This window comes from Streptomyces sp. FIT100, assembly GCF_024584805.1.
Classification (GTDB): Bacteria; Actinomycetota; Actinomycetes; order Streptomycetales; family Streptomycetaceae; genus Streptomyces.
Genome location: NZ_CP075715.1, coordinates 2,582,349 through 2,697,691 on the forward strand (window position 1 = coordinate 2,582,349; position 115,343 = coordinate 2,697,691).

Sequence of the window (115,343 nt, forward strand, 5' to 3'; positions counted from 1 at the left end):
TCGACACGATCTGGTCGACCAGGCCGTACGACAGCGCCTCCTCGGCGGTCAGGATCTTGTCGCGCTCGATGTCCTCGCGGACCTTCTCGATCGAGGTCGACGAGTGCTTGGCGAGCATCTCCTCGAGCTGCTCGCGCATGCGCAGGATCTCGTTGGCCGCGATCTCCAGGTCGGAGAGCTGCTCCCGGCCCGTCTGCGTGGAGGGCTGGTGGATCAGCACACGGGCGTGCGGCAGCGCCATCCGCTTGCCGGGGGTGCCGGCGGCGAGCAGGACGGCCGCGGCGGAGGCCGCCTGGCCCATGCAGACCGTCTGGATGTCCGGCTTCACGAACTGCATCGTGTCGTAGATCGCGGTCAGCGCGGTGAAGGAGCCGCCGGGGCTGTTGATGTAGATCGAGATGTCGCGGTCCGGGTCCATCGACTCCAGGCACAGCAGCTGCGCCATGACGTCGTTGGCGGAGGCGTCGTCGATCTGGACGCCGAGGAAGATCACGCGCTCCTCGAAGAGCTTCGCGTACGGGTCGTACTCGCGCACGCCCTGCGAGGTGCGCTCGACGAAGCGGGGGACGACGTAGCGGTTGTCCACCTGCGGGCCCGTGTAGAGGCCGCTCGCGGAGAGGTTGTTCTGCATGTCGGTGTTCACCATCCTGGTGGCGTTCGGCGGGCTGAGGGTCCGGTGGGGCGGGCGGGAGGGGGTCAGGCCCCGGTGCCGCCACCGCCCGGAACGCCCGAGGCGAGGGAGATGATCTCGTCGATGAGCCCGTAGTCCTTGGCTTCCCCGGCGGTGAACCAGCGGTCGCGGTCGCCGTCGCGGATGATCGTCTCGACGGTCTGGCCGGAGTGGTGGGCGGTGATCTCCGCCATGCGCTTCTTGGTGCGGAGCAGGTACTCGGCCTGGATCTTGATGTCCGATGCGGTGCCGCCGATACCGGCGGAGCCCTGGTGCATCAGGATGTCGGTGTGGGGCAGCGCGAAGCGCTTGCCCGAGGTGCCGCCGGTGAGCAGGAACTGGCCCATGGAGGCGGCCATGCCCATGCCGATGGTGACCACGTCGTTCGGGATGTACTGCATGGTGTCGTAGATCGCCATGCCGGCCGTCACCGAACCACCGGGGCTGTTGATGTAGAGGTAGACGTCCTTCTCGGGGTCTGCGGCCAGGAGGAGGAGCTGCGCCGTGATCTTGTTGGCGATGTCGTCGTCGACCTGCTGGCCCAGGAAGATGATGCGCTCGCCGAGCAGCCGGCTGTAGACCTGGTCGCCGAGGCCACCACCGATGGACGGCTCACCGGCGGCGTTAGGCATCAGATTCGTCACGTAATCCACCTGCTCGTCTCTGACGGCTGCGGCCGTCTCAGCGTCTTGAGTACTACCGGGGGCGGGGAGTTCCCTGGGCGGGTAGTCCACTGCCCTCGTATTCATGGACCCTAACGCGCTGGTGGGCGGGCGCCATCCCGGTTCCCGAACTGTTCGCTGGGAGCGCAAGGTGCGGGAGCGCGTGTCGGGGCGCGGCGAGGCGGCGCGTACGGCCGTGCCGCCGTGCGCCCTGAGCTCGGTCCGCCGAGGGCGGTGCCCGTACGAGTACGACGACGGGCCCGGCCGCGCGTGCGGGGCGCGGCCGGGCCCGTCGTCGTACGGGTGGGCGCGAGGCCCTCAGGCCCCGGTCCGGTGCGGGGCTCAGACCTCCGGCTTCGCCTCGGCGTCGCCCTCGGACTCACCGGTGGCCTCGGCGGCCTCCTCGACCTCGTCCTCGTCGTCGCTCAGGTCGACGACCTCACCCTTGGTGTCCTTGACCGTGGCGGCCTCGACGACCGTGGCCAGGGCCTTGCCGCGGGCGACCTCGCCGACGAGCATCGGCACCTGGCCGCCCTCGACGACGGCCTGGGCGAACTGGTCGGGGGACATGCCGGAGGAGGAGGCGCGGCGCATGAGGTGCTCGGTGAGCTCCTCCTGGCTGACGTTCAGCTTCTCCTTGGAGACCAGCTCGTCGAGGACGAACTGGGTCTTGATGCCCTTGACCGCCTGCTCCTTGGTCTCGGCGTCGAACTCCTCGGCGGTCTTGCCCTGGATCTCCAGGTACTTGTCGAGGGTCAGACCCATCTGACCGAGCTGGTGGTGCTCCAGGTTGTGCTTGCGGGTGTTGACCTCGTCCTCGAGGAGCTTCTCGGGGATCGGGACCTCGACCAGCTCGAGGAGCTTGTCCAGGACACGCTCCTGGGCCTGGGTGGCCTGGTCGTACTGCTTCATGTTCTCGAGGCGCTTGCGGCTGTCGGCCTTGAGCTCGTCGAGGGTGTCGAACTCGGACGCCATCTGCGCGAAGTCGTCGTCCAGTTCGGGGAGCTCGCGGGAGGCGACCTGCGTGACCTTGACGGAGACCTCGGCGTCCTTGCCCTCGGCGGAGCCGCCCTTCAGCTGCGAGGTGAAGGTGGCCTCGCCGCCGGCCTCCAGGCCGGTGACGGCCTCGTCGATGCCGTCGAGGAGCTCGCCGGAGCCGATCGTGTACGACACGCCGTTGGCGACACCGTCCGCGAGGACCTCGCCGTCGACCTTGGCCTCCAGGTCGATCGTCACGACGTCGCCATCGGCGGCGGCGCGCTCGACCGGGGAGGTGGACGCGAAGCGCGAGCGGAGCTGGTCCACCGACTTCTCGATGTCCTCGTCGCTGACCTCGACGGCGTCGACCTCGACCTCGATGCCGGAGTAGTCCGGGATCTCGATGGACGGACGGACGTCGACCTCGGCGGTGAAGTTCAGCGTCTCGCCGTCCTTCAGCTCGGTGATGTCGACCTCGGGCTGGCCGAGCGGGTTGATCGCCGCCTCATTGACCGCCTCGGTGTAGAACTTCGGGAGGGCGTCGTTGACGGCCTCCTCCAGCACTGCACCACGGCCGAACCGCTGGTCGATCACTCGGGCCGGGATCTTGCCCTTGCGGAAGCCCTTGACCGTGACCTGCTGGTTGATCTTCTTGTACGCCGCGTCGAGGCTGTCCTTGAGCTCCTCGAAGGGCACCTCGACAGTGAGCCGAACCCGGGTCGGGTTCAGGGTCTCCACGGCGCTCTTCACGGTTCGGTCTCCTTGGTGGCTGAATTCTGGGGTTCTGCTGGGTTCACCGCGGTGGGATGTCCGGCGGCGGCTCAGCGGATCGGGCCCGGCTCTTCAGACACTCGTCAGACACACGGGCACACAGCTTGCATAGTAACCGCAAGCGGGATGACGCCCACAACGTGATCATGAACGGCGATCAGGACTGCTGGTCGGGGTGGCGGGATTTGAACCCACGGCCTTCCGCTCCCAAAGCGGACGCGCTACCAAGCTGCGCCACACCCCGTCGGTGCGACACGTAGGGTACATGCCCGCAGCCGGTGGTCAGACCCCTTTCTCCGCGCGTACACGTCCGTGCATACGCCTCCGCCATACGCCTCCGTGCGTACGCGCGCTTTTCCGGCACGTACGGAATGCGGTGTGCGGCGACCGGCGGGGACCCGCTACGATGCTCTTCGTGCCGCGGCCTCCATGACCTGCGGCGCGGTCCTCGCGGGCGTAGCTCAATGGTAGAGCCCTAGTCTTCCAAACTAGCTACGCGGGTTCGATTCCCGTCGCCCGCTCTTGATGGCTCAGGGCCAGGTCAGAGGGTGATTCCTCTGACCTGGCCCTGATGCGTTTCCGCTTCGCGTCAAGCGGGCCGAGGAAGGGGCAGCGGGGCCGCTGGGGGCAGTCCGTGCGGCGGCTGCTCACGGGCCTGTCCCGATATAGGCCGGGGCGATTCCCGGCAATCTCGCAGAGCCGTGCGCTGCCGGCTTCGGGCATAGGCGGCGGGCCGGCCGCGTGCGCAAAATACGCGAGCACCAACGCGGGGGAAGCCAAGGGGCGGGCGAGGGGGGCGACGATGGGGTCACGGGTGGAGAAGGTGGCGCGGAGTGCGACGTGGCTGCTCGTCGGTGTCGTTGCTCTCGTCGCGGGGGTTGCGATGGTCTTCGAGATCCGGGGAGCGCTGGAGCGGGAGCGGGAGTTCCGTGCCGCGCCGGCGTGCACCTCCGTACCGGTGGAGGCGTCGAGGTGCCGGTGGGAGCAGGAATTCACCGTGCGGAAGGCCGACATGCACGCCGGCGAGCGGGGTGAGCCGCCGCAGGCCGAGCTGTTGCTGCCGTCCGGTGACGCGTGGGACGTGGCGTTCCGGAACACCGGGCCGGTGGCGCGGCGGATGGAGCCGGGCGGCAAGGTCGTCGGTGTGATCTGGCACGGGCAACTCGTCGAGGTGCGGGACGCCGAGGGGCGGCGGCAGCAGACGGCCCTCGGGCCCATGGGGTGGCCGGAGGACCGCCTCGGTGGCGCGCTCGCCTGCGTCTCGTTCGGTGTGACCGCCCTCGTCGGATCGCTGTGGCCGCTGTTCGCGCCGGGCAACCGGCGGCACGCGACCGCAGCCGCCATGGTGCGGTGGCACGGCGTCGGCATGGGTGTCGCGGCCGTCCTGACCCTCTGGGTACAGGCTGCCAACGACTGGCCCATGTGGACGATCCCGGCGATCTGGGGGCCGCTCGCGCTGTTCCTCCTGGCCTCCATGGTCGCCTTCGCCGTCGCCGCCCTTGCCCGGCGCGGTGGATGACCCCGGAGGAGCCGAACCCGCACGCCCGCCAACCGGTTGATCTCCGTAGCGGGTCATGGATCCCCTGCGGGGCGACTGGGACGATTCGCCCATGGCACCCAGGGCAGGCACCGATACGGGCACGGCAAGAGCGCGACTCGTCCTGTTGACGCTCGCTGCCGGTCAGTTCCTGATGGCGCTCGACAGTTCCGTCATGAACGTCTCGATCGCGACCGTGGCCGAGGACGTGGGCACGACGGTGACGGGCATCCAAGGGGCCATCACGGCGTACACCCTGGTGATGGCGATGTTCATGATCCCCGGCGGCAAGGTCGGGGCCCTGATCGGCCGCAGACGCGCGTTCATGATCGGGTGCTGCGTCTACGGCTGCGGATCACTCACCACGGCGCTCGCGCCCAACCTGCCTGTGCTGCTGGTGGGCTGGGCGTTCCTGGAGGGGGTCGGAGCCTCGCTCATCCTGCCCGCGATCGTGGCGCTCGTGGCCGGCAACTTCGCGACGGAGCGCCGTCCCGCGGCGTACGGACTCGTCGCGGCGGCAGGGGCCGTGGCGATCGCACTGGGGCCGCTCATCGGGGGTGTCGCCACGACGTACTTCTCGTGGCGGTGGGTGTTCGCCGGGGAGGTCCTGGTGGTCCTCGGCATTCTGGTGCTCGCCCGTCGCATCGCCGACACCGCGAGCGACGAACGCCCGCGCATCGATCTCGTCGGCGTCGTGCTCTCCGCACTCGGGCTGGGGATCTTCGTCTACGGGGTTCTCCGCTCGGACGAGTGGGGCTGGTTCCGGCCGAAACCCGACGCGCCTTCGTGGCTCGGGGTGTCCCTGGTCGTGTGGTTGATGCTGGCGGGGCTGCTTCTGGTCCGGCTCTTCCTGCACTGGGAGGCCCGGCTCGTGGCGCGCCGCAGGGAGCCGCTCGTGGACCCGTCGATGCTGGAGAACAAACAGCTCACCGGCGGGCTGACGATGTTCTTCTTCCAGTACCTCGTCCAGATGGGCGTGTTCTTCGTCGTACCGCTCTATCTGTCGGTCGCCCTGGGCCTGTCCGCGCTCGCCACCGGTGCCCGCCTCCTGCCGCTCTCGATCTCGCTGCTGGCTGCCGCGGTCCTGATCCCGCGCTTCTTCCCCGACGTCTCGCCGCGGCGCGTGGTGCGGCTCGGGGTTCTCGCGCTGCTCGCGGGCGCGGTCGTCCTGATGGCCGCGCTCGACGCGGACGCCGGTGCGGAAGTCGTCACCGTCCCGCTCCTGCTGATCGGGCTCGGCATGGGATCGCTGGCGTCGCAGCTCGGGTCGGTCACCGTGTCCGCGGTGCCGGAGCGCCAGAGCGCGGAAGTCGGCGGCGTCCAGAACGCCGTCACCAACCTCGGCGCCTCGATCGGGACCGCGCTCGCCGGGTCGATCATGATCGCCGCGCTGACGTCCTCGTTCCTGACCAGCGTCGAGCAGAATCCGGCGGTTCCGACCGCTGTCACGAGCAAGGCGACCGTCGAGCTCCAGAGCGGGGCGCCCTTCCTGTCGGACGCCCAGCTCAAGACCGCCCTCGAAGAGGCCGGCGCGAGCACGGAGCTGACTCAGGCGACGCTCGACGCGAACGCCGAAGCGAGACTCGACGGCCTGCGCGCGGCGCTCGCCATCCTGGCCCTCACCGCTCTGCTCGCGCTGTTCTTCACCCACCGGATCCCGACGTCACAGCCCCGGTCAGCGGCGCCGTAGCCCCTGACACGGGTCCCCCGCGCCTGCGGCCCGGTCCGTGGTGACGGACCGGGCCGGAGGCGTTTCCCGGGCGCTGCCGGTCAGAATTTGATCGCGTTGATCGAGTCGGCCAGCGAGTTGAGGAACGTGTTGATCGACGGCGCCATGCCGGTCGAGGCGAGAAAGAAGCCGAAGAGAGCCGCGACGATCGCGGGTCCGGCCTTGATCGAGCCGCCGCGGATCATCACCACAAGGATGATCGCCAACAGCAGCACCACAGACAGCGATATGGCCACAACTGATCACACCCTCGGTCGGTCCGCCTTGCCCGCCCGGGAGTATGCGGCCCAGCACACCCCCGTTGCCTCCATCGTGCCACCAACACCGGTATGACGGATGCCGGGTGACACACCGTCGGGTGAAGGATCAGGTCACATCCGCCGGTGGCCGCGCCGCGGCAGACCGCCGGAGAGCTGTCCCGATCCGTCCCGAGCGCCCTTACAGCTACCCGCGGGCGCGAAATGCACACAGCTCGCGCACAGGAAATTCGAGCAATATTCGGTGAGGAAATTCACCCATACTTTCGAAGGGACGATCTGCACCGTTTAAGCGGGATTGATTGGTGCATATCGGGCGTTTGGCGGTAGTTTCCGTGAGGAATGGACGGACCGCTGATCGGGTTTTACGGAATCGATTGGGCAGGGCTAGGGTGCCTCGAATGTTCCACGCGCCGAATGGATTGCAGTGGGACCGGCTGCCCGAAGCCTCCCGGGAGCCGGAGCCCGTCCCCACGTCGACAGCGGAGGCGGCGGCACAGGCGGAAGCGGCGGCACCAGCGCCTGCGAGGACGCCCGCGGCCACCCCCGCGAAGCCGCCGGCCGGCAGACGCGACGCCTACTTCGACAACGCCAAGTACCTGGCGATCGTGCTGGTGGCGGTGGCACACGCGTGGGAGCCGGTGATGGACGGCAGCCGCGCCACCAGGGCGGCGTACATGTTCGTGTACGCCTTCCACATGCCGGCGTTCATCATCATCTCCGGCTACTTCTCCCGGAGCTTCACGGCCCGGCCCGATCAACTGAAGCGGCTGGTCAGCGGCATGGTGGTGCCGTACCTCCTCTTCGAGACGGCGTACACGCTCTTCAGGCGGTGGGTCACCGGCGATCCGGCCTACCCGTTCAGCATCAACGATCCGATGTACCTCACGTGGTTCCTGATCGCGCTCTTCGTCTGGCGGCTGTCCGCTCCCCTGTGGCGCCTGGTCCGGTACCCGCTGCCGCTGGCGCTGGCCATCGCGACGCTCGGCACGCTCACCCCGGGCATGGGTCAGAGCCTCGACCTCCAGCGGATCCTGCAGTTCCTGCCGTTCTTCGTGCTCGGCCTGTCACTGAAGCCGGAGCACTTCCAGATGGTGCGGCGGCGCGAGGTGCGGCTGCTCGCGCTGCCCCTGGTCGCGGGGGCGGCCGTCTTCACGTACTGGATCACGCCGCACCTGCGGATGGGCTGGTTCTACCGCTCCGGCAGCGCCGTGGAACTGGACGCGCCCTGGTGGACGGGGCCCCTGATGACCGCCGCCATGTTCGTCTGCGCGCTCCTGCTGACGGTGGCGTTCCTGGCCTGGGTGCCGCGCCGCAGGACCTGGTTCACGGTGCTCGGCGCGGGCACCATCTGCGGCTATCTGCTGCACGGCTTCCTGGTGAAGACCGTGGTCTATCTGGGGCTGGTGCGCCAGCACCCGTGGCTGGCCGAGCCCCCCGGGGAGATCGCGGTGACGGTGGCGGCGGCCGCGGCGGTGACGCTGTTCTGTACGCCGCCGGTGCGGCGTGCGCTCAAGTTCGCGACCGAGCCCGAGCTGTCATGGGCGTTCCGGCGGGACGTCACCGCGCTGGCAGGCCCAGCAACCGCCGCATCGTCGCGTACTTCTCGGTGAGCCGGGCCCGGGTCGGCTCGTCGAGCACGGCGAGCCGGGCCGGGTCGGAGTTATGGGCGATATCGGACTCTTTGACCAGGAGGGCGCCCGGGGTGGCGAGGAGGCGACGGGCGTACGAGGGAAGGTCCTCGCCCTTGCGCTTCGTCATCGCCAGGACCATGTCCTTGACGGACCGCGGGAGTTCGGCCGCGTCCAGCCACTCTCGGGAGAGCGCCTCGTCCTCGATCGCGTCGTGCAGCCAGGCGGCGGCGATCTGCTCGTCGCTCCCGCCCCGCGCGCGTACGCCCTCCGCGACGGCCTGGAGGTGCTCCACGTACGGGCGCCCCGCCTTGTCCGTCTGCGTCGCGTGCGCCTCGCGGGCGACGGCCTCGACCTGGGCGAGCGTGAGCTTCGGCATGGGAACGACTGTACGGGCTGGTGGCGCCCGCGGCGGGCTCTTCCCGAACCGGGAAGCGGAGCCCCGTTCTACGGCTCGCGGCAGAGCAGCAGCAGGGCGCGGTCGTCGTTGACGTCCTTGGCGACCGCCTCGATGAGGTGCCAGGCGGCACCCTCGAAGCCCGTGGTGACATAGCGGTCGGCCTCGCCCGTCAGCCGGTCCATGCCCTCCGCGATCTCCCGGTCGGACGCCTCCACCAGGCCGTCGGTGAACAGCATCAGCACGTCCCCGGCCCGGAGCCTGCCCTTGACCGGGTCGAACTGGGCGCCGTCGTACACACCCAGCAGCGGGCCTTCCGCGGACTTCTCCTCCCAGCGGCCACTGCCCGCGTGCAGCTGGAGGGCGGGCAGATGGCCCGCGGAGAGCAGCTCGTAGTCGCCGGAGTCCAGGTCGAGGACGAGGTGGACGGAGGTCGCGAAGCCCTCGTCCCAGTCCTGGCGGAGCAGATAGCCGTTGGCCGCGGGCAGGAAGCCGTGCGGCGGGAGGGAGCCGAGGAGGCCGCCGAACGCCCCGGACAGCAGGAGGGCGCGCGAGCCGGCGTCCATGCCCTTGCCCGAGACGTCCGTCAGCACGACTTCGAGCGTGCGGCCGCCGTTGGTGCGGGCCGCGACCACGAAGTCGCCGGAGAAGGACTGTCCGCCGGCCGGGCGCAGCGCCATCTCGTGGTGCCAGCCCTTGGGCAGCCTGGGCAGCGCGCTCTGCACCCGGATCCGTTCGCGCAGGTCGAAGAGCATGGTGCCGCCGCGCCGCCAGGGCACCCCGACCCTGGCCCGGAACTGGGCGATGAGCAGACCGAAGAATCCGCAGGCCGCCACCGTCAGGACGGTTCCGGGGGTGACCCGGGCCGGGCCCTCCAGGTACGGGCCGAGCGCGAGCGACTCGGCGATCAGCGCGCCCGCCGCCGCCGCGTAGAGCCCGAGCAGGCTCGCGGGCCGCAGCAGCAGTCCGCCCGCCACGATCGGCAGGACGAGGGCGGAGGGCGAGAACCAGACGGGCAGCGCGATCGTGCCGCACGCGATCGCCGGGATGGTCAGCAGCAGCCCGGCCAGCGCGACCCAGTCCGAGCCGTCACCGCGGAAATAGTCGACTCCGGATTTGCGCAGCGCGGTGCGGGCCCGGTGTGCGGACTTCCGCATCCGGGCCGGGAACGAGTCTGCCGCGCCGCGTGCCATCGTCGTGGACCCTATCCACCCGTCCGGCCCCCGTGCAGAGGGACCCCTTGACATAGCGTTCGAAATCGGGTCGCGGTGTGTCGTACGCCGCTGGTAGGGATGGCGTATGACGACTGAACTGCGGGTGCTCCAGAGGTCCGGCTGGGACGAGTGGTACGGGAAGCTGGAGCGCGCGTTCGGCGGCGCCCCCAAGGGCCCGGAGGAGCGCGAGCTGTGGGAGAGGCTGACCGAGACGGAGCGCTCGATCGGCGCCTGGATCGACGGCGAGTGCGTCGGTACGGCAGGGGCGTTCGGCTTCGGTGTCACGGTGCCCGGCGGGGCGGTCGTGCCCGCGGCCGGGGTGACCATGGTGAGCGTCGCGGCGACGCACCGGCGGCGCGGGGTGCTGACCTCGATGATGCGGCGCCAGCTGGACGACGTGAGGGCCTGGGGCGAGCCGCTCGCCGTGCTGACGGCTTCCGAGCCGGCGATCTACGGACGGTTCGGGTACGGGATCGCGACGCATGAGATGAGTCTGGACATCGACTCCTCGCGGGTCCGGATCGCCAAGCCCGCCGGGGCGGACGAGGAGGCGCTGCGGCTGCGGTTCGTGCCGCCGGAGGAGGCCGTGGAGGCGTGCGAGGCCGTGTACCGGCACACGGTCGGCACACGGCCGGGGATGCTCGAACGCCGGCCGGGCTGGGAGCGGCTGCCGCTGCTCGACCCGCCGGGCGGGCGGGGCGGCGGCTCGCCGCTCCAGTGCGTGGTCGCGGAGCGGGACGGGGACGTGGTCGGCTATGTCCGCTTCCACAGCAAGCCGGACTGGACCGCTGCGGGGCCGGACGGCTCGGTCATGGTGCGCAACATCGACGCGCTGGACCCGGCGGCGTACGCGGCGCTGTGGCGGTTCCTGTGCGGTATCGACCTGACGTCGCGGGTCACCGCGCGCAACCGGCCGGTGGACGACCCGCTGCTCCAGCTGGTCTCGGACATCCGGCGGTGCGGTGCCCGTGTGCGGGACTCGCTGCACGTCCGGCTCGTGGAGGTGGGCGCGGCGCTGGAGGCGCGGACCTACCGTGCGCCGGTGGCCGTGGTGTTCGAGGTCGAGGACGCGTTCTGCCCGTGGAACGAGGGGCGTTGGCGGCTCAGCGGTGACGCGAAGGGTGCGGCGTGCGAGCGGACGACGGACGCGGCGGACCTGGCCCTGTCCGTACGGGAGTTGGGGGCGGCGTATCTGGGCGGGGTGACGCTGTCGGCGCTCGCCGGGGCGGGGCGGGTACGGGAGCTGCGGGACGGCGCGCTGGCGGAGGCGTCGCTCGCGTTCGGCTCGGACGTCGCGCCGTGGCTGCCCCACGGGTTCTAGGGAGTGACTTCAAAGTGGCGTCGTCCGCCCGGAGGGCGGGCCCGGCGGCGTCTGGTGCGTGCGATCGCAAGGCGGAGGAGGGAGTCCATGCGGGACATCGGCGACCGACGACAACGCAGCGAGCGTGCGTGCCAGACGTCACCGGACAGACGGGACTTTGAAGACACGACCTAGCGGGCGCGGCTCGCCTGCGGCGGGCCTCCCACCCCCCCGTTCACCCGCGGGGCAGCTTTGAAGCCCGTCCGGCGGCTGAGGACACGGTCCGAAGGCCGTACGGGGGGTGGAGGCTTCGCCCTCAGTTCGGGAAGGGGCGAGTGGGGAGAGAACAGCGCCTACGCCGGCTGGCAGGCGGGGCACCAGAACAGATTCCGCGCGGCCAGCGCAGCCGTGCGGATCTCGCCGTCGCAGACATGGCAGGGCTGGGCGGCCCGGCGGTAGACGTAGACCTCGCCGCCGTGGTCGTCGACGCGGGGCGGGCGGCCCATGGCCTCGGGGGTGTGCTCGGGGCGGACGGTGTCGATCCGGTTGTGCCGTACGCCTTCGCGCATGAGCGCGACCAGGTCCGCCCACATGGCGTGCCACTCGCGCTCGACGAGGTCCTTCCCCGCGCGGTACGGGTCGATGCCGTGGCGGAAGAGCACCTCCGCCCGGTAGACGTTGCCGACGCCCGCGACGACCTTCTGGTCCATCAGCAGCGCCGCGATGCTCGTACGGGAGCGGGAGATCCGGGCCCAGGCCCGCTCGGGGCCGTCGGCCGGGCGCAGCGGGTCGGGGCCGAGGCGGGCGTGTATCGCGTCCTTCTCGCCGTCCGTGATCAGGGCGCAGGCGGTCGGGCCGCGCAGGTCGACGTACGACTCCGGGTTCGCCAGCCGCAGCCGCACGGTTTCGGTGGGCGGGGGCACGGGGGCGTCGCCGAAGTTCACCTTGCCGAAGAGGCCGAGGTGGATGTGGATCCACTCCCCCTGCCCGAAGCCGAGGAAGAGGTGCTTGCCGTGGGCCTCGGTGCGCTCCAGGACCGTGCCGTCGAGCAGCGCCGCCGAGTCGGCGAACTTCCCCTGCGGGCTGGTGACCCGCACGGACCGGCCGCCGAACCGTTCCCGGTAGTCGGCGGCCAGCCGGTGGATGGTGTGCCCCTCGGGCATCAGGCCGTCGGCTCCTGCGGGTGGTGGGCCGGGACCGGGGGGAGCTCGCCGGTGGTCTCGTACGCCGAGAGCATCTCGATGCGGCGGGTATGACGATCCTCACCCGAGTACGGGGTCTTGAGGAAGACCTCGACGAAGGTGGTCGCCTCGTCGGTGGTGTGCATCCGGGCGCCGACGGCGACGACGTTGGCGTTGTTGTGCTCGCGGCCGAGGGTGGCGGTCTGCACGCTCCAGGCGAGCGCGGCCCGTACGCCCTTGACCTTGTTCGCGGCGATCTGCTCGCCGTTGCCGGATCCGCCGATCACGATGCCCAGGGCCTCCGGGTCCGCCGCGGTCCGCTCGGCGGCGCGCAGACAGAACGGCGGGTAGTCGTCCTGGGCGTCGTAGATGTGGGGGCCGCAGTCGACGGGCTCGTGGCCGTGGGCCGTGAGCCACTCGACGAGGTGGTTCTTGAGTTCGAAGCCGGCATGGTCGGAGCCGAGGTACACGCGCATGATCCGAGTGTGGCACGAGGCGGGCCGCGAGGCCGTCGGCGGGGTCCGGACGGGCGGTGGCGGCGGGCGGGACGGCCCGGCGGAGGCCCGGCAGAGGGCAGTGCAGGACCACCGTCGGGAACCGGGCAGGACCAACGCCCCGGGGTCGAATGGGACGAAGTGCCCATTATCACGAATCGGAGTCAGGCCTTCCGTACCGGCTCGTGAGCGGTTTGAATGCGTGAGCTCGTCATCTGAGCGACCCGCACAGGTAAGGAATCGTCCATGAACCCCCAGCCGACCCTTACGAAGGCAGGCGGAACGACCGGAGACCCCGGCAATCCCCAGCCTTCCGACGGTCTCAAGGCCGGACTCAAGAACCGCCATCTGTCCATGATCGCCATCGGCGGCGTGATCGGTGCCGGGCTGTTCGTCGGCTCCTCCGGCGGCATCGCCGCGGCCGGCCCCGCCATCCTGATCTCGTACCTGCTCGTCGGCGCGATGGTCGTCTTCGTGATGCGGATGCTCGGCGAGATGGCCGCCGCCAGCCCGAACTCGGGCTCCTTCTCGGCCTACGCCGACCGCGCGCTCGGCCGCTGGGCGGGCTTCTCCATCGGCTGGCTCTACTGGTTCTTCTGGGTCGTGGTGCTGGCCGTCGAGGCGACCGCGGGTGCGGTGATCCTGGAGAGCTGGATCCCGGCCGTGCCCCAGTGGGCGTGGGCGCTGATCGTGATGGTCGTGCTGACGGCCACCAACCTCGTCTCGGTGTCGTCCTACGGCGAGTTCGAGTTCTGGTTCGCGGGCATCAAGGTCGTCGCCATCGGCTCCTTCGTGGTCATCGGCCTGCTGGCCGTCTTCGGCGTGCTGCCCGGCTCCGACAACCCGGGCGCGGGCTTCGCGCACCTGACCGACGCGGGAGGGTTCCTGCCCAACGGCGCGGGCGCCATCCTCACCGGTGTGCTGATGGTCGTCTTCTCCTTCATGGGCAGCGAGATCGTCACGCTGGCCGCCGGTGAGTCCGAGGACCCGCGGCGCGCGGTCACCAAGGCCACCAACAGCGTCATCTGGCGGATCGCCGTCTTCTACCTGGGCTCGATCTTCGTGGTCCTGACGCTGCTGCCGTGGAACGACAAGTCGATCGTCGAGAAGGGCTCGTACGTCGCGGCCCTGGACTCCATCGGCATCCCGTACGCCGGCCAGATCATGAACTTCATCGTGCTGACGGCCGTGCTGTCCTGCCTGAACTCCGGCCTCTACACCGCCTCGCGCATGGCCTTCTCGCTGGGTGAGCGCGGTGACGCGCCCAAGGCGTTCGCCAAGGTCAACGCCAAGGGTGTGCCGACCGCCGCGATCCTGGGCTCCGTGGTCTTCGGCTTCGCCGCCGTCTGGGCCAACTACGCCTACAAGGACACGGTCTTCTCCTTCCTGCTGAACTCCTCGGGTGCGGTCGCGCTCTTCGTCTGGCTGGTGATCTGCCTCACCCAGCTGCGGATGCGCGGCATCCTGATGCGCGAGGTGCCGGACAAGGTGACGGTGAAGATGTGGCTCTTCCCGTACCTGACCTGGGCCACCGCCGCGATGATCGTCTTCGTGCTCGGCTACATGCTCTTCGACGACGCCAACCGCGAGGTCGTGCTGCTGTCGCTGCTCGTCGCCGCGGTCGTGCTGGCCATCGGTGTCGTGCTCCAGCTCAAGGACAAGCGCAAGGCCGGCCTCGACGCCTAGGGCGTGTTGCGAAAGTAGCGTCGTCCGCCCGTAGGGCGGGCGCGGCGGCGTCTGGTGCGTGCGATCGCAAGGCGGAGGAAGGAGAGCGCAGCGGGCTGCGCCGACGACCGACAACGCCGCGAGCGTGCGTGCCAGACGCCGCCGCGCAGACGGGACTTTCGCAACACGCCCTAGTCGCGGCCGTACGTACGCCGAAGCCCCGGTCCGCCGTCGAGCGGGCCGGGGCTTCGGCGTATGCACGGGAGGGGCTCAGCCGCGGCGGCCGAGCAGCTTCCAGGCGGCGGGCAGGGCGCCCATCGCCAGCGCGGCCTTGAGCGCGTCACCGATCAGGAACGGGGTCAGGCCCGCGGCGACGGCCTGGGAGAGCGTCATGCCGGTGGCGAGGGCGAGGTACGGCACGCCGACCGCGTAGATGATCGCGGAGCCGAGGACCATCGTGCCGGCGGTGCGCAGGACCGAGCGGTCGGCACCGCGGCGGGCCAGGGCGCCGGCCACGGTGGCGGCGAGCAGCATGCCGAGGATGTAGCCGAAGGACGGCATGGCATACCCGGACGACGCCTCGGCGAACCACGGCATGCCCGCCATGCCGACCAGGGCGTACAGCGCCAGGGAGAGGAAGCCGCGGCGGGCGCCGAGCGCGGTGCCGACGAGCAGGGCGGCGAAGGTCTGGCCGGTCACCGGGACCGGGGAGCCGGGCACCGGGAGGGCGATCTGGGCGGCGAGGCCGGTGAGCGCGGCGCCGCCGGCGACGAGGGCGGCGTCCACCGCGTACCGCGTGCGGGAGGCGGGCAGCAGGTCGGCGAGGACGGCTCCGGGACGGACGGGTGCTGCTGCAGTGCTCATCGGTACTCCGCGAGGGTGGGGAGAGTGGTTCTCACATCGGTGTGGACATGGCGACGCTAGCCCAGGAGTGAACGCTCGATCACCGTCAGCCGATGACAAAGGGCGGCTCGGGACGTTGGTGGGGACCGCACAAAGGGCCGTTGCCAAGCACCCGGGGTGCGTGATGCTCGTCACTGAGGTGGTGGCGCGGGCAGCTCGTTTTGGCGATCGGTGGGGCACTCGGTGAGACTGTTGATTCCTGCCAAATCCCCGAGAGTGACGAGCAGCATGCACGACGCACCGCCCAGCCCGACGTCCTTCGGGGAGGAACCCCTCTCTCACGGGCTCAAGCAGCGTCATCTCACGATGCTCGGCCTCGGCGGGGTGATCGGTGCCGGCCTCTTCGTCGGCTCCGGAGCCGGGATCTCGGTCGCCGGACCCGGGATCGTCGTGTCGTACCTGCTCGCGGGCGCGCTGGTGATGCTCGTGATGCGGATGCTCGGCGAGATGTCGGCGGCGATGCCCGCGTCCGGGGCGTTCTCGGTGCACGCGGAGCGCGCTCTCGGCCGCTGGGCCGGGTTCAGCGTGGGCTGGCTGTACTGGTTCATGCTGGTGGTCGTGCTCGCGGTGGAGGCGACGGGTGCGGCGACGATCGCCAACGGCTGGGTGCCGGGCGTGCCGCAGTGGACCTGGGTGCTGGTCTTCATGGTGGTCTTCACCGCCGCCAACCTCGCCGCCGTCCGGAACTTCGGCGAGTCCGAGTTCTGGTTCGCCGCGCTGAAGGTCGCCGCGATCGTGCTCTTCCTGGTGCTGGGCACGCTCGCGGTCTTCGGGGTGCTCCCCGACACGGACCCGGTGGGCCTGACGAACCTCACCGGGCAGGGCGGCTTCCTGCCGAACGGCTGGGCGGGCGTCGTCTCCGGTGTCCTCGCCGTCGTCTTCGCCTTCGGTGGCCTGGAGGTCGTCACCATCGCGGCCGCCGAGTCCGAGGACCCCGCCCGCGCCGTCGGGCGCGCGGTGCGCAGCGCGGTGTGGCGCATCCTCCTCTTCTACGTCGGCTCGATGCTGGTCATCGTGACCGTGCTGCCGTGGACCGCGATGAAGCCCGGGCAGAGCCCGTACGTCGCCGTCCTCGACACGATCGGCATCCCGGCGGCCGGGCAGATCATGAACATCGTGGTGTTCGTGGCCCTCCTGTCCGCCCTCAACGCCAATCTTTACGGCTCCTCGCGCATGGTCTTCTCGCTCGCCGAGCGCGGCGAGGCGCCGGCCGGGCTGCTGGCCGTGTCGCCCGGCGGGGTGCCGCGGCGGGCGGTCATCGCCTCGGTGGCCTTCGGCTTCGTCTCCGTGCTGCTCAATCTGAAGTGGCCGGACACGGTCTTCCTCTACATGCTCAACGCGGTCGGTGCGGTGCTGCTCTTCGTGTGGGCGCTCATCGCGGTGTCGCAGCTGCGGCTACGGCGGCGCATCGAGCGCGAGGCACCGGAGAGGCTGACCCTGAAGATGTGGTGCTTCCCGTGGCTGACCTGGGTGGCGCTGGCGGGGATCGGGACCGTGCTGGTGCTGATGCTGGGCGATGACGCGGCGCGGCCGCAGGTGCTGTGGTCGGCCGGGGCGACGGCCGCGGTGCTCCTGGTGGCCTGGCTCCGCGAGCTCCGGGACGCGCGGGCGGGGCGTCGCTAGTCCTTCACAATGTGTGAGGATCTTGTCCGTATAGCGGTCATCGGTGCTCTGTGAGCGGGATGGACCCCAGACTGGTGGGCCGTCCCCCGTCGTCCGCTCATGAACAGGGCACCCCCATGTCTCGGACCCCGGCGCCCGCGTCCGCGCCTGCCGACCCCCAGGTCGGCACCCCGGCCGACACCGCGCTCGCCCACGGCCTCAAGCAGCGCCATCTCTCGATGATCGCCCTCGGCGGGGTGATCGGCGCCGGCCTGTTCGTCGGCTCGGGCGCCGGTATCGCCGCCGCCGGCCCGTCGATCGTCATCGCCTACGCGATCTCCGGCCTGCTCGTCATGCTCGTGATGCGCATGCTCGGCGAGATGTCGGCGGCGAATCCCGCGTCCGGATCGTTCTCCGTCCACGCCGAGCGGGCGATCGGCCCCTGGGCGGGGTTCACCGCGGGCTGGGCGTTCTGGTTCCTGCTCTGCGTGGCCGTCGGCCTGGAGGGCATCGGCGCCGCGAAGATCGTCACCGGCTGGCTGCCGGGAACGCCCGAGTGGGCGTGGGTGGCCCTCTTCATGCTGGTGTTCTGCGGCACGAACCTCGCGGCCGTGAAGAACTTCGGCGAGTTCGAGTTCTGGTTCGCGGCACTCAAGGTCGGCGCGATCGTCCTCTTCCTGGGCCTCGGCGTCCTCGCGATCACGGGCGTCCTGCCCGGGACCGACGCCCCCGGCACGGCGAACCTCACGGGCGACGGAGGGTTCCTGCCCAACGGCACGGACGGTCTCGTCGTCGGACTGCTCGCCTCCGTCTTCGCGTACGGCGGCCTGGAGACGGTCACCATCGCCGCGGCCGAGTCCGAGCACCCGGTGCAGGGCGTCGCGAAGGCCGTCCGTACGGCGATGTGGCGCATCGCCCTCTTCTACGTCGGCTCGATGGCGGTCATCGTCACGCTCGTCCCCTGGGACGACAAGGCGGTCGTCGAGAAGGGTCCGTACGTCGCGACCCTCGACCACCTGGGCATCCCGGCCGCCGGACAGATCATGAACGTCGTCGTGCTGGTCGCCCTGCTCTCCGCGATGAACGCGAACATCTACGGCGCCTCCCGCATGGCCTGCTCCCTCGTCGCCCGCGACCAGGGCCCGAAGGTGCTCGGGAAGATCTCGGGCGGGGTGCCGCGGGTGGCCGTGCTGACCTCGTGCGTCTTCGGCTTCGCCTGCGTGATGCTGAGCTACTGGCGGCCGGACGACGTCTTCATGTGGCTGCTCAACATGATCGGCGCGATCATCCTGGTGGTCTGGTTCTTCATCGCCGTCTCGCAGTTGCTGCTGCGTCGGCGCACGGAGCGTGAGACGCCGGAGAAGCTCGTCGTGCGGATGTGGGCGTACCCGTATCTGACGTGGGTGGCGCTGGCCGGGATGGCGGCGGTGTTCGTGCTGATGGCCCAGGACGCGGGGACGCGGACGCAGCTGTACTACACGGGCGGGCTGACCGTGGCGCTGGCGGCGGTCGGCGTGATCAGGCAGCGGCTGGCGCGGGGCGCGTCGGCGCAGGCGTAGGCGTAGGCGCCGCGCCAGCACGGCGCACAGTACACAGCAGACAGACCAGAGGACCCCCGGGCCGCTACGGCCCGGGGGTCCTCTGCGTGTGCGCGGGTCGAACACCATCGGTGATCACCATCGAGCCGTCCTGCTGATAGCCTGCACTTGCGAATGACTTGCAATAAGCAGTGGGAGGGCCCCGGACATGGCGATGTACACGCTTCCTGAACTTCCGTACGACTACGCGGCGCTCGAACCGGTCATCGACCCGCAGATCGTCGAGCTGCACCACGACAAGCACCACGCCGCCTACGTCAAGGGCGCCAACGACACGCTGGAGCAGCTTGCGGAGGCCCGTGACAAGGACCAGTGGGGGGCGATCAACGGACTGGAGAAGAACCTCGCGTTCCATCTCTCCGGGCACATCCTGCACAGCATCTACTGGCACAACATGACCGGCGACGGCGGCGGCGAGCCGCTGGAGAAGGACGGTGTCGGCGAGCTCGCGGACGCGATCGCCGAGTCGTTCGGCTCGTTCGAGAAGTTCAGGACGCAGCTCACCAAGGCGGCCGCGACGACCCAGGGCTCCGGCTGGGGCGTGCTCGCGTACGAGCCGGTCAGCGGGCGGCTGATCGTCGAGCAGGTCTACGACCACCAGGGCAACGTCGGCCAGGGGTCCGTCCCGATCCTGGTCTTCGACGCCTGGGAGCACGCCTTCTATCTCCAGTACAAGAACCAGAAGGTGGACTTCATCGAGGCCATGTGGCAGGTCGTCAACTGGCAGGACGTGGCGAAGCGTTACGCCGGTGCCAGGGAGCGCACCCCGCTCATCGCCCCCTGACGGGGCGCCGGCGGCACAGTCGTCCTGCTCGTGATCGTCTTCTCACCCTTCACGTGCAGGCGGATGAAAGAAGGGCCCCCGCGAGGACATGACTCGCGGGGGCCCTTCCCTGCCGGCACGGCCGCGGGCAGGCGGGCGGGCAGGCAGGCGGGCTCACAGGTTGGAGAAGTCGGGGCCCTTCGTGCGGGTGCGCTTGATCTCGTAGAAGCCCGGGATCGACGCCACCATCAGCGTGCCGTCCCACAGCTTCGCCGCCTCCTCGCCCCGGGGCGCCGGGGTGACGACCGGGCCGAAGAAGGCGATCTGCTCGCCGTCGTCGCCGGGCACCGCGATGACCGGAGTGCCGACCTCCTGGCCGACCTTGGAGATGCCCTCCTCGTGGGAGGCGCGCAGCTCGGTGTCGTACGCGTCCGATCCGGCGTACTCGGCGAGCTCCGCCGGGAGCCCCACCGCGGCCAGGGCCTCCAGGGTCACCTCGGGGGTGACTCCGCGGCCCTCGTTGTGGATACGGGTGCCGAGCTCCGTGTAGAGCCGGCCGACGACCTCGTCGCCGTGCTTCTCCCGGGCCGCCGTGACGACACGGACCGGCCCCCAGGCGTTCTTCATCGCCTCGCGGTACTCCTCGGGCAGTTCGTCCATCCTGTCCTCGTTGAGCACGGCCAGGCTCATGACGTGCCAGCGGACGTCCACCGGGCGGACCTTCTCCACTTCGAGCATCCAGCGGGACGTCATCCAGGCCCACGGGCACAGCGGGTCGAACCAGAAGTCGGCGGGGGTCCTGGCCTCGGTCTCGGACATGTCTCTCCTCGTGTCGCTCCTGCGGAATGCGGACATCCCCGGGGCAACACCACCGGCCGCTTCCGGCATTCCCCGATGTCCGAGGTCAGCAGCGCGTGCGAGGATCGGTGCTGTTCGAACGACACGAAGGAGTGGCCGTGCCCGGAGAGAATCTGTCCCGCGACGAGGCCCGCGAGCGGGCCGCGCTGCTGACCGTCGACGGGTACGAGGTCTTCCTCGACGTGCGCTCGGCCACCGCGGAGGGCACGGACGGGCCGGAGCCGCGGACGTTCCGCTCGGTGACGACGATCCGCTTCCGGGCCTCCGAGCCCGGCACCACCACCTTCGCCGACCTCGTCGCGCCGTCCGTCACCTCCGTCACCCTCAACGGCGAGGAGCTGGACCCGGCCGCCGTCTTCGACGGCTCCCGGATCGCGCTGCCCGCGCTCCGCGCCGAGAACGTGCTGGTCGTGGACGCCCGGTGCGCGTACAGCCGGACCGGCGAGGGCCTGCACCGCTTCGTCGACCCGGAGGACGGCGAGGTCTACCTCTACACGCAGTACGAGCCGGCCGACGCGCGCCGTGTCTTCGCCGACTTCGAGCAGCCGGATCTGAAGGCGCCCTTCCGTTTCGAGGTGGCCGCACCGGAGGGCTGGACCGTCTGGAGCAACGGGGCGGAGGAGTCGCGGGACGGGGAGACCTGGCGCTTCGCGGAGACGAAGCCGATCTCCACGTACATCACGGCGGTCGTCGCCGGGCCGTACCACCACGAGACGGACCTCTACACGCGCACCTTCGACGGGGGGACGACGCTGGAGATCCCGCTCGGAGCGATGTGCCGCAAGAGCCTGGCCAAGCACTTCGACGCGGACGACATCTTCCTCGTCACCAAGCAGGGCCTGGACTTCTTCCACGACCACTTCGACTACCCGTACCCCTTCGGGAAGTACGACCAGGCGTTCGTGCCGGAGTACAACATCGGCGCGATGGAGAACCCGGGGTGCGTGACCTTCCGGGAGGAGTTCGTCTTCCGGGGCAAGGTGACGCAGGCGTCGTACGAGCGGCGTGCGAACGTCATCCTGCACGAGATGGCGCACATGTGGTTCGGCGACCTGGTCACCATGCAGTGGTGGGACGACCTGTGGCTGAAGGAGTCCTTCGCCGACTTCATGGGGTCCTTCTCGATGGTGGAGGCGACCCGCTTCCGCGACGGCTGGGTGACCTTCGCGAACAGCCGCAAGTCCTGGGCCTACCGGGCCGACCAGCTGCCCTCCACCCATCCGGTCACGGCGGACATCCGCGACCTGGAGGACGCGAAGCTCAACTTCGACGGCATCACGTACGCCAAGGGCGCGTCGGTGCTCAAGCAGCTGGTGGCCTACGCGGGCCGGGACGCCTTCCTCGAAGGCGCGCGACGCTACTTCAAGCGGCACGCGTACGGGAACACCCGGCTGGGCGATCTGCTGGAGGTGCTGGAGGAGACCTCCGGGCGGGACATGGCCGCATGGTCGCGGTCATGGCTGGAGACGGCGGGCGTCGACTCCCTGACGCCGGTGGTGACGTACGACGCCGCGGGCCGCGTCACCGAACTCGCCGTGGTCCAGGACGGGGACGTCCTGCGGCCGCACCGGGCCGCGGTGGGGCTGTACCGGCACGAGGGCGCGGACCTGGTGCGGTACGCCCGCGCCGAGGTGGACGTCGTCGGGGCGAGGACGGTCGTCGGCGAGCTGGCAGGGGCCGAGCGGCCCGCGCTGGTGCTCGTCAACGACGACGACCTGACGTACTGCAAGATCCGCTTCGACGAGGGCTCACTGGAGACGCTGCGCTCGCATCTGGGGGCGGTGACGGACCCGCTGGCGCGTGCGCTGTGCTGGTCGGCGCTGTGGAACCTGACGCGCGACGCGCTGATGCCGGCCCGCGACTTCGTCGCGCTCGTCCAGGACTTCGCCGGGCGGGAGTCGGACATCGGCGTGCTCCAGATGGTGCACGCGTGGGCGCACACCGCCCTCGTGCACTACGCGGTGCCCGAGTGGCGCGAGGAGGGCGGGCGGCTGCTGTCCGCGTGCGCGCTGCGCGAGCTGCGGACGGCGGAGCCGGGCAGCGAACACCAGCTGACCTGGGCGCGGTTCTTCGCCGCGGCCGCGGCGACGGACGCGGACTTCCAGCTCCTGCGGGGGCTGCTCGACGGCACCGCGAAGATCGACGGGCTCGATGTCGACCAGGAGCTGCGCTGGGCGTTCCTGGAGCCGCTCGCCGCTCGGGGGCAGGCGGACGAGCGGGCGATCGGGGACGAGCTGGCGCGGGACGACACCGCGTCCGGCAAGCGGTACCAGGTGCGGTGCCTGGCGGCGCGGCCGTCGGCCGCGGTCAAGGACCAGGCGTGGGCGCAGGTGGTGGAGTCCGACGCCCTGTCGAACGCGCTGGTGACGGCGACGATCTCGGGCTTCGTACAGGCGTCGCAGCGGGAGCTGATCGCGCCGTACACGGAGAAGTACTTCGCGGCGATCGAACGGGTGTGGGCGGAGCGCTCCATCCAGATCGGGATGGACGTCGTCCGGGGGCTCTTCCCGGCCCTCCAGGACGACCCGGCCACACTGGAGGCGACGGACGCATGGCTGGCGTCCCATGCCTCGGCCCCGCCCGCACTGCGGCGTCTGGTGCTGGAATCGCGGGACGACCTGGCCCGGGCCCTGCGCGCCCAGGCGTGCGACGCACTGCACGCCTGACGGGAGGGCCGGGCGGAGATCCCGCGGTTGATCGGCACTCGAACGTCCGTACTTTAGGACGGTGATGTCCGGAATTGTCGACGGCTGTGTAACAGCGGTTAGCGAGCCCCGGGCACAAGGGAATTGGCGGGTCATGAACCACAACACCCCTCTCTCCCCCCGGCCCTTGAGCCACCTCTCCGACGTCCGCAGCCGGGTCCTCACCTCCGCCCAGCTGCGCGACCACGGCATCCCCGCGAGCAAGGCCGCCGAGCAGTGCAGGCCCGGCGGCCCGTGGCAGCAGGTGCTGCCGGGGGTCTACGTGCTGCACCCGGGGCCGCCCACCAGCGAGGAGCGGCTGCACGCCGTGCTGCTGTACGCGGGGCGACCCGCCGGGCGCGGCGGTGAGGCCGTCGAGGCCGCCCCGGCCGCCCCGGCCGCCGCCAAGACCGACCGGAGCGACGGGCCCGGTGAGGCGATGATCACCGGACTCGCCGCCCTCGCGCTGCACCGCTTCGCGTCGGCGCCGCCGCTCCTGTCGCTCGACCGGATCGATGTCCTCGTACCCCGCACCCGCCGGCTGCGGTCGGCCGGATGCGCCCGGCTGATCAGGACGCACACACCGCCGAGACCGGAAGAGGTGACGGGACTGCCCGTGGCGCCGGTGGCCCGCGCCCTCGCGGACGCCGTGGCACGGCTGTCCGACGCCGCTTCGGTGCGCCGGCTGCTCACCGAGGCGGTCCGCGGCGGCCACTGCGAACCCGGCGTGGTGGTCAGGGAGTTGAACCGCGCCCGGCTGCTCTCGCGCGCCCATGTGGTGGACGCCGTGGACTCACTGCTCGCCGAGGGCCGGGCCCTGGCCGAGGACCGGCTGTACGACCTGGTCCGGATGTACGGGCTGCCCGAGCCGCTGTGGAACGTCGACCTGCGCCTGCCCGGCGGCCCCCACCTGGGCGGCGTGGACGCGTACTGGCCCGAGCAGGCCGTCGCCGTCGAGCTCGACACCCGCGCCCCGCGCCCCAGCGGGCACGGCCGGCACCGCGGACCGGGCGACCAGGGCGAGGGCCTCGATCCGGAGTGGGCCGAGTACAGCCGCAAGCGCGAGCACCTGGAACGGCTCGGCATCACGGTCGTGCACATCACCCCGAAAAAGCTGCGGGACACCCCCGTCCAGCAGGCGATGGTGATCCGTACGGCCCTGATGGCCGCGTCGGACCGGGAGCCCGCCGCCTATGTGGTCGTCCTTCCCCGTTAGCCGGTGGCGCGGGCGGACGGCCGGCAGAACTCGGCGTCCACGACGGCCGCCGGGTCACCCGTCCAGTCCGCGTTGAGGTTCAGCGCGAGCGAGTGCCGGGCGTCCCGGGTGGTGACCGCCTCGGACGAGGACCCGTGGATGCCGCCGCCATGGCCCCAGACCTCCTTGCCGCAGGACAGCGTCGTACGCGTCAGACCGAGCCCGTAGCGGTGCTGCGGGAGCTCCGGTGAGATGGGGACGGTCTCCGTCATCTGCTTCAACTGCCGTGCGGGAAGGAGCTTTCCGCCCAGCAGCGCCCGGTAGAAGCGCTGCAGATCAGAGGTGCTGGAGATCATCTCGCCCGCCGCGCCCGCGGCCGACGGGTTCAGCTCGGTGACGTCGTGGACCGTGTCCGCGGCCGGGTCGGGGGAGAGTTTCGAGTAGGCGCGGCCGCTGGGGCTCGGCATCCCGGCGACGGTGCCGGGCACGCTGGTCGCGGTCAGCTTCAGCGGGTGCAGGATGCGGCGCTCGACCTCCCGTCCGTAGGGCCGGCCCGTCACCTCCTCGATCACCATTCCGGCGAGGATGTAGTTGGTGTTGGAGTAGCTCCAGCCGGTGCCGGGGGCGAACTCCGGCTTGTGGCGCATGGCGACGGCGACGAGCTCGCGGGCCTGCCAGGTGTCGTAGCGGTGCTCGAAGAAGCCGGGCCCGAAGACCTGCTCGGCGAAGTCGCTGTCGCCGGTGTAGTTGTAGATGCCGCTGGTGTGGTTGAGGAGCTGCCGCACAGTGGTGCGCCGCCCGTCGTGGCCGTTGCCGCGGACGAGGCCGGGCAGCCAGGTGTCGACGGTGTCGTCCAGGCCCAGCTTGCCCTCGGCCTCCAGTTGCAGGAGGACCGTGGCGACGAACGTCTTGGTGATGGAGCCGACGCGGAAACGGTCCTGCGGAAGCCGCTCACGGCCGGTGGCAGTGTTCGCGAGGCCGGTGGTGCCGTCCCAGGCGCCGCGGCGGTCCCGTGCCCCGGCGACGACGCCGGGGACTCCGGCACGGACGGACGCCTCGATGGCGGCGCGGGTGCCGGCGTGGCCGGTGCCGGTCCCCGTCTCGGCGGCGGAGGCCGCGGAGACGGCGGGCGGGACGAGCGTGGCGGCGGCGACCGCGGCCGCGGCGAGCGCTCCGACCAGCGCGACGCTTGCGGAATGTGCGGTGCATGCGGTTCGAGCGGAACGTGCGACGCCTGCGGTACGTTCGGCGCGGACGGCGCGGACGGCGCGGACGGCGCGGACGGCGCGGACGGCGCGGACGGTGCGGGCACGGCGTACCGGCATACGAACTCTCCTGTCTGCGCGCTTCCGTGAGCCTCTGCGAGCGACTCGCACGGCAGGACTCCGACGGACGGCGCGGCGTTGCCCGGCGCGTAGGGGTTGATCCGGTTTCAGCCGTCCGCGGGGCGGTGTCCGTCCGCCCTGCCCACCGGGGGCCGATCGCGCCACAGCGCCAGGCCGATGTCGACGAGCGCGACCCGTTCGAGGCCGGGGACGTCGTCGAGCGGGTGCCAGGCGGCGAGGTCCGTGGACCCGCCGGTCTCGGGGCGCAGTGCGCCGCCGGTGATCCGTCCCTCGTAGAGGATGCGCAGGCTGTGGAAGTCGGAGCCGCCGCCGGGTCTGCCGCGGCCTCTGGGCGGGCGCTGCACATGCATCGAGTCGAGGCCGAGCAGTGCGGTCACCTCGGCCGCGTATCCGGTCTCTTCGGCGACTTCGCGGACAACGGTGTCGAGCGGGTCCTCACCGTGGTCCATTCCCCCGCCGGGGAGGGTCCAGCGCCTCGCGCCGTCCCGTGCCACCCAGCGGGCGAGCAGAATCCGTGCGTCCCGTACGCACACGGCGTAGGCCGCCACCCGCAACACCTGACCCATGCACAGAGATTAGACCCCCGGTCCTCACCGGCCCCCGGGCACCGGTCGCGACCGCGCTATCGGGGTCCCGGCGTGACGCGAAGACATACGGAGCCTGACGCTCCGTCACTGAATCGGCTCGGATTGAACGACCTGCGCACCGGATCGTCCTTCTATCTGGACCTTTGTCCGCCATGGTGCATGTTCCGCCAGTGGCGGATGTGCGCCATGACCGTATCCCGCCTCGGCCAACTCTCCACAAACCGCTGTCATTTACGAAAGGGTGAGCGGTCATCCGGCACCGAAATCCGGACCCTCTCTTTCACTCACAGGGATGCAGATGACCAGCGAATCCCAGAGCTCCATATCCGGGCCGAGACGCGCGGCCCGGGTGGCAGCAGCGGCCGGACTCGTGGCCGCACTGATGGCCACCGGCGCCGCCCCCGTCCACGCCGTGACCGCCGACGACCCGGCAGGCCCGGCACCCGTCAAGGCCGCGCCCGCGGCCGACAAGCTCGGCTCCGCCGACGCCGATCTGCTCGCCGAGGCCGAGGCCAAGGGCGAGAAGACCGTCACGCTGATGGTCGCCACCGCCCCCGGCCAGACCGAGCAGGTCGCCGCCCAGCTCGACGCCGTACGGGGTGGCTCGGTCGGCAGGACGTTCGACAGGCTCGGCTATGTCCGCGCCACCCTGCCGACCGCCGAGGCCGACGCCGCCATCAAGGCGGCCACCAAGCTCTCCAGCGTCCACGGCATCGACCTCAAGCACGAGATCGAGCTGGACGACCCCACGCCCGCGGGCGACCGCGGCAAGGGAGCGGGCTCGCAGCCGACCGCCGGCACGTACCCGGCGCCGGGGAAGAACACCGCCGCGAAGAACCCGTACAACCCGTCGTTCGAGACGGGCGCGGTCGAGTTCGTCCAGGACCACCCGAAGTACGACGGCCGCGGCGTGACCATCGGCATCATGGACTCGGGTGTCGACCTCGGCCACCCGGCGCTCCAGAAGACCACCACCGGCGAGCGCAAGATCGCCGACTGGGTGACCGCCACCGACCCGATCACCGACGGCGACGGCACCTGGCGCGCCCAGGTCACCCCGGTCACCGGCGGTACGTTCACGGCGGGCGGTCTGACCTGGAAGTCCCCCGAGGGCAGCTTCCAGTGGAGCCGGTTCAGCGAGTCGGTCACGGCCACGGGCGATGCGCGCGGTGACATCAACCGGGACGGCGACACCACCGACGTGTTCGGTCTGCTGTACGACCCGGCCGCGGGCACCGTGCGCGTCGACACCGACCAGGACGGCGACTTCACGGACAACACCGCGATGAAGCCGTACAGGAACGGCTACCAGGTCGGGTACTTCGGCACGGACAACCCGGCCACCGAGGTGGCCGAGCGGATCCCGTTCGTGATCGAGATCCGCAAGGACGTCCCGATGGACCCGTTCGGCGGGGACTGGGTCGGCAAGAAGGCCGACTTCGTCAACGTCGGCATCATCGAGTCCGAGCACGGCACCCACGTCGCCGGCATCACCGCCGCAAACGGCCTGTTCGGCGGGAAGATGAACGGCGCCGCCCCCGGCGCCAAGCTGGTCTCCTCGCGCGCCTGCTCCTGGGGCGGCGGCTGCACCAACGTGGCGCTCACCGAGGGCATGGCCGACCTGGTCATCAACCGGGGCGTCGACATCGTCAACATGTCGATCGGCGGTCTGCCGGCGCTCAACGACGGCAACAACGCCCGCGCCGAGCTCTACACCCGGCTCATCGACGACTACGGCGTCCAGCTGGTGATCTCGGCCGGCAACGAGGGCCCCGGCATCAACACCATCGGCGACCCCGGCCTTGCGGACAAGGTCATCTCCGTCGGCGCCGCGATCTCCAAGGAGACCTGGGCCGCCAACTACGGCTCGGCCGTGGAGAAGAAGTACGCCATGTTCCCCTTCTCCTCGCGCGGCCCGCGTGAGGACGGCGGCTTCACCCCGACGATCACCGCGCCCGGTGCCGCGATCAACACCATCCAGACCTGGCTGCCGGGCGCCCCGGTCGCGGAGGCCGGATACCAGCTGCCCGCCGGCTACGGCATGCTCCAGGGCACCTCGATGTCGTCGCCGCAGGCCGCGGGCGCGAGCGCACTGCTGCTCTCCGCCGCCGCGCAGCGGAAGATCGACCTCGCCCCGGCGACCCTGCGCACCGCACTGACCAGCACCGCGAACAGGATCAGCGGGGCGGCCGCGCACGAGCAGGGCTCCGGCCAGATCGACATCCCGGACGCCTGGGACGCGATCACGGACGGCGCCACCGCCCACGAGTACACGGTCGAGGCGCCGGTCGACACCAACATCGACCAGTTCCTGAAGACCCCGGGCTTCGGCACCGGCCTGTACGACCGCGAGGGCGGCCTGAAGGCCGGCCAGAAGAAGTCGTACGAGGTCACCATCGTGCGCACCACCGGTCCCGACCGTCCGATCCGGCACGAGCTGGACTGGAAGTACAACGACGGCACCTTCGACCTGCCGGGCTCCGGCGCCGTCTGGCTGCCGCTGGACAAGCCGGTGACCGTCAAGGTCGACGCCCGGCCGCGGACCGCGGGTGTGCACAGCGCGATCCTGGAGGTCGACGACGTCCGCAGCGAGGGCGTGGACAAGCAGATCCTCGCCACCGTGGTCGTCTCCAAGGAGCTGGCCGCGCCGTCGTACTCCTTCTCGGCCTCCGGCTCCGTGCAGCGCAACAGCCACACGTCGTACTTCGTGACCGTTCCCGAGGGCGCGAAGACGCTGGAGGTCGCGCTCGGCGGACTGAAGGGCAAGAGCCAGACCCGCTTCATCGCGATCCACCCGTACGGCGTGGCCGTCGAGGACAGCTCGACGATCTTCTGCTACCCGAACTACGAAAGCCCGGCCAACACCTGCCGCCCCGACCTGCGGTCGTACGCCGACCCGCAGCCGGGCGTCTGGGAGATCGAGGTCGAGTCGCGCCGTACGTCACCGCTGCTGGACAACCCGTACACGCTGGACGTCCAGGTGCTCGGCGCCGCCTTCGACCCGGCCGTGAAGACCCTCCCCGAGGCCAAGGTCGGCACCCCGGCCGCGGTCGACTGGAAGGTCACCAACGGCTTCGCCGCCATCGACGGCAAGCTGAAGGGCGGCTCGCTCGGCTCGGCGAAGGTGGCCCGTCCGACGATCGCGAACCACGAGACGCAGGAGAGCTCCGTCACCGTCGGTGAGGGCGTCGAGCGGCTCGACATCGCCATCGGCGGCGTCTCGGACACCGCGGCCGACCTCGACCTGGAGGTCTACCTGGGCGACCAGCTGGTCGGCCAGTCCGCGGACGGCGACTCGGAGGAGTCCGTCAGCCTCACCGAGCCGGCCGCCGGTACGTACACGGTCGTGATCGTCGGCTACGCGGTCCCGGCCGGCACCACCGAGTACAACTACCGGGACGTGTTCTTCGCCTCCTCCCTCGGCACCGTCAAGGTCGACGAGACCCAGTCGGTGAAGCTCGCCAGCGGCGCGTCGGCGCAGGTCGCCGCCGAGGTCGTGGTGGGCAGCGCGGCCCCCGAGGGCCGGCAGTTCTTCGGCGAGGTCCAGCTCCTGAACACGCGCGGAACCGCCGCGGGCACCGGCAGCGTCGTGATCGAGAAGGTCGTTCCGTAACGATCTCCGTAACGATCACCGCGTGATGAGGAGGGCGGGCGTCCGGCGGGCGCCCGCCCTTCCGCGTGTGGCGAGGCGTTCCGTCCTTCGGACAATGGATTGGACAAGGCGGCCGGGGGGACACGCATCATGGAAAGCCACCGGGCCACCCAGGCCGCACCAACAGACGGAGGAGTCCCTGTGAAGGTCGGAATCGTCGGAGCCACCGGGCAGGTCGGCACGGTCATGCGCAAGATCCTCGCCGAGCGCAAGTTCCCGGCCGACGAACTGCGGCTCTTCGCGTCCGCCCGGTCGGCCGGCTCCACCATCGAGTGGGAGGGCCGCGAGATCACCGTCGAGGACGCCTCGACCGCCGACTACACCGGCCTGGACATCGTGCTCTTCTCGGCCGGGGGCGCGACCTCCCGCGCGCTCGCGGAGAAGGTCGCCGCCCAGGGCGCCGTCGTGATCGACAACTCCTCCGCCTGGCGCCGCGACCCCGAGGTCCCGCTCGTCGTGTCCGAGGTCAACCCGCACGCGGTCAAGGACCGCCCCAAGGGCATCATCGCCAACCCGAACTGCACGACGATGGCCGCGATGCCGGTGCTGAAGCCGCTGCACCAGGAGGCGGGCCTCACCGCGCTGGTCGCCACCACCTACCAGGCGGTCTCCGGCTCCGGACTGGCGGGCGTCGCCGAGCTGGACGGCCAGGTCAAGGCCGTCGCCGAGGGCGCCGCCGCGCTCACGCACGACGGCGGGGCGGTGGACTTCCCCGACCCCGGTGTCTACCAGCGCACGATCGCCTTCAACGTGCTCCCGCTCGCCGGCTCGATCGTCGACGACGGCTCCTTCGAGACCGACGAGGAGCAGAAGCTCCGCAACGAGTCCCGCAAGATCCTGGAGATCCCGGAGCTGAAGGTGTCCGGCACCTGTGTCCGCGTCCCGGTCTTCTCCGGCCACTCGCTCCAGGTCAACGCCCGCTTCGAGCGTCCGATCGGCGTGGAGCGCGCCTACGAGCTGCTGAGGGACGCGGAGGGCGTCGAGCTCTCCGAGATCCCGACCCCGCTCCAGGCGGCCGGCAAGGACGCGTCGTACGTGGGCCGGATCCGGGTGGACGAGACCGTCGACAACGGCCTCGCGCTCTTCCTCTCCAACGACAACCTCCGCAAGGGCGCGGCGCTGAACGCCGTGCAGATCGCGGAACTGGTGGCGGAGGAGCTCCGCGGCTGACGCCGGGCCTGTGAACGTGGAAGGGCGGCCACCCGTGCGGGTGGCCGCCCTTCCACGTTCACAGGGCCAGGTGACGGCGGAGGGCCGTATCGATCTCGGCCATGCGCTGGCGCGGCACGGAGCCGAGGCGCCGCAGCAGGCGCTCCGGTGCCAGCGCGCGCACCTGCTCGCACTGCACCTTGGAGTCCTTCGGCAGACCGCATTCGGCCGCTGAGAGCAGGACCTGGAAGGGATAGACACGTGATGTGTTCGTCGTCAACGGCACCAGGGTGACCACACCACGCTGTGTGCGCTCCACGGTCGCGTTGGCGCCGTCGTTCGAAACGATCACCGCCGGACGTGCCTTGTTCACCTCGCTGCCCCTCACCGGCTCATAGTCGACGAGGTAGACGTCACCGCGCCTCATCAGTCAGCCCGTCCCCCGAGAACTGGTCCCAGAACGCCGCGTCCTCGCTCGCGTCCCATTCCGCGAACGCCGCCTCGTAATCGGCCTCCAGGCGCGAGGCGCGAAGCAGCTCGATCGCGGCGTGTATCACGGCCGATCTGGACTCTGCCGCCGTCTCGACGGCGTACTCGTCGACGAACGCGACATCCCGCTCCGGCAGGCTCACACTGATCTTCATACGGATTATGCTACCCGAGTAGGAATGCAGACGCCACCCCGCTCGGACCACGGCCGTGGAAGGATGACCCGAAACATCACATACCGAGGACGCAGAACCGAGGAGATGACCGGGTGCCTGGCACGAACCTGACCCGTGAAGAGGCGCAAGCGCGGGCGCGCCTGCTCACCGTCGACGCGTACGAGATCGACCTCGATCTCACCGGGGCGCGGGAGGGCGGCACCTACCGGTCCGTGACCACCGTGCGCTTCGACTCCGCCGAGCACGGCGCGGAGACCTTCATCGACCTGGTCGCACCCGCCGTGCACGAGGCCGTGCTGAACGGCAAGTCGCTGGACGTGGCCGCGGTCTTCCGGGACTCGCGGATCGCGCTGCCCCATCTGCACGAGGGCCCGAACGAGCTGAGGGTCGTCGCGGACTGCGCGTACACGAACACGGGCGAGGGGCTGCACCGCTTCGTCGACCCGGTCGACCAGCAGACCTACCTCTACACGCAGTTCGAGGTGCCGGACGCCCGCCGGGTGTTCGCCTCCTTCGAGCAGCCCGACCTGAAGGCCACCTTCCAGTTCACGGTGAAGGCGCCGGAGGGCTGGACGGTCGTCTCCAACTCGCCGACGCCGGAGCCCAAGGACAACATCTGGGTCTTCGAGCCGACGCCGCGGATCTCCTCGTACATCACGGCGCTGATCGTCGGTCCGTACCACTCGGTGCACAGCTCGTACGAGAAGGACGGGCAGAGCGTGCCGCTCGGCATCTACTGCCGGCCGTCGCTCGCCGAGTTCCTGGACGCGGACGCGGTCTTCGAGGTCACCCGGCAGGGCTTCGACTGGTTCCAGGAGAAGTTCGACTACGCGTATCCCTTCGCCAAGTACGACCAGCTCTTCGTGCCCGAGTTCAACGCGGGCGCGATGGAGAACGCGGGCGCGGTGACCATCCGCGACCAGTACGTGTTCCGTTCGAAGGTGACCGACGCGGCGTACGAGCGGCGGGCCGAGACGATCCTCCACGAGCTGGCCCACATGTGGTTCGGCGATCTGGTCACCATGGAGTGGTGGAACGACCTGTGGCTGAACGAGTCGTTCGCCACGTACACGTCGGTCGCCTGCCAGGCGTACGCGCCGGGCTCGAGGTGGCCGCACGCGTGGACGACGTTCGCCAACTCGGAGAAGACCTGGGCGTACCGGCAGGACCAGCTGCCGTCCACGCACCCGATCATGGCCGAGATCCGCGATCTCGACGACGTGCTCGTGAACTTCGACGGCATCACGTACGCCAAGGGCGCATCGGTGCTGAAGCAGCTGGTCGCGTACGTCGGCATGGACGAGTTCTTCCGGGGTGTGCAGGCGTACTTCAAGCAGCACGCGTTCGGCAACACACGGCTGCCGGACCTGCTCGGCGCGCTGGAGGAGACCAGCGGCCGGGATCTGAAGACATGGTCGAAGGCATGGCTGGAAACCGCCGGTATCAACCTCCTGCGCCCGGTGATCGACACCGACGCGTCCGGCGTGATCACCTCGTTCGCGGTCAAGCAGGAGGCCCCCGCGCTGCCCACGGGCGCGAAGGGCGAGGCCGTGCTGCGGCCGCACCGGATCGCCATCGGCTGCTACGACCTGCGCGACGGCAGCCTGGTGCGGACCGAGCGGATCGAGCTCGACGTCGACGGTGAACTGACCGCGGTGCCGCAGCTGGTGGGCAAGGTGCGCCCGGCGGTCGTGCTGCTCAACGACGACGACCTGTCGTACGCGAAGGTGCGGCTCGACGACGCGTCGCTGAGGACGGTCACCGAGCACCTGGGCGACTTCACCGAGTCGCTGCCGCGCGCGCTGTGCTGGGCGTCCGCGTGGGACATGACGCGCGACGGCGAACTGGCCACCCGCGACTATCTGTCGCTGGTGCTGTCGGGCATCGGCAAGGAGTCGGACATCGGCGTCGTCCAGTCGCTGCAGCGGCAGGTGAAGGCGGCGCTCGACCTGTACGCGGCGCCGGAGTGGCGCGAGGCAGGGCTGACCCAGTGGACCGAGGCGACGCTGGCGCATCTGCGGGCGGCGGAACCGGGCAGCGACCACCAGCTGGCGTGGGCACGGGCGTTCGCGGCGACCGCACGCACCCCGCAGCAGCTGGAGCTCCTGGCGGCGCTGCTGGACGGCAACGAGGCCATCGAGGGCCTGGTCGTCGACACCGAGCTGCGCTGGGCCTTCGTCGAGCGGCTGGCGGCGACCGGCGACTTCGACGAGGAGGAGATCGCGGCCGAGCTGGAGCGCGACAAGACCGCCGCCGGTGAGCGCCACGCGGCGACCGCCCGGGCCGCGCGCCCGACGGCGGAGGCCAAGGCGGAGGCGTGGGAGTCGGTCGTCGAGACCGGCGAGCTGCCGAACGCGGTGCAGGAGGCGATCATCGCCGGCTTCGTCCAGACCGACCAGCGCGAGCTGCTCGCCCCGTACGCTTCGGCGTACTTCGCGGCGGTGAAGGGCGTGTGGGACTCCCGCTCGCACGAGGTCGCCCAGCAGATCGCGATCGGCCTCTACCCCTCGCTCCAGGTGTCGCAGGCGACTCTGGACGCGACCGACGCATGGCTGGATTCGGCCGCCCCGAACGCGGCCCTGCGGCGGCTGGTCTCGGAGTCCCGCGCGGGCATCGAGCGGGCGCTGAAGGCTCAGGCGGCGGACGCGGCAGCGGCCTGACCTGGTGGGGCGCAAGGCCACGGCCCCTGTCTGACCCCTGTCTGAAAGGGCGCCCCGGATCGCATGATTCCGGGGCGCCCTTTCGTGTGCCGCACGAGCCGTGTCAAACCGGCGCGAGGCCGCTGTCCAATCTGTGACCCGACGTCAACACCCTTGCTTCTGAACGACTATGCTCCCTCAGCGTCGTCATATGATCGTTTCCATTCGATGGTTTTGAGGGTGCTGATGATCCGTGAGGAATCGTCGCCCGGAAGTGGAATCCCGCGTTCCGCGGCCTCTTTCGGGTGGCTGCTGCCCGCCGCTCTGACCGCCGCCGCCACCGCAGTCGCGGTGGCCCTGGTCTCCACTCCGGCTCGTGTCCCCGTCGCGGTCATCGGTGGCCTCGCCGCCGTCGCGATCGCCGTCATCGGCGCCGAGGCCGCCCGCCGTGGCAGGACGATCGAGGCGCTGCGGCGGTCCGTCGCCGAACGCGACACCGTGCTCGCCCGCCAGGCGTCCGAGACCGCGCACCTCGCCGGCACCCTGCTGCCCGAGGCCGTGGAACGGCTGCGCAGAGGCGAGTTCCCCGAGGACGTCCTCGCCACGCTCAGCGCCCCTGAGGCCCACCAGGCGGTCGTCCGCGCGGTGGTCGACGCCGTCATCGCCGAGGAGGACCTGCGCGAGTCCGCACAGCGCGCCTTCGTGAACATCGCCCGCCGCGTCCAGGCCATCGTCCACCAGCAGGCCCAGGAACTCCGCGAGATGGAGGACCGGCACGGCAAGGCACCGGACGTCTTCGGCGATCTGCTCCGCCTCGACCACGGCACCGCCCTGATCGGCCGGCTCGCCGACTCCATCGCCGTACTGGGCGGGGCCCGTCCCGGCCGCCAGTGGAGCCGGGCCGTCCCGCTCTACAGCGTGCTGCGCGGCGCCATGTCCCGGATCATCGACTACCAGCGCGTCGAACTGCACTCCGTCACCGAGGTCGCCGTCACCGGCGCCGCCGTCGAGCCGCTGATCCACGCGCTCGCGGAGCTCCTCGACAACGCGACCCGCTACTCGCCGCCGCAGACCAAGGTCCATCTGACCGCCGTCGACGTCCAGTCGGGCATCGCCGTCGAGATCGAGGACGGCGGCGTCAGCATGAGCGAGGAGGCCCGCAAGCGGGCCGAGCGGATGCTGCGCCAGGCACAGCAGGGCATCGACCTCAACGACCTCGGTGAGACGCCTCGCCTCGGCCTCGCCGTGGTCGGCCGGCTCGCACAGGCGTACGGCTTCCAGGTGTCCCTGCGTTCGTCCGCGTACGGCGGTGTCCGCGCCGTCGTCGTCGTACCGCAGGAGATGATCACCACGACGGCGTCCGCGACGGGCCTCGCCCACGGCATCGGGGCCGCGTCGGTGCCGCCGGCGACGCTCCCGGCGGCGGCCTCGGTGCCGGCGGCGCAGGCCGGGGCCCCGGCCCCGGCTCCCGCCCCGGCGTACTCCTCCGCTTCCGTCTCCTCCTCCGGGGAGCGCCCGGTCACCGGCCCGGTGTCCGGCGACCCCGCACCCGCCGTGGCCGAACGCACCACGAACGGACTGCCGCAGCGGCGCCGCAAGTCACTCGCCACCGCCACGCCAGCCGAGCCCGCCGCACCGGTGCCGGCCACGCCCACCGAGGCTCCTGACCAGGAGCCCGCACCACAGGTGCAGCCCGGAATGTGGCTGGCCGCCTTCCAGAGCGGCCTCTCCGGGGAGCCCTCCGACGCCAGCAAGGGGAACACGCAGCCATGATTCAGCAGCAGGCCAACATGGACTGGATGCTCAAGGACCTCGCGGAAGGAGTGCCGCAGACCCGGCATGTGGTCGTGCTCTCCGCCGACGGTCTGCGCATGGCCCAGTACGGCACGGACACCGACACGGCCGACCGGCTGGCGGCCGCCTGCGCCGGACTCCAGTCCCTGGCGGGCGCGGTCGCCTCCGAACTCCCGCACAGCGACGGCCGGATGCGGCTCGTCGTGATCGAGATGGACGGCGGCTTCTTCTATCTGATGGCGGCGGGCGCGGGCGCCTTCCTCGCCGTACTCGCGGACGAGGGTGTCGACGCCGGCCTGATGGGCCAGCGCATGCGCGACCTCGTCCTGCGAATAGGCGAACACTTGAGCAGCCCGCCCCGCGAGGACGGAACGCCCAGGTGAGCAACCCGGGCGACGGGGACTGGGAGGAGGCCAGCCCCGAACGGCTCTACGTCATCACGGGCGGCCGCAGCGCCTCGTCCGCCCCGGTCGACCTCGACCTGGTCACGCTGGTCGTGGCCAGGTCCCGGCCCAAGCCCGGCATGCAGCCGGAACACGCGACGATCATCCAGCTGTGCCAGTCGCCGCTGTCCGTCGCGGAGGTATCCGCCTACACGGGACTCCCCGTCAGCGTCGTCACCGTCCTGCTCGGCGATCTGCTCGCCGACAACCGGGTGATCGCGCGCGCCCCCGTTCCACCCGCCCGACTCCCCGACCGCGCTTTGATTGAGGCAGTGATCGATGGACTTCAGAGGCTCTGAGCAGCCGGCACGGACCGCCGGGCCGCGGAGCGAGGACGTACTGCCGGCGACCGCCGCGGCCGCCGTCAAGGTGGTGATCGTGGGCGGCTTCGGGGTCGGCAAGACGACCCTGGTCGGCTCGGTCAGCGAGATCCGCCCACTGACCACCGAGGAGACGATGACCCAGGCCGGCGTCGGCATCGACGACACGGCAGGCATCGGCGGCAAGACGTCCACGACCGTCGCCATGGACTTCGGCCGCATCAGCATCAACGAGGAACTGGTCCTCTACCTCTTCGGCACCCCCGGCCAGGAGCGCTTCTGGTTCCTGTGGCGCGGCCTGTTCGAGGGCGCGCTCGGGGCGGTGGTACTTGTCGACACCCGCCGCCTGGAGGTGAGCTTCGACGTCATCGGCCGCCTGGAGGAGCGGGGCGTGCCCTTCGTGGTGGCGGTCAACTCCTTCCCGGACGCCCCCGGTTACCCGATCGAGGAGCTGCGCGGCGCGCTGGACCTCCCGGATTCGGTGCCGATCGTGCTGTGCGACGCGCGGCAGCGGACGTCCAGCAGGGATGTCTTGATGACGCTGATGCGCTATCTGCAGACCCTTGCCACGACGCAGGAGGCGTCCTGACGGCGAGTGGCCGAAATCACTCCTGACGACCCATCCGATTCCGGTCGCTACTATGCGGCATAGTTGATCACTGTGAGGTGCAAGGTACGTGTGATACGGCTGCGAGCCATCACACCCTGAAGAAAGGGAGACCGACGTGGGGCCTGAGCTCGTCGTTCCGCCGCTCTTCTCTCCCATCCACCCGGCGATACATCCGCGCCACGCAGAGATAGACGTCCAGACGGCAGCGTGGGCCGAAACGTTTCGCATCGGCTCCGAGGATCTGCGCGGCCGCCTCGTGCGGCAGGACATCGGTACGTTCGCTGCCCGGATCCTCCCGGAGGGCCGCGAGGAGGTCGTCTCCCTCCTCGCGGACTTCGTGCTGTGGCTGTTCGGCGTCGACGACGGGCACTGCGAGGAGGGCGAACTCGGTCAGCGGCCGGGCGACCTGGCGGGCATGCTCCACGGTCTGCTCCGCGTCGCACAGAACCCCGAAGCCCCGATGATGCTCGACGACGCGCTCGCCGCGGGGCTGCGCGATCTGCGCCTCAGGGTCACCCGGTACAGCACGGCCGGGCAGACCGCCCGCTGGATCGACGCCCTGCGCGAGTACTTCTTCTCCGTGGTCTGGGAGGCGTCCCACCGCCGCCTCGGCACCGTGCCCGATCTCAACGACTACACCCTGATGCGCCTCTACGACGGCGCGACATCCGTGGTGCTCCCGATGCTGGAGATGGGGTACGGGTACGAACTCCAGCCGCACGAGCGGGACCGCACCGCCGTGCGCGCGGCCGCCGAGATGGCGTCCTTCGTCATCACGTGGGACAACGACATCCTCTCGCACCACAAGGAGCGCAACAGCTCCGGCTACTACCTCAACGTCCTGCGCGTGCTGGAGCAGAACGGCCTCCCGCCGGGTCAGGCCCTGGACACGGCGATCGCCCAACGGGACCGTGTGATGTGCCTGTTCATGCGGCTGAGCACGTATCTGTCGCAGGACGGCAGCCCGCAGCTGCGGCAGTACCTGGCGAGCCTCGCCGCGTTCATCCGCGCGGCGCAGGACTGGGGCATCAGCTCCGTGCGCTACACGACACCGGACGACCCTGCGGCCAACCCGTCGGCCTTCTCCGACACCCCCACCGACGACAGCCGCGAGCCGCTGGACATCCCCGCGGTGTCCTGGTGGTGGGATCTCCTTCCCGATGAACGCACCCGGGTGCCCTGGCCCCGGCAGGCGAGGCAGCGGGACAGGCAGGAGGGCCTCGCGGGAATCGAGTGACCGCCGCGCGTGATGCGCCGCGCCCGGCCTCGCCGGGCGCGGCGCATCACGGCCGGGGCCGCGCCCCGCCGGTGTGTCAATGACGACGGGGCATGACGGTCATGGGGATGCGGTCGGCGTGTGCCACCGCCGACGCCACCTCCCTGGGTGTGTGACCGGCCGCAGGGGTCAGCTGCCACCGGGCGAGCAGGGTCGCGATGGCGATGGTCGCCTCCGTCCAGACGAAGGCGTCGCCGATGCACTTGCGGTTGCCCGCGCCGAAGGGGAGGTACGTCTTGCGGCCGAGCCCCGACTCCCGCTGCCGCTCGGGCAGCCAGCGGCCGGGGTCGAAGCGCTCGGCGTCCTGGTAGACGCCGGGGTCGCGGTGGACTGCGTAGAGGCTGAAGGCGACCTCGGTACCCGCCGGCAGCCGTACGCCGGCCAGGTCGACCGGCTCGGTGGTGCGGCGCATCAGCAAGGTGACGCCGTGCAGCCGGATCACCTCGTCGAGGACCCGCCGGATGCCCTCCAGGCGCGGCACGTCCGCGATCGTGACCGGCCGGTCCCCGACGACCTCCTGGATCTCCGCCACGATCTCCTTCTCGACCTCGGGGTGGGCGGCCAGCTCATGGAAGGTCCAGGCGAGCGTGGCGGCGGTCGTCTCGGCTCCGGCGAAGAGAATCGTGCTGAGCTCGTCGCGGACCTCGGCGTCCGACAGACCCTGGCCGCTGTCCGCGTCCTGGGCTTCGAGCAGCAGTGACAGCAGATCGCCCCGGCCGGTGTGCCCGGTGCGGCGCGCGACGGCGACGACGTCGTCGATGACGCTGCGGAGGTTGGCCGCCGCGGCGTCGAAGTCGCGGTTCGCGCGGATGGGGAAGGAGTCGAGGAACTTCGGCGACGCGGCGCGTATGAGCAGGTTCTTCAACAGGACGGGCAGGTCGCGCCGTACGGCCTCCACGGCCGGCAGGCCGATGTCGGTGGAGAACATGGTCGAGGCGAGCGTCTCGATGGCGTACTCGGCCATCGCCTGCTCCATGTCGATCTCCTGCCCGGGCTTCCAGGAGTCGGCGAGTGCCCGCGCGTTGCGGCCCATCGTCTCGGAGTAGCCGGTGATCCGCTCCTGGGAGAACATCGGCTGCATCAGCCGGCGGTGCTTGCGGTGCAGCTCCCCGTCCGAGTTGGCCAGACCGTTGCCCGCGAGCGGCCTCAACCGGTCGAAGAAGCGACCCTTCTCGAAGCTGCGCGCCTTGGCCACCATCACCTCGTGGACCAGCTCGGCCGAGGTGACGACGTACATGGGCATCGTGCCGAGATACACCCGCACCAGGTCCCCGTGCCGTCGCAGCGACGTCAGGAAGCCGAACGGGTCGCGCCACAGCTGCAGAGCGTGCCCGAGCAGGGGCACGGCCCCGGGGACACGAGGAACGGTTGACTCGGCCGATCGCAGGCCAACTGACACGGAAACGTCCTCTCTACGAGTGGTGCGCGCACCACATGGCGGCGTCCCGGACGGCACACGCCGCCCGGCCACACAAAGATCACTTCTACCCAAGTGGAAGTCGCCGTAGCCGAGTTGCCCCCGGGTCCGCCCGCGAGGGGGGACGGCGGCGGAAGTATGCTGCCGGTCGCTGCCGACTCGTCACCGTGTGCGAGGACGGCACTCGACTCGGTACCACGCCGCTGCTTCGGAGGCCCCGTGACCACCCCGTACTACGACCCCACCGGCACTGCCACCACCCCGCCACCGGGTTGCCCGGCCCATGCCGGCGGGCACGACGGACTGCGGCGGCTGTACGGGCCGGAGGCCGAGGCCCAGCCGTACGCCCTGTACGAGCAACTCCGCAAGGAACACGGAGCCGTGGCCCCTGTGCTCCTCCACGGCGACGTGCCCGCCTGGCTGGTGCTGGGCCACCGGGAGAACCTGGAAGTGATGAGCTCGCCGCAGCGGTTCACGGCGGACTCCCGCAACTGGCGGGCGCTGGCGGAGGGCCGGGTGGCACAGGACTCGCCCCTGCTGCCGATCATCACCTGGCAGCCGCTGGTGGCCTTCGCCGACGGCGACGCGCACGCGCGCCTGCGCAGCGCCGTCACCGACAGTCTGGAACGGATCAGCGCCCACGGAACGCGCCGCTACATCACCCGCTACGCCGACCGGCTGATCGACGACTTCGGTTCCCAGGGCCACGCCGACCTGCTGAGTGACTTCGCCCAGAAACTGCCCGCCCTGGTGCTGTGCCAGCGCTTCGGCATAGCGGAGCAGGACGCGCTCCGGCTCGGTGCGGCCGTCCGCGACATGATCAGCGGCAGCGCGACGGCCATCGAGAGCAACCAGGTCGTCGAGAAGGTCATGCGGGACCTTGTGGAGCGCAAGACCCGGCAGCCGGGTGAGGACTTCGCGAGCTGGCTGATCGGCCATCAGTCCGGACTGACCGCGCAGGAGGTGGCCGAGCATCTGAGGCACTCGCTCGTCGCCTCGATGAGCACGGTGATCAACCTGATCGCGGGCACGCTCCGCAAGGTGCTCACCGACCGCGGGTTCCGCGGCAGCCTGTCCGGCGGCACCATGACCCTGCCCGACTCGCTGGACCAGGTGCTGTGGGACGACCCACCGCTCGCCGTGGTGCCGACCCGGTGGGCGGTGCGCGACACGACCCTGGCCGGCCAGCAGATCCGGGCCGGCGACATGGTGATGGTCGGCATCGCCGCGGGGAACGTCGACCCGGAGATCCGGCCGGACCTCACCGTGTCCGTCCACGGCAACCGCTCGCACCTGGCCTTCGGGGCCGGCCCGCACCAGTGCCCCGGCCAGGACATCGGCCGTGCCATCGCGGAGACCGGCATCGACAGGCTGCTGGCGCGGCTCCCCGATCTGGAGCTCTCGGTGGCCGAGGACGAACTCACCGTCGTCGGCAGCTGGATGGCGCGGGGCCTGACCAGCCTGCCCGTGCGCTTCACCGCGCTCCGCGTGGAGCAGCAGGCCGGGACGCCGGCGCCGGCCGTCGGTGCCGCCCTCCCCGACGCCGTACCGCAGCGTGAGACGGCCGCCGAGCCCGGGCCGGCGCGGAAGCCGCGCAGGCGCTGGTTCGGGTGGCTCCGCCGGTAGGCACGGGCCGGTGTGCGAGGGCCCGGACGACCTGAGGTCCGGGCCCTCTCAGGGGCGTTGCTCGGGCGGCCTGGCGTCGGTACGGAGCTCGACCGGCAGGGTCTTGAGTCCGTGCAGCGCAGTGGACGGCAGCGGTTCGGGGTCTTCGGTCGCCAGTGTCAGATCGGGGAAGCGGGCGAAGAGCTCTTCCAGGGCGACCGCCGCCTCCAGTCTGCCCAGGGCCGCACCGAGGCAGTAGTGCGCGCCGTGGCCGAAGGCGAGGTGCCGGCGGGTGGGCCGGTCGAGGTCGAACCGCTCGGGGTCGTGGTGGGTGTCCGGGTCCCGCCCGATGCCGAAGTGGCTGACGACCAACGCCGTTCCCCTCGCCACCTTCACACCGGCGAGTTCGAGGTCCTCCTTTGCGTAGCGCATCAGGGTGTAACGGACCGGCGGACTGTGGCGCAGCCCTTCCTCGACGACATCGGCCCAGGTGCGGGTGGCGTCGCGGACCGGGTCGAGCAGCGACCTGTCCTTCAGCAGTGTCCGGGCGATGCCGGTCACGAGGTTGACGGTCGTCTCGTGCCCGGCGATGAGGATCAGGAACATCGTCTGGATCAGTTCCTGGGTGCCGAGGGCGTTCCCGTCCTCGTCGCGGGCCTGCATCAGGGCAGTGGCGAGGTCATCCGCGGGATGCTCCCGCTTCGCGGCGACGAGACCCGCGAGTTCGGCGGCGATGGTCTCCTCGGCGCTGCGGATGTCCGCACGCCCGGGGTCGGCGTCGGACCCTGACGTGACCAGTCGCTCGAACGCCCTGCGCAGTCCGGTCACGGCCGTGTCCGGGAAGCCGAGGATCTCGCAGACGACCCGCACGGGAAGCGGGAAGGCGAAGAGTTCGCGCAGGTCCACCGGCCCGGTCGCGGCGGCCTCTTCCAGCCGGTCGAGGAGTTCGCCGGCGATCGCCTTGACACGGGGTCTGAGCGCCTCGACGGGCGTCCGTCCGAAGGCCGCGGCGGAGGGGCCGCGCAGCCTCCGGTGCTCAGCGCCGTCCGCGTTGAGCATTCCGGCGCCCCGGACGAACGCCATCAGCTCCCAGTCGGCGGGTATCCGGCCCTCCTGCAAGTCGGTCCACGCTGCCGGGTCCTTGGCCATGCGGGGGTCACCGAACACCTGGAGCGCGGTCTTGTGGTCCAGGGCGGCCATGGCGTGTACGCCGCCCGGCAGTACGACGTGCTGAAGGGGGCAGCCCCGCTTGCGCAGGGCCTCCGCCTCAACGGCGGGATCTGCGTGCGGATCGAGCCGGAAGGGAGCGGAAGCTTTCGGGTCCACACGCAACTCCAGCACTGGAAGGGCGGATCGACGATCGGACTCGCTCCATGGGAGTCCGCTCAGCAGTCTGTCCACGCGGGGCCTCGGGCATACGCGGCTCGCCGGCGGCTTGCTCGCGACCAGGCCGCGGCTGACCCGCGGCCAACCCGCGACAGCTCCCGGACTGCCGCGACCCGGCCGGCATCACGGCGCCGGCGCCGGCGGCTGACTCCGGTCGTGCCGTGTGTGCGCCGCCTCCCGGAGGGCCTGGAGGACCCGCTCCACGCCCGGCGCCTCCTCCGCGCCCCGCCGCACCGCCGCGATCACATGGCGGCGGGGCTGGTCGGGGCCGAGTACGCGCATCGCGACCCCGCCGCGGCGTTCGGCCGCCGCCATGCGGGGGACGAGGGCGATGCCCATGCCCGCCTCCACCATGGCGAGGATCGCCGTCCAGCCGGAGGCGGAGTGGGCCTGTTCGGGGACGAAGCCGGCCGCTTCGCAGGCGGTGCGGGTGATCTCGGACCAGGGGCCGCTGCCGCCGAAGATCCACGGCTCTCCCGACAGATCCGACAGCCGCAGGCCCGGCTCGGACGCCAGCGGGTGCGCGGCCGGCAGGGCCACGTCCAGCGGGTCGGCCAGCAGGGGGACGCGGGTGAACTTCGGGTCGCGCGCGGTCGGGGCGTGCGCGGCGAGCGACAGGGCGAGGTCGACGTCCCCGGCGGACAGCAGTTCGTACGCCTCGGCCGCCTCGGCCTCCCGTACACGTACGTCCAGGGCGGGGTGGCGCGTGCGCAGCGCCCGCACGGCGGGGACGACGAGCGCGGGCACGGCGGTCGAGAAGGCACCGACGCGCACCTCCCCCGCCTCTCCCCGGACATACCCCGCCAGTTCGGCGTCCGCCCGCTCCAACTGCGCGAACACGGCCTCGGCGTGCCTCAGTACCAGGTGTGCGGCGTCCGTCAGCCGCACCCGCCGGCCCTGTGCTTCGAGGAGCCGCACGCCGAGCTGCCGGGACAGGTTCGTCAGCTGCTGCGACACGGCCGACGGCGTCATGAGCAGCGCCTCGGCGGTCGCGGTCACGGTGCCGCGGTCCCGCAGCGTGCGCAGGATCCGCAGCTTCCTGACGTCCCATCTGTCCCACTCGGCCATGCCCGCAACCTACCGGCGCGCCTGCGACGAGTTCTCGCGCCCGTCCGAGTCCCTTCGTGCCTGACCACCACTCACCCCCTCGCCGTCCCCGGCGGGCGCCTCACACGAGGTCCGCGGTGCCGGACCGCCGCTGCTGATCACGAGAGCGCCGATGAGCGCCGCGCACTTCGCACCGCCGGCCGACGCGCTCGCGAGCGATCACACGGTCGTCGCCCACGACACCCGCGGGGCATCGCGGGCAGCGTCGTCGACGATCCCGAGCGGGACTCCCACCCCCGAGCTGCGGGCGGACGACGTCGCCGCGCTCAGACCGCCCCGGCCCGTGGCGTCGTCGGCATCGGCGCTTCGTCCGGCGGCCTGCCCACGTACCGCACGTCCCAGGTGCCGACCGAGTTCCCCGGCGACCGCGGCGGGTTCCTGGTGCGGTCGAAGGAGTTCGCCGAGGTGCTGCGGGAGGTGCTGGCGGGACGCTGAGGCCGGTACGGGTGCGGGTGACCGCCAGGTGGGGTCGATGCGGCCCGTGAGGCCGGTGACGCGGACGCGGCGAACGGCTGACAGGGGCTCAAGCACCGCCGCGGGCCGGTCGAAGAGAGCGGTGACATGATCATCGTTCTGAACGGAGCCATCCATGCGCCTGTTCGCGCGCCGCGCGGCCGCCGCCCTGCTGCTCACCCTGCCCGTCGTCGTTCCCGGGCCCGCCCTGGCCGATGGCCGTGCCGAGGTGCCGAGGCCCGGGCCCGCGCCGCTGCACAAGGCGACCGAGCCGGTCAGGGGCAGCTACATCGTCTCGCTGGAAACCGGCGCCGAGGCGGCCGACATCGCGCAGCAGGCCGGTGTGAAGCCGCGGTACACGTACAAGCGCGCCATGCACGGCTTCGCCGCGACGCTGAGCGCCGACCAGTTGGAGGCGGTGCGGCTGGATCCCGGGGTCGCGGCCGTGGAGGAGGACTCCCGGGTGTCCATGTACCGACCCGTTCCCGTCGGCCCCGGGCACCTGCTCGACACGGAGAACCCCTACGGCCGGGAGGACCCCGAGGAGGGTCTCCAGGAGGACCCCGAGCAGACCGGTGACACCGGGGACAACGGGGACACCGGCGACGCCTGGGACGCCGAGGACACCGGCGACCGCCAGGACCTGGAGGACCTGGACGGCAGGGCCGCCCGGAAGGCCGCCGCCAGTTGGGGGCTCGACCGTGCCGACCAGCGGCAGCTGCCGCTCGACGGGAAGTTCGGCGCCACCGCCACCGGCCGGGGCGCGACCATCTACATCGTCGACACGGGCATCGACTACACCCACAGCGAGTTCGGCGGACGGGCCGTGCCCGGGTACGACGCCGTGGGCGACGGGCGCCGCGGTCAGGACTGCGAGGGACACGGCACCCATGTGGCCGGTACGGCGGCCGGGGCGACGTACGGCATCGCGCCCGAGGCCAGGCTGGTCAGCATCAGGGTGCTGGACTGCAACGGCAACGGGACCTGGGCCGGCATCATCGCTGGCCTCGACTGGGTCGCGCGCAACGCCCAGCAGCCCGCCGTCCTGAACGCCTCGCTCGGCGGCTCCCGGTCACTGTCCGCGAACGAGGCCGCCGACAACGTCTTCAAGAGCGGCATCCTGCCGGTCATCGCGTCGGGCAACTCGGCCGAGGACGCCTGCGAAATCTCACCCGCGAGCGCGGCGACCGCCATCGCCGTCGGCGCGACCGACGCCACGGACAGCGAGACGGCATTCAGCAACTTCGGCAGGTGCCTCGACATCTACGCCCCGGGCAGCGAGGTCGTCTCCGCCATGAGGGGCGGCGGCAGTACGGCCATGGACGGCACCTCGATGGCCGCTCCCCACGTGGCGGGGGTGGCGGCGCTCTACCGGGCCGCGCACCCCACCGCGGACGTGCAGGCCGTCTCCGACTGGATCATCGCGCAGTCCACGAAGAACGAGGTCCGGAGGATCTCGTGGCGCTCGCCCAACCGGCTGCTCTACACCGGCGGCCTCTGACCGGTCGCGTTCCCCCGGTCGGTCGTGCCTCCCGGGCCGACCGGAACCGTTCGCGGGTGGCGCGGCGTTCTCGCGGACGCCGCGCCCAGCGCCACTCCGCCCACGATCAGCGCCAGGCACAGCGCCTGCCCCGCCCCGAAGGGCTCGTCGAGGACGAGGAACGAGAGCAGGGCCACACAGACCGGCTGAAGGTAATAGACCACGCCCGCGCGGGCCGCGCCGATCAGGGCGATGGCCTTGTTCCAGGCGAAGAAGGCGACGGCCGACGAGAAGACGCCGACGTACAGGAGCGGGCCGACGGTGCCCGCCGTGGGCTCGAAGCCGCCCTGCACGGCGAGGCTGATCCCGTACGCGGGCAGCAGCATGAGCGCCCCGAGCACGAACGTGCCGAAGAGGAAGGGGAGCCCGCCGAGCTCGCGGGGACGCCGCTTGAGCAGGGCGCTGTACGAGGCGAAGGCGGCCGCCGCCGCCATGACCCATCCGTCCCCGGGGGTGAGGTCCGGGGCGAGCGTGCCCTTGCCGGAGGCCGGGCCGAGCAGCAGCAGCACCCCGGCGCAGGCGATGAGGATCCCCGTCACACGGCGGGCGCCGAGCGGGGCGCCGCCGATGCGCTCGTACAGCGCCATCAGGACCGGCGAGGCGGCCATGATCATGCCCATCGTGCCGGCGGTGGTGGTGATGCCGGCCTGGTGGACGAGGGTGTTGTAGACGGTGACGCCGAGCAGGGCGGAGAGCAGGACGAAGCCCAGGTGGCGGCGGATCAGATGCCGTTGGCGCCACGCCGGGCGGGCCGCGAACGGCGCCACCGCGACGATGGCGACGACCCAGCGCCAGAAGGCGTGCTGGACGGGCGGGACGGAGTCGTGGAGGGCTCGGGCGGTGACGAAGCTTCCCGACCAGACGAGCGTCGCGACGAGCGCGAGGAGGAGGCCGGTGCCGGAAACCTGCGCCCGCCGCCTTCCCGCAGGAGTGCCGGCCGTTCCCGCGCGCACGCCGGCCGTTCCCGCGCGCACGCCGACTGTTCCCGCGGGCGCGCCGCCCGATGCGCTGCTGCGAGCGCCCTCCCGCTGATGGACTGCCACGGTTGTCCCTCGCCTTCCTCCCCCGAGGGGGATCCCGGTTGCGGGACCAACCGTCGCAGCGGCCGATCAGTCAGGTCCATCGAATCTTTTCGACGATTCCCTTCAGGGAAACCGAAAGATCATTACCGGGCAGACGTACGCACGCGGAGGGGCGCCGCACCGTGTGTACGGTGCGGCGCCCCTCCGCGTGGTTCGGGCCGGACTCCGGTCGTCAGGCCCGCTTGCCGCTGGGCCTGTCGGACTTGTCGAGGACCATCACCAGGCCGGCGATGACGAGGAACAGGCCGATCGGCGCGGCGACGAACAGGCCGAGCGTCTCGGCCACGCTCAGGCCCGGGCCCGGGTCGTCACCGTCGTCGCGCATCACGGCGAGCGCGGGGGACGACATGAGCAGCATCATCAGCGTCGTACCGGCCGCGACGGCGCCGGCGCGCAGGGCGTTCTTCTTGTCCACGGTGCAAACGTAGCGAACGGCTATGCGGGCCGCGCGCCCGGGGTGCCCGTACGGGGCTCAGCGACCGTCCGCCGGGCCGGTGCGTCCCGGGCCCTGAAGACGTCCATGAGCGCGTGCAGCCGGGGCGACGCGGCCAGTTCCTCCAGGGTCAGCGGGCGGCCGTCGGCGTCCGCGACGGGCAGCCGCCAGTTCGGGTACTGGTCCCAGGTGCCCGGCAGATTCTGCGGCCGTCTGTCCCCCACCGCGTCCGGCAGCCAGACGCCGACCATGCGGGCCGGGGTGCCGAGCAGAAAGCGGTAGACGGCGCGGATCCCGCCCTGCTCGTCGAACCTGCCCTCCGGCAGCAGCCCCAGCCTGGACAGATAGCCCAGCCACTCGGCGACCTCCGCCGAGTCGTCCGTGCTCTCCTGCTCCAGCGGCCGGGTGAGCAGGCCGAGCCGGTGGCGCAGCGCCACATGGCCACCGGTGAGCCGGGCGGCCGTGGACGGCAGGTCGTGGGTGGTCGCGGTCGCCACACAGCCCTCGCGCCAGCTCTCCGGGGACAGCGGGCGGCCGTCGCCGGTCCAGTCGCGCTCGAACCACAGGACCGACGTGCCGAGCACGCCCCGGCGCGAGAGGGCCTCGCGGACGCCGGGCTCGACGGTGCCGAGGTCCTCCCCTATGACGATCGCGCCCGCGCGGTGCGCCTCCAGGACGAGCACCGCGAGCATCGCCTCGGCGTCGTACCTGACGTACGTGCCCTCGGTCGGCTCGGCGCCGCTCGGCACCCACCAGAGCCGGAACAGGCCCATGACGTGGTCGAGGCGCAGCGCGCCCGCGTGGCGCAGCAGGCCGCGGAGCAGATCGCGGTACGGGGCGTAGCCGCCGGCGGCGAGGGTGTCCGGGCGCCACGGAGGCAGGCCCCAGTCCTGCCCGCGCGCGTTGAACGCGTCGGGTGGTGCGCCGACGGACATGCCCGCGGCGAAGGCGTCCTGCTGCGCCCAGGCGTCCGCACCTCCGGGGTGCACGCCGACGGCGAGGTCATGGACGATGCCGACGGCCATCCCGGCGTCGCGGGCGGCGCGCGAGGCGGCGCCCAGCTGCTCGTCGGTCAGCCAGGCCAGCCGGCAGTGGAAGTCGACCCGGTCCATCAGCTCGCTCCGGGCCCGCGCGGTCTCGGTGGAGCGCGGGTCGCGCAGTCCTGCGGGCCAGCCGTGCCACTCCGAGCCGTACACCTCGGCCAGCGCGCACCAGGTGGCGTGGTCGTCCAGCGCCTGGCCCTGGGCGGCGAGGAAGTCGCAGTACTCGGCGCGTCTGCCGGGTCCGAGCGGGATGCGCAGCACCAGCTCCAGCGCCTGGAGCTTGAGCTCCCAGACCGCGTCGCGGTCGATCAGCGCGCCCTTGTCGAGGACGGCGGTCCGCAGCTGGGCGGCCTTCTCGACGAGCGTGTCGAGCCGGATGCGGTCCTGGCCGGTGACGTACGCGTACTCGGGGACGTCCTCGATCCGCAGATGGACGGGGTCGGGGAAGCGGCGCGAGGAGGGCCGGTACGGGGACGGGTCGGTGGGCGCGCCGGGCACGGCCGCGTGCAACGGGTTGACCTGCACGAATCCCGCCCCGAGCGCACGTCCGGACCAGGCGGCCAGCTCCCCGAGGTCGCCGAGGTCCCCCATGCCCCACGACTTCCCGGACAGCAGCGAGTACAGCTGCACGAGAAAGCCGTGCACACGGCCCTCGGGCTGTGCCACGGCCTCGGGCGCGACGACGAGCGTGGCCCGCGCCTTGGCTCGGTCGGGCGTGCGGACGTCCAACCGGTGGATACCGGGGGGCAGTTGGTCCCACCCGGAGGCCCGGTGGACGTCGCGGACGGGCCTGTCGCCCACGCCCGCGCCCACGCCCACGCCCGCGCCGGCACCCATGCCGCCGCCCTCGGCCTCGGCCGCGCCCTCGGTGAGCGAATCGGTGAGCGAATCCGGGAGTGGCTCGTGCCACTCCCTGGTGCCGCCGCCCTCCAGCCGCACCTGTACGCGCGTGCCACCCGGAAGCGGTACGGGAGGTTCCGGGGACGGGAGCCAGAGGACAGCGGTCGGGGGAAGGAGCCGCTCCGCGGCGGCGGCGTCGGCCGCGGCCAGGGCGGACCGGACCGCGTCCGGGGTGGAGGCGTCCACCCCGAGCGCGGCGAGCACGGAGACGACCGTGGTGTCGGGGACGGGGACGCTGACTCCCGCGGATGGCGAGTGGGAGGTGGCGACTCCGTGCAGCGCGGCCAGCCGGGCCAGGCCCATTCAGACTCCTGGGGACTCCGTGCCGCCGGCCGTGCCGGGGGCGGTGGGTTCGCTGGTGAGGGGGGTGGCGTCGGCGAGCGGGGGCTCACTGGTGAGGGGTGCGGCGTCGGCGAGCGGCGGCTCGCTGGTCAGGGGGCCCGGCACCTGTTTGGACAGGGCGGAGAGCAGAAGCTGTGCTGATGCGGCCACAGGTGGCCTCCCTAAGGGTGGGCAACGGGACATAGCAGCCCTACCCAGCGCGCAGGGCCGCAGACGTACACCTCTCGTCAACGTGTTCCGTGTCACATTCTGCTCCACATACGGGAGTTGGACGCCGTCGCTGCGGCCCGCGCGCGCCGATGGGCAAATACGACACAAGCGGCACCCACATTGACACGTTCACCACACCGATGGTGGGCTCGTAGCCGTTTCGACGAAATCGGCGGGCGCGGGGGAGACCGAGGGGAGCCGGACGTGCGGTTCGGGCGCAGCAAGCGGACGGCGACCGCGGTCGCCGTCGCCGTGGTCGGCGGACTGCTCGGCACGGCCCCGGGCGCCGTCGCCGCCTCCGGCGGGCCCGGCACCCCGACGGCCACCACGGTGCCGGACCGCGAGAGCGACGGGGCGCTGCCGCCGGTCTGGCCGCGGCCGCAGACGCTGAAGGCCGCGGACCGCCCCGTGCCGCTCGGCGAGGAGGTGACGCTCCTCGCCGCGCCGGGCACCGATCCTCACGCGGTGGAGGCCGTCCGCGAGAGCCTGCGCGCGGCCGGCGTACGGACCGTCCACACCGCTCTGCCGGGCCGCGGCCCACTGCTCCGGTTCGGCGGCAGCGGCGCCCAGGAGGCACTGAGCGCCCTGCGCGCCCCCGAGAACGCCGATCTGCCCGCCGGCGGCTACCGGATCGCCGTGGGCCGCCTCGCAGGCCGGGACACCGTCGCCCTCGACGGCACCGGCGACGACGGGTTGTTCCACGCGGCGCAGACGCTCCGTCAGCTGATCAGGGACGGCGCGGTCGCCGGGGTCGTCGTCCGCGACTGGCCCGGTACGGCGGTCCGCGGCATGACCGAGGGCTTCTACGGCCGGCCCTGGAGCCGCGAACAGCGCCTCGCGCAGCTCGATTTCATGGGCCGCACCAAGCAGAACCGCTATCTCTACGCCCCCGGGGACGACCCCTTCCGGCAGTCCCGCTGGCGCGAGCCGTACCCCGCGGAGCTGCGCGCCGGGTTCCGCGAGCTCGCCGAGCGGGCGCGGCGCAACCATGTGACGCTCGCCTGGGCCGTCGCACCCGCCCAGTCCATGTGCCTCGCCTCCGACGACGACATCAGGGCGCTCAAGCGCAAGGTCGACGCGATGTGGGCGCTCGGGGTGCGCGCCTTCCAGCTCCAGTTCCAGGACGTCAGCTACAGCGAGTGGCACTGCGACCGGGACGAGGACGCGTTCGGCTCCGGCCCCGAGGCCGCCGCGGCGGCGCAGGCGCGGCTCGCCGGGGAGCTCGCCCGGCACCTCGCGGAACGCCACCCCGGGGCCGTGCCGCTCACGGTCATGCCGACCGAGTACCACCAGAAGGGCGCCACCGCGTACCGGCGGGCGCTCGCCGAGCAACTGGACGGGAGCGTCCAGGTCGCGTGGACCGGAGTCGGCGTCGTACCGCGCACGATCACCGGGCGGGAACTGGCCGGGGCGCGCGCAGTGTTCCGGCACCCCCTGGTCACCATGGACAACTACCCGGTCAACGACTACGCGCAGGACCGCATCTTCCTCGGCCCCTACACGGGCCGGGAGCCGGCCGTCGCGACCGGCTCGGCCGCGCTGCTCGCCAACGCGATGGAGCAGGCCACGGCGTCCCGCATCCCGCTCTTCACCGCCGCGGACTACGCCTGGAACCCGAAGGGCTACCGGCCGCAGGAGTCCTGGGAGGCGGCCATGACCGACCTCGCGGGCGGCGACCCGGCGCTGCGGGAGGCGGTGCGCGTGCTCGCCGGGAACCACGCGTCCTCCATCCTCGGCGCCGACGAGTCCGCGTATCTCCAGCCCCTGATGGCCGGCTTCTGGCGGACCCGGACCTCCACCGACGCGGCCGCGCGCGACGAGGCGGCCGGGCGGCTGCGGGCCGCGTTCACCGCGATGCGCCAGGCGCCGCAGCGGCTCGCGCCGCTCGGCGGGCTCGGTGACGAAGTGGCTCCGTGGCTGGACCAGTTGGCCCGCTACGGGAGGGCCGGGGAGCTCGCCGTCGACACGCTGAACGCGCAGGCCCGCGGCGACGGCGAGACGGCGTGGCGGGCCTCTCTGGCGCTGGCCCCGGTGCGCACCGCGATCGGCGGGCAGCACGTCACGGTCGGCAAGGGCGTGCTCGACCCGTTCCTCGACCGGGCCGCCAAGGAGTCCGCCGCCTGGACCGGGGCGGACCGCAGGACCGGATCCGTGACCCGGACGGCCTCCGGCCACACGGTACGGCTGGACCGGACGCGGCCCGTCGAGGCGGTCACCGCGATGGCCGAACCGGGCACGGACGACTCCACCGCGGTGCTGGAGGCGCACGTGCCGGGCGAAGGATGGCGGCGGCTCGGCCCGCTGGCCCCGTCCGGCTGGACCCAGCAGCGCACCCAGGGGCTGCGGGCCGACGCGCTGCGGATCACCGGGGCGCCCGGTGTCCACGCGCTCGTCCCCTGGTTCGCGGACGAGCCGCAGGCCGGCCTCGCGCTCGTACGGGGCGAGCTGGACGCGCCGATCGGCGGCGGACCCCAGCGCACCGAGGCGTACGTCGCGGCGCGGCGGCCCGACGACGTGCACGGCACGCTCACCGCGAAGGCGCCGAAGGGCATCACGGTCGCCGTGCCGAAGGAGGTACGGGTCCCCCGGGGCGCGCGGACCGCGGTGCCGGTCGAGGTGACCGTGCCGCCGGGGACACCGGCGGGCGAGTACCAGGTGCCGTTCACCTTCGCCGGCGAGGAGCGCACCCTGACGGTCCGGGCCTTTCCCCGGACCGGCGGGCCCGACCTGCTGCGTACGGCGTCCGCGGCGTCGTCCGGCGACGAGACCCCCGACTTCCCCGCCTCCGCGGCGAGCGACGGCGACCCCGGAACCCGGTGGTCCTCCCCCGTCGAGGACGGCGCCTGGTGGCAGGCCGAGCTTCCCGCGGCGGCCCGGGTGGGCCAGGTCGTCCTGCACTGGCAGGACGCCTACGCCGCCAGGTACCGCATCCAGGTCTCCGCGGACGGCCGCACCTGGCGCACGGCGGCCACGGTCCGCGACGGCCGCGGCGCCCGGGAGACGGTCCGCATGGACGCCCCCGGCACCCGCTTCCTCCGCGTCCAGGGCGACGCCCGGGCGACCCGCTTCGGCTACTCCCTCTGGTCCGTGGAGACGTACGCGGTCACGGACTGAGGAGGGCCTGCCCGGCCCGCTCCCCCGTCTCGCGGGCCTTGCCCGGCTCGCTGCACAGTGGAGCCATGAGCGCTGACGGCAGCAACCTTCTCGGGCGGGCACGCGTGGCGACCAGGCTCCCGGCCCAGGACCTGGACCGGGCGCGGCGTTTCTACGCCGAGCGGCTCGGGCTGGAGCCCGTCGACGAACGGCCCGGCGGGCTGCTGTACCGGTGTGGAGACGTGGAATTCGTGCTGTTCCGCTCGACGGGTGCCTCTCCCGGCACCTTCACCCAGATGGCGTGGCAGGTCGACGACATCGACGCGGTCGTGTCGGAGCTCGAACGGCGCGGCGTGGCGTTCGAAGAGATCGACGTTCCCGGATTCCGGACGAGGGGCGGGATCGCCGAGATCGAGGGGAACTACCCGAGCAAGGGCGCACGGGGCGAGCGCGGCGCCTGGTTCCGTGACAGCGAGGGCAACCTGCTGGGCATCGGCCAGCCGGTCGCCTGACCGGTCCGGCCGCCCGCACCGGCGTCCCGGGGACGCCCCGGAACACCCCGGGATCGCCGTGCAGGTCCGTGCAGGTCCGTGCAGGTCCGTGTAGGTCGTGCGGGTCCGTGCGGGTCGTGCGGGTCCATGCGGCTCCGCGCGGGTCCATGCAGATCGGCGGCCTCAGGAGGCTTCGGCCCGCAGGGCCCCGGCCGGTCGGGGCCGGACCCCGCGGGCGGGGGAACACAAAGGCCCGGATTCGTCAGGCAGAGATGCCGTCGATCCGGGCCAACGCGTCGTCCGCGCCGTACGGCTGCAGGTATGGCAGCCAGCGCGGATCCCTATGCCCCGTGCCGATGATGCGCCAGGCCAGGCCGCTCGGCGGAGCAGGTTGGTGCCGCAGCCGCCAGCCCAGCTCACGCAGGTGCCGGTCGGCCTTGACGTGGTTGCAGCGGCGGCAGGCCGCCACCACGTTGTCCCAGGCGTGCTGACCGCCGCGGCTGCGCGGCACGACGTGGTCGACGCTGGTTGCGACGCCACCGCAGTACATGCAGCGGCCGCCGTCGCGCGCGAACAGCGCGCGCCGGGTCAGTGGAACGGGCCCCCGGTAGGGGACCCGCACGAAGCGCTTGAGCCTCACCACGCTGGGCGCGGGGATCACTCGGGTCTCGCTGTGCATGAAGGCGCCGGACTCCTCGAGGCAGATGGCCTTGTTCTCGAGGACGAGGACGAGCGCGCGGCGGAGCGGTACGACGCCGAGCGGCTCGTACGACGCGTTGAGGACCAGGACATGCGGCACGGATGCCTCCTTGTACGCCGGCGGCGCGTGGCTCGCGCCGGGACGATCTGCTCTCAGTCTCCCCTCCTGCCTGGTCGTAGCGCCACCACGTGCCCGTAACGGGCCGGAGGGATTTTGTGTGCGGTCGGCCACAGAGGGGCCGGCACCGCCGGTGAGCAGGCGCTCCGCACCAGACCGCCCGACGGCACGCCGGCAGCCCGTCACCGGGCCGTCGGCGGCCCTCCGGCGGCCCCGGCGGCACTGCGGCGGCCCCCGGGCCGCCGGGTGAGGCTCGTCTCTCCCCCGGGCGGATTGCCGGGGTCACCCGGTGTCCCCCGTTAGTGTGGTGGGACCGCCGACACACGCCCTGGAGGTATCAGCCGTGTCACTGGCCGCCGATCCGTCACCGCCGCCCCTCGCCCTCGACAAGGCGGCGGAGAAGGCCACCAGCGCCGCAAGCTGGGTGGAGGAGAACTGGTCCACCTGGCTCAGCGTCGGGCTGCGCATCCTCCTCATCCTGGCGATCGCGATCCTGCTCCGGATCGCCGTGCGGCGTGCGCTCACGAAGCTGATAGAGCGGATGAACCGCAGCGCCCAGGCCGTGGAGGGCACCGCGCTCGGCGGGCTCCTGGTGAACGCCGAGCGCCGCCGCCAGCGGTCCGAGGCGATCGGCTCGGTGCTCCGCTCGGTCGCCTCGTTCGTGATCCTCGGCACGGCGGGCCTGATGATCCTCGGTGCGCTCAACATCAATCTCGCCCCGCTGCTCGCCTCTGCGGGTGTCGCGGGTGTGGCGCTCGGTTTCGGCGCCCGGAACCTGGTCACCGACTTCCTGTCGGGCGTCTTCATGATCCTTGAGGACCAGTACGGCGTCGGTGACACGGTCGACGCGGGCGTCGCCTCCGGCGAGGTGATCGAGGTCGGGCTGCGCGTGACGAAGCTGCGCGGTGACAACGGCGAGATCTGGTACGTCCGCAACGGCGAGGTCAAGCGCATCGGCAACCTCAGCCAGGGCTGGGCCACGGCCTCCGTCGACGTGAGCGTGCGCCCGAGCGAGGACCTGGACCGGGTCCGCAAGGTCATCGAGGAGGCCGCCGGGACGATGTCCAAGGACGAGCCCTGGAACGAGCGCCTGTGGGGACCGGTCGAGGTGCTGGGCCTGACCGAGGTGCTGCTGGACCAGATGACCGTGTCGGTCGCCGCGAAGACGATGCCGGGCAAGGCGCTCGGCGTGGAGCGCGAGCTGCGCTGGCGGATCAAGCGCGCCTTCGACGAGGCGGGCATCCGGATCGTGGGCGGTCTGCCGCTCCAGACGGACGGCGAGCCGCCGGCGAAGGACCCGACGGCGGGCGTGGCGGCCCCGTCGGCGTACGCGTCGTCGACGTCACCGCAGTCGGTGGCGGCGTCCCCGATCGCCCCGCAGCCGAACCTGTCGAAGTAACCCCTTCGCAGTCGCCCCGCACCCCCGCAGGTAACGCTTTGGTTGCCGCGGGGGTGCTTGCGTGTCGGCGGGTATTGACGAGCGCCCGACGGGGTGTTTACGTTCCTCGCACCGAACAGGAAACTTTCCTAACAGTGCTCGGAAGGGCACTGCGGCGCAGCGGGAAGGTGCATACGTCATGGCCGGTACTACCCCGGGAACACCGCGCGTACTCCGCGCCATGAACGACCGCGCCGCGCTCGATCTGCTGCTCGAACACGGACCGCTCTCCCGGACCCGGATCGGCAAGCTCACCGGCCTGTCCAAGCCCACCGCCTCCCAGCTGCTGGCGCGGCTGGAGGCCGCGGGCCTGGTCGTCGCCACTGGCACCACCGAGGGACGGCCGGGGCCGAACGCCCAGCTCTACGCCGTCAACGCCCGCGCCGCCTTCGCCGCCGGCCTCGATGTGACCCCGCTGCGCCTCCGCGCCGCGGTCGCCGACATCACCGGCGCGACGGTCGGCGAGTTCGTCCTGCGGACTCCGGGGCGGCGGGCGGTCAGCGTCGTACGCCAGGTCACCGACGCCCTCGACGGGGCCGTGAAGGCCGCCGGGATCACCCGCGCCGAGGTGCACCGCCTCGTCATCGGGACCCCCGGCGCCTTCGACCCGTCGACCGGGCGGCTGCGGTACGCCTCCCATCTGCCCGGCTGGCACTCCCCCACGCTGCTCGACGAGCTGGCGGCGGCGCTGCCGATGCCCGTCGAGTACGAGAACGACGTCAACCTGGTCGCCGTGGCCGAGCAGCGGCTCGGCGCGGCCCGGGGCCACGACGACTTCGTCCTGCTGTGGAACGAGTTCGGCATCGGCGCCGCCCTCGTGATCGGCGGGCGGCTGCACCGGGGCTTCACCGGCGGCGCGGGCGAGGTCGGCTTCATGCCGGTGCCCGGTGCCCCGCTGGTGCGGCAGGTCTCCAAGGCCGGCAGCGGCGGCTTCCAGGAGCTGGCCGGTGCGCAGACGGTGCCGGGCCTCGCCCGCGAGCTCGGCATCGAGGAGATCGGGCACGGCCCGCACGAGGAGGTGGCGACCGGGCTGCTGGCCCGGGCGGCCGCCGCGGCCGACGAGCCGGGGCCGTACCGCACCCTGCTCGACACCTTCGGGACCGGCCTGGCCACCGGTCTCGCCTCCATGGTCGCGGTGCTCGACCCCGAGCTCGTCGTCCTCTCCGGACCGCTGATCCTCGCCGGCGGGGAACCGCTGCGCGAGCGCGTGCAGACCGAGCTCGCCGAACTCGCCGCCACGCACCCCCGGCTCGTCATCGGCGACGTACAGGAACATCCCGTGCTGCGCGGTGCGCTGGAGAGCGCCCTCGCCGCCACCCGCGACGAAGTCTTCGACACCTCACGCTGAACGCCCTGCTCCTTCCGCTCTTCCCGCTCCTTCTGCTCCTCCCGCTCCTCCTGCTCCGTCCCGCCCGTTGTTCCCTCCAGCCACCGCCCCGCCCCAGGGAGAGACCGCCATGCCCGGAACCCGCCGGAAGACGACCGCCGTCGCGCTCGCCGCGGCCGCATCCTCGATAGCCCTGCTCGCGACCGCCTGCACGGGGTCGAACGACGCCGGTGCGACCGACGACCCGAAAGCGAAGACCACCCTCACCTTCTGGCACGGCTGGAGCGCCCCCAGCGAGGTGGAGGCGATCGCGGAGAACATCAAGTCCTTCGAGGCCAAGCACCCCAACATCACCGTCAATGTCGTCAAGGGCATCACCGACGACAAGCTCAACCAGGCGCTGCGCACCGGCGGTTCGAACGCTCCGGACGTGGTGTCGTCCTTCACCACCGACAACGTGGGCCGGTTCTGCGCCTCCAAGGCGCTCGCCGATCTGAAGCCGTTCCTGGACGCGTCGGGGATCGACCCCGAGAAGACCTTCCTGCCGCAGATGGCCAAGTACACGCAGCATGACGGCACCCGCTGCACGGTGCCGCTGCTCGGGGACGCGTACGGCCTCTACTACAACAAGGACGCCTTCGAGGAGGCCGGCATCACGGCCCCGCCGAAGACCCTGTCCGAGTTCGACGCGGTCGTGAAGAAGCTCACCAAGACGAAGGGCGACGGCTTCGAACGGCTCGGCTTCATGCCGCTGTTCGTGGGGTACGAGACCACGGTCGAGCACTACGGCGCCGGTTTCGGCGTCACCTACCTCGGCCCGGACGGCAAGTCGAACACCGCCCAGGACCCGGCCGTGAAGGCGCTGTTCACCTGGCAGAAGAAGCTGGTGGACGAGCTCGGCGGATTCCAGAAGCTCAACAAGTTCCGCACCGCGCTCGGCGACGAGTGGGGTCCGAAGCACCCCTTCCACACCGGCCAGGTGGCCATGCAGCTGGACGGCGAGTGGCGCGGCAAGATGGCGTCGGACGCCAAGCTGCCCTTCGAGATCGGCGCGGCGCCGTTCCCGGTCCCGGACGCCCAGGCCGCCGACTACGGCAAGGGCTATCTCTCCGGCACGATCCTCGGCATCGCCGGCACGAGCGAGAAGAAGAACGCCGCCTGGGAGCTGGTGAAGTACCTCTCCACCGACACCGACGCGGTCGTCTCCTTCGCCAACGCCATCCACAACGTGCCGTCGACGGTCGAGGCGCTCAACTCGCCGAAGCTCAGCGACGACCCGCTCTACCGCACCTTCGTGGACATCGCCCAGCACCCCAAGAGCACCCACGCCCCCTCGTCCGTCAACGGCGGCGCCTTCCTGCTCACGCTCCAGGACAGCGGTCTCGCCCACGAGAAGGGCGCGGAGAAGGACCTGGACGCGCTGCTGAGGAAGAACGACGAGCAGGTCGACAAGGACAACGAGCAGGCCGGCTGATGACGACGGCCCAGGTCTCTTCCGGGCAGACCCCGTCCGGACGACTCTCCCCGGGGCCGAGGGCGAAGCGCACAGGTGGTGCCCGGCGCGCGGAGCGCACCAGACGGGCACTGCGCACCCTCGGTTTCCTCTCGCCGTGGCTGGTCGGGTTCAGCGTGTTCTTCGCGTACCCGCTGATCTCGACCGTCTACTTCTCCTTCATGAAGTACGACGGCTTCACCGCACCCACCTGGGTGGGCCTGAGGAACTGGGTGTACGTCCTCCAGGACAGCCCGTTCTTCTGGCCGTCGCTGCGCAACATGCTGTGGCTGGTACTGGTGATGGTCACCTGCCGGGTCGTCTTCGGGCTGGGCATCGGGCTGCTGATCACAAAGGTCAAGGCGGGCGCGGGGCTCTTCCGCACCCTGTTCTACCTGCCCTATCTGGCCCCGCCGGTGGCGGCGACGATGGCCTTCGTCTTCCTGCTCAACCCGGGCACGGGTCCCGTCAACACCATCCTGGGGGCGCTGGGTCTGCCCGAGCCCGACTGGTTCTCCAGCGCCTCCTGGTCGAAGCCGTCGCTCACGCTGCTCGCGCTGTGGTGCATCGGCGACCTCATGGTCATCTTCATGGCGTCGCTGCTCGACGTGCCGAAGGAGCAGTACGAGGCCGCCGAGCTGGACGGGGCGGGTCCGTGGCAGCGCTTCCGGTACGTCACGCTGCCGAACATCTCGCCGATCGTGCTCTTCGCGGTGATCACCGGGGTGATCGCCACGATGCAGTACTACACCGAGCCCCTGGTCGCCGCGAAGGTCGCGAGCGGGGTGATCGGTGGCTCCGGGCAGACGTTCGAGCCCGGCTATCCGGACAAGTCCACGCTCACGGTGCCGCACGTGATCTACAACCTGGGCTTCCAGCGCTTCGACACCGGGGCGGCGTGTGTCGTGGCGATCGTGCTGTTCGTACTCGCCATGATCTTCACCGGTTTCCTGATGCGCCGGCGCAGCGGCTTCATGGCGGCGGAGGACTGATCGACGATGACACAGACGACACTGTCACCCCTGCGAAAGGGCGGAACCGCGGCCGGCGCCGCGACCGGCCGGGGCACGGCCCTGCGGGCGGCGCGCCGCCGGGCCGTCCTGCGGTGGATCGCGGTCCACTCGCTGGCGATCGCCGCCGCCCTGTTCTTCCTCCTGCCCTTCGTCTTCGTGTTCCTGACGGCCGTGATGAGCGACGACCAGGCGCTCACCCGCGAGCTGTGGCCGCACACCTGGGAGTGGGGCAACTTCGCCACCGTGTGGCACACTCCCGGCTTCCTCACCTGGTGGCGCAACACGCTGCTGTACGCGGGGCTCGGCACCGTCCTCGCGGTCGCGTCCAGCATCCCCGTGGCGTACGCCCTCGCGAAGTTCCGCTTCCGCGGGCGGAACCTGATGATGATGCTGGTGATCGCGGCGATGATGCTGCCGCCGCAGGTGGTCATCGTCCCCATGTATCTGTTCTGGGCCAAGCAACTCGACCTGGCGGGCACGCTCTGGCCGCTGATCGTCCCGTTCGCGTTCGGCAACGCGTTCACGATCTTCCTGTTGCGGCAGTTCCTGCTGACGATCCCGCGCGAGTACACCGAGGCGGCGAGGATCGACGGCTGCGGCGAGTTCCGCACGATGGTCCGGGTCGTGCTGCCTATGGCCAGGCCGGCCATCGCCGCCTCCGCGCTGTTCCACTTCTTCTACTGCTGGAACGACTACTTCGGGCCGCAGATCTACGTGTCCGAGAACCCGGCCGCGTGGACGCTGTCGTACGGCCTGGAGTCGTTCAAGGGCGCCCATCAGACGGACTGGAACCTGACGATGGCGGCTACCGTGATGATCATGGCGCCCGTGATCGTCGTCTTCTTCTTCGCACAGAAAGCCTTCATCGAGGGCGTCACACTGACCGGAGTGAAGGGCTGAGCACATGCTGCATGACATCGGGGGGCCAACCCCGAACCCCCGGCAGACGAAGATCGCAGTCGTGGGTGGTGGATCCACCTACACCCCCGAACTGATCGACGGGTTCGCCCGGTTGAGGGACACCCTCCCGATCGGCGAACTCGTCCTCGTCGACCCGGCGGCCGAGCGGCTGGAGCTGGTCGGCGGCCTGGCCCGGCGGATCCTCGCCCGGCAGGACCATCCCGCGACCGTCACCACGACGACCGATCTGGACGCGGGCGTCGCCGGCGCCGACGCCGTCCTGCTGCAACTGCGCGTGGGCGGCCAGGCGGCACGGCAGCAGGACGAGACCTGGCCGCTGGAGTGCGGCTGCATCGGGCAGGAGACGACCGGCGCGGGCGGCCTCGCCAAGGCGCTGCGCACGGTGCCCGTGGTGCTGGACATCGCCGAACGGGTGCGCCGGGCCAGCCCGGACGCCTGGATCATCGACTTCACCAACCCGGTCGGGATCGTGACGCGTGCGCTGCTCCAGGCCGGTCACCGGGCCGTCGGGCTGTGCAATGTGGCGATCGGCCTCCAGCGGAAGTTCGCGGCGCTGCTGGGTGTGGCACCGGGCGATGTGCACCTGGACCATGTGGGCCTGAACCACCTGACATGGGAGACGGGTGTGCGCCTCGGCGGCCCCGAGGGCGAGAACGTCCTGCCGAAGCTGCTCGCCGAGCACGGCGACACCATCGCCGGCGATCTGCGTCTGCCGCGCCCGCTCCTCGACCGGCTCGGCACGGTCCCCTCGTACTACCTGCGCTACTTCTACGCGCACGACGCGGTCGTGGAGGAGCTGCGGACCAAGCCGTCGCGCGCCGCCGAGGTCGCCGCGATGGAGAAGCAGCTGCTGGAGATGTACGGCGACCCGGCGCTCGACGAGAAGCCCGCGCTGCTCGCCAAGCGCGGCGGGGCGTTCTACTCCGAGGCCGCCGTCGATCTGGCCGCGGCGCTGCTGGGCGGCGGAGGAAGCCCGTACCAGGTGGTGAACACGTACAACAACGGCACACTGCCGTTCCTCCCCGACGACGCCGTGATCGAGGTAGAGGCCGCGGTCGGCGCGCAGGGCGCGACACCGCTGCCCGTGCCGGAGCTGGACACGCTGTACGCGGGGCTGATCGCGAACGTCACCGCGTACGAGCAGCTGGCCCTGGAGGCGGCGCTGCGCGGCGGCCGCGACCGGGTCTTCAAGGCGCTGCTCGCCCACCCCCTGATCGGCCAGTACGCGTACGCCGAAACGCTCACGGACCGGCTGATCGCACACAACCAGGAGCACCTCGCGTGGGCGTGACTCGTTCCGTACTCGCCATCGACGCGGGCAACAGCAAGACCGACGTGGCCGTGGTCGGGACCGACGGATCGGTGCTCGGGACCGCCCGCGGCGGCGGCTTCCAGCCGCCGGTGGTGGGCGTGGACGCGGCCATGCGGGTGCTCTCCGACACGGTGGAGCGAGCGGCCGCATCCGCCGGGGCGACCGCCCAGGACGGTCCGCTGCGCTTCGCGCACGTCTCCGCCTGCCTCGCCAACGCCGACCTCCCCGTCGAGGAGCAGGAGTTGACGGCCGCCCTGCGCGGACTCGGCTGGAGCCGCTCGGTCGAGGTGCGCAACGACACCTTCGCGATCCTGCGCGCCGGGGTCGAGGAGCCGCGCGGTGTGGCCGTCGTCTGCGGCGCCGGCATCAACTGCGTGGGGATGCTGCCCGACGGCCGCACGGCACGCTTCCCCGCCATCGGCAAGATCTCCGGCGACTGGGGCGGCGGCGCGGGCCTGGCGGAGGAGGCCCTGTGGTTCGCGGCGCGCGCCGAGGACGGCCGCGGCGAGGCGACGGAGCTCGCACGGACGCTCCCGGCGCACTTCGGTCTCGACTCGATGTACGCGCTGATCGAGGCCCTGCACCTGGGCCGTGTCCTGCCCGTCCGCAAACACGAGCTGACCCCGGTGCTCTTCGCGACCGCGGCCCGGGGCGACGGGGTCGCCGGCGCGATCGTCGACCGCCTCGCCGACGAAGTCGTGACGATGGCGACGGTGGCCCTCTCCCGACTCGGCCTCCTCGACGAGGAGGTCCCCGTCGTCCTCGGGGGCAGCGTCCTCTCCGCCGGCCACCCACGCCTCGACACCCGCATCACCTCCCTCCTCTCCGCCCGCGCCCCCAAGGCCGCGCCCTCCGTGGTCACTTCGCCCCCGGTCCTGGGCGCAGCCCTGCTGGCGCTGGACCACGTGGGCACGGAGGAGGAGGCCCGGGCGGGACTGCGGGCGCACTACGGGGCCTAGGGTCCGGCGGAGTTCACCCTCCTGGAAGGGAACCGATCGGGCGCGGGCAGCGTATTCAAGGTGGGGAACACACGAGATACCCCGAGATCCAGTGAATCCTGGGTGTGGATGTCCGCCCCTGCGGCCATACTGCTGGCCAGGCCACCGTCCCCGCCTCCGCGGGGCGCGGGGCGCCGTCAGTGACCGAGGGGGAGGTCGAGGTGACACACACGCCGAGCGCGGGGCCGCCCGCGCCACCCGCGCCGCCGCCGGTGCCGGTGCCGGGATCGAGCCCGTCGGGCGACCGGTCCGCGGCGCCTCCCGGGGCGCTCCCCCGCCGCACCGCCTGGGCCGAGACCACGGAGCGACTGCGCGCGGCGGCGACGACGGAGCCGGGCCGACTTCGCATCATCGGTGCCGTACTGGCCGCGCTCGTCGTGGCGTTCGGCGCCGTCACCGCCTTCGAGATCTCCGACCGCGCCTCCGCCGCCGATGACGTGGTCGGCCGCAGCCAGCCGCTGAGCGCCGACGCCGCGAGCATCTACCGCTCGCTGGCCGACGCCGACACGGCCGCGGCGAGCGGTTTCCTCGCCGGCGCCCAGGAGCCCGCCGAAGTCCGCGAGCGCTATCGCGAGGACATCGCCACCGCCTCCCGTCTGCTGGTCAAGGCGGCGGCGAACACGGAGGGTTCGTCCGCGTCGGGCAGCTACATAGCCGAGCTCAACGAGCAGCTGCCCCGCTACACGGGCCTGGTCGAGCGGGCCCGCGCCAACAACCGCCAGGGCCTCCCCCTCGGCGGCGCCTATCTGCGCTATGCGAACCAGCAGATGACGACCGAGCTGCTGCCCGCCGCCCAGAAGCTGTACGAGGCGGAGACCGCCCGCCTCGACGCGGACCACGAAGCGGCCCGCGTCTGGCCGTTCCTGTCGCTGGGCCTCGGGGTCGCGGCGCTCGGTGTGCTGTTCTGGTCGCAGCGCCGCACCTACGAGCGGACGAACCGGGTGTTCAACCACGGGCTGCTCGCGGCCACCGCCGCCTCCGTGGTCGTCCTGCTGTGGCTGGCCGTCGGCGACGCCGTGGCCAGGGCCGAACTGAACGACGCCCGGGCGCACGGCCAGGAGTCGCTGAAGGTCCTGAACGACGCCCGGATCAACAGCCTGAAGGCCCGGGCGAACGAGAACCTGACGCTGGTCGCACGGGGCGCGGTGCTCACCGCCGACGGCAGGAGCGACAAGTACGAGACGGACTACAAGGCGGGCATGGACCGGCTCAGCGCCGCGCTCGGCCACGCCGAGGACCTCGCCGACGACGACGCGGGGCGCACCCCGGTCGCGGCGGCCGCCTCCGCGGTCTCCGAGTGGCGGACCCGCCACACGTCGGCCAGCGACACCGACAAGGCCGGGGACTACGAGGGCGCCCTGGCCAAGGTGATCGGCGGAAAGGAGTCCACGGGGCAGTCCTTCGACCGGGTGGACACCGCCCTGGAGGAGGCACTCGACCATGAGCAGGACGAGTTCACCAGGTCGGCGCTGGACGGCCGCGGCGCCCTGACCGGGCTGCCGGCCGGGGCGGCGGTCCTGGCCGTGCTGGGCGCGGCGGGCGCGGTCCTGGGCATGGGCCGCAGGCTTTCGGAGTACCGGTGAGAGGGGGAGGGATGACGGACGGCATGCCGGGCGGGGCGCGGGAAGCGGCTCGCACGCCCTGGACCGGCCGGCGGGGCCTTGCGCGCAGGCTGCGCGGCTGGGGCGGTGTCGCCGGGATGGCAGTGGCCTGTGCGCTGACCGCTTCGCTGACGCTGCTGCCGCTCTCGCACGGCGCCGGCACCGGCACCGGCACCACCGACCCGGCCCCGCCCGGGACGACGGGCTCCCGCTCGGCCGCCGCGGTCCCCGCCAAGGCGGACGAGTGCAGTGACCCGGAGGCGTCGCTCCAGCCGTCCGCAGCGGACGGTCCGGCGATCGCCGCGATCAAGCAGCGCGGCAAGCTGATCGTCGGCGTCGACCAGAACAGCTACCGGTGGGGCTACCGCACGGCGGACGGCAAGCTGGAGGGCTTCGACATCGATCTGGCCCGGGCCATCGCCGAGGACGTCCTGGGCGACCCGGAGGCCGTCATCTTCCGGGCCATCCCCACCAACCAGCGGATCTCCGCACTCGACAACGGCACGGTCGACCTCGTCGTCCGTACGATGACGATCAACTGCGCCCGGATCGAGCAGGTCGCCTTCTCCACCGCGTACTTCCAGACCGGACAGCAGGTGCTCGCCCCCCGCGAGTCCCCCATCACCGGGTACGACAAGTCCCTGGCGGGCCGCCGGGTGTGCTCGGCCGAGGGTTCGACGGCCTACGAGGCGCTGGAGAAGCAGTCGTTCGGCGCGGTCTTCCAGGACGAGGACGACGGCGGACCGGGCGACAGGGACCGGCTCACGGTCTCCAACCAGCTGGACTGCCTGGTCCGTCTCCAGCTCGGTGAGGTCGATGCGGTCGTGACGGACGCCGCCCTCGCGGCGGGCCAGGCGGCGCAGGATCCGGCCGTCGAACTGAAAGGCGGCGGGCCTTTCACCACCGAGTACTACGGTGTGGCCGCCAGACTGGGCAAGGACGACCTCGTCCGCCGGGTCAACAAGGTGCTCGTCGACTACCGCAACGGCCCCTGGATGGCGGCGTACACGAAGTGGCTCCAGGCGGACCTTCCCGGAATATCCGGCCCGCCGGCGCCGAAGTACCGGGACAATTGAGCCGGGACTATGGAGACCGCATCAGCCGAGCGGCAAGAGCGGAGAGGTGATCGATGGGCGTCGCGGGACCCCCTGGGCCGGTGATGGACCGGGACGAGGTGGACCGTGCGCTGGCGCGGCTCGGTGAGGAGCACGAGGCGATAGAGACCTCGCTCCTCGCCCTGCAGGACCATGCGGGCCGCAGGCTCCTGGAGGGCGCCGAGCTCACGGGTGTCACCAAGGACCGCTGGACCGCCGCGGAGCAGGCGATCACGCTGCTGTGGGGCTACTTCGACGCGTACACGGCGGCGCTGACCGCCGCGTGTGAGCTGCGCGCCCGGCGCCGCTGGCCGAACCGGGACGACCTGGTCGCCCTGACCGACCGGCTGCGCGGCCCGAGCATCACCGTCGCGAGCGGCGCCGCGCATCCGCCGGTGTCGCTGACCGGACCCGCCAAGCTCTCCGAGCGGTTCACGCTGGAGGAGCTCGTGAGCCGGATGAACCAGCTGTACGCACGCTCGCTCGACATGGTCGTGGCCGCCGACGCGGTCTGGTCCGCGCTGCCCGCCCGGATCGATCTGCTCTCCGCCGAGCTCCAGCGCACGCGCTCGCTCGCCCATTCCGTGGGGGTGCGGCCGGGGGAGCACCCGGCCGGCGACGATCTGGAGTCGATCACCCACGAGTTGGCCGCGCTGCGCGCGCAGGTGGTGTCGGACCCGCTGGCGTTCTGGGCTCCCGCGCCGGTCAGTTCGGCGCCCGGCGGGGGCCGTCCCGACACGGACCGGTACGACCGGGCGGCCCGTGCCCTGGAGGACGTGCGCCGGGAGATCGAAGCGGTGCTCGCGGTGCGGCAGGACTCCGAGGAGCGGCTGTTCCGGCTGCGGGACGTGCTCTCGCGGGCGGACCGCACCCTCGCGGAGGCACGCGCCGCCCGCGGCGAGGTGCTGGCGAAGATCGCAGCCTCCGAGGTCCCGGCCGTCAGCGGCCCGCCGACGGCCCTCCAGGAACGGCTCGCCACGGCCGCGGAGTACCGCCGCCATGCGCGGTGGCACCGGCTCTCACCGCTGCTGGAGTCGCTGGAGCGGGAGGCCGAGGACGAACTGATGCGCGCTCGCGAGTCGTTGACGGCGGTGACGGCACCGCTGGCGGTCCGCGCCGAGCTGCGGGGCCGCCTCGACGCGTACAAGGCGAAGGTCGCCCGCCACGGCATGGCGGAGGACCCGCCGCTGATCGAGCGCTACGACGCGGCCCGCCGCATGCTGTGGAGCGCGCCCTGCGATCTGCGGGCCGCCGAGCAGGCGGTGCTGCGCTATCAGCAGGCCGCGGCGGAAGCCCTGGTTCCGAGGCAGTCGGGGCCGGTCGACCGGAGAGGCCAGTAGGGGGAATCGTGAGTGCAACCACCCAATGCGTGCGCCCCGGCTGCGCGGGGACGTACGAGGACGTCGGCGGCGGCGAGCTCTACTGCGACACGTGCGGGCTCGCCCCGGCTGCCGATCCCCGCTCCGGGGCCGGATCCGGGGCTGCTGCCGGGCCCGGGGCCGAGGCCGGACCGGTCGCGTCCTCCTGCCAGCGGCCCGGCTGCGACGGCTCGTACGAGGACGTGGGCGGCGGCGAGCTGTACTGCGACACCTGCGGGCTCGCCCCGGTGGTCTCGGTGAACGGTGCGCTGTCCTCCCCGCCCACCGGGATCACCGCGGGGGGCAACAGCGGCTCCGCGCCGAGCGGTGTGCGTTCGTCGTCGCGCTCGTCGTCACGGTCCTCGCGCTCGTCGCGTTCCTCGCGCTCGTCGACCTCCCGGCGGTCGGTCTCGGGCCGGCTTTCGCGGTCGCTGTCCGGCCGCAGCACCGGCCGTTCCGTGTCGGTCCGCAGCTCCGGTTCCACGGCGTCGCCCTCCGGCCGCAACCGGCTCGGTGCGGGCCTGGTCACCGTGCCGGACGTGCCGCGCCCCGACCCGCGCTCCGCCGTGATGGAGAACCCCGAGGTCCCCGAGCGGAAGCGCTTCTGCAGCCGCAGCGACTGCGGCGCCCCGGTCGGACGTGCCCGCGGCGAGCGCCCGGGACGCACGGAGGGCTTCTGCACCAAGTGCGGCCACCCGTACTCGTTCGTGCCGAAGCTGCGCGAGGGCGACATCGTGCACGGGCAGTACGAGGTCGCGGGGTGCCTGGCCCACGGCGGACTCGGCTGGATCTATCTCGCCGTCGACCGTGCCGTCTCCGACCGCTGGGTCGTCCTCAAGGGCCTCCTCGACACCGGCGACCAGGACGCCATGACCGCGGCGATCTCGGAGCGGCGCTTCCTCGCGGAGATCGAGCACTCCAACATCGTCCGCATCTACAACTTCGTGGAGCACCTCGACCAGCGGACGGGATCGCTCGACGGCTACATCGTCATGGAGTACGTCGGCGGCAAGTCCCTCAAGGAGATCGCGAACGGTCGGCGGACCGCCGACGGCAGGCGCGACCCGCTGCCGGTCGAGCAGGCGTGCGCGTACGGGATCGAGGCCCTGGAGGCGCTCGGGCATCTGCACAGCCGCAATCTGCTCTACTGCGACTTCAAGGTCGACAACGCGATCCAGACCGAGGACCAGCTCAAGCTCATCGACATGGGCGCGGTGCGGAGGATGGACGACGAGGAGTCGGCGATCTACGGCACGGTGGGGTACCAGGCGCCGGAGGTCGCGGAGCTCGGCCCTTCGGTCGCCTCGGACCTGTACACGGTGGCGCGCACGCTCGCCGTGCTGACCTTCGACTTCCAGGGCTACACGAACGTGTTCGTGGACTCCCTCCCCGACCCGGGCAACATCGAGGTCTTCCGGACCTACGAGTCCTTCTACCGTCTCCTCGTCCGCGCGACCGACCCGGACCCGGCGCGCCGGTTCGCCTCCGCCCAGGAGATGGCCGACCAGCTGACCGGGGTGCTCCGCGAGGTCGTCGCCCTCCAGACCGGCCGCCCGCGCCCGTCGCTGTCGACGCTGTTCGGACCGGAACTGCGGGTGACGGACACGGAGTTGTTCGCGGAGCTGGACGGCGAGGTGTCGGCCCTGGGGGCGCGCCGGGCGGCCCGGAAGCGCGGTCGCGGCGCGGCCGCCGGAGCCGCCGGAGCCGCCGGAACTACCGCTTCCGCGCCCGCGCGGACCGCGCTGCCGCGGCCCCGTTCCGAGGCGTCCCTGCCCGCGCCTGTGCCCGTGCCCGTAGCCGTAGCCGTAGCCGTGCCCGTACCGACGGAAGGCGTCGCGGTGCCGCAGCTCGCCGGGCTCGACGCGCGGGCGACAGCGCTGGCGCTCCCGGTGCCCCGGGTCGACGCGAACGACCCGAACGCCGGGTTCCTCGCGGGTCTGATGGCGTCCGCGCCGACCGAGCTGATCACCGCGCTGCACGCCGCGCCCGCGAGCTCGGTGGAACTGCGGCTGCGGGAGCTGCGCGCCCGTCTGGAGATGGGCGAGTTCGGCTCGGCGACGACTTCACTGACCGAACTGGAGTCCAGGCACCCCGACGACTGGCGGGTCGTCTGGTACCGCGGCGTGGCCTCCCTCGCGACCGGTGACCACGAGACCGCCGCGCTGTCCTTCGACGCGATCTACGACGCCTTCCCCGGTGAGGCGGCCCCCAAGCTCGCGCTCGGCGTCTGCGCCGAGGTGCTGGGCCAGTTGGACAACGCGGCGGAGTACTACCGGCTCGTGTGGACGACGGACCCGAGCTTCGTCAGCGCCGCCTTCGGCCTCGCCCGGGTGCAGCTCGCCTCGGGCGACCGCGCCGGCGCCGTGCGGACACTGGAGTCGGTGCCGGAGGCGTCGATCCACTACACGGCCGCGCGCGTCGCCGCCGTCCGGGCGAGGCTGCGCCGGCGCGCCGCCCACGATCCGCTGATCGACGATCTGACGGCGGCCGCGGACCAGGTCGTCTCGCTGGACGGGTTCGGCCTGGACGCGGTGCGCAGGGAGCAGTTGTCCACAGAGGTCCTGGGCACCGCCCTGGACTGGGTACTCTCCGGTAGTCCCGGGGCCCGGCCCGCCGCGACCGTCCTGCTCGGCAGCGAACTGGACGAGCGCGGGCTGCGCTTCGGCCTTGAACGCTCGTTCCGGGTGCTCGCCCGGCTCGCCCGGCACGGCGAGGAGCGCATCGAACTGGTGGAGCGGGCCAACCGTTTCCGCCCCCGGACGTGGGTGTGAGTGATGGACCGGATGCACCAGCTCTCGGCGTGCCCCAGCTGCGAGGAGCCCCTGGAGGCGACCGACCGGTTCTGCGGAGCGTGCGGATACGACCTCTCGGCCGTGCCCGAGCCGCCGCAGGACCAGCCCACGATCGCCATCGGCGCCGGTGGCCGTCCCCGGCCGGCGAAGGGGGTGCGCTACGACGGCCCGGACCACGTGCTCCCGGCACAGGGCCAGGCCCAGGGCCAGGGCCAAGTTCCTGCCCCGCCCACTGCTGCCCCGCCCGCCCCTGCCCCACCCGCTCCTGCCGCGAACACCGCGTCCGCTTCGGGTGACTTCGAGCTCGCCGCACCCGACCCCCGCGCCGCCGCGGTCCCGGGCCCCGGGACCGCCCCCGCCCCCGCTCCCGCACCGGCGCCCCCCGCCGGCACGAAGCTCTGCGTGGCCTGCCGCGCCGGCCGTGTCGACCCCGACGGCTACTGCGAGAACTGCGGGCACGCCCAGCCCCGCGAGCGTGACCACATGGAGCAGGAGATCGGCTCGGTCGCCGCCGTCAGCGACCGCGGGCTGCGCCACCACCGCAACGAGGACGCGTTCGCCGTCTCCTCGACGGCCCTTCCGGACGGCTCCCCCGCCGTCATCGCGATCGTCTGCGACGGCGTCTCATCGGCGACCCGCCCGGACGACGCCTCCGCGGCCGCCGCCCGCGTGGCCGACGAGTCGCTGCGGGAGTCGCTGCCCCGAGGCACCCACCCGCAGCAGGCGATGCACGAGGCGATCGTCGCGGCGGCCGAGGCGGTCAACGCGCTGGCCTCCGCGCCCACGGAGGCCATGGAGCACGACCCGCACCGCCACCAGAACGCGCCGGCGTGCACCCTCGTGGGCGCCGTCGCCGCGGCCGGGCTGCTGATCGTGGGCTGGGTCGGCGACAGCCGGGCGTACTGGGTGCCCGACGACCGCGGCGGCCGCCCCGCCCGGCTCACCGAGGACGACTCCTGGGCGGCCCAGATGGTCGCCGCCGGGCTGATGACCGAGACCGAGGCGTACGCGGACGAGCGCGCCCACGCCATCACGGGCTGGCTCGGAGCGGACGCGTACGAACTGGAGCCGCACACCGCCGCCTTCAAGCCGGACCGCCCCGGCGTGGTCGTGGTCTGCACCGACGGCCTGTGGAACTACGCGGAGGCCGCCGAGGAGATGGCGCGGGTCCTGCCGCAGGACGCGGCGGACCGTCCGCTCGGCGCGGCCCAGGTGCTGGTCGGGCACGCGCTGGACGGCGGCGGCCACGACAACGTAACAGTGGCCGTGCTCCCGTTCGACGTACCGCAGCAAGGGGCAGGATCGGCCTGAACAAGGCCTGTGTCATACCTGGTTGTTCGTCTGGTGCCTGCCGGGTGTCCGTCTGTTCTGTCTGTTACGTGGAGCCAAGGAGCCCCATCGGATGGCGAACTTCTCGAAGTCGAATGTGCCTCAGTTCTCCGTCGAGGTGTACCAGAACGAGTTCCTGCCGGAGGGCGGCCGCGAGGTGAACGCGATCGTCACGGTCACCTCCACCGGCGGCGGCACCAGTGGCGGGCTGCCGCTCACGGCTGCGTCCGCCACCCCCTCGGGCATACCCGGGCAGCGCACCGGTGCCGCCGTGGCGCTGATGGTGGACTGCTCCGGCTCCATGGACTATCCGCCGACGAAGATGCGCAACGCGCGCGACGCCACGGCCGCGGCCATCGACACCCTGCGCGACGGCACGGCCTTCACGGTGATCGCGGGCACACACGTCGCCCACGAGGTCTACCCGGGCGGCGGCGGTCTCGCGGTCGCCGATCCGGCGACCCGCGCCCAGGCCAAGCAGGCGCTGCGCCGGCTCAGCTCCGGCGGCGGCACGGCGATCGGCACCTGGCTGCGTCTCGCCGACCGGCTGCTGCACGCCGAGGACGTCCCGATACGTCACGGCATCCTGCTCACCGACGGCCGCAACGAGCACGAGTCGCCGGAGGATCTGCGCGCCGCCCTGGACGCCTGCGCGGGCCGCTTCACCTGTGACGCCCGCGGCGTCGGCACGGACTGGGAGGTCAAGGAGGTCACCGGGATCGCGTCGGCGCTCCTCGGCAGCGCGGACATCGTCGCCGATCCGTCCGGTCTCGCCGCGGACTTCACACGGATGATGGAGACCGCGATGGGCAAGGAGGTCGCGGATGTGTCGCTGCGGCTGTGGACGCCCGTCGGCGCGGAGCTCGTGTTCGTGAAGCAGGTGGCGCCGACGGTCGAGGAGTTGACGGACCGCAGGACGGAGGCCGGCCCGCGGGCCGGTGACTACCCCACCGGTTCCTGGGGCGACGAGTCCCGCGACTACCACGTGTGCGTGCGGGTACCCGAGGCGGGCATCGGACAGGAGATGCTCGCCGCGCGGGTCTCGCTGATCGTCCCCGACCCGGCGGGCGACACCCCGCGGGCGCTCTCCCAGGGTCTGGTCCGTGCGGTGTGGACGGACGACATGGCGGCCTCGACCTCGATCAACCCGCAGGTCGCGCACTACACGGGCCAGGCCGAGCTGGCCCGCGTCATCCAGCAGGGCCTGGACGCCCGCAAGTCGGGGGACGTCGACGGAGCGACGGCGAAACTGGGCCGCGCGGTGCAGTTGGCGGCGGACTCGGGAAACGAGGACACTGCGAAACTGCTTGCGAAGGTGGTGGACGTCGTCGATGTGGCGACGGGTACTGTGCGCCTGAAGGCGAAGGTCGAGGAGGCGGACGAGATGACCCTCGAAACGCGCTCGACGAAAACGGTTCGCGTCAAGAAGTGAACGTGTCGGGCCGGTCCGCGGCCCGGACGGAGGAGAGGGGGAAGCACCGACATGCCGACCTGCCCGAACGGACACCAGTCGGGTTCCGACGACTGGTGCGAGGTCTGCGGCCATCGCATGGCCGGGGCGGGGGCTCCGGCGGGCGCGGTGCCGCCGCCTCCTCCGCCGCCGCCCGCGCCCGGTTACGGCTACCCCGGACCCGGCGGCCCCGACGCCACGGCCCACGCGGAGCTGTGCCCGCAGTGCCGTACGCCGCGCGAGGCGATGGCGCCGTTCTGCGAGGAGTGCCGCTGGAACTTCCTCACCAACACGGCGACTTCGTACACGCCTCTGGCACCGCCCCACCGCCAGCCCGGTCCCGGCGGCCCGGGAGGTCCCGGTGGACCCGGTGGTCCGGGAGGTCCCGGTGGTCCGGTCCCGGGGCTGAACCTTCCCCCCGGCTTCCAGGCCCAGCAGCAGCAGCCGCGCCCGCCGGACCCGTTCGAGTACCAGGGCTCGCGGCCCTCGCAGATGAACCGCCCCGCCGAGCCGCTCACCGGCGATCCTTCGGCGCCGCAGGCCCCGCAGCAGGGGCCGCCGCCGTCCTTCCCGCAGTCCGGTCCGCCCGCGCCCCCGCAGATGTTCCAGCAGCCCGGCTTCCCGCAGGCCGTCCCGGCCCCGCCGCCCCCGCCCACACCTCAGCACCAGCAGCCCCCGCAGCGCCCGCAGCCGGGCACCGGCGGGGACGACTGGGTGATCTCGCCGCCCTCACACGGCCGTCCTCAGCAGCCGCAGCACCCGCAGCACCAGTCCGTGCAGCAGCCGGGCCCGCCTCCTCCGCCGCAGTATGGGGCCCCCGCGAACTGGACGGCGTTCATCGGGCCCGATCGCGTGTACTTCATGGCGATGATGCAGCGCAGCGGTCCCGAGGCCGCCGGGCTCAACCTCCCCGCGTACTCACCGGAGCAGCAGCATCCGCTCTCCGGCAACCAGGTCACGATCGGCCGCCGCCGGCATTCCACCGGCGAGTCGCCCGACATCGACCTGTCGGTGCCGCCGGAGGACCCGGGCGTCTCGCACCAGCACGCGGTCCTGGTCCACCAGCCGGACGGCACCTGGGCGGTGGTCGACCAGAACTCGACCAACGGCACGACGGTGAACGGCGCCGAGGAGCCGATCCAGCCCTATGTGCCCGTTCCGCTCCAGGACGGCGACCGGGTGCACGTCGGCGCCTGGACGACGATCACCATGCGTCGCGGGTAGCGCCCAGGGGCCAGGCGTACGGTCCCTCGGGATCGTCGAGCCAGGCCCATTGGCGTCCACCGCTGACCGTGACGCCGAAGCGCTCCCGCTCCGGGCGCTGCTCACGCTGCCAGAGCGAGAGCGCTTCGTGCGGGTCCAGGCTGCCCGCGGTCAGGGCCAGCAGGAAGTCGAACAGGTCGCTGTCGGGGGCCCGCCGGGTCGGCCCGGCGGGCCGCGGGACCGGTGAGTGCGCCGGCGCACCGCCGCGAATCGGGACGAAGTATGCGGGAGTGTGCAGGAATCGCCCTTCCGCGTGCTCCGCGTCCCGCACGTGCAGCACGAGCAGTCCGGTGGCGAGCGGGGCGAGGATCCTGGCGCCCGGCCCGCACTGCCCCAGCCAGACCTCCGGCACGGACGCCGGAGTGCAGGTCGCGATGATCCGGTCGAAGGGAGCGCGCTCCGGGCAGCCGCGTGCGCCGTCACCGGTGATCACGGCGGGGTGGCGGCCGGCCGCCGCGAGATGGGCGCGGGCGGACTCGGTGATCTCCGGGTCGAGTTCGACGCTCGTCACGAGTGCGTCGCCGAGGCGGTGCGCGAGCAGGGCGGCGTTGTAGCCGGTCCCGGCGCCGATCTCCAGGACGCGGTGCCCGTTCCGCACCTCCAGCGCGTCCAGCATCCGGGCCATCAGCGACGGCTGGCTGCTGGAGGAGAGCAGCTGCCCGTCGCGTACGCGGGTGGCGAGCGGCCCGTCGGCGTACGCACCCCTCAGCCAGCGCCCGCGCCGCTCGGGGTCGCGGTCCCCGCACCAGAGCCGCTCGTAGCCGACGAAGGTGGAGACGTAGTAGTACGGCACGAACAGATGCCGAGGCACCTCCTCGAACGCCGCCCGCCAGGCCGGATCCTCCAGCGCGCCGGTCGCGGCGATGCGCCGCACCAGCGCCCGCCGCACCTCTGCGGCAGGGCCCGCGAAGGGGTCCCGCAGTGTTCGCGCATCCCGGTCTGCACCCATACCTCCACTTTCCTGCGGACCAGGGGCGTGAGCGAGCACTTTGCCAGGAGTCCTAGGGCCCGAGTCCTCCGCCGCCCGGTCTGAGACCATGGCAGGGTGAACGAGATTCCGAGGGGCACACTTCAGGAGCAGACCTTCTACGAACAGGTCGGCGGCGAGGAGACCTTCCGGCGCCTGGTCCGGCGCTTCTACGAGGGCGTCGCCGAGGACCCGGTCCTGCGCCCGATGTACCCCGAGGAGGATCTGGGCCCTGCCGAGGAGCGCCTCGTGCTCTTCCTGATGCAGTACTGGGGCGGCCCGCGCACCTACAGCGACCGCCGCGGACATCCGCGCCTGCGGATGCGCCACGCACCGTTCACCGTCGACAGGGCCGCGCACGACGCATGGCTGAAGCACATGCGGACGGCCGTCGACGAGCTGGGGCTGTCGGAGGAGCACGAGCGGCAGCTCTGGAACTACCTCACCTATGCGGCCGCGTCGATGGTGAACACCGCGGGCTGACCACCCGCCTGCCCCCCCCACCCGCTGAGCACCGGCCGCTGAGCACCGGCCGACGGATCCGGGGCGCAGTGAACCCGGTCCATGCGCCGGTCACGATCACATCAAGCTCACCCGCCGGGGCCCACAGGCGGTTTCCCGATCCAGGTGCCCTCTGAAAGCATCCGGTGAACGTCGGGTGGGGGCATGTGGGGGCACAGGTGACGGGGTTCGTCCTTCTGCGCGTCGGAGCGCACCGGCTGCTGCTCGCCGCCGCCCTGCTCGCGGTGGTGCTGACCACGTCCGTGCTCGCCGCCCTCGCCGCGTTCTCCGGCTCGGTCGGGGACGAGGCACTCCGGCACACCCTGGGCGGCCGGGCCGCCTCCCCCGCCTCGCTCGTCGTCACCGCCGACGTCCCGCGTGAGCGGCGCGACGCGGCCCAGGAGGCCGTGGTCCGCGGGGCGCGGGAGACCTTCGACGGGCTGCCGGTGACCGTACGGAAACTGGAGCGCTCCGGATCGTACGCACTCCCCCGCGCCCTCCAGGTCCGCGAGGCCCGGGAGGCCCGGGAGGCCCCGGAGACCGGCGGCGGCGAACCGGACCTCACCCACCTCGCCGCCCTGGACACCTCCCGGATCAGGCTCGTGGCGGGCACCCTGCCCGGGCCGGCCCCGGCCGCGCGCACCGCTCCCGTACCCGTCGCACTGCCCGAGGCCGCCGCCGAGCGGCTGAAGCTCGGCCCCGGGGCGCGGATCCCGCTCGCCGACCGGCTGGGCGGGGCACCGCTGACGGTCCTGGTCACCGGCGTCTACCGGGCGGCCGACACCGGCGACGCGTACTGGCAGCTGGACGCGCTCGGCGGGCGCGGGGTCCGCACCGTCGTCTTCACCACCTACGGCCCGCTGCTCGCCGACCCGTCCGTCCTCGCCTCCGGGCGCGCCACCTCGGACACCACCTCCTGGGTGGCCGCCGCCGACTACCGCGGTGTCACCACGGACCGGATCGGCGCACTGCGCGATGCCGCCGCCCGCGGCCCCGAGGCGCTCCGCAAGGACCCGGCGTTCGGGGGCGGTGCGACCGTGACGACCGGGCTGCCGGCCGTGCTCGACCGCTTCGGCCGGGCGCTGCTGGTGTCCCGCTCGACCCTGGCGATCGTCGCCGTCCAGCTGGTGCTGCTCGCCGGGTACGCGCTGCTGCTGGTGGCCCGGCTGCTCAGCACGGAGCGCAACGGCGAGACGACGCTGCTGCGGGCGCGGGGCGCGTCGCACCGCCGGATCGCGGGCCTCGCCGCGCTGGAGGCGCTGCTGCTGGCCCTCCCGGCCGCCGTGTGCGCACCGCTGCTGTCGGGCCCGCTGACCGGGCTGCTCGCCCGGCAGTCCTCGCTCGACGCGATCGGGCCCCGGCTCGGGGCCGCCCCGGCCGCCACTGTCTGGCTGGTCGCGGCCGCGGTCGCGGTGTGCTGCGCCGCGGCCGTCGTGGCGCCCGCGCTGGCCACGTCGGACGGGGCGGTCGTACGGCTGCGGCGGGGCAGGTCCGCCGCGCTGCCCGCGCCCGTCCGCGCCGGGGCGGACGTCGGTCTGCTGGTGATCGCGGCGGTGGCGTACTGGCAACTGGACCGGCAGACCGGCGCGTTGGCCGCCGGTGGCGGCGGCGGTGCGCTCAGCGGTGACCGCGAGGGCGACCTGGGCATCGATCCGCTGCTCGTCGCGGCGCCCGCGCTGGCGCTGCTCGCCGGTACGGTGCTGACGCTGCGTCTGCTGCCGCCCGTGGCGCGGCTCGCGGAGCGGCGGGCCGCGAGCGGCCGGGGTCTGCCTGCGGCTCTGGCGGGCTGGCAGTTCAGCCGCCGCCCCCTGCGCGGTGCGGGTCCGGTGCTGCTGCTGGTCCTCGCGGTGGCGATGGGGATGCTGGCGATCGGGCAGAGCGTTTCGTGGGACCGCTCGCAGAGCGATCAGGCGGACTTCAGGACCGGTGCTTCGGTGCGGGTGATCGACGCCAGGCCCGCGGGTCCCGGCCGGGCCGGCATGTACGCCGCGCTGCCGGGGGTGCGGGAGGCCGCCCCGGCGCACCGCACCACGACGACCCTCTCGGGCGGACGCAGGGCGACGGTGCTCGCGCTCGACACGGCCCACGCCGACGAGCGTCTGCTGCTGCGCGGCGATCTCGCGGACGAGCCCGTCGAGGGCCTGCTGCGGGCTGTCGCCCCTCCGAGGGCCCCGGGCGACGGCGGTGCGACCGCCGTCGCACTGCCGGACGGCTCCCGGCGGCTGGCGCTCGATCTGCGGATCACCGATGAGAGGGCTGCCTCCGGCCGGTCCGGCTCCGGGATCGCACCGCTCGTCACCGTCGTCGTCGAGGACCGCTACGGGATTCCGTACCGGCTGAACGCCGGGAAGGTTCCCGTCGACGGCCGGACCCACCGGGTCACGCTCGATCTGGACATGTCCGCACCGGGCGCCCGCGACGCACCCGCCGGGCCGCTCGGGCTGACCGGGCTGCTGCTCGACGGCGCCGCCCCCGCCGGAGCGTCCGAGCAGCACCGGCTGAGCGTCGAACGGCTGCTCACCGCGGGCGCCGACGGGATCGTCCGCCCGGTCCCCGCGGCGGCGGAGCAGGTGCGCTGGCGGGGCAGCAAGACCGGGACGGAGGACGGGGAGGAGCGCGACCCGGTGGGTCTGAGCCCGGTCGCCTCGCGGACGGTACCGCTGACGGTCTCGTACGGGACGGGGTTCGCGGCGCCCGCGGCGCCGGACAACCGGGCCCTCGTGCGTACGGAGTTCAGCGTCCGCCTGACCGTTGCCCGCCCCACGTCCCCGGCGCGGATCACGGCCGTCGCCACGGACGGCTTCCTGCGGGCGGCCGGGGCGAAGCCGGGCGACAGCATCGATCTGGCGCTGGCCGGTGAGCAGTTGCGGGTGGTGCTGGTGAAGGCGGTGCGGGAGCTTCCGACGACCGGTCCCGGCGCCGCGGACGCGGCCGGGGGCGCGCTCTCGGGCGCGGGCACGGGCGCGGGCACGGGGGGTGCGGACGGGGGCGCCCTCCTGCTCGATCTGCGGGCCGTCAACGCGGTGTTCGCCCATCGCGGAAGCTCCCCTCCGGCCCCGACCGAATGGTGGCTGAGCACGGCCCCCGGGAAGGCCGCGGAGGTCGCGGTCGCGCTGCGGACGGGCTCCGACACCGAGCCGGGCCAGGTCCTCGTCCGCGACGAGGCCGGCGCCGAGCTGCTCGGCGACCCGCTCGGCGCCGGCCCCCGCTCGGCACTGATGGCGGTCGCTGTCGCGGCGGCGGCGCTCGCCGCGGTCGGCTTCGCGGTGAGCGCGGCGGGCTCCCTGCGCGAACGCTCCGCCGAATTCGCCGTGCTGCGCGCCCTGGGCGCCCCCCGCAAGGGCCTCGCACGGCTGGTCGCCGCGGAGCAGAGCCTCCTCGTCGGCATCGGCCTGCTGGTGGGCCTGGCCCTCGGCGCCGTCCTCACCCGCGCCGTCGTCCCGCTGATCGTGCTGACCGGCCAGGCCGCCCAGCCCGTGCCCCAGGTCCTGGTCGAACTCCCGCTCTCCCGTGTCGCCCTGCTCCTCGCAGGCGTCGCCGCGCTGCCGCTGCTGATCGCCGCGACGATCGCCGTCCGCCGCGCCGATCCCGCGGTATCGCTCCGTCACCAGGGGGACAACTGAGATGAGTCCAGGACGTCTGCGTGAGCGCGAGCGTGAGCGCGCGGTCGCACCGTGGATACGGACCCGGCTGCGCACCGCGCCATGGGCGGCCGTCGCGTTCGGGGCGCTCGTGCTGGTCACGGCGTTCCTGGCGGCCGCGCTGCCGAGGGCGGTCGACGCGTACGAGACCAGGGGGCTGCGGCAGGACATCGCCGGCGCCCCTCCCGGCAGAACGGTGCTGGAACTGACCGCCCCGCAGCCGGGTTTCGGAATGTCGCAGTCCGAACGGGAGGAGGCCGTACGTCCGGCGGTGCTGACGGCCGTCCATCACCAGGTGCTGGCCACGCTCCCGGAGCCCGTGCGCGCGGATGCGCGCCAGTCGTCGTACGGGGTGCGCACCGTCGAGACGGTCACCGGGACGGACCCCTGGCTGCCGCGCCCCGACGCGGTGCCGCCCGAGTTCACCCTGGCCGCGCAGGCGGATCTGGCCGCCCATGCCACCGTACGGAAGGGACGGCTGCCCGCCGCCCGCTCCGAGGTCACGGCGGCCACGAAGGAACTGGAGGGCGCCGCGACCGTCGCGACCGCCCGGTCCCTGCGCCTCGACGTCGGTTCCGTCGTCCACTTCGGCGGCAAGGCCGGGGGTACACCGCTGGCCGTGCGGATCACCGGGATCGTCGAACCCGGGCAGCCGGAGGCCGGTTACTGGTCCGCGGAGCCCGTGCTCCGCACGCCGGGCCTGGCCGCCCTGCCCACCACGCCGCCGATGCAGTACTGGAGAGCGGCGCTTCTGCTGCCGCCCGAGGCCGCGCCCGCGCTGCTCGGCACCCTCACCGAGCCGCAGCTCTACTGGCGGCTCGCCCCCGACCCCGGCTCGCTCACCGTGCGGGACGTACCGGCGCTCACCGAGCGGATCGCGTCCCTGGAGAACGGTCCCGAGCTGCTGAGGCTGCGCGAGTTCGCCGGGGAGACCACCGCGCTGACCACGGGTCTGGAGACGGTCCTCGCCTCGTACACGTCCATGCGGGAGGCGATCGCGCCCGTCGTCGCGGTCGCGGCGATCGGCATCGGCGCGGTCGCCGCCGTCGTCCTCGCCATGACGGGTGGGCTCGTCACCGGGCGCCGGTCCGCCGAACTCGCCCTGCTGCGCTCGCGCGGCGGCTCACTGAAGGGCATCGGCGGGCGGCTGCTCGGCGAGTCCGCCGTGATCGCGCTCCCGGCGGCCGCCGCCGGTGTGCTGCTCGCCGTGGCCGCGGTGGCGGAGGCCCGGCTGCTGCCCGCGGTGCTCGGCGGGGCCGCCGTCGCCGTGCTCGCCTGCGCCGTGCTCCCGCTGTGGGCGATCGTCAGGCACCGGCGCCCGAGGGCGCAGGGCGGCCGTGACGACCTCGCCGACGCCAGGCCCGGCAGACGGCGTACGGTCGCCGAACTGACCCTGCTGGTCCTGTCCGTCGGAGCGGTCGTGGCGCTGCGCCGCCGCGGCACGTCCGGCGCCGGCAGCGGGGACTACCTGGTCAGTGCCGCCCCGGTGCTGGTCGGGCTGATCGCCGCGCTCGTGCTCGTACGGCTGTATCCGCTGCCGCTGCGCTGGGCGGCGCGCCCGGCCCGGCGGCTGCGCGGTGCCGTCGGCTTCCTGTCGCTCGCCCGCGCGGGGCGCTCGTCGGCGACGGGTGCGCTGCCGCTGCTGGCACTGCTGATCGCGCTGACGACGGCGGCGTTCGGCGGTTCCGTACTCGCCGGGGTCTCGGACGCCCGCGACCGGGCGGCGCTGCTGGCGACGGGCGCGGACGCGCGGATCTCCGCCCCCGGCGACCTGGCGGCCCTGCCGGAGGGGATGGACCGGGCGGTGCGCGGGACCGCGGGGGTGGCGGATGTGACCGCGGTGCGGATCGAGCGCAACACGGACCTGGCGTCGGGCGGGTCGGTGACCCTGGTCGGGGTCGAGCCGGAGTCGTACGCCCGCCTGGCGGGAGAGCTGGCGCTCGGGGCGTTCCCCGCCGATGCGCTGAAGGCGCCGGAGGGCGCTGGCGGGGTGCTGAACGCCGTCGCCTCGCCCGGGGTCGCCGAGCGGCTGGGCACGGCACCGCGGCGGATCAGGACGCTCGCCGGGGACATCACCGTACGGATCGCGGCGGTGCGGCCCCGCACCCCGGCCGTGCCCGACGCCGGCTTCCTGCTCGTGGACCGGGGCGGGCTTCCGGAGCGCGCGGCACCCACGACGCTGCTGGCCGCCGGCGCCGCGCTCGACGCACAGGCGCTGCGGGCCGCCGTACGCGACGCCGGCGAGGAGTTCTCCGTACGGCTGCGCAGCGAGGAGCGGTCCGCGTTCCGGGACTCGCCCCTCCAGTCGGGCGCCGAGCGGATCTACTCCGCCGCCATCGCGGCCGGCGCGGGCTACGCCGTACTCGCGCTGCTGCTCTCCCTGCTGCAGAGCGGACCCGAACGGACCATGCTGCTGGCCCGGCTGCGCACCATGGGTCTCACCACCCGCCAGAGCCGCCGTCTCCTCGGCCTGGAGGCGCTGCCCCAGGCGCTGCTCGCCGCCACGGGAGGTGTGCTCGTCGGCTGGGCCACGATCCGCCTCCTCGCCCCCGGCGTCGACCTGGCCCGGCTGGCGCTCGACGCCGCCCCGGGGATCGGTCCGGTGGACGGCGCGGAGGGCGCCTCGCTGCGTGCCGACGTGTGGTCGCTGACGGTGCCCGCGCTGGGCGTGGTGGCGCTCGCGGGGGCGGTGGCCGCGGGCCAGGCATGGTGGGCGGGGCGACGCGGATCGATCACCGAACTCAGGGCAGGAGACATGCGATGACGGAGACGACGACCACTCTGGCGGAGCTGGAGCGGCGGGCAGCGGCCCGCCGCGACCGGCCCTCGTACGGGCACGACGCCCTGATCGCCTGCGACCGGCTCGTACGGATCTTCGCCACCGACGGTGTGGAGGTGCAGGCGCTCCAGGGCCTCGATCTGCTCGTCCAGGAGGGCGAGTTGATGGCCCTGGTCGGCGCGTCCGGCAGCGGCAAGTCCACCCTGATGAACATCCTCGCCGGCCTGGACGTCCCCACCGCGGGTGCCGCGCGCGTCGCGGGCTGCGATCTGCTGGGGATGGACGCCGAGGTGCGGCTGCGCTACCGCCGTGAGGTCGTCGGCTTCGTCTGGCAGCAGACGGCGCGCAATCTGCTTCCCTATCTGACGGCGGCCCAGAACGTGGCGCTGCCGATGCAGTTGCGCGGCCGCGGTGGCAGCAGCCGTGGTCGCGGCCACGGTCTCGGTCTCGGTCTCGGCCGTACGAAGGACAAGGCGCGCCGCGCGGAGGAGCTGCTGGCGCTGCTCGGGGTCGCCGACTGCCGTGACCGGCGTCCCCAGCAGATGTCCGGCGGCCAGCAGCAGCGCGTCGCGATCGCCGTCGCCCTCGCCAACTCCCCCTCGGTCCTCCTCGCCGACGAACCGACCGGCGAACTCGACTCGGCCACCGGCGAACAGGTCTTCGCCGCGTTCCGCCGCGCCAACAAGGAACTCGGCACCACCATCGTGATCGTCACCCATGACCAGTCCGTCGCCGGCGAGGTCCGCCGCACCGTCGCCATCCGGGACGGCCGCACCTCCTCCGAGGTCCTGCGCCGCACCGAGATCGATGCGGAGGGCCAGGAATCGGTGGTGGCCCGCGAATACGCGACCTTGGACCGCGCCGGCCGCCTTCAGCTGCCCGCCGACTACACGGCGGCCCTCGGCATGGAGCACCGCGTCATGCTGGAGCTCGAACCGGACCACATCGGCATCTGGCCGGACGCTGCGGACCGCTAGTCGCGACGGTCCGCTCCCGCCCGCCCGGCGTCTTCAGCAACGCCGGCGATCCGGGCGCGGGATCGGGGCAGGAGCGTCGGCGGCCGGGGCCTCAAGGGCGGAGCCCCGGTTCGGGAAGGGCCGGGTGGTGAAAGGCCCCGCCCCAGGCGGCCGCGCTCAGGCGGCCTCGCCCAGTCGGCCGCGCTCGGGCGGCCTCGCCCCGCTCAGGCCGGGCTGACCGTCAGCCCGCCCAGCCCACGCGTCCGCACCGCGATCGAGCCGAAGGGCGTCCGCAGCCGCAGCCAGCTGCCCGCGGCGAGCAGCGCAGCCCCCCGCACCCCCTCGGGCAACGGCCGCAGAAAGCCGAGCGACTGCGCGGCGTGCAGCGCCCGCAACGGCAGTTCCGTCTCCGCCACACTGCGCGACCAGATCTCGCGACCGATCCGATCACGCTCGGTCCGCGTCCGCCGCTCCTGCGGCAACGCCTCGTCACGAGCGCGGAACTCGGCGACCGCCGCCGCCACCGCCCCCCGCATCTCGGGCACGCCGGGCAGCCCCGGCAGCTCCCGCCAGCCGCCGCGCGGCGGCAGGACACCGGTCCACGGCGGACCGGTCACGGCGGCCGGAACGGCGAGTTCGGCGCCCGCGACGGACTCCAGCAGCTCACCGGCGGAGACGGTGACATCCAGCTCCAGGCCCTCGGCGGGCTCGGCGAGCCGGGCCGTCCTGATCGCCAGGACCTCGAACGACGGGGGCCGGCCGAACACGGCGAGCGCCCCGCCGCCGGCCTGGAGCCGGACCGCGGCGGCGCGGTCGTAGTGGATCAGCCGGCCGAGGAAGGCGGCGAGGTCCGCCGCCTCCCTCGCGTCGGCGAGCCGCAGGGTCTGCACGGGCGCCGTCATGCCGCGACCGGGTCCTCCACGCCTTCGTCCAGGTACTCCAGGAGGAAGGACTTCTCCTCGGCGCTGATCCGGCGCGGACGCGCCGCCGACAGGTCGTAGGGCACGACGATCGTCGAGGCCCGGACGTAGACCTGCTCCGAGCCGTCGGCGTCCGTGTCCTTGATCTCGTACGCGATCGTCAGCGACGCCGCGCCGATCTTGGTGACCCAGGACTCGACGGTCACCGGCGCGTGCCGGTGGACCAGCGGCCGTACGTAGTCGATCTCGTGCCGGGCCACGACGGACCCGCCGGAGAACGACGGGGAACCGTCCCCCGGCGCCAGCCGGAACATGAAGTCGATGCGGGCCTCCTCCAGATAGCGGAGGAAGACCACGTTGTTGACGTGCCCGAAGGCGTCCATGTCCGACCAGCGCAGGGGGCACTGGTAGTGATGCCGAGCCATGACCGTGATCAGCCCCGGGTCAGCTTCTTGTAGGTGGCGCGGTGCGGACGGGCCGCGTCCGGGCCGAGGCGCTCGATCTTGTTCTTCTCGTAGGACTCGAAGTTGCCCTCGAACCAGAACCACTTCGATTCGCCCTCGTAGGCGAGGATGTGCGTCGCGACCCGGTCCAGGAACCAGCGGTCGTGGGAGACGACCACGGCGCAGCCCGGGAAGTCGAGCAGCGCGTTCTCCAGCGAGGAGAGGGTCTCGACGTCGAGGTCGTTGGTCGGCTCGTCGAGCAGCAGCAGGTTGCCGCCCTGCTTGAGGGTGAGCGCGAGGTTGAGGCGGTTGCGCTCACCGCCGGAGAGGACCCCGGCGGGCTTCTGCTGGTCCGGTCCCTTGAAACCGAACGCGGACACGTACGCGCGCGACGGCATCTCGACCTGGCCGACGTTGATGTAGTCCAGTTCGTCGGAGACGACGGCCCACAGCGTCTTCTTCGGGTCGATGTTCTCGCGGCTCTGGTCGACGTAGGAGATCTTGACGGTCTCGCCGACCTTGATCTTGCCGGAGTCGGGCTGCTCCAGGCCCTGGAGCATCTTGAACAGCGTGGTCTTGCCGGCGCCGTTCGGGCCGATCACGCCGACGATGCCGTTGCGGGGCAGGGTGAAGGAGAGGTCGTCGATGAGGACCTTGTCGCCGAACGCCTTGTTGAGGTTCTCGACCTCGACGACGACGCTGCCCAGGCGGGGGCCCGGCGGGATCTGGATCTCCTCGAAGTCCAGCTTCCGGGTCTTCTCGGCCTCGGCGGCCATCTCCTCGTAACGGGCCAGACGGGCCTTGGACTTGGCCTGCCGTCCCTTGGCGTTGGAGCGGACCCACTCCAGCTCTTCCTTGAGCCGCTTCTGGCGCTTGGCGTCCTTCTGGCCCTCGACCTTCAGACGCGAGGCCTTGTTCTCCAGGTACGTGGAGTAGTTGCCCTCGTACGGGTGGGCGCGGCCGCGGTCGAGCTCCAGGATCCACTGGGCCACGTTGTCCAGGAAGTACCGGTCGTGGGTGATCGCGACGACGGTGCCGGCGTACTTGGCGAGGTGCTGCTCCAGCCACTGCACGGACTCGGCGTCCAGGTGGTTGGTGGGCTCGTCGAGGAGCAGCAGGTCGGGGGCCTCCAGCAGCAGCTTGCAGAGCGCGACGCGGCGCTTCTCACCACCGGACAGGTTGGTCACGGCCCAGTCGCCGGGCGGGCAGCCCAGGGCGTCCATGGCCTGCTCCAGCTGTGCGTCGAGGTCCCAGGCGTTGGCGTGGTCCAGGTCCTCCTGGAGCTTGCCCATCTCCTCCATCAGCGCGTCGGAGTAGTCCGTCGCCATCTGCTCGGCGATCGCGTTGAACCTGTCGAGCTTGCCCTTGATCTCCGAGACGCCGTCCTGCACGTTCTCCAGGACCGTCTTGCTCTCGTCCAGCGGCGGCTCCTGCAGCAGGATGCCGACGCTGTACCCCGGCGACAGGAACGCGTCACCGTTCGACGGCTGCTCCAGACCGGCCATGATCTTCAGCACGGTCGACTTACCGGCACCGTTCGGGCCGACCACACCGATCTTCGCACCGGGCAGGAAGCTCAGCGTGACGTCGTCAAGGATCACCTTGTCGCCGTGCGCCTTGCGCGTCTTGCGCATGGTGTAGATGTACTCAGCCAAGAGAAACCGTCCGGCAATATGAGAGTGGGCAGATACACCCCATCTTGCCTGACCGCCACCCCAGGAACGAAACCCGTATCGCCGGGCGCCGCCGACCTGCCCCTTCCCGGGTCACCCGCGTAGTTGATCGGCCACCGGCCGTTGCCGTCGGCAGCAACGCGTCACCGCGCGGGGCCCACGGAAGGCCCCGCGGAGGGCGGGGGCGGCGGACGGTGGCCCGCGGCGGTGGAGGGCGGACGGCCCCGGTGGGTGAGGTGTCCGGGGCCGTCGGCGGCGAGGCGTGGTCGGGTGCCTACTGCTCGTGGGTCACTCCTCGGCGGAGGACCCCTCCGGCGTGGAGCCGGTGGGCGGGGTCTTCTTCTTGCTGACGAACAGGACGGCGGCGCCGCCGATCACGACGAGGGCGATGGCGATGCCCGCGATGACGGGGGTGGCGTTCGAGCTGCCGGTCGCGGCGAGGTTCTCGCCGCCCGAGGTGCCGCCCGCGGAAGCGGGGCTCGGCTGGGAGGACGGCTGCTCGGGGGCCGGGCCGCTGCTGCCGGTGGTCTTGCAGTCCAGTACGCCCTTGAAATTCTTGGAGAACCCGCCGGGGCCGGTGATCGTGAAGTCGTACGCCTGGTCCTCGGGGACAGGAACGGTGACCGTGCGGGACTCACCGGCGGCGACGGTGTGCTTGAAGCCCATCAGCTCGAAGCCGAACGGCTCGTCGCCCTTGTTCGTGGCCGTGAGGTCGATGCCGCCCTTGGCGCAGTTCTTCTCCGCGGACAGCGCCGGGATGGGGCCCGCCTTGGCCCAGGTCGCCGAAGCGGTCGCGGAGACGGTGGACTGGCTGGATCCGGCGAGGATCTGGGTCTGGCTCCTGGTCACCCCGGCGAACGCCCGGCCGACCGGCACCGACGTGGTCGCCTGGACGGTCAGCGAGGCGGAGCCGTCAGGAGTGCCCGAGGGTATGTCGAAGTAGAGCCGGCTGCCGTCGGCCGCGGTCGTGACGGGCTTGCCCGCCTCGTCGGTCACCGTGACGCCACTCGCGGTGGCGTCGGCGGGCGGGACCACCGTGACCTGGTCGGCGTCGGTGCGGACCGTGACCGGACCGAGGCGGCCGCCTGCCTTCCCGGAGACCGCGTTCGGCTCCAGGCTCAGCGAGGCCCGGGGCTCCTCGACGTCCTTCGCCTGGTCCTGCAGCCAGTCGGCGAGCTTCTCGGCGGCGGGGTCGAGCGCCTCGACCTCGGCGCCGTCCGAGTAGCGCCAGATGGCGACCTGGGTGCCCGCGGCGGCGGTCCGCTCGGTGAGCGGGCCGGTGCCCGCGCGGTCGGCGAGTCCCGTGAGGTCGTCGACCTGGGGGTAGGAGTGCTGCAGGATCCAGCGGATCCTGCCGGCGTTCTCGTTGGCGCCGAGAGAGGTCTGGTCCCAGGGGGTCTCCAGGTACTTGGCCTGCTCCTGGGTGGGGTTGTGGATGTCGATGCAGTACGTCTTGAGCGTGCCGCCGCCGTCGACGGTCATCTCGAAGAGTCCGGCGGGCAGTTCCTGGTCGCGGCCGCCGTCGTGGAGCACGGCGCGGTCGAAGATGGTCAGACCGTCGAGCGTGGCCGACGCACCGCCCGAGTGCTGGGGGGCCTCGTCGGCGAGGGCCGGTCCCGCGGTGACGATCGCGCCCGCGGCGAACAGCCCCGACACGAGAGCCGCCATGGCGAGACGGGCGGCTCCCCGCCCACGTACAGAGAACGCAGAAAACACAGAATTCCCCTCCGGGCGAGGCCCTTTCACATGGGATGTGGAGGGGGATCGCCTCGCCTGCAGCCTCAAGTGCCCCGTGGTACTGGGGAATTCTAGAGACGCGGCGCGACCCGATGCCCCGTCATACCTTGAGATAACCATTCCGAATCGGAATCGTTATCGCGAACTTGCATCCCCCGGTGAACTATCGACAAATCTCTACAATCGCAGGTCGGGGGTGGGGGGTGGGGGGTGGGGTGGGAGCCCGCACTCAGAAGGGCGGCGCCGGGGCGGCGTCCGGCACCGCACCGGCGGCGACCGGTGCCGGGCCGCCCGGTGCGGCACCGTCGGCCTGCTGCTCACCGGCGTTCGCCGCGCCCGGTGCACCGGACCGCCCTGGGGACCGGTCCGACGGATACGGATCCCCTTTCGCCGCCCGCCGGAACGCGGACGTACCGCGCGTCAAGTCGTGCCCGGCGGCCACCGCGTCGACCACGGCCGACGAACGGCGCACCCCGTCCCGCTCCTCCTCGCGCACCTTCAACCGGCCGTGGACGACGAGAGGTTCACCGACCGACACCGAGGCCGCCAGGTTCAGTCCGAGCGTCCGCGACGCCCACACCGTGTAGAAGCTCGTGGGCCCGTCCGCCCAGAGCTCCCGCAGCCGGTCCCAGCGCCGCGATGTCACGGCGAACCGGAATCGCGCGTATCCCCCGCTCTCGGATTCCCGGTACTCCACAGCCGTCGCCACATTGCCCACCAGCGTCACCGTCGTCTCGTTCATGACGGGTCCCCTCCCGTTCGTCCCTAACGCGCCGATGCCCGTCCATCCGGCCCCGCGCTGTCCGGTCCCGCGTCGTCCGGTCTCCATGCTGGACCGGCTGCCGGATCCCCGCAGGCGCCTGTGGACCGGCCGGCGAATGGGGAGAACCCCGCCACCCACACGAGTGGGGGCGGGGTTCTCCGAACCACGGCGGGCCAGGACCGGGCACCGGGCACCGGGCTCAGCGTCGGGACACCGTCACGTACTGCTCCCGCACCTCCCGGTACCGCAGCAGCTCAGCGGCGATCGGGTCGAGCACCTTCGCCCGCCCGCAGGCCGCCGCGGCCTCCTTGAGGCGCCGCTCCGCGTCCTGCCCGTACCGCCGCGCGGGCCCCTTCGCGGCCGCGGCACACGCCCACTCCACGAGCGGCCCGCCCACGATCCCCCCGAGCATCAGCAGCACCGGCGGTACCAGCATCGGCTCCAGGACGCCGATGATCTGGCCCAACAGCCACAGCCCGCCGTAGATCTGAAGCAGGGTCATCGCCGCCTGGGCCAGCACCGCGGCGGGCCACCACGTGGGCCGCGGCGGCCGAGGGCTCGGCGTGCCCAGCGTGACCGCGAGCTCGTCCAGCGCCTCGGGCAGCCCTTCCGCACCGCGCACCGCCGCCTCGCGCACGGCCTGCGCCCAGGGCACGGGCAGCCCGTGGGCGGCCTCGTCCGCGACCGTCCGCACCGCCTGCTCGACCCGCTGGCGTGCCGTGAGCTCCTCCTCCACCGGTTCCGGTGGCTGCGGCAGCCCGCCGCCGGGCGTGCGGACGCGCTCGTACCAGCGCCACAGCCGCAGCCAGGGCGTACCGCAGGCACGCCCGGCGTTTCTGCGCCACTGGCGTTCGGCCTCCTCGCCGACCGCCTTGGCACCGACCGCGCCCGCCAGCCGCGCCGTGAAGTCGTCTCGGGCCCGCTCGCCGAGGCCGGGGTGCCCGTCGGCCACGTACAGGGACCTCAGCCGCTTCGCGGCCGCGTCGACGTCGGCGGAGATGCGCCGGGCGGCGGCGGTGTGGTCCTGGACGAAGCGTCCGAGCAGGTCGCGCAGTTCGCCGACGCCCTCGCCGGTGAGCGCCGACAGCGCGAGGACGGTGGCGCCGGGTTCGCCGTGCTCTCCGAGGGCGATGCCGTCCTCGTCGAGGAGCCGGCGCAGATCGTCGAGGACCTGGTCGGCGGCGTCGCCGGGCAGCCTGTCGATCTGGTTGAGGACCACGAAGGTGACCTCGGCGTGCCCGGAGAGCGGTCGCAGATAGCGTTCGTGGAGGGCGGCGTCCGCGTACTTCTCCGGGTCGACGACCCAGACCACCGCGTCCACCAGCGCCAGCACCCGGTCCACCTGCTCACGGTGCACGGTCAGCGCCGAGTCGTGGTCGGGCAGGTCCACGAGGACGAGCCCCTGCAGTGCCTCGTCGCCCGATCCGCCCGCGAGCGGCCTGCGGCGCAGCCGGCTGGGGATGGCGAGCCGGTCCAGCAGTCCGGCGGCGCCGTCGGACCAGGAGAGGGAGATCGGCGCGGATGTGGTGGGCCTGCGCAGGCCGGTTTCCGAGATGGGCACTCCGGCCAGGGCGTTGAACAGCGTCGACTTGCCGCTGCCGGTGGCGCCCGCGATGGCGACGACGGTGTGCTGCGAGGACAGCCGCTGCCGCGCGGCCGCCTCGCCGAGGACCCGGTCCGCCTCGTCGAGTGCGCGGCCGTCGAGCCGGGTGCGGGAGAGGCCCACGAGCTCGCGGAGCGCGCCGAGGCGGGCCCTGAGCGGGGCGGCGTACGCGCCTCCGACGGGGCTGTGGGGCTCGTCGGCGAGGAGCGAGACGTCGTCGTCCGCAAAGGCGGAGGGGTCGTTGGCACGGCGGGCGATGAGGCCGTCGTCCCAGCGGACGTCACCAGGTCTGGCGGCCTCCTCGGGCATCTCATGCGGCTCATGCGACTCCGGCGCCTTTGCCGCCTTGGCCGCCGATTCCTGTGCCGCCGGCTTCCCGGCCGCCGACTCCTGTGCCGCCTCACCGGACTCACCGGCGGACACGTCGGCGAGCCGGTCGGCAGAGCCGTCGGCGGACCCCTCGGCGGGTCCGCCCTCGGCCTCCGGCCCCCGCCCGGCATCCGACGCGGCCTGCGCCCCGGCTCCGGCCCTGGCCATGGCCCTGGCCCCGGCTTCCGCCTCGGCCTCGCCCTCGCCTTCGCCTTCGGACGCCCCGTTCCCCGAGCGCCCCTCGGTCTCCCCGGTGACAGCGGTCACCAGCGCTCACCTCTCCTTCTGCAGTACGGACAGCGCGGCGATCAGCTCGGCCTGCGGCTCCGGAGTCACCTCAAGGGCATCGAGCGGGGCGAGCCGCCGGTCGCGCTCGTCGAGCAGTACGCGTTCGATGTACGTCTTCACGAGCTCGCTGCCCTTGTCGCGGAGCCCCAGCGCGCCGTGCGCACCCATGCGTTCGGCGAGCCGCTCCCCGGCCGCACGGGCGCGCCGGCCGCCGAGCAGGGACGAGGCGAGCAGCGCGGCGACGGTCTCGGCGTCGGGGGCGACGGAACGTTCCATGCCCCGTACCGCTTCCTCCGCGAGCTCCTCCAGCACCCGGCGCCAGCGGCGTACGGCCATCCCGATGCGCTCCGAGCACTCCCGGTCCGCCGGCGTGCGTCCGCCGCCGACCGCCCCCGCGGCCGGCTCGCGCCGCCACGCCTCCTGGACCCGCTCGTCGGCCGCGGCGACGGCGCACTGAAGGAGGGCGGTGAGGCTCTCGGCGAGCGCGTCGAGGAGCTCGCCGGCCGAGCTGTCGCGCGGGTAGCCGCGCCAGCGGGTGCGGGCGTCCCCGGCGAGCACCGCTCCGCGGGCGAGCTGTTTGCGCACCCGCTCGGCCTCCAGGGCGTACGCCTCCTCGACCGCGCCGGAGAGGCGCAGGGCGGCGGCGTACTGCGCGGCGACGGCGCCCGCGAGCTCCGGCATGCGGGCGTCGAGCGAGTCGATGACCCCGGCCGCGGTCCGTACGACGGTCTGCTGGCGTGCGGCGGGGTCCAGGGCGCGGTGCACCAGCCACTCCCGCAGCGCGACGACGGCGGAGTCCGGCAGCAGTCCGCTGCCGCGGCCCGCGGACTCGGGCAGCTCGGGGATGGTGAACCGCGGTACGTGGCCGAGCCCCGCTTTGGTCAGCAGCGCCGCGTACTGCCGGGACACCTCGTTGATCACCTGGTGCGGCACCCGGTCGAGCACGGTGACGAGCATCGCGTCGTACTCCTTCGCCGTGCGCAGCAGATGCCAGGGGACGGCGTCCGCGTACCGGGAGGCGGTGGTGACCATGATCCAGATGTCGGCGGCGCAGATCAGTTCGGCGGCGAGCATCCGGTTCTCGACGACGAGCGAGTCGACGTCGGGGGCGTCGAGCAGGGCGATCCCGGGGGGCAGGGTGGCGGAGGTCTCGATCCGCAGAGCGCCGTCGTCCGCCGACCCGCCACCGGTGCCGACGCCCGCACCGACGCCGACGCCTCCACCGACACCGGCACCGATGCCGGTGCCGGTGCCGGTGCCGGTGCCCGCTCCGGGACCGGCACCCGGGCCGGTACGCGTGAGCGCACCCCCGGCCGCGGTCTCCTCCTGCTGCGGGAGCCACACGCGCGTGAGGTACGGCAGTACGCGCATCCCCGCGAACCAGTGGTGGTCGTCCGGGTGGCACACGAGCACCGGCGTCCTCGTGGTGGGCCGCAGCACTCCCGCCTCGCTCACCCGGCGCCCCACGAGGGAGTTGACCAGTGTCGACTTCCCGGCTCCGGTGGACCCACCGACCACCACGAGCAGCGGCGCGTCGGGATCTTTGAGCCGGGGAACGAGATAGTCGTCCAGCTGCGCGAGCAGTTCGTCTCGCGTCCGCCGCGCACGCGGCGCGCCGGGAAGGGGCAGTGGAAGACGCACGGCAGCGACACGGTCGCGCAGGGCGGAGAGTGCGTCGATCAACTGAGGCCGTACTTCCATGGTCACCACATGCGAAGAATGCCCAATTTTAGAGTCTTTTTGAAGCGTATAAGCATCCCTGCGCGCCGATCAGACAGACGGAACAGACGGGACGAGTGGGGCGCAGGCATAACGAGTGCACAACACCCGGGCCCAGAGGCGAAAAAAGCGCTGCGAGAATCGCACCTGCCTGCGATTATCGGTTCGCTTCACCGAACCTCCACATCGTGCCACGCAGGTGAAGCATCCGGGTCAAGGTGATCGGAGCCCTATCCTTGTCCCGGCGTCCCGGCAAGGTCACGGACAACCCACCAGGGCTCCAGGCCGCCGAGGCCACACCCGGCCCCCGTAGCTCAGTGGATAGAGCAGGCGCCTTCTAAGCGCTTGGCCGCAGGTTCGAGTCCTGCCGGGGGCGCCAGTGGCTCCACGTCAGACTGGCGACGTTTTCGCAGGTCAGGTCGTGTCTGCCTGGCGGCTGTCTCCCAGGCCACTCACATGCACCCGAAAGCCCGCCGAGCAATGCCGAAGGACGGTGCGGGACCCCATCTGCGTGGAATCCCGCATCGCCCTCGACCGCATCCGACCTATCCCGCCTCGGGAACGTACCGGATGCCTTCGATCTGCTTCAGATAGTCGGCCAGCCGGCCGGCGATGCTCCTCGCATAGACAGCGAGGAGCACGGGCGCGCTGTTCCCCGCCCACTCGGCGACCTGGGCAGGAGGTATCCCCTTGTTGAGCCGCGCCGTGAGGCAGGTGTAACGGCAGTCGTACACACGCTTGCCCGCCTCCGGTTCTCGGTACCGGCGTGCGCGTCGGAGACCCCGCAGCCCCCGTGCGCGTACTCACCCGGGCAGCGCGCCTTGATCAGGCCGGCGAAGAACTCCTCGACGGCGGGCAGGCCCCTCGGCCCCGCGCTGACGTTCTCCGCTTCCGAGTGGTCCTCCCCGTTCACAGCGCGCAGGCCGGCACCTACGATCGCTGACACCCAGACGTCGAGCAGCAGTGCCCCGCCGGCGGCATAGAACCGTCGGCGGGGCACTGCTGTGGAGCGGGGCTTGCGGAAAGACCTCAAAGGCGTGGCTCAGAGGTGTGGCCAAGACCGCCAGGGAACGGGCGAACGCACCGGACGCGGCACGGGATCCCACCAATCGTTGAACAGACAGAGGCGTACCGACAACGAGGCAAGCGGCCGATGAGATCGCATGCCGGAGGGCACCGCGGAGGAGCGGAGCCGGAGGATACGCGCGAGAGCCGAGATCAGTCCACGAGCATGATCACGGATGCGGTGATGCCCACCACCGCGATGACGCCGCGCAGTGCGTCAGGCGACAGTCTGCGCCCGACGCGGGCACCCAGAGTGCCACCCAGAGTCGAGCCCAGGGCGATGACACCGGCGGCAGCCCAATCGACCTCCGTCACGGCGATGAACACCACGGCGGCGACGCCGTTGACGATCGTTGCGAGGACGTTCTTGGCAGCGTTGAGCCGCTGCAGGTCGTCACGGAGCCAGCTGCCGAACATGCCCATGAGCAGGACGCCTTGGGCGGCGCCGAAGTAGCCACCGTAAATGCCCGCACCCAGTACCCCGCACAGCATCGGCATGCCGCCGTCCTGGTCGCTGTCTTCTCCCTGGCGAGCTGTCAGCCATCGGTTCAAACGGGGCTGGAGCATCACGAGGCAACAGGCAAGCAGGATGAGTACCGGCACCACCGCGTCGAAGGCGGAGACCGGTAGCGCGAGGAGAAGCAGGGCGCCGACGAGCCCTCCGACCAACGAACAAGCCCCAAAACGGACGAGGCGCTTCGACTGGCCTTTGAGTTCATGACGGTAGCCATGAGCGGCACTCAGGACACCTGGTACCAGACCGATGTTGTTCGACACGTTGGCCAGGACCGGGGGGTACCCGAACGCAAGCAGGGTCGGAAAGGTGATCAAGGTACCTGAGCCGACCACCGCGTTGATCGCTCCGGCGGCAACGCTTGCACCACCGATGGCGATCATTGTGAGGGCGTCCATACGGTCACCTCTCTGTGTTCGCGGCAGACCTGGCGGATCCCTCGGACAGCCATATGTCCTCCGCACTCAGATCGTCGACGGTGTAGTTGCCCAACGCGCTGATCAGCAGGCGCATCTCGACACCAAGACAGTTCACGAGATTGACCAGTCCCTGCTCCGGATCCTCGTCGGCCGCAGCCAGTGCGGCCCGGCCGAGGCCCACGGCGGAGGCGCCCAGGGCGAGGCATTTGACCGCTCGGGCTCCTTCCCAGATCCGACCCGTCACGAGCAGGCAGTTGTCCTGAGCGTCCAGACGGTCGAGACAATCGGCCAGAGGAAGTCCGACGTGGTTGAGAAAGGACCGCGGCGCCCAGCCCGTACCGCTCTCTGCGCCGTCCACGGTCACCGCGTCCGCACCGGCCTGCCACGCGACCGATGCGGCGTGGTGGACGTCACGGGAGGGCGGCAGCTTCACCCACACGCGGCATCGCGGGTAGTTGTTGCGCATCAGCCGGATCTGGTTGCGCAGGATCTCCTCGGTAAACGTACCGGGACTGCTGCAGCGCAGTACGGAGTCGGTGTTCTGGTCGTAGACATCCAGGATGTCGTACTGCGCAGAGAGTTCGCTCGCTCGGTTCCTCGCGACGAGTGTCATGCCCCCGACGCCGGGCTTCGCGCCCTGCCCGACCTTCAGCTCGAAGGCCAGTCGGCCGCTCTCCAGTAGCGGCTGTGCAGCGGGGTCGCTGTAGACCAGGTTCCACACTTCAGCATCGGCATCTTCGGTGCTCTGCTGAACGACGACGCCACCCAGCCCATCCGGTACGGCGTCGGTGTAGGCCGTGATCCTGCTCAGCAGGGAGCCGTGCTGCTCACCCTCCATCCGCCCGTAGCCCGAGACGGGGACGATGTTCTCGCCGATGACCATGGGGATACCCAACTGGCCGGCTTGCTGGGAGACCGCTGTCCCCAGCTCGCCATTGGCCACTTGGGTGGAACCGAATGCCGATACGTAGACCGGCAGGGAGGAACGGAATCCGCCGACTTCCGCCGACAGATCCACGTCATCGGACAACGGTTCCCGACCGAGGGCGATCATCTTCTCCATGCGCCGTGGCACGAAGACCGGGGGAACGAGGCGAGCGCGGTCGATCGAATCCCTCGCTCTGGCCGAGCCGTCGACATACTCCCCGAACATCGTGGTGCCGTATCTGAGGCTGTTCGGAAACGCCTCGGCCGCACCGTACTTGGCCCGAGCTCGGACCTGTTGGTCCGGGAAACCCGGTGCCTTCAGATCGCTCACGGGCGAGCCAGCCCGGGGAGCTTCGGGTAGGCCGACGCCTGCCAGACGGCGTCCAGGCCGCCGAGGAACCGGGTGAATCGCTCGACGCCAAGGCCGAAGCCCGCGCTCGAAGGGATACCTTCGCGGGCCAAGGTCAGGTACCACTCGTACTTCGCAGGGTTCTCGCCCGTCTCCCGGATCCGCGCGACGAGGTTGCGGTAGTCCGACTCGCGCTCGCTGCCACTCATCATCTCGCCGAAGCCGCCAGGGAATATGAGGTCGAAGTTGCGCAGCACGCCCGGCTCTTCGGGGCACTCCTTGTCGTAGAAGCCACGGGAGCCCTTGGGGTAACCGGTGATGAAGAACGGTTGTTCAGCGGTCCGGGAGATGACCTCCTCACCCTGCCAGTCGATCTCCGCGTGCGCGTCCTGAGCATGACCACGCGCCTGCAGGTTCGCGACGGCCTGCGTGTGGGACGTCCGGCCGTAGGGCGCGCTGAGCACCTGCTTCAGCTGCTCCACGTCCCGTCCGAGCTCTTCCAACTCCGCCTGCGCCGTGGCCAGGACGTGCTCGACGCAGTGCTTCGTCAGCCTCTCGGCGACATCCATCGCCTCCTCGCGCGAACCGTTGGCGATTTCGACATCGAGCTGGTGAAACTCGGCGAGATGGCGGTGAGTGACCGCAGTCTCCAAGGGCTCCAGGCGCACGTTCGGTGCCACATGAAAAATCTTCTCGAAAGCGAGCAGGGACGCCTGCTTGTAGAGGATCCCGCTCGTCATGAGCTTGAAGCGGTGCCCGTAGTAGTCGATGTCGACCTGCTTGGCACCCCGTGCACCCGGATCAGTGACCGGCCCGATCGTAGGCGGCAGAAGCTCCGTGAATCCGTCGCTGCTGAGGAACTCACGTGCACCAGCGATGAACCTGTTTTGCACGATCAACGCAGCACGGGTTCGCTTCGAAGTCAGGTGGGCACGGGGAGTGGGGAGACTGACGCCGGAGGTCTCGGCAGACAAGCCCTTTTCCTTTCTGAGTTTCATGGGAAAGCGGCCGGTGTTCAGGACCTTCGGACGAGCGCGCCCGAAAAGGCCACAGGAGCGTTGACGTGAATAGATGATGCTGCACGAAACTTGCGCAGAGACTCATGCTACCCCGCTCGGTAACCGGGGATGGGGAGCCGGCATCTTCATCGATGGCCGGATGCACGGATTCAAGGATCAGACGTGCAGCCAGGAAGGCTAGCACAGTTCCCTGAGGTGCTGTCCCCCATGAAGTGAGGGGGCGGCATGGTTACTTGACAGTTTCGATGCCTCTTGCCGTCGAGCTGTGGATCATTTTGACTTGCTAATTCGACGCGTGGCATGATGACTGCTCTCGACAGCAAGATCGGACAGGCACGCGTAGTCGGCTTGATCCGGTAGGCAGTCACCTCTCTACACCTCTGGGACTTCCCCGAGGAACTCGCAACCGCGTACGCCACTGATCTGCGTTCAGGGATTCCTGCGCTCATTCGGCGACTCGGTCAATTCTGCTTGCCAAAATCTGGACAGTACGGCCTCGAGCCTTTCCAAGGGGACCACAGTGCCCATGCATACTTTGACCGGCCTTCAGCAAACTGACCTGAAATTCCATTGGTGTTCACCGCTGGACAGTGGCCAGCAGCGGGCTAGCGAGAAGTACCAGACCGGCCAACTCGACTTCGATGGCATCGTCGACTTCGCGCGAGAGGCGGACGAACTCGGCGTTGACTCCCTGCTCATGGGGATCAGCTATCACATGCCGGATCCGCTTCCCATGATCGGAGCGCTGGTCCGCGAGACCAAGCATGTGAAGTTCATCCTGGCGTACCGTCCCGGGCTGCTGTCACCCACTCTTTTCACGCAGGTGGTAAACACCGTCTCGTGGATGTCTGACGGCCGCATCGCACTGAATCTAGTGGCAGGCATCTCGCCCGCGGAACAGGCTTACTACGGCGACTTCCTCGCACACGACGACCGGTACACCCGGTCCGACGAGTTTCTCGGCATCCTGCACCGCTTCTGGCGGGGTGAGACCCCGCTGACCCACCAGGGGCAGCACTATCGCGTCGAGGATGCACAGCTCGGCCTGGGCTTCAAGGACGGCGGGCGGCCGACCGTGTACATCAGTGGCGCGTCCGACCGCGCGCAGCAGTCCGCGGTGCTGCACAGCGACTGCTGGCTGCGATACGGCGACACGCCCGAGGGAATCGCGAAGGCGGCGCGGCCGGTTCTGGAGCAGGGATGCCAGGTCGGTATCCGTATGCACGTCCTGGCGCGTCCGACGCGTGACGAGGCGTTGGTCGACCTCGCGGAGATGATGAGCAATCCGGATGAAGAGCACAAGGAGTGGGTGAACAAGTTCGTCGGCGCCTCCGACTCAGAGGCGGTGAAGACGTCGTTCCGCCTGGCCGAGCAGGCCAGTGGCGACTGGCTCTCGCCGATGCTCTACTCCGGTGCCGTTGCCTACCGTGGCGGCCCCGCATTGTGCGTGGTCGGGAGCTACGAAGAAGTGGCGGCCTATCTCTACAAGTACAAGGCTGCCGGCGTCAGCGAGTTCATCTTCTCGGGCTGGCCCACTCGGAACGAGATGAGGACTTTCTACACCCATGTACTCCCACTGATCCGCGAGCACGAGCGTACCGCGTCCACGGCATGGTGATTCCTGCAGAGCGAGCCAGGCGAGGGCTGTTCGCCGCAGGAGTGCTGCTCGGCTTGGTGGCGGAGCAGGTGGTGCTGTACAGCGTCCCGCTGCTCATCTTCCAGGACACCAACCAGGTGTCCACGCTCGGTCTGGCCTTCGCACTTGAATGGCTGCCGGGGCTCCTGGCCTATCCCTTCGCGGGCCTCATAGCCGACCGGGACGGCGGTGCACGTCTCTTTTCCCTGGTGACTGGTGCGCGCGCTTGCGTTCTCGTGGGCGTCGTCGCCGTCTGCCTCACAGCCCCCGGCTGGACAACTGCAGCTCTCATGACGAGTGGCGCGCTGTTGTCGATGCTGGTGGCACCCGTGCGGATGTCCGTCGAGAAGATGGTTCCGCAGGTGGCCAAGGGAGAACACCTGGCCCCCACGCAGGCCATCGTCCAGAACATGGAGTTGCTGGCCATGGCCCTGGGCCCGGGCCTGGCCATGCTGGCAGCGCTCGCGCTGGGAAAGATGTGGCTGCTTGCGCTGGCTGCGACGGTGTTCACCCTGGGGGCTTTGTGCTGGCTGCCGCTGCCTCGCGGGGGACGGACAACGGGTGCCGGCACTGTCCGCGGCAACCTGTCGGAACTCAAGCTCGGCTGGACGCTCCTCCTCGGGAACAGGCCGGTGCTTCTCCTTGCTGTTCTGAACTTCGCGATCAACTTGGTTATCGCGACGGTTCTGAGCGCGAACGCGGCACTGGTGACCGGCGTCTTCGACGCCCCGGACTCGGCATACGCGATGCTCAACATCTGCGTCGGGGTGATCGGGCTCATCAACCTCTTGGTGATACCACTCCTGCTGAAGCGGTTCGACGTCTACCTGCTGGGAACCATAGGATTCGTCCTCCTGTGCGTGGCCCTGCTACTCGTGGGTCTGGCGCCTTCCTTCACCGTTTACGCTGCGGCATTCGTGGCCACGCTCACGGGCGATGCGACGTACAACGTTTTCAACCGCACCCAACGAGTGAAAGCAATACCCAAAGATCACTTGGGAAAGGTGATGGGTCCTTTCTACTTGCTCAACATGCTGTCCTATCCCATCGCTGGAATACTCACGGCCAGTTTCGGCGGTACGTTCGGGACCCAGCCGCTTGTCATCGTACTGACGCTCGCCCTCATCGCCTTCGGCACCTTCTTTTTGCCGTTGACGATGCGCAGCTTCCGCCTAGCACTGGACAACCGTGAAAGAATTCCCACAGGAGCCCAAGCGTGAGTGCCGGATTCCCTTGCCTGTTGACCACTGTCGAATCTGATTCACATATCTGGAATCTTGTCTACCTTCAGAAGTTTCTTGAAGAGAATGGTGCGGAGGTTAAGAACCTGGGCGCCTGCACTCCGGTCGGAACTGTTACGCAAGCCATACAGGAATACCGTCCTTCACTTCTCGTAGTGTCAAGTGTGAATGGACACGGGCATCACGGGGCGCGTGTTCTCCTCTCCGCTCTGCGGAAGAGCGGACTCGAAGTCCCGTCTGTCGTGGGAGGAAAGCTCACGATCGCAGAGTCGGACAACGACTGGGTTCGGCGCGATTTGCTCAACCACGGATACACCGACGTTTTCAACGGTGAGGACGCCATCGAAAAGTTTCAGGGATTCCTGAGGCTTGGAAAGTCCTCGGGATTCTCTGCCTGGCAGGCGGACGCGGCGGTCGTTCCACCTTGGGACCAGCCGGAACCCGTAGCGACAAGGACACATTGATGCACATTGTCATCGTCAACCGCTGGCCTCGGTTCTCCGACGGCAAGCGGTGGGACAACGAGTTGACCAGATACGAGGAGTTCATCGACCACGACCGACACAAAGTCAGCTACGTGGTCGACGCCCTGGGCGAGGAGGGGGTCCTGGCGGCCCCGTCGACGATTGCATCCCTGGTGCGGGTGGACGACGTCAATGACTTCGCATCACTGCGTGCCGCGGTTCTCAAGATCACGGAACACGTCGGTTCTGTAGACCAGTTGATAGCCCTGTCCGAGTTCACCCTGGAGATCGCCGCTCGGGTGCGTGAGGACCTCGGGCTGCCCGGGCCGACTCCCGCAGAGGTCGCAGTGTACCGGGACAAGGTCCGAATGAAGCAGGTACTTGCCGAGGCGGGCGTCCGTGTCCCTCGTTTTGCAGCCTGCGAGGACGCGGAGCGGAGCCGCGCCTTCGCGGCATCCTGTGGATACCCGGTCATCGTCAAGCCGGTGGACGGCGCCGCAAGTATCGGCGTCCACCGTGTCGATGACGAAGCCGCGCTGGCTCAGCTGCTGCCCACCCTCGACCTCGGGCGCTACGAGGTCGAGGAATTCGTCGAAGGAGCCGTCTACCACGTCGACGGTTTCGTCGACGAGCATGCGCGGATCCGCTTCCAGGCTGTGTCCCGGTACGTCAATGACTGTCTCGCCTTCGGAACCGGGTCCCCCCTGGGCTCGGTGATCGTCCAACGGTCGGGGCTGCGGAACCGGATCGAGGAGTTCGCAGGCAGGTGCGTATCCGCGCTCGGCATGAGTACCACTCCGTTCCATCTGGAACTCTTCGTGACTCCGTCGGACGAACTGGTCTTCCTCGAGATCGGTGGCCGCGTCGGCGGCAGCGAGGTGCCACACCTCCTCAACAAGCTGTTTGACGTCAACCTCTTCGAAACCTGGCTGCGAGCGCTGGCCGGGGAGCGGATCTGGCTACCGGACAAGCCGGCGGACCCGTCGGGTGGTTGGCTCGTCCTGCCCAAGCCCACGCAACTGCCGGCCCGCGTGCTCAAGGCGACGCCCATGCGTGAACAGGTGCCGAGCATCTGGCGCGAGCTCCTTCCGGAGGTGGGCGACGTACTGGAGCCGGGAGGCGCCTACGACGCCCTGCACAGCGGCAGATTCATCCTTCTGCACGAGACACAGGAACAGGTGGAAGCCGACATCCACCGCATCATCGAGAACTTTGAATTCGAGGCATCTTCGCTATGAGCAATCAGTCGCCCACGTACGGCCGCGAGAGCGACAGCACGCTCCACGAAACGCTGAGCAGCTACCTCAGCGCCGTCGAACTGCACGGGATCGCATCGGTCGGTGACAAGCTGATCGAGGCCGCAGGCGGAGTCGGGCAGCTGGCCGACTACAAGGTCATGGTCGCTTACGGCGGCGGCAAGGACAGCTCGTACGTCGTCGCCTTCGTGCGCGCGGTCCAACTGCACCTGCAGCTGGCACACGGCCGCACCTTCGTCATGCGCGTCGCCAACATGCGGCACGCGGGTGTTCCCACCGCGGTGATGGAGAACATCGACCGGGTGTACCGGGCCCTTGAGCTGCTCGACGACCCCCGCTGCGAGCTGATCACGGTCGACCACACGGAGATTCGCCGGTTCTGCGTCGATTTGCCGCTGCCTGACCGGCTGCGCACCATCAACCGCGTCGATGTCCTGATGAACGGACACCGCTCAGCAGGCGACGGGCGACCCACTTTCTGCAACAGCTGCAATCTCGCCGTGGCCGACTTCTACGGCCGTGCCGCTTGGTGGCAGGGCGGCGTCGACGCGATCATGACCGGTGACTCGAGACGCGAGCAGCTGCTCTACTCCGCCTGGATCCTCCGCTTGGCCAAGGAGAGCGGCATCGATGTGGAACAGTGCCGCAGCATGGGCTTCCGCGGACTGCTCACCGCACTGCGCGGCATCGCCAACACCTATTTCCAGGAGCTGTTCGGCGAGGACGGTATCGCCGAACTCGCGGAGCGTGAGGTCGCCACGGGAGACCGCTCGCTGCAGCCCGCCTTCATCTCGATCTATGACCTCGTCAGCTACCGCGTACACGACCACTGGGAGCTGATCGTCGACTTCCTGGGTTTCCAGTTCGACGATCTGGCCTTCAGTTTCACTGAGTCCGACTGCGCCAATCCGACGCTGATGGCCCACCTTCGTGGACTGCGGACGCAATACGTCGAGGGACGGACCTACGAAGCCGGCATCAAGGAGTACCTGCAGCTGGCCGAGATGATGATGCACAAGAAGGAGATGCCGGAGCGCCTCATCCAACTGGCGCTCAGCCGCTACGACACGTCCGAGAAGATCACGGAACGGCGCGGTATGTCCGCGGAGTATGCCCTGGACGCCTTTGCACTCCAGGAGGACGCTCTCGTTGCCATGGTCTTCTCCCCGTTTACCGACGAAGGAGCACGGCTGGCGCGATTCGTCGACGACTGCCACCCCAAGATGGCCGGCCGTGTCGCGGACCTGCACCTCGCCCTGCGAGGGGAGTCCGACACCGAGGACGTCATCACCTGGCTCAAAGAGGTTTCCGCTCTCACGATCGGCCAGCTGCGCACGCTCTACCGGAGTTCCCTGGTCGACTTCCAGACGAAGGAGTCAATGATCGCCCGGGTGCGTGTCGGAGACCCGCACAAGGCAGAGATCGAGACGGTGGACCCTCAGACCGGCAGCCGCACGCTCGAGCTGATCTCGGGTCGGTGAAGTGTCCGGCCATTTCGATCGGTTCATCGCCGACGTACACCGCCGGGACGAACTCGTCGTCCAGCCACGCATGGGCTTCGGCAAGCTCCAGACCATGGAGTCGGGGCTGCAAGCGGTCGCCGCACTGGACGTCCCCGCCGTGGGAACACTGACGCTCGACAGCTACACCCGCGTCGGGGACTACACGACACCACTGGAACGGCTGGCCGCCGGCGAGGAGGTGAACGGCTTCCCGCTGCTGTCGCACCCGACCCGTGCGACGCAGGGCATGCTCGACGGCTTGTACGGCCCCACCTTTCCTGTTCAGGTGCGCCACGGCACAGCGCTCCCTTTGCAGGTGTTCAAAAGCCTGGTGGAAGTCGGCCTGGAAGCGACGGAGGGCGGTCCGGTGTCGTACTGCCTTCCCTACAGTCGTCTACCGCTCGCCCACGCGGTGCAAGCCTGGAAGGAGAGCGTCCAGTTCCTGGCCTCCGAGACCGAGTTCGGACACATCGAGAGCTTCGGGGGCTGTCTGCTCGGGCAGCTGTGTCCGCCCTCGCTCACGGTCGCGATGGCGGTGCTTGAAGGGTGCTTCTTCCGGCAGCACGGCCTGCGCCACATGTCACTCAGCTATGCGCAGGGAACGCTGCCCGCCCAGGACCGTGGAGCGCTCCGGGCAATGCGTTCCCTCGCGGCGGAGTATCTGGGGGACGTTACCTGGCACGTGGTCCTGTACACGTACATGGGCCTGTTCCCTCGCACGCCTGACGGCGCGACCGGACTCATCCGCGACAGCGCACGGCTCGCCCGGGACACCGGGTGTGAACGCCTCATCGTGAAGACCGTGTCCGAGGCATGGCAGATACCGAGCGTGGCGGAGAACCTGGCTGCTCTCCGACTGTCGTCGCAAGCCGCGGAGGGCCCTCCTGCCCCCGCAACGGCGGTGGAGGATGCCTTCTTCGACGAAGTCATCGAGGAGGCGAGACTCATCATCGAGTCCGTCCTCAATCTCAACCCCGATATCAGCCTGGCTTTCGTGAAGGCGTTCGCCGACGGACTGCTGGACATCCCGTTCTGCCTTCACCCGGACAACATGGGTGCCGCAACGTGCGTGATCGACGATCGAGGCGCTCTGGTGTGGGGATCCCGCGGGAGGCTGCCGCTGTCTCGCACGGGCTCCGGTCACCGGACGGACCGGTTCAGCTCGGATCGTCTGTACTCCATGCTCAACCACGTCGCACATCGCTATGACAGCCGCGCACGCGCGCTCAAAGACAACCCCCGTCTCTGCATCCCTTGACAGTCAGCGAAAGCCTGAAATGACGCCGCCCGCTCACACCAAGCCCACCCTCGTCCTGGTGGACGCGCTCTCCACGGGAGCCTTGCTCGCGCGCGAGGCCGCCGACAGCTACCGCGTGACGCATGTCCGCTCCCGTGCCCAACTGCCCGAGACCTTCGCGGCGAGCCTGCCGACCGATCTGTTCGACGAGGATCTCACCTATCCCGGCCACACCGACGACGTACGAAGGAAGCTGGCCGAGCGCAGCCCCGTAGGGGTCGTTCCGGCCAGCGAGTTCGGTGTCGAGGTCGCCGACGAACTCGCGGAGGCACTCGCGCTGAGGGGGAACACCCCGTCACTGTCGTCCGCGCGACGGGACAAGTCCCGCATGATGGCAGTTCTATCCGCTGCAGGGATACGCACGCCACGGCAGCTGCGTGCCGGTGGAGCGGCAGATCTGCTGAGGTGGCGGCGCCAGGAGAAACTCGGGCGTGTGGTCGTCAAGCCACTCGACAGCGCAGGGTCGGATGATGTCTTCACCTGTGACACTGACGAGGAGGTGACCACGGCGTTCGATCGCATCATCGGTAAGACGAACCTGATGCTCAGGCCCAACGAGTCCGTCCTGATCCAGGAGTACCTGGCCGGGGACGAATTCATCGTCAACACGGTCAGCAGGGACGGCAGGCACTGGTGCACGGACGTCTGGGTCAGTGCGAAGACCGTCCTGTCCGAGAAGCGGAAGGTCTACGACTACGAAGACCTGCTTGAGCCGGATGACCTCCGCCTCGAGCAGATCGTTCCCTACGTGTCCGACGTCCTGGACGGGCTCGGCATCACCAACGGCCCCGCCCACACCGAGCTGATTCTGACGCACGACGGTCCAGTTCTTCTGGAGACGGGCGCACGCATCTCGGGTCTCGCCAACCCTCCGGCTCTGGATCGCTGCACGGGCGCCAACCAGGTCAGTCTCGCGCTGGACTGCTACACGGCCGATGCCCGGTTGCTTCTCAGCCGCCCACTGCGGTACGAGCAGAACGAGCACGCGCGCTGTGTGAACCTCTTCGCGCGCCGCGCGGTGAGGCTTCCGGCTTGTGCCATCAGGGAGGCTCTACAGGACCTTCCCGCGTTCGAAAGCCTCCGCTTCCGTGTGGCCGACAACGGGGAAACAAGGCCGACGGTGGATCTCAACTCGTCGCCGGGCGTCGTGTTCTTCGTCCACAAGGACCGCAACGAGGTCGACCGGGCTTACAAGGTTCTTCGTGAGATCGAGCACGAGCTGCTCTGATCCGCTGTCCAACCGCGCACACCCGACACAAGAATCATGGTGAGGCTCTGATGCCCGTACCCCCTCAGCAGTTCCGCGACATCTTCGGATCATTCCCCACCTCTGTCTCCATCATCACGGCTATGGACAACGACGGAATGCCTCGCGGTTTCACCTGCAATGCCATCTGCGCAGTGTCAGCCGACCCGCCCCTTCTGCTGATCAGCATCAGCAAGACCTCGCAGACACTGCCCGCCGTCCTTTCCTCGCGATCCTTCGTGGTCAACTTCCTGGCCTCTTCGGGTGTTGAGGCGTCCAACGTCTTCGCAGGCAAGGGGCAGGACAAGTTCGCTGATGTGCGGTGGCAGCCGTCGGACGTCGCGAGTGGCGCGCCCATATTGAGTGACCTTGCCCTGGCATATGCGGAGTGCCGCGTGGAGCAGACCGTGGAAGCGGGTGACCATCTGCTGGTCATCGCCCGGGTCGACGGAGGCTCGACGTTCCCGCGGGATGCGCTGCTGTACTGCCGGGGCGAGTACAGCCGCAAGGCGGGGTTGGCTGCCGTGAGCTGATGTGCTTGCGGATGGAGGGCCTCACCAGGCCATCCGAACAACCGGCATCCGTCCGTCCCTTTGCGACACCCGCTGGTCCGGTCACGGCTCGGGCGACTCCGAGCACCCCTGCTGCTGGCGGCCGGAGGAGGCCAAGACGGCGCCGGGCGAACGGGGCCACGGCGGACCGCCGCCACCCGAGGGCTCAGGACCGTGCCACGAGATGCCGGAACACTGCAGCTAGCGGGACTGCCACGCTCGTACGAGATCCTTTTCGGACCCCAATACGCGGTCATCGGCAGACCGTCGGCCACCCCGCAACGTGCGGCCACGACCAGCGGCGTGTCGGGACCGGTGCCGGGGACAGCGAGCATGTCCCTCACGAGAGCGTCTCACTCATGACGACCGAAGGGCTTGGTCTCCAGCCACTTGACGGACCCGACGAAATGCACCTTCCGGGCCACCGGCTCGCGGTCTGCGCCGACAAGGTCGATCTCGGGGTCGTCCTGCCGGTTCCACCAGCCGCGATGGCCTCGGTCTCGGGCCACTCGTCATCGGGAAGAAGGCGCAGCAATGACTCGCGGATCAGTGGCCCGACCGCGCGGCCACGCCAGGTGATCCAGGATCACTCGATGCAGTGCAGCGCCAAGTCGCCGCGACCGCGCTCGATGAGCGGGATCGCGCGCTGCAGGAACGCCGGCCAGAACCGCAGGTACGGGTCAGCGATCCGACAGCGATTGTTCTTACCGTCCGGTTTGACGGACAGGGGGGAGATCAGCCGCCAGAACCCGCCTGGTCCGCAGGGTGGTCAGCAGCGGGGAAAGCGTGCCGGACGGCAGTTGCGCCGCTGCCACCGCTTGGGGGCAGCGATCGCGCTGGACGTCCGCTCACCACTGCCGACCGATTCCAGCACAGCCCGTGAGCGGGACGCTTCGGGGAACTCGCCCAAGAGGGACGGCTCGCCAGCCACGACAAGGAGGAGAGGGATTTGGCGACGGACCCGGAGGAAGTCGATACGGCTCGTTCCCGGGCGTCACGACTGCACGATCTCTGGGAATCCTCCCGTGATCAGCTGAGCGTCCACGGCCTCTGCCGCGTCCGGCGCGGTCATGGCCTGCGCGTCTGGCGGATTCAGGGGTTGGACAGTCATCTTCGTCGCCCGCACGACTGCACCCCCTCCATCACCGACACGTCGCTGTCGACCAGCAGCAACACCGGCTTGGAGGAGCAGATGACGGTCCCAGACAGCGACGAAGCCGGAGCGCTCCGTCACAGCGTTACCCCCCGGGTGGCCTGGAGCACACCTCTGCCACCACTCTCCGCCACCACTCTCCGCCACCACAGGAGGCCGGCCCGTCCGGCGACCTCGGAGCTCCCGGCCGTACGCGCTGCTCGGGAGTGCGGGGCTCGGCGGGGGACTGCGGCCCATCCGGGGACTTCGGTGCCTCCGGCTCATCCGGGGACTCGGGCGAGTCCGGCGAGTCCGGCGGGCTCGGGGAGTCCGGCTGGGCCGGCTCGGGTGATTCCGGCTCCTCAGGTGATGCCGGGGACTCCGGAGGCTCCGGGCGCTCCGGGGACTCCGGAGGCTCCGGGCGCTCCGGGGACTGCGGAGGCTCCGGCTCCGACGGCTTTTCCGGGGCCTTCGGTTTCTCCGGAGACGTCGACTCGGAAGACGGCGACCCGTCCGGAGACCAGGGCCTTTCCGGAGAGCGCATTTCGCTGTCCCGAGGCTCGCCCTCCTTGCCCTGCTCCTTCTCCTTTTCCTCCTCCTTCTTCTTGGGCTCTTCCTTCTTCTCCTCGTCCTTGATCGTTCCCTTTTCTCCCTCCTCGTCCTTCCCCTTGTCCGGGGGCGGTTCCGCCGGCGCGCTCGTCGACGGCGACGGCGACGGCGACGGCAGCACCGGGTCCGGGGAGCCGGAGGGCAGGCTCTCCGGAGGGGGGACCTTGCGGTCGTTGCTGCCCCGGAGGTCTCCGCTCGGACGCTCGAACCACGCCTTGCGGTCCTTGTCGAACACCGTGATGGCCTTCATCGGCTGTGCGGCGGGTTTGACCGCGACGAGGCCGGAGGGCTGGAACGACGTCCACCGGTCGCCCGTGTACGTCGGCTTTCCCTCGACGGCAACGGGCGGGGTCAGCGGGTTGCCGCAGGCGCAGCGGACCCGCGGTACGCCGTGGCCGTCGACCAGGACGGCCGTACCGGTCTGGAGGATCGCCTGGTAGGTGGTGGCCTCGCCGTTCTTGTACCCGTGGCTGGTGACACGGGTGTCCCAGCCCAGCCGGACGGGTGTCAGGGACCGCAGGTACGAGGGGATGTCGGACTGCCGGACGCTCAGAACGCCCGCGAAGACCTTCCCTTTGTCGTCGTTCTCCGTCAGATACCTGATCTGCTTCTCGACGTCGCAGCTCGTGACGTTCTGCGTGCCCCCGTACAGCCCCGGGTGCGCACCGTTGACCTGGAGAGTGCCTCCGCCGCTGCCGCCCGGTGCCGACACCCCGGGGACCGAGGACCGGTCGCCCGCGGCATCGGCCTCCGCGGAATCGGCCTCCGTGGCCGTCGAGGCGGTGAACGGGTCGGCGCCGGCCGCCGAGGCGGTCTGGAGGAAGACTTCCCCGCCGCCCCTGCCCCCGCCCACGAGCGGGTAGGCGAGGACCACCGCCATCACGACGGCCAGCGCGGCACCGGCGCTCACCAAAGTACTGCGCATCCGCCACCAGGGCGACGACCGCCCGCCGCGGCCCCGGTCCGGCGGCTCACCCGGTCCGCCCGGTCCGCCGATGACGACCGGGCCGCTGGGAGGGCCCGGTGGGGTCGGCGGTGGTCCAGGAACCCCCTGCGGCTGCTCACCCGACGACGGTCCGGACAGCGGCCCGGACGGAGGGCCGATGGGGCGGCCTCCGGAACGGCCTGCGGGGGGGCCGGACGGAGGAGGTAGGGAACTCACAGGCGCTCTCCCCAGACGTAAGGGCATCGGAAAATTCGCTCAACCCCGTTTGCCCTCTCTGCAGCTATTGCTCCATATCCGGAAGGCGTGAATTACGGAGATTTCCCTCCGCAAGAATGGACGAACGGGGTCGCCGGACGCCCTTGTCGCTTCATGGGCCTTCCAGCAGTGGGGGCGTATGCCCACGTATCAAGAAGACCGCCGGCGAGCGGTCCGGGTCATGTCCCTGAATTTCGGGACTTGACAGATACCAGAGGTCCCGCACGACCACGCCGCCCCCGCCCCGCCCCGCGCGGCGCCCCGCACCCGCACCACCCTCTCAACTTTCCCTTCACCGCAGCACAGTTGGCGTCTCGACCTGCCCTCTTCGCCTCGCCGGCCACGGAGTTTGTACTCACTGATGACGAAGTATGGACACCGCCGGAAAAAGCCTCCTAGGGTGTGCGTCGCAAATCGTCGGAGCTTCTGATTCTGCAAGCGCTCCTCGACCTCCGGCTCGGTACGACCGATCGCCCCGCGTTGTGGCCCACGCACCACCACCGCTATGTGCTCCCTCCTGCGCCGGGAGCACCAGGAGGATGCATGAATCCACGCCCGTACCGCCGACTTCGCAGACGTCTGGTCGGCCTGGTCGTCACCTCTCTCCTCGCCGGCGGCTTCCTCTCCTCGCCACCGGCCGCCGCACAGCCCGGCCAGTCCGCTCGGTCGGCCGTCGAACTGCCGCCGCAGGAACCCGGCGTCACACTGCGCGTCTTCGACATACAGTTCCCGGCGAGTGAGATCTGCGACCTGAAACCCGGACAGACCCCGAACGTCGACAAGTTGATGCCGTCGGTCGACTGGAGCACGACGGACGACTTCGGCGGAGTCGGCGACAACTTCGTGTCGCAGGTGACCGGCAACGTCAACGTGCCCGAGGACGGCTCGTACACGTTCCGGCTGACCAGCGACGACGGCTCGCGGCTGCTCATCGACGACAAGCTGGTCATCGACCACGACGGCCTCCACGCCGCCGAGCCCAAGGACGGCGCGGTCGAACTGACGGCCGGTTACCACTCACTCCGCATCGATCACTTCGACCGTACGGGAGGCCAGCAGATCACGCTGGCGTGGATGCCGCCCGGCGCCTCCGGCTTCGCGCTCGTGCCGAACTCGGTACTGAGCACCGACGCCGATGTCGTACGGGTGACCGCTCCTGGCCGCAAGGAGTGCACGGGCGGGACCGACACGCCGGGTGACGGCATGCAGCTGACCGGCGTGCACCCGAACTACACCCTGACCGACCTCCGGCCCAGCGGTTTCGAGCCGCAGGTCACCGCGATGGACTGGCTGCCCGACGGGCGACTGGCCGTGACGACCTGGGGCGGCACCGACAACACGGCGGGCGAGGTCTACCTGCTGAGCAACGTCACCGGGAGCACCGGTCCCGACAAGGTGACCGCCGAGAAGGTGGCCGGCGGCCTGAAGGAGCCGATGGGCATCAAGGCCCTCGACGGCAAGCTGTACGTCTCCCAGAAGCACGAGCTGACGGAACTGAGCGATGTCGACGGGGACGACGTCGTCGACGCGCAGAAGACGATCGCGACCTGGCCCTTCGGCGGCAACTTCCACGAGTTCGCCTTCGGGCTGCTCTACCGGGACGGGTACTTCTACCTGAACCTGTCGGTCGCCATCGATTACGGCGGCGCGACCACGGATCCGCAGCCCGCGCCGAACCGCGGCACCTCGATCAAGGTGAACAGGAAGACCGGCAAGGTCTCGTACATCGCGGGCGGCCTGCGCACGCCCAACGGCATCGGCTGGGGTCCCGAGGGGGACCTCTTCGTGACCGACAACCAGGGCGGCTGGCTGCCCGCGTCCAAACTGGTGCACATCAAGCAGGACCGGTTCTTCAACCACTACACCAACCCGTCCGGGCCGTACGACGCGAAACCGGTGACCCAGCCGGTGCTGTGGCTGCCCCAGAACGAGATCGCGAACTCGCCCAGCACCCCGCTGTATCTGACCAAGGGGCCGTTCGCCGGGCAGATGCTGTTCGGTGACGTGACATACGGCGGTCTCCAGCGCGCGTACCTGGAGAAGGTCGACGGCGAGTACCAGGGCGCGGTCTTCCGCCACACCCAGGGACTCGAATCCGGCATCACCCGGATCAGCCAGGGCCCCGACGGCGCCATCTACAACGGTGGCCTGGGCGCGGGCGGCAACTGGGGCCAGGAGGGCAAGCTCACCTACGGCCTGCAGAAGCTGACCCCGAACGGCGGCAACGCCTTCGACATCCGCAGGATGCGCGTCAGGCCGAACGGCTTCGAGCTGGAGTACACCCAGCCCCTCTCCGACGAGACCGCGGCCGAGCTGGTCGAGCGCTACAAGGTCGAGCAGTGGCGCTACGTCCCGACGCCGGCCTACGGCGGCCCGAAGGTGGACGAGGAGACGCTCGCCGTCCGGGGCGCCGCCCTGTCCGCCGACCGCAAGAAGGTCACGCTCGACATCGTGGGCCTCAAGCCCGGCCGGGTGGTGCACATCCGCTCGCCGCGCCCCTTCAGCTCGGCCTCGGGTGAGGCGCTGTGGAGCACGGAAGCCTGGTACACACTGAACTCCCTGCCCGGAAGGCAGCCGCAGCCCGCGCTCTACGAGGCGGAGGAGGCGACGCTCACCGGCGGCGCCGCGCGCGCCACCGACCACGTGGGCTATTCGAGCAGTGCCTTCGTCGCCGGGTACGGGACCAAGGGCGCCGCCACCGCCTTCACGGTGAACGTCGGCCGGTCGGGCACGTACGACGTGGGCCTGCGCTACTCCAACGGGCCGAACCCGTTCACCGGCACCAAGTCCGTGAGCGTCTACGTCAACGGCGCCAAGGTCGGACGGACGAGCCTGCTCAGCACCGGCAACTGGGACACCTGGTCGACCAGGACCGAGGCGCTCCCGCTGCGCAGAGGCACCAACACCATCACCTACCAGCACGACGCCGACGACACCGGACACGTCAACCTCGACCTGATCAGCGTGCACCCACGCGGCAGCCGCGTCACGCTCTTCGACGGGGCGGACCGGTCGAACTGGCAGCACACCGACGGTCACACCGTGCAGTGGCCGCTGACCGGCGGCGGGATGGAGGTCTGCTGCGGCGACATCCGCACCAAGGACGCCTACGGCGACTTCAGGCTCCATGTCGAGTTCTGGCTGCCGGAGCTGCCACCGGACGTGACGGGCCAGAACCGCGCGAACAGCGGTGTGTACCTCCAGGAACGCTATGAGATCCAGGTGCTGGACTCGTACGGCGACACGACCCCCGCCGACGACGAGGCCGCGGCGATCTACAAGCAGAAGGCCGCGGACGCCAACGCCGCGCGGCCGCCGGGGACCTGGCAGACGTACGACATCACCTTCCGGGCGGCGCGCTTCGACAGCAACGGCACCAAGGTCGAGGACGCCCGCGTCACGGTGGTGTGGAACGGCACGAAGGTCCACGACGACGTGGCGCTCACCGGGCCGACCGGGGCGGGCGCACCCGAAGGGCCGACGGCCGGGGCGATCCGGCTCCAGGACCACGGGAACAAGGTGCGGTACCGGAACATCTGGATCGAGCCCCTGGCGTAGGTACGGGTACGGGTACGGGTACGAGGGCGGCGGCGGCCGGTCCGGGGGCTCCCGGTCACCGGTCGCCGCTCCGCGTCACCGGCCGCCGCCCTCGTCACCGCCCGTCACGGGATCGCCCCGCGCCGCGCTCGCGGCGGCTCAGCGCACCGACGCCGCCGGCGGGCGTTCGCGCAGCGCTCCGTAGGCCATGAAGTACGCCGGCACCCGGTTCAGCCAGCGCGAGCCGGCGGCGAGCTCGCTCAGGCGCTGGGCACGCCTGGCGTTGCCGAACGGCGGGCGGCCCGACAGGACCGGTCCGATGACATGGGTGTGGGCGAAGCGCTGGGCGGCCTGGGTCGCGGCCGTGGTCGGCCAGCGGCGGCGCTGGACCCGGCGTACGGCCCCGGGGAGGCCGGCCGCGCCGTCGGCGAGGCTCAGCGGCCCGACGAGATGGCGGGCGGCGGCGACGGCGTCCTGGACGGCGAGATTGATGCCGATGCCGAAGACCGGGGACATGGCGTGGGCCGCGTCGCCGATGCACAGCAGCCCCGGCCGGTGCCAGCGCCGGAGCCGGTCGAGCCGTACGTCCAGCAGCTTCACCTCGTCCCACGACCCGATCGCGTGCACCCGGTCGGAGACCCAGGGGACGGCGGCCGCGAAATCGGCCATGAACCGTTCGAGACCGGCCGCGCGGCGGCGGGCGTCGCTGCCCTTCGGGATGAGCGCGGCGCACTGCCAGTAGTCTCCGCGGTCGATCATGGCGGTGAGGAACCGGTCGCCGACGCCGCCCACCAGGCCGTGCGGATCGGCGTCGTGCCGCGGCAGCCGGAACCACCAGGCGTCCATCGGGCAGCTGAACCTCCGCAGGCCCAGACCGGGCATCGACCGGGCCAGCGAGCCCCGCCCGTCGCACGCGACCGTGAGGGTGGCGCGCAGCTCACCGGTGCGGCCGTCGGAGGTGCGGTACGACACCCCGGTGACCCGTCCGCGTTCCACGAGGAAGGAGGTCGCCTCGGTGTTCATGCGCAGCGAGAAGGCGGGTTCCCGCCGGGCTTCGTCGACGAGGAGGTTGAGCAGGTCCCACTGCGGCACCATCGCGATGTAGTTGTACCGGCTCCGCAGTGCGCCGATGTTTCCGACGGTGACCAGTGCCCGGTCGGGTCCGAGCGGCAGCTGGACCGTCGTGACCCTTCGCTGCGGCAGTGCGGCGAACCGCTCCCACAGGCCCAGCTCGTCCAGGAGCGCGAGGGTGGTCGGATGCACGGTGTCGCCGCGGAAGTCGCGCAGGAAGTCGCCGTGCTTCTCCAGGACGGTGACCTCGACCCCGGCCCTGGCCAGCAGCAGGGCGAGGACCATTCCGGCGGGGCCGCCGCCCACCACGCAGCACGTGGTCCGCTCCACCGCGGCGCCCGCCTCCCCGGCGTCCTTCGCGCCCCTGGTGTCCTTCCTGTCCATGGCTCCCCATCCCTTCGCTGAATCGCGGGATCGGCCACTGGGATATATACCCTCAAGTAACAGCAAACTGCCGCACAGGTCGCTATGTGCCCCCGGGAGGCATGATGAGCCAGCAGCCGGTCCCTCTCCCCTACACCGACCCGGCCTTCGTGGCGGATCCCTTCCCGCTCTACCGACAGCTGCGCGAGGACGGCCCGGTCCGGCGCGCGGTCATCGCGGGCGGCCTCGACGCCTGGCTCGTCACCCGCTACGAGGACGGGCTCGCGGCGCTGTCCGACCCGAGGCTCAGCAGCGACGTGCGCGACGCCGCGGACCCCCGCGTCATGCAGCAGCTGCCGGAGACCGAGCGCGAGTCGATGCTGAGCAACATGCTGCGCTCCGACCCGCCCGACCACACCAGGCTGCGCAAGCTGGTCTCGAAGGCGTTCACCGCGCGCAGGGTCGCCGAGCTGCGGCCCCGTATCCAGGAGATCACCGATCGGCTGCTCGACGCGGTCGTGCCCGTCGGCCGGGCCGAGCTGGTCGCGGACTTCGCCCTGCCCCTCCCGGTCACCGTGATCAGTGAGCTGCTCGGGGTGCCCTTCGACGACCGGTACGACTTCCAGCGGTGGACCGACGACATGCTCCTGCGCAGGGCGGAGATGCCGGACCCGGCCGTCGTCAACGAGGCGTGGCAGCACATGCGCGCCTATCTGACCAAGCTCCTGGAGAACAAGCGGGCCCGACCCGGCGACGATCTCCTCAGCGCGCTGATCACCGCCCGCGACGAGGAGCAGCGGCTGAACGAGGACGAGCTGATCGCCATGACGTTCCTGCTGCTGGTGGCCGGGTACATCACCACGGTCAACCTAATCGGCGGCGGCATCGCCGCGCTGCTCGCCAACCCCCGCCAGCTGGAGCTGCTGCGCAGCGACCCCGAGTTGCTGCCGGGCGCTGTCGAGGAGTTCCTGCGCTTCGACGGCCCGGTCAGCCCGGGCATCGCCCGGTTCGCGCGCGAGGAGGTCGAGATCGCGGGCGTGACCGTCCCGCGCGGCGCGACCGTGCTGATCGCCTCCGCGATCGCCGACCGTGATCCGGAGCGGTTCACCGACCCCGACCGGCTGGACATCACACGGCAGGACAACGCGCATCTCGCGTTCGGGCACGGGATCCACTACTGCCTGGGGGCACCGCTGGCCCGGCTGGAGGGCCAGATCGCCATCGGGGCCGTGCTGCGACGCCTGCCCGGCCTGGCGCTGGCCGTGCCGCCGGGGGAGCTGCGGTGGCGGCCCGGCGGCCTGCGCGGTCCGGTGCGGCTGCCCGTCACGTTCAGCCCCGGCGCCGCCCTTCCGAGCTGACGCGCGCCGGAGCCGACGCCCGTCCGAGCCGACGCCCCGCCGGAGCCGACGGCCGGCGTCCCCTGCCCGCACCGATACCTCAGGGCCGCGGTCAGACCTCGGCGTCAGACCACCCCCTGTGCGAGCATCGCGTCGGCCACCCGCTCGAAGCCGGCGATATTGGCCCCCATGACGTAGTCGCCCGGGGCGCCGTACCGCTCCGCGGTCTCGTACGCCGTGTCGTGGATGCCGCGCATGACGGCGGCCAGCTGCTCCTCCACCTCGGCGAACTCCCAGCGGACCCGGCCCGCGTTCTGCTGCATCTCGAGCGCGCTGGTCGCGACGCCGCCGGCGTTGGCGGCCTTGCCCGG

At 71.2% G+C, this 115,343-nt stretch carries 88 protein-coding genes and 3 tRNA genes (2 of these 91 cut by a window edge); 52 read left to right on the forward strand and 39 right to left on the reverse strand.

What is annotated here, in order from left to right:
• From KK483_RS11245 to KK483_RS11260, 4 genes are all read right to left on the reverse strand, one after another.
• On the reverse strand, positions 1-646 hold the 5' portion of the coding sequence (locus KK483_RS11245) for an ATP-dependent Clp protease proteolytic subunit (RefSeq protein WP_313878756.1). The gene continues 32 nt to the left of window position 1, outside the view; the window shows 646 of its 678 coding nt (coding positions 1-646); it begins with the start codon at positions 644-646; the stop codon falls past the left edge of the window.
• 50 nt (positions 647-696) lie between these two features.
• Positions 697-1,302, reverse strand: coding sequence for an ATP-dependent Clp protease proteolytic subunit (locus KK483_RS11250; RefSeq protein ID WP_262009433.1), 606 nt, complete (start codon positions 1,300-1,302; stop codon positions 697-699).
• Between the two features lie 372 nt (positions 1,303-1,674).
• A complete protein-coding gene (tig, locus tag KK483_RS11255) occupies positions 1,675-3,060 on the reverse strand; it encodes a trigger factor (RefSeq protein ID WP_262005092.1) in 1,386 nt (461 codons plus the stop codon).
• Positions 3,061-3,248: 188 nt separating this feature from the next.
• Positions 3,249-3,325, reverse strand: a tRNA-Pro gene (locus KK483_RS11260).
• Between the two features lie 206 nt (positions 3,326-3,531).
• Between KK483_RS11260 and KK483_RS11265 the strand changes: the two genes are divergently transcribed.
• From KK483_RS11265 to KK483_RS11275, 3 genes are all read left to right on the forward strand, one after another.
• Positions 3,532-3,602 (forward strand) — tRNA-Gly (locus KK483_RS11265).
• Positions 3,603-3,883: 281 nt separating this feature from the next.
• Positions 3,884-4,600 (forward strand): hypothetical protein, encoded by a 717-nt coding sequence (locus tag KK483_RS11270; protein WP_262005093.1) that lies wholly within the window; start codon positions 3,884-3,886, stop codon positions 4,598-4,600.
• A gap of 91 nt (positions 4,601-4,691) precedes the next feature.
• Entirely contained in the window at positions 4,692-6,308 is a 1,617-nt protein-coding gene (locus KK483_RS11275; RefSeq protein ID WP_262005094.1) for an MFS transporter, read from the forward strand.
• Between the two features lie 80 nt (positions 6,309-6,388).
• On the opposite strand, the gene KK483_RS11280 is transcribed toward KK483_RS11275, so the two are convergent.
• Positions 6,389-6,583, reverse strand: coding sequence for a hypothetical protein (locus KK483_RS11280; RefSeq protein WP_242336359.1), 195 nt, complete (start codon positions 6,581-6,583; stop codon positions 6,389-6,391).
• Positions 6,584-7,005: 422 nt separating this feature from the next.
• On the opposite strand from KK483_RS11280, the gene KK483_RS11285 reads away from it, so the two are divergent.
• Positions 7,006-8,217, forward strand: a complete 1,212-nt coding sequence (locus tag KK483_RS11285; RefSeq protein ID WP_262005095.1) for an acyltransferase family protein — start codon at positions 7,006-7,008, stop codon at positions 8,215-8,217.
• Here KK483_RS11285 and KK483_RS11290 read toward each other — a convergent pair.
• Positions 8,165-8,614 (reverse strand): HD domain-containing protein, encoded by a 450-nt coding sequence (locus KK483_RS11290; protein WP_262005096.1) that lies wholly within the window; start codon positions 8,612-8,614, stop codon positions 8,165-8,167. The genes KK483_RS11285 and KK483_RS11290 overlap by 53 nt on opposite strands.
• Before the next feature lie 68 nt (positions 8,615-8,682).
• Complete coding sequence (locus KK483_RS11295; RefSeq protein ID WP_262005097.1) at positions 8,683-9,825, reverse strand: PP2C family protein-serine/threonine phosphatase; 1,143 nt, start codon at positions 9,823-9,825, stop codon at positions 8,683-8,685.
• A 106-nt stretch (positions 9,826-9,931) separates the two neighbouring features.
• On the opposite strand from KK483_RS11295, the gene KK483_RS11300 reads away from it, so the two are divergent.
• Positions 9,932-11,167: a GNAT family N-acetyltransferase gene (locus KK483_RS11300; RefSeq protein ID WP_262005098.1), complete on the forward strand. Its 1,236-nt coding sequence runs from the start codon at positions 9,932-9,934 to the stop codon at positions 11,165-11,167.
• Between the two features lie 332 nt (positions 11,168-11,499).
• On the opposite strand, the gene KK483_RS11305 is transcribed toward KK483_RS11300, so the two are convergent.
• Both KK483_RS11305 and KK483_RS11310 read right to left on the reverse strand, forming a co-directional pair.
• On the reverse strand, positions 11,500-12,309 hold the full coding sequence (locus KK483_RS11305; protein WP_262005099.1) for an Fpg/Nei family DNA glycosylase: 810 nt from the start codon (positions 12,307-12,309) through the stop codon (positions 11,500-11,502).
• Positions 12,309-12,803, reverse strand: a complete 495-nt coding sequence (locus KK483_RS11310; RefSeq protein WP_262005100.1) for a ribose-5-phosphate isomerase — start codon at positions 12,801-12,803, stop codon at positions 12,309-12,311. Before KK483_RS11310 ends, KK483_RS11305 begins: the two co-directional genes overlap by 1 nt.
• Positions 12,804-13,067: 264 nt before the next feature.
• Here KK483_RS11310 and KK483_RS11315 point away from each other — a divergent pair, with 264 nt between their 5' ends.
• Positions 13,068-14,507: an amino acid permease gene (locus KK483_RS11315; protein ID WP_262005101.1), complete on the forward strand. Its 1,440-nt coding sequence runs from the start codon at positions 13,068-13,070 to the stop codon at positions 14,505-14,507.
• Positions 14,508-14,756: 249 nt separating this feature from the next.
• On the opposite strand, the gene KK483_RS11320 is transcribed toward KK483_RS11315, so the two are convergent.
• Positions 14,757-15,350, reverse strand: a complete 594-nt coding sequence (locus tag KK483_RS11320) for a biotin transporter BioY (RefSeq protein ID WP_262005102.1) — start codon at positions 15,348-15,350, stop codon at positions 14,757-14,759.
• Positions 15,351-15,617: 267 nt separating this feature from the next.
• On the opposite strand from KK483_RS11320, the gene KK483_RS11325 reads away from it, so the two are divergent.
• From KK483_RS11325 to KK483_RS11335, 3 genes are all read left to right on the forward strand, one after another.
• On the forward strand, positions 15,618-17,012 hold the full coding sequence (locus KK483_RS11325; RefSeq protein WP_262005103.1) for an amino acid permease: 1,395 nt from the start codon (positions 15,618-15,620) through the stop codon (positions 17,010-17,012).
• 116 nt (positions 17,013-17,128) lie between these two features.
• Complete coding sequence (locus KK483_RS11330; protein ID WP_262005104.1) at positions 17,129-18,550, forward strand: amino acid permease; 1,422 nt, start codon at positions 17,129-17,131, stop codon at positions 18,548-18,550.
• Positions 18,551-18,737: 187 nt separating this feature from the next.
• Positions 18,738-19,373, forward strand: a complete 636-nt coding sequence (locus KK483_RS11335) for a superoxide dismutase (RefSeq protein WP_262005105.1) — start codon at positions 18,738-18,740, stop codon at positions 19,371-19,373.
• Between the two features lie 153 nt (positions 19,374-19,526).
• Here the strand turns inward: KK483_RS11335 and KK483_RS11340 are convergent, their stop codons facing one another.
• Positions 19,527-20,171 carry a DsbA family protein gene (locus KK483_RS11340; RefSeq protein ID WP_262005106.1) on the reverse strand — a complete coding sequence of 215 codons (645 nt, stop codon included), beginning with the start codon at positions 20,169-20,171 and terminating at the stop codon, positions 19,527-19,529.
• A 137-nt stretch (positions 20,172-20,308) separates the two neighbouring features.
• Here KK483_RS11340 and pepN (KK483_RS11345) point away from each other — a divergent pair, with 137 nt between their 5' ends.
• A complete protein-coding gene (pepN, locus tag KK483_RS11345) occupies positions 20,309-22,876 on the forward strand; it encodes an aminopeptidase N (protein ID WP_262005107.1) in 2,568 nt (855 codons plus the stop codon).
• Between the two features lie 133 nt (positions 22,877-23,009).
• Entirely contained in the window at positions 23,010-24,110 is a 1,101-nt protein-coding gene (locus KK483_RS11350; RefSeq protein WP_262005108.1) for a hypothetical protein, read from the forward strand.
• Here KK483_RS11350 and KK483_RS11355 read toward each other — a convergent pair.
• Together KK483_RS11355 and KK483_RS11360 are read right to left on the reverse strand one after the other, a co-directional pair.
• The gene (locus KK483_RS11355; protein WP_262005109.1) at positions 24,107-25,414 is read right to left on the reverse strand and encodes a serine hydrolase; all 1,308 of its coding nucleotides are present in this window, start codon (positions 25,412-25,414) and stop codon (positions 24,107-24,109) included. The two genes, KK483_RS11350 and KK483_RS11355, sit on opposite strands and share 4 nt — an antisense overlap.
• Positions 25,415-25,521: 107 nt before the next feature.
• On the reverse strand, positions 25,522-26,001 hold the full coding sequence (locus KK483_RS11360; RefSeq protein WP_262005110.1) for an NUDIX hydrolase: 480 nt from the start codon (positions 25,999-26,001) through the stop codon (positions 25,522-25,524).
• Positions 26,002-26,320: 319 nt separating this feature from the next.
• Here KK483_RS11360 and KK483_RS11365 point away from each other — a divergent pair, with 319 nt between their 5' ends.
• The gene (locus KK483_RS11365; protein ID WP_262005111.1) at positions 26,321-29,635 is read left to right on the forward strand and encodes a S8 family serine peptidase; all 3,315 of its coding nucleotides are present in this window, start codon (positions 26,321-26,323) and stop codon (positions 29,633-29,635) included.
• A 180-nt stretch (positions 29,636-29,815) separates the two neighbouring features.
• Positions 29,816-30,844 carry an aspartate-semialdehyde dehydrogenase gene (locus KK483_RS11370; protein ID WP_262005112.1) on the forward strand — a complete coding sequence of 343 codons (1,029 nt, stop codon included), beginning with the start codon at positions 29,816-29,818 and terminating at the stop codon, positions 30,842-30,844.
• A gap of 58 nt (positions 30,845-30,902) precedes the next feature.
• Here KK483_RS11370 and KK483_RS11375 read toward each other — a convergent pair whose 3' ends face one another.
• Both KK483_RS11375 and KK483_RS11380 read right to left on the reverse strand, forming a co-directional pair.
• Entirely contained in the window at positions 30,903-31,250 is a 348-nt protein-coding gene (locus tag KK483_RS11375) for a type II toxin-antitoxin system PemK/MazF family toxin (protein ID WP_313878767.1), read from the reverse strand.
• Positions 31,237-31,467 (reverse strand): ribbon-helix-helix domain-containing protein, encoded by a 231-nt coding sequence (locus KK483_RS11380; RefSeq protein WP_262005113.1) that lies wholly within the window; start codon positions 31,465-31,467, stop codon positions 31,237-31,239. Before KK483_RS11380 ends, KK483_RS11375 begins: the two co-directional genes overlap by 14 nt.
• A 113-nt stretch (positions 31,468-31,580) precedes the next feature.
• Between KK483_RS11380 and pepN (KK483_RS11385) the strand changes: the two genes are divergently transcribed.
• The 6 genes from pepN (KK483_RS11385) to KK483_RS11410 all read left to right on the forward strand — a co-directional run bounded on the left by pepN (KK483_RS11385) (position 31,581) and on the right by KK483_RS11410 (position 38,531).
• Positions 31,581-34,148 (forward strand): aminopeptidase N, encoded by a 2,568-nt coding sequence (pepN, locus tag KK483_RS11385; protein ID WP_262005115.1) that lies wholly within the window; start codon positions 31,581-31,583, stop codon positions 34,146-34,148.
• A gap of 225 nt (positions 34,149-34,373) precedes the next feature.
• Complete coding sequence (locus KK483_RS11390) at positions 34,374-35,900, forward strand: ATP-binding protein (protein ID WP_262009435.1); 1,527 nt, start codon at positions 34,374-34,376, stop codon at positions 35,898-35,900.
• Positions 35,897-36,304, forward strand: coding sequence for a roadblock/LC7 domain-containing protein (locus tag KK483_RS11395; RefSeq protein ID WP_262005116.1), 408 nt, complete (start codon positions 35,897-35,899; stop codon positions 36,302-36,304). Before KK483_RS11390 ends, KK483_RS11395 begins: the two co-directional genes overlap by 4 nt.
• On the forward strand, positions 36,301-36,663 hold the full coding sequence (locus KK483_RS11400) for a DUF742 domain-containing protein (RefSeq protein WP_262005117.1): 363 nt from the start codon (positions 36,301-36,303) through the stop codon (positions 36,661-36,663). Before KK483_RS11395 ends, KK483_RS11400 begins: the two co-directional genes overlap by 4 nt.
• Complete coding sequence (locus KK483_RS11405) at positions 36,644-37,273, forward strand: ATP/GTP-binding protein (RefSeq protein ID WP_262005118.1); 630 nt, start codon at positions 36,644-36,646, stop codon at positions 37,271-37,273. The genes KK483_RS11400 and KK483_RS11405 overlap by 20 nt, the downstream gene beginning before the upstream one ends.
• 136 nt (positions 37,274-37,409) lie before the next feature.
• Positions 37,410-38,531 carry a selina-4(15),7(11)-diene synthase gene (locus KK483_RS11410; protein ID WP_262005119.1) on the forward strand — a complete coding sequence of 374 codons (1,122 nt, stop codon included), beginning with the start codon at positions 37,410-37,412 and terminating at the stop codon, positions 38,529-38,531.
• Positions 38,532-38,607: 76 nt separating this feature from the next.
• Here KK483_RS11410 and KK483_RS11415 read toward each other — a convergent pair whose 3' ends face one another.
• Positions 38,608-39,957: a cytochrome P450 gene (locus tag KK483_RS11415; RefSeq protein ID WP_262009436.1), complete on the reverse strand. Its 1,350-nt coding sequence runs from the start codon at positions 39,955-39,957 to the stop codon at positions 38,608-38,610.
• A gap of 249 nt (positions 39,958-40,206) precedes the next feature.
• On the opposite strand from KK483_RS11415, the gene KK483_RS11420 reads away from it, so the two are divergent.
• Complete coding sequence (locus KK483_RS11420) at positions 40,207-41,613, forward strand: cytochrome P450 (RefSeq protein WP_262005120.1); 1,407 nt, start codon at positions 40,207-40,209, stop codon at positions 41,611-41,613.
• Between the two features lie 48 nt (positions 41,614-41,661).
• Here the strand turns inward: KK483_RS11420 and KK483_RS11425 are convergent, their stop codons facing one another.
• A complete protein-coding gene (locus KK483_RS11425) occupies positions 41,662-42,918 on the reverse strand; it encodes a cytochrome P450 (RefSeq protein WP_262005121.1) in 1,257 nt (418 codons plus the stop codon).
• A 183-nt stretch (positions 42,919-43,101) separates the two neighbouring features.
• Positions 43,102-44,046, reverse strand: a complete 945-nt coding sequence (locus tag KK483_RS11430; protein ID WP_262005122.1) for a LysR family transcriptional regulator — start codon at positions 44,044-44,046, stop codon at positions 43,102-43,104.
• 628 nt (positions 44,047-44,674) lie between these two features.
• Here KK483_RS11430 and KK483_RS11435 point away from each other — a divergent pair.
• Positions 44,675-46,039 carry a S8 family peptidase gene (locus tag KK483_RS11435; protein WP_262005123.1) on the forward strand — a complete coding sequence of 455 codons (1,365 nt, stop codon included), beginning with the start codon at positions 44,675-44,677 and terminating at the stop codon, positions 46,037-46,039.
• On the opposite strand, the gene KK483_RS11440 is transcribed toward KK483_RS11435, so the two are convergent.
• From KK483_RS11440 to KK483_RS11455, 4 genes are all read right to left on the reverse strand, one after another.
• The gene (locus KK483_RS11440; RefSeq protein WP_262005124.1) at positions 46,021-47,031 is read right to left on the reverse strand and encodes a DMT family transporter; all 1,011 of its coding nucleotides are present in this window, start codon (positions 47,029-47,031) and stop codon (positions 46,021-46,023) included. The two genes, KK483_RS11435 and KK483_RS11440, sit on opposite strands and share 19 nt — an antisense overlap.
• Before the next feature lie 301 nt (positions 47,032-47,332).
• A complete protein-coding gene (locus KK483_RS11445; RefSeq protein ID WP_262005125.1) occupies positions 47,333-47,575 on the reverse strand; it encodes a hypothetical protein in 243 nt (80 codons plus the stop codon).
• A gap of 20 nt (positions 47,576-47,595) precedes the next feature.
• Complete coding sequence (gene malQ, locus KK483_RS11450) at positions 47,596-49,839, reverse strand: 4-alpha-glucanotransferase (protein ID WP_262005126.1); 2,244 nt, start codon at positions 49,837-49,839, stop codon at positions 47,596-47,598.
• Entirely contained in the window at positions 49,840-50,028 is a 189-nt protein-coding gene (locus KK483_RS11455) for a hypothetical protein (protein ID WP_242336459.1), read from the reverse strand.
• Between the two features lie 264 nt (positions 50,029-50,292).
• Here KK483_RS11455 and KK483_RS11460 point away from each other — a divergent pair, with 264 nt between their 5' ends.
• On the forward strand, positions 50,293-53,202 hold the full coding sequence (locus tag KK483_RS11460; RefSeq protein WP_262005127.1) for a beta-N-acetylglucosaminidase domain-containing protein: 2,910 nt from the start codon (positions 50,293-50,295) through the stop codon (positions 53,200-53,202).
• Between the two features lie 65 nt (positions 53,203-53,267).
• On the forward strand, positions 53,268-53,693 hold the full coding sequence (locus KK483_RS11465) for a VOC family protein (RefSeq protein WP_262005128.1): 426 nt from the start codon (positions 53,268-53,270) through the stop codon (positions 53,691-53,693).
• Between the two features lie 241 nt (positions 53,694-53,934).
• On the opposite strand, the gene KK483_RS11470 is transcribed toward KK483_RS11465, so the two are convergent.
• The gene (locus KK483_RS11470; RefSeq protein WP_262005129.1) at positions 53,935-54,471 is read right to left on the reverse strand and encodes an HNH endonuclease; all 537 of its coding nucleotides are present in this window, start codon (positions 54,469-54,471) and stop codon (positions 53,935-53,937) included.
• Between the two features lie 361 nt (positions 54,472-54,832).
• On the opposite strand from KK483_RS11470, the gene KK483_RS11475 reads away from it, so the two are divergent.
• The 14 genes from KK483_RS11475 to KK483_RS11540 all read left to right on the forward strand — a co-directional run bounded on the left by KK483_RS11475 (position 54,833) and on the right by KK483_RS11540 (position 73,838).
• Positions 54,833-55,888, forward strand: coding sequence for a mechanosensitive ion channel family protein (locus KK483_RS11475; RefSeq protein WP_262005130.1), 1,056 nt, complete (start codon positions 54,833-54,835; stop codon positions 55,886-55,888).
• 178 nt (positions 55,889-56,066) lie between these two features.
• A complete protein-coding gene (locus KK483_RS11480) occupies positions 56,067-57,275 on the forward strand; it encodes an ROK family transcriptional regulator (protein WP_262005131.1) in 1,209 nt (402 codons plus the stop codon).
• Positions 57,276-57,384: 109 nt separating this feature from the next.
• Complete coding sequence (locus KK483_RS11485; RefSeq protein WP_262005132.1) at positions 57,385-58,728, forward strand: ABC transporter substrate-binding protein; 1,344 nt, start codon at positions 57,385-57,387, stop codon at positions 58,726-58,728.
• Positions 58,728-59,738 carry a carbohydrate ABC transporter permease gene (locus KK483_RS11490; protein ID WP_262005133.1) on the forward strand — a complete coding sequence of 337 codons (1,011 nt, stop codon included), beginning with the start codon at positions 58,728-58,730 and terminating at the stop codon, positions 59,736-59,738. The genes KK483_RS11485 and KK483_RS11490 overlap by 1 nt, the downstream gene beginning before the upstream one ends.
• Before the next feature lie 6 nt (positions 59,739-59,744).
• On the forward strand, positions 59,745-60,659 hold the full coding sequence (locus KK483_RS11495) for a carbohydrate ABC transporter permease (protein WP_262005134.1): 915 nt from the start codon (positions 59,745-59,747) through the stop codon (positions 60,657-60,659).
• Positions 60,660-60,663: 4 nt separating this feature from the next.
• Positions 60,664-61,971 carry a 6-phospho-beta-glucosidase gene (locus tag KK483_RS11500; protein WP_262005135.1) on the forward strand — a complete coding sequence of 436 codons (1,308 nt, stop codon included), beginning with the start codon at positions 60,664-60,666 and terminating at the stop codon, positions 61,969-61,971.
• Positions 61,962-62,951: an N-acetylglucosamine kinase gene (locus KK483_RS11505; protein ID WP_262005136.1), complete on the forward strand. Its 990-nt coding sequence runs from the start codon at positions 61,962-61,964 to the stop codon at positions 62,949-62,951. Before KK483_RS11500 ends, KK483_RS11505 begins: the two co-directional genes overlap by 10 nt.
• 200 nt (positions 62,952-63,151) lie before the next feature.
• A complete protein-coding gene (locus tag KK483_RS11510; RefSeq protein ID WP_399013893.1) occupies positions 63,152-64,573 on the forward strand; it encodes a hypothetical protein in 1,422 nt (473 codons plus the stop codon).
• Between the two features lie 11 nt (positions 64,574-64,584).
• A complete protein-coding gene (locus tag KK483_RS11515) occupies positions 64,585-65,667 on the forward strand; it encodes a glutamate ABC transporter substrate-binding protein (protein WP_262005137.1) in 1,083 nt (360 codons plus the stop codon).
• A gap of 83 nt (positions 65,668-65,750) precedes the next feature.
• Positions 65,751-67,025, forward strand: a complete 1,275-nt coding sequence (locus KK483_RS11520; protein ID WP_262009439.1) for a hypothetical protein — start codon at positions 65,751-65,753, stop codon at positions 67,023-67,025.
• A 221-nt stretch (positions 67,026-67,246) separates the two neighbouring features.
• Positions 67,247-69,814: a serine/threonine-protein kinase PknG gene (locus KK483_RS11525; RefSeq protein ID WP_262009440.1), complete on the forward strand. Its 2,568-nt coding sequence runs from the start codon at positions 67,247-67,249 to the stop codon at positions 69,812-69,814.
• 3 nt (positions 69,815-69,817) lie between these two features.
• Positions 69,818-71,146, forward strand: a complete 1,329-nt coding sequence (locus KK483_RS11530) for a PP2C family serine/threonine-protein phosphatase (protein WP_262005138.1) — start codon at positions 69,818-69,820, stop codon at positions 71,144-71,146.
• 91 nt (positions 71,147-71,237) lie between these two features.
• Positions 71,238-72,596, forward strand: a complete 1,359-nt coding sequence (locus KK483_RS11535; RefSeq protein ID WP_262005139.1) for a VWA domain-containing protein — start codon at positions 71,238-71,240, stop codon at positions 72,594-72,596.
• Between the two features lie 51 nt (positions 72,597-72,647).
• Positions 72,648-73,838, forward strand: coding sequence for an FHA domain-containing protein (locus tag KK483_RS11540; protein ID WP_262005140.1), 1,191 nt, complete (start codon positions 72,648-72,650; stop codon positions 73,836-73,838).
• Here KK483_RS11540 and KK483_RS11545 read toward each other — a convergent pair.
• Positions 73,819-74,826 (reverse strand): methyltransferase domain-containing protein, encoded by a 1,008-nt coding sequence (locus KK483_RS11545; protein ID WP_262005141.1) that lies wholly within the window; start codon positions 74,824-74,826, stop codon positions 73,819-73,821. The two genes, KK483_RS11540 and KK483_RS11545, sit on opposite strands and share 20 nt — an antisense overlap.
• A 96-nt stretch (positions 74,827-74,922) precedes the next feature.
• Here KK483_RS11545 and KK483_RS11550 point away from each other — a divergent pair, with 96 nt between their 5' ends.
• From KK483_RS11550 to KK483_RS11565, 4 genes are all read left to right on the forward strand, one after another.
• Positions 74,923-75,327 carry a globin gene (locus tag KK483_RS11550; RefSeq protein WP_262005142.1) on the forward strand — a complete coding sequence of 135 codons (405 nt, stop codon included), beginning with the start codon at positions 74,923-74,925 and terminating at the stop codon, positions 75,325-75,327.
• Between the two features lie 197 nt (positions 75,328-75,524).
• Entirely contained in the window at positions 75,525-78,968 is a 3,444-nt protein-coding gene (locus KK483_RS11555) for an ABC transporter permease (RefSeq protein ID WP_262005143.1), read from the forward strand.
• 1 nt (position 78,969) lies between these two features.
• On the forward strand, positions 78,970-81,750 hold the full coding sequence (locus KK483_RS11560; RefSeq protein WP_262005144.1) for an ABC transporter permease: 2,781 nt from the start codon (positions 78,970-78,972) through the stop codon (positions 81,748-81,750).
• Positions 81,747-82,742, forward strand: coding sequence for an ABC transporter ATP-binding protein (locus tag KK483_RS11565; protein ID WP_262005145.1), 996 nt, complete (start codon positions 81,747-81,749; stop codon positions 82,740-82,742). The genes KK483_RS11560 and KK483_RS11565 overlap by 4 nt, the downstream gene beginning before the upstream one ends.
• Before the next feature lie 203 nt (positions 82,743-82,945).
• On the opposite strand, the gene KK483_RS11570 is transcribed toward KK483_RS11565, so the two are convergent.
• The 7 genes from KK483_RS11570 to KK483_RS11600 all read right to left on the reverse strand — a co-directional run bounded on the left by KK483_RS11570 (position 82,946) and on the right by KK483_RS11600 (position 92,218).
• A complete protein-coding gene (locus KK483_RS11570) occupies positions 82,946-83,623 on the reverse strand; it encodes a hypothetical protein (protein ID WP_262005146.1) in 678 nt (225 codons plus the stop codon).
• Complete coding sequence (locus tag KK483_RS11575; RefSeq protein ID WP_262005147.1) at positions 83,620-84,066, reverse strand: thioesterase family protein; 447 nt, start codon at positions 84,064-84,066, stop codon at positions 83,620-83,622. The genes KK483_RS11570 and KK483_RS11575 overlap by 4 nt, the downstream gene beginning before the upstream one ends.
• 8 nt (positions 84,067-84,074) lie before the next feature.
• On the reverse strand, positions 84,075-85,739 hold the full coding sequence (gene ettA, locus KK483_RS11580) for an energy-dependent translational throttle protein EttA (protein WP_262005148.1): 1,665 nt from the start codon (positions 85,737-85,739) through the stop codon (positions 84,075-84,077).
• A gap of 306 nt (positions 85,740-86,045) precedes the next feature.
• Complete coding sequence (locus KK483_RS11585) at positions 86,046-87,425, reverse strand: Cys-Gln thioester bond-forming surface protein (protein WP_262005149.1); 1,380 nt, start codon at positions 87,423-87,425, stop codon at positions 86,046-86,048.
• Between the two features lie 298 nt (positions 87,426-87,723).
• Complete coding sequence (locus tag KK483_RS11590) at positions 87,724-88,236, reverse strand: single-stranded DNA-binding protein (protein WP_262005150.1); 513 nt, start codon at positions 88,234-88,236, stop codon at positions 87,724-87,726.
• Positions 88,237-88,456: 220 nt separating this feature from the next.
• Positions 88,457-90,169 (reverse strand): GTPase, encoded by a 1,713-nt coding sequence (locus KK483_RS11595; RefSeq protein WP_262009441.1) that lies wholly within the window; start codon positions 90,167-90,169, stop codon positions 88,457-88,459.
• A 333-nt stretch (positions 90,170-90,502) separates the two neighbouring features.
• The gene (locus KK483_RS11600) at positions 90,503-92,218 is read right to left on the reverse strand and encodes a dynamin family protein (protein WP_262005151.1); all 1,716 of its coding nucleotides are present in this window, start codon (positions 92,216-92,218) and stop codon (positions 90,503-90,505) included.
• 321 nt (positions 92,219-92,539) lie between these two features.
• Between KK483_RS11600 and KK483_RS11605 the strand changes: the two genes are divergently transcribed.
• Positions 92,540-92,615, forward strand: a tRNA-Arg gene (locus tag KK483_RS11605).
• A 166-nt stretch (positions 92,616-92,781) separates the two neighbouring features.
• Here KK483_RS11605 and KK483_RS11610 read toward each other — a convergent pair.
• The 4 genes from KK483_RS11610 to KK483_RS11625 form a co-directional block, all read right to left on the reverse strand.
• A complete protein-coding gene (locus KK483_RS11610) occupies positions 92,782-92,970 on the reverse strand; it encodes a hypothetical protein (protein WP_262005152.1) in 189 nt (62 codons plus the stop codon).
• Positions 92,971-93,454: 484 nt separating this feature from the next.
• Positions 93,455-94,213 (reverse strand): sulfite exporter TauE/SafE family protein, encoded by a 759-nt coding sequence (locus KK483_RS11615; RefSeq protein WP_262005153.1) that lies wholly within the window; start codon positions 94,211-94,213, stop codon positions 93,455-93,457.
• 4 nt (positions 94,214-94,217) lie between these two features.
• The gene (locus KK483_RS11620; protein WP_262005154.1) at positions 94,218-95,492 is read right to left on the reverse strand and encodes a glutamate synthase-related protein; all 1,275 of its coding nucleotides are present in this window, start codon (positions 95,490-95,492) and stop codon (positions 94,218-94,220) included.
• Entirely contained in the window at positions 95,489-96,484 is a 996-nt protein-coding gene (locus KK483_RS11625; RefSeq protein WP_262005155.1) for an asparagine synthetase A, read from the reverse strand. The genes KK483_RS11620 and KK483_RS11625 overlap by 4 nt, the downstream gene beginning before the upstream one ends.
• Positions 96,485-97,055: 571 nt before the next feature.
• Between KK483_RS11625 and KK483_RS11630 the strand changes: the two genes are divergently transcribed.
• From KK483_RS11630 to KK483_RS11665, 8 genes are read left to right on the forward strand one after another with little or no spacing between them, the layout of a single operon-like run.
• Positions 97,056-98,147: an LLM class flavin-dependent oxidoreductase gene (locus tag KK483_RS11630; RefSeq protein WP_262005156.1), complete on the forward strand. Its 1,092-nt coding sequence runs from the start codon at positions 97,056-97,058 to the stop codon at positions 98,145-98,147.
• On the forward strand, positions 98,141-99,385 hold the full coding sequence (locus KK483_RS11635) for an MFS transporter (protein WP_262005157.1): 1,245 nt from the start codon (positions 98,141-98,143) through the stop codon (positions 99,383-99,385). Before KK483_RS11630 ends, KK483_RS11635 begins: the two co-directional genes overlap by 7 nt.
• Before the next feature lie 20 nt (positions 99,386-99,405).
• Positions 99,406-99,870, forward strand: coding sequence for a cobalamin B12-binding domain-containing protein (locus tag KK483_RS11640; protein WP_262005158.1), 465 nt, complete (start codon positions 99,406-99,408; stop codon positions 99,868-99,870).
• Positions 99,870-101,108: an acetyl-CoA carboxylase biotin carboxylase subunit family protein gene (locus KK483_RS11645; RefSeq protein WP_262005159.1), complete on the forward strand. Its 1,239-nt coding sequence runs from the start codon at positions 99,870-99,872 to the stop codon at positions 101,106-101,108. The genes KK483_RS11640 and KK483_RS11645 overlap by 1 nt, the downstream gene beginning before the upstream one ends.
• Positions 101,105-102,607, forward strand: coding sequence for a PqqD family protein (locus KK483_RS11650; protein ID WP_262005160.1), 1,503 nt, complete (start codon positions 101,105-101,107; stop codon positions 102,605-102,607). Before KK483_RS11645 ends, KK483_RS11650 begins: the two co-directional genes overlap by 4 nt.
• 1 nt (position 102,608) lies before the next feature.
• Complete coding sequence (locus KK483_RS11655; RefSeq protein WP_262005161.1) at positions 102,609-103,886, forward strand: methylaspartate mutase; 1,278 nt, start codon at positions 102,609-102,611, stop codon at positions 103,884-103,886.
• 58 nt (positions 103,887-103,944) lie between these two features.
• Positions 103,945-105,153 (forward strand): ATP-grasp domain-containing protein, encoded by a 1,209-nt coding sequence (locus KK483_RS11660; RefSeq protein WP_262005162.1) that lies wholly within the window; start codon positions 103,945-103,947, stop codon positions 105,151-105,153.
• 50 nt (positions 105,154-105,203) lie between these two features.
• Positions 105,204-105,704: a flavin reductase family protein gene (locus tag KK483_RS11665; RefSeq protein WP_262005163.1), complete on the forward strand. Its 501-nt coding sequence runs from the start codon at positions 105,204-105,206 to the stop codon at positions 105,702-105,704.
• 371 nt (positions 105,705-106,075) lie between these two features.
• On the opposite strand, the gene KK483_RS11670 is transcribed toward KK483_RS11665, so the two are convergent.
• Positions 106,076-106,231: a hypothetical protein gene (locus KK483_RS11670; RefSeq protein ID WP_262005164.1), complete on the reverse strand. Its 156-nt coding sequence runs from the start codon at positions 106,229-106,231 to the stop codon at positions 106,076-106,078.
• A 729-nt stretch (positions 106,232-106,960) separates the two neighbouring features.
• Entirely contained in the window at positions 106,961-108,373 is a 1,413-nt protein-coding gene (locus tag KK483_RS11675; RefSeq protein ID WP_262005165.1) for a DUF6777 domain-containing protein, read from the reverse strand.
• 834 nt (positions 108,374-109,207) lie between these two features.
• Between KK483_RS11675 and KK483_RS11680 the strand changes: the two genes are divergently transcribed.
• Entirely contained in the window at positions 109,208-112,222 is a 3,015-nt protein-coding gene (locus tag KK483_RS11680) for a family 16 glycoside hydrolase (RefSeq protein ID WP_262005166.1), read from the forward strand.
• Between the two features lie 138 nt (positions 112,223-112,360).
• On the opposite strand, the gene KK483_RS11685 is transcribed toward KK483_RS11680, so the two are convergent.
• Positions 112,361-113,602: an FAD-dependent oxidoreductase gene (locus KK483_RS11685; RefSeq protein ID WP_262009442.1), complete on the reverse strand. Its 1,242-nt coding sequence runs from the start codon at positions 113,600-113,602 to the stop codon at positions 112,361-112,363.
• A 158-nt stretch (positions 113,603-113,760) separates the two neighbouring features.
• Here KK483_RS11685 and KK483_RS11690 point away from each other — a divergent pair, with 158 nt between their 5' ends.
• Entirely contained in the window at positions 113,761-114,993 is a 1,233-nt protein-coding gene (locus tag KK483_RS11690; protein ID WP_262009443.1) for a cytochrome P450, read from the forward strand.
• Positions 114,994-115,097: 104 nt separating this feature from the next.
• Here the strand turns inward: KK483_RS11690 and gdhA are convergent, their stop codons facing one another.
• Positions 115,098-115,343: the end of an NADP-specific glutamate dehydrogenase gene (gdhA, locus tag KK483_RS11695; RefSeq protein WP_262009444.1), read on the reverse strand. Its footprint extends 1,095 nt past the window's final position; only the last 246 of its 1,341 coding nucleotides appear in the window; the start codon falls outside the window, past its right edge — the gene reads right to left on this strand; it ends in the stop codon at positions 115,098-115,100.

Bases quoted from the DNA above. Each gene is read 5' to 3' on its own strand.
- KK483_RS11330 (WP_262005104.1), top strand. From the start codon at position 17,129: ATGTCTCGGACCCCGGCGCCCGCGTCCGCGCCTGCCGACCCCCAGGTC.
- KK483_RS11585 (WP_262005149.1), bottom strand. From the start codon at position 87,425: ATGGCGGCTCTCGTGTCGGGGCTGTTCGCCGCGGGCGCGATCGTCACC.
- KK483_RS11290 (WP_262005096.1), bottom strand. From the start codon at position 8,614: ATGCCGAAGCTCACGCTCGCCCAGGTCGAGGCCGTCGCCCGCGAGGCG.
- KK483_RS11485 (WP_262005132.1), top strand. From the start codon at position 57,385: ATGCCCGGAACCCGCCGGAAGACGACCGCCGTCGCGCTCGCCGCGGCC.
- KK483_RS11520 (WP_262009439.1), top strand. From the start codon at position 65,751: ATGGACCGGGACGAGGTGGACCGTGCGCTGGCGCGGCTCGGTGAGGAG.
- KK483_RS11565 (WP_262005145.1), top strand. From the start codon at position 81,747: ATGACGGAGACGACGACCACTCTGGCGGAGCTGGAGCGGCGGGCAGCG.
- KK483_RS11300 (WP_262005098.1), top strand. From the start codon at position 9,932: ATGACGACTGAACTGCGGGTGCTCCAGAGGTCCGGCTGGGACGAGTGG.
- KK483_RS11500 (WP_262005135.1), top strand. From the start codon at position 60,664: ATGCTGCATGACATCGGGGGGCCAACCCCGAACCCCCGGCAGACGAAG.
- KK483_RS11355 (WP_262005109.1), bottom strand. From the start codon at position 25,414: ATGCCGGTACGCCGTGCCCGCACCGTCCGCGCCGTCCGCGCCGTCCGC.
- KK483_RS11365 (WP_262005111.1), top strand. From the start codon at position 26,321: ATGACCAGCGAATCCCAGAGCTCCATATCCGGGCCGAGACGCGCGGCC.
- KK483_RS11595 (WP_262009441.1), bottom strand. From the start codon at position 90,169: ATGCCCGAGGAGGCCGCCAGACCTGGTGACGTCCGCTGGGACGACGGC.
- KK483_RS11690 (WP_262009443.1), top strand. From the start codon at position 113,761: ATGAGCCAGCAGCCGGTCCCTCTCCCCTACACCGACCCGGCCTTCGTG.
- KK483_RS11295 (WP_262005097.1), bottom strand. From the start codon at position 9,825: ATGGCACGCGGCGCGGCAGACTCGTTCCCGGCCCGGATGCGGAAGTCC.
- KK483_RS11645 (WP_262005159.1), top strand. From the start codon at position 99,870: ATGCACATTGTCATCGTCAACCGCTGGCCTCGGTTCTCCGACGGCAAG.
- KK483_RS11665 (WP_262005163.1), top strand. From the start codon at position 105,204: ATGCCCGTACCCCCTCAGCAGTTCCGCGACATCTTCGGATCATTCCCC.
- KK483_RS11310 (WP_262005100.1), bottom strand. From the start codon at position 12,803: ATGCGCGTGTACCTCGGCTCCGACCATGCCGGCTTCGAACTCAAGAAC.
- KK483_RS11375 (WP_313878767.1), bottom strand. From the start codon at position 31,250: ATGAGGCGCGGTGACGTCTACCTCGTCGACTATGAGCCGGTGAGGGGC.
- KK483_RS11390 (WP_262009435.1), top strand. From the start codon at position 34,374: ATGATCCGTGAGGAATCGTCGCCCGGAAGTGGAATCCCGCGTTCCGCG.
- KK483_RS11530 (WP_262005138.1), top strand. From the start codon at position 69,818: ATGGACCGGATGCACCAGCTCTCGGCGTGCCCCAGCTGCGAGGAGCCC.
- KK483_RS11560 (WP_262005144.1), top strand. From the start codon at position 78,970: ATGAGTCCAGGACGTCTGCGTGAGCGCGAGCGTGAGCGCGCGGTCGCA.
- KK483_RS11590 (WP_262005150.1), bottom strand. From the start codon at position 88,236: ATGAACGAGACGACGGTGACGCTGGTGGGCAATGTGGCGACGGCTGTG.
- KK483_RS11630 (WP_262005156.1), top strand. From the start codon at position 97,056: ATGCATACTTTGACCGGCCTTCAGCAAACTGACCTGAAATTCCATTGG.
- KK483_RS11315 (WP_262005101.1), top strand. From the start codon at position 13,068: ATGAACCCCCAGCCGACCCTTACGAAGGCAGGCGGAACGACCGGAGAC.
- KK483_RS11270 (WP_262005093.1), top strand. From the start codon at position 3,884: ATGGGGTCACGGGTGGAGAAGGTGGCGCGGAGTGCGACGTGGCTGCTC.
- KK483_RS11405 (WP_262005118.1), top strand. From the start codon at position 36,644: ATGGACTTCAGAGGCTCTGAGCAGCCGGCACGGACCGCCGGGCCGCGG.
- KK483_RS11535 (WP_262005139.1), top strand. From the start codon at position 71,238: ATGGCGAACTTCTCGAAGTCGAATGTGCCTCAGTTCTCCGTCGAGGTG.
- KK483_RS11545 (WP_262005141.1), bottom strand. From the start codon at position 74,826: ATGGGTGCAGACCGGGATGCGCGAACACTGCGGGACCCCTTCGCGGGC.
- KK483_RS11575 (WP_262005147.1), bottom strand. From the start codon at position 84,066: ATGGCTCGGCATCACTACCAGTGCCCCCTGCGCTGGTCGGACATGGAC.
- KK483_RS11465 (WP_262005128.1), top strand. From the start codon at position 53,268: ATGAGCGCTGACGGCAGCAACCTTCTCGGGCGGGCACGCGTGGCGACC.
- KK483_RS11615 (WP_262005153.1), bottom strand. From the start codon at position 94,213: ATGGACGCCCTCACAATGATCGCCATCGGTGGTGCAAGCGTTGCCGCC.
- KK483_RS11395 (WP_262005116.1), top strand. From the start codon at position 35,897: ATGATTCAGCAGCAGGCCAACATGGACTGGATGCTCAAGGACCTCGCG.
- KK483_RS11635 (WP_262005157.1), top strand. From the start codon at position 98,141: ATGGTGATTCCTGCAGAGCGAGCCAGGCGAGGGCTGTTCGCCGCAGGA.
- KK483_RS11350 (WP_262005108.1), top strand. From the start codon at position 23,010: ATGAACCACAACACCCCTCTCTCCCCCCGGCCCTTGAGCCACCTCTCC.
- KK483_RS11680 (WP_262005166.1), top strand. From the start codon at position 109,208: ATGAATCCACGCCCGTACCGCCGACTTCGCAGACGTCTGGTCGGCCTG.
- KK483_RS11335 (WP_262005105.1), top strand. From the start codon at position 18,738: ATGGCGATGTACACGCTTCCTGAACTTCCGTACGACTACGCGGCGCTC.
- KK483_RS11275 (WP_262005094.1), top strand. From the start codon at position 4,692: ATGGCACCCAGGGCAGGCACCGATACGGGCACGGCAAGAGCGCGACTC.
- KK483_RS11490 (WP_262005133.1), top strand. From the start codon at position 58,728: ATGACGACGGCCCAGGTCTCTTCCGGGCAGACCCCGTCCGGACGACTC.
- KK483_RS11250 (WP_262009433.1), bottom strand. From the start codon at position 1,302: ATGCCTAACGCCGCCGGTGAGCCGTCCATCGGTGGTGGCCTCGGCGAC.
- KK483_RS11320 (WP_262005102.1), bottom strand. From the start codon at position 15,350: ATGAGCACTGCAGCAGCACCCGTCCGTCCCGGAGCCGTCCTCGCCGAC.
- KK483_RS11480 (WP_262005131.1), top strand. From the start codon at position 56,067: ATGGCCGGTACTACCCCGGGAACACCGCGCGTACTCCGCGCCATGAAC.
- KK483_RS11495 (WP_262005134.1), top strand. From the start codon at position 59,745: ATGACACAGACGACACTGTCACCCCTGCGAAAGGGCGGAACCGCGGCC.
- KK483_RS11570 (WP_262005146.1), bottom strand. From the start codon at position 83,623: ATGACGGCGCCCGTGCAGACCCTGCGGCTCGCCGACGCGAGGGAGGCG.
- KK483_RS11285 (WP_262005095.1), top strand. From the start codon at position 7,006: ATGTTCCACGCGCCGAATGGATTGCAGTGGGACCGGCTGCCCGAAGCC.
- KK483_RS11600 (WP_262005151.1), bottom strand. From the start codon at position 92,218: ATGGAAGTACGGCCTCAGTTGATCGACGCACTCTCCGCCCTGCGCGAC.
- KK483_RS11650 (WP_262005160.1), top strand. From the start codon at position 101,105: ATGAGCAATCAGTCGCCCACGTACGGCCGCGAGAGCGACAGCACGCTC.
- KK483_RS11325 (WP_262005103.1), top strand. From the start codon at position 15,618: ATGCACGACGCACCGCCCAGCCCGACGTCCTTCGGGGAGGAACCCCTC.
- KK483_RS11435 (WP_262005123.1), top strand. From the start codon at position 44,675: ATGCGCCTGTTCGCGCGCCGCGCGGCCGCCGCCCTGCTGCTCACCCTG.
- KK483_RS11515 (WP_262005137.1), top strand. From the start codon at position 64,585: ATGACGGACGGCATGCCGGGCGGGGCGCGGGAAGCGGCTCGCACGCCC.
- KK483_RS11360 (WP_262005110.1), bottom strand. From the start codon at position 26,001: ATGGGTCAGGTGTTGCGGGTGGCGGCCTACGCCGTGTGCGTACGGGAC.
- KK483_RS11305 (WP_262005099.1), bottom strand. From the start codon at position 12,309: ATGCCCGAGGGGCACACCATCCACCGGCTGGCCGCCGACTACCGGGAA.
- KK483_RS11430 (WP_262005122.1), bottom strand. From the start codon at position 44,046: ATGGCCGAGTGGGACAGATGGGACGTCAGGAAGCTGCGGATCCTGCGC.
- malQ (WP_262005126.1), bottom strand. From the start codon at position 49,839: ATGGGCCTGGCCCGGCTGGCCGCGCTGCACGGAGTCGCCACCTCCCAC.
- KK483_RS11340 (WP_262005106.1), bottom strand. From the start codon at position 20,171: ATGTCCGAGACCGAGGCCAGGACCCCCGCCGACTTCTGGTTCGACCCG.
- KK483_RS11540 (WP_262005140.1), top strand. From the start codon at position 72,648: ATGCCGACCTGCCCGAACGGACACCAGTCGGGTTCCGACGACTGGTGC.
- KK483_RS11380 (WP_262005113.1), bottom strand. From the start codon at position 31,467: ATGAAGATCAGTGTGAGCCTGCCGGAGCGGGATGTCGCGTTCGTCGAC.